82 protein-coding genes and 3 pseudogenes (1 of these 85 cut by a window edge) are annotated in these 85,743 nt (G+C 39.5%); 29 read left to right on the top strand and 56 right to left on the bottom strand.

Translation table 11 applies throughout. From position 1 onward, the window contains the following. The 8 genes from cyoC to alr all read left to right on the top strand — a co-directional run. On the top strand, positions 1–236 hold the 3' end of the coding sequence (gene cyoC / locus E0H89_RS08220) for a cytochrome o ubiquinol oxidase subunit III (protein WP_131216156.1). The gene continues 388 nt to the left of window position 1, outside the view; 236 of the gene's 624 nt are visible here — the last part of the coding sequence; the start codon falls outside the window, past its left edge; its stop codon occupies positions 234–236. After that, positions 233–562: a cytochrome o ubiquinol oxidase subunit IV gene (locus E0H89_RS08225; protein ID WP_171459146.1), complete on the top strand. Its 330-nt coding sequence runs from the start codon at positions 233–235 to the stop codon at positions 560–562. The genes cyoC and E0H89_RS08225 overlap by 4 nt, the downstream gene beginning before the upstream one ends. 10 nt (positions 563–572) lie before the next feature. Then, the gene (gene cyoE / locus E0H89_RS08230) at positions 573–1,451 is read left to right on the top strand and encodes a heme o synthase (protein WP_131216158.1); all 879 of its coding nucleotides are present in this window, start codon (positions 573–575) and stop codon (positions 1,449–1,451) included. A gap of 273 nt (positions 1,452–1,724) precedes the next feature. Beyond that, positions 1,725–2,111: a 30S ribosomal protein S6 gene (gene rpsF, locus E0H89_RS08235; RefSeq protein ID WP_053578020.1), complete on the top strand. Its 387-nt coding sequence runs from the start codon at positions 1,725–1,727 to the stop codon at positions 2,109–2,111. 11 nt (positions 2,112–2,122) lie between these two features. Next, positions 2,123–2,350, top strand: coding sequence for a 30S ribosomal protein S18 (gene rpsR / locus E0H89_RS08240; RefSeq protein WP_004676982.1), 228 nt, complete (start codon positions 2,123–2,125; stop codon positions 2,348–2,350). A gap of 9 nt (positions 2,351–2,359) precedes the next feature. After that, positions 2,360–2,806 carry a 50S ribosomal protein L9 gene (gene rplI / locus E0H89_RS08245; protein ID WP_131216159.1) on the top strand — a complete coding sequence of 149 codons (447 nt, stop codon included), beginning with the start codon at positions 2,360–2,362 and terminating at the stop codon, positions 2,804–2,806. A 251-nt stretch (positions 2,807–3,057) separates the two neighbouring features. After that, the gene (gene dnaB / locus E0H89_RS08250; protein ID WP_131216160.1) at positions 3,058–4,503 is read left to right on the top strand and encodes a replicative DNA helicase; all 1,446 of its coding nucleotides are present in this window, start codon (positions 3,058–3,060) and stop codon (positions 4,501–4,503) included. Between the two features lie 396 nt (positions 4,504–4,899). Next, positions 4,900–5,967 carry an alanine racemase gene (gene alr / locus E0H89_RS08255; protein ID WP_131216161.1) on the top strand — a complete coding sequence of 356 codons (1,068 nt, stop codon included), beginning with the start codon at positions 4,900–4,902 and terminating at the stop codon, positions 5,965–5,967. Positions 5,968–6,020: 53 nt separating this feature from the next. Here the strand turns inward: alr and E0H89_RS08260 are convergent, their stop codons facing one another. From E0H89_RS08260 to E0H89_RS08275, 4 genes and pseudogenes are all read right to left on the bottom strand, one after another. After that, the gene (locus tag E0H89_RS08260; protein WP_131216162.1) at positions 6,021–6,761 is read right to left on the bottom strand and encodes a proteasome-type protease; all 741 of its coding nucleotides are present in this window, start codon (positions 6,759–6,761) and stop codon (positions 6,021–6,023) included. Between the two features lie 26 nt (positions 6,762–6,787). After that, positions 6,788–7,567 (bottom strand): transglutaminase family protein, encoded by a 780-nt coding sequence (locus E0H89_RS08265; RefSeq protein ID WP_131216163.1) that lies wholly within the window; start codon positions 7,565–7,567, stop codon positions 6,788–6,790. After that, positions 7,564–8,166 carry an alpha-E domain-containing protein gene (locus tag E0H89_RS08270; RefSeq protein ID WP_131216164.1) on the bottom strand — a complete coding sequence of 201 codons (603 nt, stop codon included), beginning with the start codon at positions 8,164–8,166 and terminating at the stop codon, positions 7,564–7,566. Before E0H89_RS08270 ends, E0H89_RS08265 begins: the two co-directional genes overlap by 4 nt. 24 nt (positions 8,167–8,190) lie before the next feature. Further along, positions 8,191–9,624, bottom strand: a pseudogene (locus E0H89_RS08275) (circularly permuted type 2 ATP-grasp protein); the annotation flags it as partial. A 370-nt stretch (positions 9,625–9,994) separates the two neighbouring features. On the opposite strand from E0H89_RS08275, the gene E0H89_RS08280 reads away from it, so the two are divergent. Beyond that, positions 9,995–11,002: a helix-turn-helix transcriptional regulator gene (locus tag E0H89_RS08280; RefSeq protein WP_131216166.1), complete on the top strand. Its 1,008-nt coding sequence runs from the start codon at positions 9,995–9,997 to the stop codon at positions 11,000–11,002. A 558-nt stretch (positions 11,003–11,560) separates the two neighbouring features. Next, complete coding sequence (locus E0H89_RS08285) at positions 11,561–13,231, top strand: FMN-binding glutamate synthase family protein (protein WP_131216167.1); 1,671 nt, start codon at positions 11,561–11,563, stop codon at positions 13,229–13,231. A 495-nt stretch (positions 13,232–13,726) separates the two neighbouring features. Here the strand turns inward: E0H89_RS08285 and E0H89_RS08290 are convergent, their stop codons facing one another. From E0H89_RS08290 to E0H89_RS08305, 4 genes are read right to left on the bottom strand one after another with little or no spacing between them, the layout of a single operon-like run. Continuing rightward, complete coding sequence (locus tag E0H89_RS08290; RefSeq protein ID WP_131216168.1) at positions 13,727–14,770, bottom strand: alpha/beta hydrolase; 1,044 nt, start codon at positions 14,768–14,770, stop codon at positions 13,727–13,729. Then, the gene (locus E0H89_RS08295; RefSeq protein WP_131216169.1) at positions 14,770–15,897 is read right to left on the bottom strand and encodes a YdcF family protein; all 1,128 of its coding nucleotides are present in this window, start codon (positions 15,895–15,897) and stop codon (positions 14,770–14,772) included. Before E0H89_RS08295 ends, E0H89_RS08290 begins: the two co-directional genes overlap by 1 nt. Before the next feature lie 7 nt (positions 15,898–15,904). Next, a complete protein-coding gene (gene murB, locus E0H89_RS08300; protein ID WP_131216170.1) occupies positions 15,905–16,939 on the bottom strand; it encodes a UDP-N-acetylmuramate dehydrogenase in 1,035 nt (344 codons plus the stop codon). A gap of 12 nt (positions 16,940–16,951) precedes the next feature. Next, positions 16,952–17,476: a low molecular weight protein-tyrosine-phosphatase gene (locus tag E0H89_RS08305; protein WP_131216171.1), complete on the bottom strand. Its 525-nt coding sequence runs from the start codon at positions 17,474–17,476 to the stop codon at positions 16,952–16,954. A gap of 116 nt (positions 17,477–17,592) precedes the next feature. Between E0H89_RS08305 and E0H89_RS08310 the strand changes: the two genes are divergently transcribed. Together E0H89_RS08310 and E0H89_RS08315 are read left to right on the top strand one after the other, a co-directional pair. Then, positions 17,593–18,753: an iron-containing alcohol dehydrogenase gene (locus E0H89_RS08310; protein ID WP_131216172.1), complete on the top strand. Its 1,161-nt coding sequence runs from the start codon at positions 17,593–17,595 to the stop codon at positions 18,751–18,753. Between the two features lie 504 nt (positions 18,754–19,257). Beyond that, a complete protein-coding gene (locus tag E0H89_RS08315) occupies positions 19,258–19,695 on the top strand; it encodes an acyl-CoA thioesterase (RefSeq protein WP_131216173.1) in 438 nt (145 codons plus the stop codon). A 2-nt stretch (positions 19,696–19,697) separates the two neighbouring features. On the opposite strand, the gene dnaX is transcribed toward E0H89_RS08315, so the two are convergent. The 5 genes from dnaX to E0H89_RS08340 all read right to left on the bottom strand — a co-directional run bounded on the left by dnaX (position 19,698) and on the right by E0H89_RS08340 (position 26,253). Further along, positions 19,698–21,800 (bottom strand): DNA polymerase III subunit gamma/tau, encoded by a 2,103-nt coding sequence (gene dnaX / locus E0H89_RS08320; RefSeq protein WP_131216174.1) that lies wholly within the window; start codon positions 21,798–21,800, stop codon positions 19,698–19,700. Positions 21,801–21,934: 134 nt separating this feature from the next. Beyond that, positions 21,935–22,396, bottom strand: a complete 462-nt coding sequence (locus tag E0H89_RS08325; RefSeq protein WP_131216175.1) for a copper resistance protein NlpE N-terminal domain-containing protein — start codon at positions 22,394–22,396, stop codon at positions 21,935–21,937. Between the two features lie 103 nt (positions 22,397–22,499). Next, positions 22,500–23,750, bottom strand: coding sequence for a serine hydrolase domain-containing protein (locus E0H89_RS08330; protein WP_131216176.1), 1,251 nt, complete (start codon positions 23,748–23,750; stop codon positions 22,500–22,502). A 93-nt stretch (positions 23,751–23,843) separates the two neighbouring features. Then, on the bottom strand, positions 23,844–24,698 hold the full coding sequence (locus E0H89_RS08335) for a MaoC family dehydratase (protein WP_131216177.1): 855 nt from the start codon (positions 24,696–24,698) through the stop codon (positions 23,844–23,846). Positions 24,699–24,861: 163 nt separating this feature from the next. Then, entirely contained in the window at positions 24,862–26,253 is a 1,392-nt protein-coding gene (locus E0H89_RS08340; RefSeq protein WP_131216178.1) for a 3-oxoacyl-ACP reductase, read from the bottom strand. Positions 26,254–26,494: 241 nt separating this feature from the next. On the opposite strand from E0H89_RS08340, the gene E0H89_RS08345 reads away from it, so the two are divergent. Further along, positions 26,495–28,012: an acetyl-CoA C-acetyltransferase gene (locus E0H89_RS08345; RefSeq protein WP_131216179.1), complete on the top strand. Its 1,518-nt coding sequence runs from the start codon at positions 26,495–26,497 to the stop codon at positions 28,010–28,012. Positions 28,013–28,100: 88 nt separating this feature from the next. Here E0H89_RS08345 and E0H89_RS08350 read toward each other — a convergent pair whose 3' ends face one another. Then, positions 28,101–28,628 carry a hypothetical protein gene (locus E0H89_RS08350; protein WP_131216180.1) on the bottom strand — a complete coding sequence of 176 codons (528 nt, stop codon included), beginning with the start codon at positions 28,626–28,628 and terminating at the stop codon, positions 28,101–28,103. Between the two features lie 261 nt (positions 28,629–28,889). Then, on the bottom strand, positions 28,890–29,330 hold the full coding sequence (aceI, locus tag E0H89_RS08355) for a chlorhexidine efflux PACE transporter AceI (protein WP_131216181.1): 441 nt from the start codon (positions 29,328–29,330) through the stop codon (positions 28,890–28,892). A gap of 85 nt (positions 29,331–29,415) precedes the next feature. Between aceI and aceR the strand changes: the two genes are divergently transcribed. From aceR to E0H89_RS08375, 4 genes are all read left to right on the top strand, one after another. After that, entirely contained in the window at positions 29,416–30,306 is an 891-nt protein-coding gene (aceR, locus tag E0H89_RS08360) for an HTH-type transcriptional regulator AceR (RefSeq protein WP_131216182.1), read from the top strand. An 85-nt stretch (positions 30,307–30,391) separates the two neighbouring features. Then, positions 30,392–31,381, top strand: a complete 990-nt coding sequence (tal, locus tag E0H89_RS08365; RefSeq protein WP_131216183.1) for a transaldolase — start codon at positions 30,392–30,394, stop codon at positions 31,379–31,381. An 82-nt stretch (positions 31,382–31,463) separates the two neighbouring features. Beyond that, the gene (gene leuE, locus E0H89_RS08370; RefSeq protein ID WP_131216184.1) at positions 31,464–32,114 is read left to right on the top strand and encodes a leucine efflux protein LeuE; all 651 of its coding nucleotides are present in this window, start codon (positions 31,464–31,466) and stop codon (positions 32,112–32,114) included. Between the two features lie 134 nt (positions 32,115–32,248). Beyond that, positions 32,249–33,430 (top strand): benzoate/H(+) symporter BenE family transporter, encoded by a 1,182-nt coding sequence (locus tag E0H89_RS08375; protein WP_131216185.1) that lies wholly within the window; start codon positions 32,249–32,251, stop codon positions 33,428–33,430. A 141-nt stretch (positions 33,431–33,571) separates the two neighbouring features. On the opposite strand, the gene E0H89_RS08380 is transcribed toward E0H89_RS08375, so the two are convergent. After that, positions 33,572–33,916: a DMT family transporter gene (locus E0H89_RS08380; protein ID WP_131216186.1), complete on the bottom strand. Its 345-nt coding sequence runs from the start codon at positions 33,914–33,916 to the stop codon at positions 33,572–33,574. Between the two features lie 81 nt (positions 33,917–33,997). Then, positions 33,998–35,005 carry an alpha/beta hydrolase gene (locus tag E0H89_RS08385; protein WP_131216187.1) on the bottom strand — a complete coding sequence of 336 codons (1,008 nt, stop codon included), beginning with the start codon at positions 35,003–35,005 and terminating at the stop codon, positions 33,998–34,000. A 272-nt stretch (positions 35,006–35,277) separates the two neighbouring features. Here E0H89_RS08385 and E0H89_RS08390 point away from each other — a divergent pair, with 272 nt between their 5' ends. Both E0H89_RS08390 and E0H89_RS08395 read left to right on the top strand, forming a co-directional pair. Next, positions 35,278–35,721, top strand: coding sequence for a universal stress protein (locus E0H89_RS08390; protein WP_131216188.1), 444 nt, complete (start codon positions 35,278–35,280; stop codon positions 35,719–35,721). Between the two features lie 131 nt (positions 35,722–35,852). Continuing rightward, positions 35,853–36,296, top strand: coding sequence for a universal stress protein (locus E0H89_RS08395; RefSeq protein WP_131216189.1), 444 nt, complete (start codon positions 35,853–35,855; stop codon positions 36,294–36,296). A gap of 222 nt (positions 36,297–36,518) precedes the next feature. On the opposite strand, the gene E0H89_RS08400 is transcribed toward E0H89_RS08395, so the two are convergent. Next, positions 36,519–36,731 (bottom strand): hypothetical protein, encoded by a 213-nt coding sequence (locus E0H89_RS08400; protein ID WP_131216190.1) that lies wholly within the window; start codon positions 36,729–36,731, stop codon positions 36,519–36,521. A gap of 300 nt (positions 36,732–37,031) precedes the next feature. Further along, positions 37,032–39,638, bottom strand: coding sequence for an aminopeptidase N (gene pepN / locus E0H89_RS08405; RefSeq protein WP_131216191.1), 2,607 nt, complete (start codon positions 39,636–39,638; stop codon positions 37,032–37,034). Positions 39,639–40,058: 420 nt separating this feature from the next. Here pepN and E0H89_RS08410 point away from each other — a divergent pair, with 420 nt between their 5' ends. The 4 genes from E0H89_RS08410 (at position 40,059) to E0H89_RS08425 (ending at position 43,569) form a co-directional block, all read left to right on the top strand. Next, on the top strand, positions 40,059–40,322 hold the full coding sequence (locus E0H89_RS08410; RefSeq protein ID WP_131216192.1) for a hypothetical protein: 264 nt from the start codon (positions 40,059–40,061) through the stop codon (positions 40,320–40,322). Positions 40,323–40,548: 226 nt separating this feature from the next. After that, positions 40,549–41,712, top strand: coding sequence for a hypothetical protein (locus E0H89_RS08415; RefSeq protein ID WP_131216193.1), 1,164 nt, complete (start codon positions 40,549–40,551; stop codon positions 41,710–41,712). Positions 41,713–41,769: 57 nt separating this feature from the next. Next, positions 41,770–42,585: a hydroxyethylthiazole kinase gene (gene thiM, locus E0H89_RS08420; protein WP_131216194.1), complete on the top strand. Its 816-nt coding sequence runs from the start codon at positions 41,770–41,772 to the stop codon at positions 42,583–42,585. A gap of 93 nt (positions 42,586–42,678) precedes the next feature. Continuing rightward, positions 42,679–43,569 carry a LysR substrate-binding domain-containing protein gene (locus tag E0H89_RS08425; protein WP_131216195.1) on the top strand — a complete coding sequence of 297 codons (891 nt, stop codon included), beginning with the start codon at positions 42,679–42,681 and terminating at the stop codon, positions 43,567–43,569. 21 nt (positions 43,570–43,590) lie between these two features. Here the strand turns inward: E0H89_RS08425 and E0H89_RS08430 are convergent, their stop codons facing one another. Together E0H89_RS08430 and E0H89_RS08435 are read right to left on the bottom strand one after the other, a co-directional pair. Then, positions 43,591–45,342 (bottom strand): FAD-dependent monooxygenase, encoded by a 1,752-nt coding sequence (locus E0H89_RS08430; RefSeq protein ID WP_131216196.1) that lies wholly within the window; start codon positions 45,340–45,342, stop codon positions 43,591–43,593. Between the two features lie 897 nt (positions 45,343–46,239). Then, positions 46,240–47,766, bottom strand: a complete 1,527-nt coding sequence (locus E0H89_RS08435) for a TerC family protein (protein ID WP_131216197.1) — start codon at positions 47,764–47,766, stop codon at positions 46,240–46,242. Between the two features lie 886 nt (positions 47,767–48,652). Here E0H89_RS08435 and E0H89_RS08445 point away from each other — a divergent pair. Together E0H89_RS08445 and E0H89_RS08450 are read left to right on the top strand one after the other, a co-directional pair. Next, positions 48,653–49,117: a MarR family winged helix-turn-helix transcriptional regulator gene (locus E0H89_RS08445; RefSeq protein ID WP_131216198.1), complete on the top strand. Its 465-nt coding sequence runs from the start codon at positions 48,653–48,655 to the stop codon at positions 49,115–49,117. Positions 49,118–49,266: 149 nt separating this feature from the next. Beyond that, complete coding sequence (locus E0H89_RS08450) at positions 49,267–49,731, top strand: MarR family winged helix-turn-helix transcriptional regulator (RefSeq protein WP_131216199.1); 465 nt, start codon at positions 49,267–49,269, stop codon at positions 49,729–49,731. A gap of 7 nt (positions 49,732–49,738) precedes the next feature. On the opposite strand, the gene E0H89_RS08455 is transcribed toward E0H89_RS08450, so the two are convergent. From E0H89_RS08455 to E0H89_RS08475, 5 genes are all read right to left on the bottom strand, one after another. Beyond that, the gene (locus E0H89_RS08455) at positions 49,739–50,398 is read right to left on the bottom strand and encodes an SOS response-associated peptidase (protein ID WP_131216200.1); all 660 of its coding nucleotides are present in this window, start codon (positions 50,396–50,398) and stop codon (positions 49,739–49,741) included. Between the two features lie 238 nt (positions 50,399–50,636). Beyond that, positions 50,637–51,107 (bottom strand): hypothetical protein, encoded by a 471-nt coding sequence (locus E0H89_RS08460; protein WP_131216201.1) that lies wholly within the window; start codon positions 51,105–51,107, stop codon positions 50,637–50,639. A 77-nt stretch (positions 51,108–51,184) separates the two neighbouring features. Continuing rightward, positions 51,185–53,350 carry a malate synthase G gene (locus tag E0H89_RS08465; protein WP_131216202.1) on the bottom strand — a complete coding sequence of 722 codons (2,166 nt, stop codon included), beginning with the start codon at positions 53,348–53,350 and terminating at the stop codon, positions 51,185–51,187. Positions 53,351–53,711: 361 nt separating this feature from the next. After that, positions 53,712–54,860: a cell division protein ZapE gene (gene zapE, locus E0H89_RS08470; RefSeq protein WP_131216203.1), complete on the bottom strand. Its 1,149-nt coding sequence runs from the start codon at positions 54,858–54,860 to the stop codon at positions 53,712–53,714. A gap of 84 nt (positions 54,861–54,944) precedes the next feature. Next, positions 54,945–55,952 (bottom strand): AraC family transcriptional regulator, encoded by a 1,008-nt coding sequence (locus tag E0H89_RS08475; RefSeq protein WP_131216204.1) that lies wholly within the window; start codon positions 55,950–55,952, stop codon positions 54,945–54,947. A 155-nt stretch (positions 55,953–56,107) separates the two neighbouring features. On the opposite strand from E0H89_RS08475, the gene E0H89_RS08480 reads away from it, so the two are divergent. Then, on the top strand, positions 56,108–57,619 hold the full coding sequence (locus tag E0H89_RS08480; RefSeq protein WP_131216205.1) for a flavin-containing monooxygenase: 1,512 nt from the start codon (positions 56,108–56,110) through the stop codon (positions 57,617–57,619). 51 nt (positions 57,620–57,670) lie between these two features. Further along, positions 57,671–58,579, top strand: a complete 909-nt coding sequence (locus tag E0H89_RS08485) for a LysO family transporter (protein WP_131216206.1) — start codon at positions 57,671–57,673, stop codon at positions 58,577–58,579. A 117-nt stretch (positions 58,580–58,696) separates the two neighbouring features. Here the strand turns inward: E0H89_RS08485 and E0H89_RS08490 are convergent, their stop codons facing one another. From E0H89_RS08490 to E0H89_RS08630, 29 genes and pseudogenes are all read right to left on the bottom strand, one after another. Further along, positions 58,697–58,915: a hypothetical protein gene (locus E0H89_RS08490; protein ID WP_131216207.1), complete on the bottom strand. Its 219-nt coding sequence runs from the start codon at positions 58,913–58,915 to the stop codon at positions 58,697–58,699. Positions 58,916–59,000: 85 nt separating this feature from the next. Then, the gene (pyrF, locus tag E0H89_RS08495) at positions 59,001–59,681 is read right to left on the bottom strand and encodes an orotidine-5'-phosphate decarboxylase (protein ID WP_131216208.1); all 681 of its coding nucleotides are present in this window, start codon (positions 59,679–59,681) and stop codon (positions 59,001–59,003) included. 36 nt (positions 59,682–59,717) lie between these two features. Continuing rightward, entirely contained in the window at positions 59,718–60,077 is a 360-nt protein-coding gene (locus E0H89_RS08500; protein ID WP_131216209.1) for a lipopolysaccharide assembly protein LapA domain-containing protein, read from the bottom strand. Between the two features lie 23 nt (positions 60,078–60,100). After that, positions 60,101–60,403, bottom strand: coding sequence for an integration host factor subunit beta (locus E0H89_RS08505; protein ID WP_067726064.1), 303 nt, complete (start codon positions 60,401–60,403; stop codon positions 60,101–60,103). Positions 60,404–60,563: 160 nt separating this feature from the next. Then, entirely contained in the window at positions 60,564–62,240 is a 1,677-nt protein-coding gene (gene rpsA / locus E0H89_RS08510; RefSeq protein WP_131216210.1) for a 30S ribosomal protein S1, read from the bottom strand. 107 nt (positions 62,241–62,347) lie between these two features. Next, entirely contained in the window at positions 62,348–63,031 is a 684-nt protein-coding gene (gene cmk, locus E0H89_RS08515) for a (d)CMP kinase (protein WP_131216211.1), read from the bottom strand. Between the two features lie 17 nt (positions 63,032–63,048). Beyond that, positions 63,049–63,480, bottom strand: coding sequence for an SRPBCC family protein (locus tag E0H89_RS08520; RefSeq protein WP_131216212.1), 432 nt, complete (start codon positions 63,478–63,480; stop codon positions 63,049–63,051). Positions 63,481–63,539: 59 nt separating this feature from the next. Continuing rightward, positions 63,540–64,061, bottom strand: a complete 522-nt coding sequence (tadA, locus tag E0H89_RS08525) for a tRNA adenosine(34) deaminase TadA (RefSeq protein WP_131216213.1) — start codon at positions 64,059–64,061, stop codon at positions 63,540–63,542. A gap of 2 nt (positions 64,062–64,063) precedes the next feature. Next, positions 64,064–65,188, bottom strand: coding sequence for an enoyl-CoA hydratase/isomerase family protein (locus E0H89_RS08530; RefSeq protein ID WP_131216214.1), 1,125 nt, complete (start codon positions 65,186–65,188; stop codon positions 64,064–64,066). Then, complete coding sequence (gene ung, locus E0H89_RS08535; protein WP_131216215.1) at positions 65,185–65,898, bottom strand: uracil-DNA glycosylase; 714 nt, start codon at positions 65,896–65,898, stop codon at positions 65,185–65,187. The genes E0H89_RS08530 and ung overlap by 4 nt, the downstream gene beginning before the upstream one ends. Before the next feature lie 50 nt (positions 65,899–65,948). Beyond that, complete coding sequence (locus tag E0H89_RS08540; RefSeq protein WP_131216216.1) at positions 65,949–66,545, bottom strand: 6-pyruvoyl trahydropterin synthase family protein; 597 nt, start codon at positions 66,543–66,545, stop codon at positions 65,949–65,951. 157 nt (positions 66,546–66,702) lie between these two features. Beyond that, positions 66,703–67,647 carry a type II secretion system minor pseudopilin GspK gene (gspK, locus tag E0H89_RS08545; protein WP_131216217.1) on the bottom strand — a complete coding sequence of 315 codons (945 nt, stop codon included), beginning with the start codon at positions 67,645–67,647 and terminating at the stop codon, positions 66,703–66,705. A gap of 21 nt (positions 67,648–67,668) precedes the next feature. After that, positions 67,669–68,403, bottom strand: coding sequence for a type II secretion system minor pseudopilin GspJ (gene gspJ, locus E0H89_RS08550; protein ID WP_131216218.1), 735 nt, complete (start codon positions 68,401–68,403; stop codon positions 67,669–67,671). Then, positions 68,403–68,771 (bottom strand): annotated as a pseudogene (gene gspI, locus E0H89_RS16710) (type II secretion system minor pseudopilin GspI); the annotation flags it as partial. The gene gspJ and the pseudogene gspI, both read right to left, overlap by 1 nt. 199 nt (positions 68,772–68,970) lie before the next feature. Next, the gene (locus tag E0H89_RS08560; RefSeq protein ID WP_131216220.1) at positions 68,971–69,528 is read right to left on the bottom strand and encodes a pilus assembly FimT family protein; all 558 of its coding nucleotides are present in this window, start codon (positions 69,526–69,528) and stop codon (positions 68,971–68,973) included. 9 nt (positions 69,529–69,537) lie between these two features. Beyond that, positions 69,538–70,152, bottom strand: a complete 615-nt coding sequence (locus E0H89_RS08565) for a TetR/AcrR family transcriptional regulator (RefSeq protein ID WP_131216221.1) — start codon at positions 70,150–70,152, stop codon at positions 69,538–69,540. A 46-nt stretch (positions 70,153–70,198) separates the two neighbouring features. Next, positions 70,199–70,972 (bottom strand): TatD family hydrolase, encoded by a 774-nt coding sequence (locus E0H89_RS08570; protein WP_131216222.1) that lies wholly within the window; start codon positions 70,970–70,972, stop codon positions 70,199–70,201. Positions 70,973–70,998: 26 nt separating this feature from the next. Continuing rightward, on the bottom strand, positions 70,999–71,340 hold the full coding sequence (locus E0H89_RS08575; protein ID WP_131216223.1) for a PilZ domain-containing protein: 342 nt from the start codon (positions 71,338–71,340) through the stop codon (positions 70,999–71,001). 19 nt (positions 71,341–71,359) lie between these two features. Next, positions 71,360–72,343 (bottom strand): DNA polymerase III delta subunit-related protein, encoded by a 984-nt coding sequence (locus E0H89_RS08580; protein WP_131216224.1) that lies wholly within the window; start codon positions 72,341–72,343, stop codon positions 71,360–71,362. Positions 72,344–72,372: 29 nt separating this feature from the next. Then, entirely contained in the window at positions 72,373–73,134 is a 762-nt protein-coding gene (gene kdsB, locus E0H89_RS08585; protein ID WP_131216225.1) for a 3-deoxy-manno-octulosonate cytidylyltransferase, read from the bottom strand. Between the two features lie 12 nt (positions 73,135–73,146). After that, entirely contained in the window at positions 73,147–74,151 is a 1,005-nt protein-coding gene (gene lpxK, locus E0H89_RS08590) for a tetraacyldisaccharide 4'-kinase (RefSeq protein ID WP_131216226.1), read from the bottom strand. Between the two features lie 3 nt (positions 74,152–74,154). Continuing rightward, the gene (gene msbA / locus E0H89_RS08595) at positions 74,155–75,882 is read right to left on the bottom strand and encodes a lipid A export permease/ATP-binding protein MsbA (protein WP_131216227.1); all 1,728 of its coding nucleotides are present in this window, start codon (positions 75,880–75,882) and stop codon (positions 74,155–74,157) included. Then, entirely contained in the window at positions 75,882–76,304 is a 423-nt protein-coding gene (locus E0H89_RS08600; protein WP_131216228.1) for an ExbD/TolR family protein, read from the bottom strand. Before E0H89_RS08600 ends, msbA begins: the two co-directional genes overlap by 1 nt. An 8-nt stretch (positions 76,305–76,312) precedes the next feature. Then, entirely contained in the window at positions 76,313–76,951 is a 639-nt protein-coding gene (locus tag E0H89_RS08605; protein WP_131216229.1) for a MotA/TolQ/ExbB proton channel family protein, read from the bottom strand. A 30-nt stretch (positions 76,952–76,981) separates the two neighbouring features. Then, positions 76,982–77,869 carry a ParB/RepB/Spo0J family partition protein gene (locus E0H89_RS08610; protein WP_131216230.1) on the bottom strand — a complete coding sequence of 296 codons (888 nt, stop codon included), beginning with the start codon at positions 77,867–77,869 and terminating at the stop codon, positions 76,982–76,984. Beyond that, on the bottom strand, positions 77,866–78,648 hold the full coding sequence (locus tag E0H89_RS08615; RefSeq protein ID WP_131216231.1) for a ParA family protein: 783 nt from the start codon (positions 78,646–78,648) through the stop codon (positions 77,866–77,868). Before E0H89_RS08615 ends, E0H89_RS08610 begins: the two co-directional genes overlap by 4 nt. Before the next feature lie 25 nt (positions 78,649–78,673). Then, positions 78,674–79,306, bottom strand: coding sequence for a 16S rRNA (guanine(527)-N(7))-methyltransferase RsmG (rsmG, locus tag E0H89_RS08620; protein ID WP_131216232.1), 633 nt, complete (start codon positions 79,304–79,306; stop codon positions 78,674–78,676). 84 nt (positions 79,307–79,390) lie between these two features. Further along, a complete protein-coding gene (gene murU, locus E0H89_RS08625) occupies positions 79,391–80,080 on the bottom strand; it encodes an N-acetylmuramate alpha-1-phosphate uridylyltransferase MurU (protein WP_131216233.1) in 690 nt (229 codons plus the stop codon). Continuing rightward, entirely contained in the window at positions 80,080–81,093 is a 1,014-nt protein-coding gene (locus E0H89_RS08630; RefSeq protein ID WP_131216234.1) for an aminoglycoside phosphotransferase family protein, read from the bottom strand. The genes murU and E0H89_RS08630 overlap by 1 nt, the downstream gene beginning before the upstream one ends. 120 nt (positions 81,094–81,213) lie before the next feature. On the opposite strand from E0H89_RS08630, the gene E0H89_RS08635 reads away from it, so the two are divergent. Then, positions 81,214–83,673, top strand: a complete 2,460-nt coding sequence (locus tag E0H89_RS08635; RefSeq protein WP_131216235.1) for an LPS-assembly protein LptD — start codon at positions 81,214–81,216, stop codon at positions 83,671–83,673. Further along, entirely contained in the window at positions 83,673–84,977 is a 1,305-nt protein-coding gene (locus E0H89_RS08640; RefSeq protein ID WP_131216236.1) for a peptidylprolyl isomerase, read from the top strand. The genes E0H89_RS08635 and E0H89_RS08640 overlap by 1 nt, the downstream gene beginning before the upstream one ends. Before the next feature lie 625 nt (positions 84,978–85,602). Here the strand turns inward: E0H89_RS08640 and E0H89_RS16715 are convergent. After that, a pseudogene (locus E0H89_RS16715) lies at positions 85,603–85,743 on the bottom strand (RNA chaperone Hfq); the annotation flags it as partial.

Raw genomic sequence — 85,743 nt, forward strand, 5'->3', positions numbered from 1 at the left:
GCCATGGTCCAACCACAAGTGCGTTCTTATCAGCGTTCTTTACCTTAGTTGGTACGCACGGTATTCACGTAACTTCTGGTTTGGTATGGATGCTTGTGTTGATGTATCAAATCAAGAAAAATGGTTTGACACTTCCAAACACGCGTCGTCTTGCTTGCCTAAGCTTGTTCTGGCACTTCCTTGACATCGTTTGGATCTGTGTATTCAGCGTAGTTTACTTGATGGGAGTTCTATAATGAGTCATGACCATAACTCTGCTGGCGCAGCGCACGGCAATACCAAGCAATATACAATTGGCTTTATCCTTTCAGTTTTGCTTACGATCATTCCTTTCGGTATGGTTATGGCAGGCGGTTTTGGACGTGGCCTTATTATTGCAACGATTGCCATCACAGCTGTTGCTCAGATTCTTGTACAGCTAGTTTACTTCCTGCACATGAACTCTTCTTCAGAGCAGCGCTGGAATGTAATTGCATTCATCTATACAATTCTTACAGTGGCAATTTTATTGGTTGGCTCTGTATGGATTATGAACTACCTTCACTACAACATGATGATCTAAACTGATTGTCATGCTGAAAAAGTATTTATTCCTGACTAAACCAGGAATTCTCTTCGGTAACTTTGTTACCACTTTGGGCGGCTATTTTCTAGCCGCTCAAGGTTCTGTAGATTTCCTTTTATTGCTTATTACCCTCTTGGGTACAACTTTGGTTGTTGCCTCTGGTTGTGTGGTCAATAACGTTATTGACCAAGACATCGACCAAAAAATGCAGCGCACACAAAACCGTGCGATGGTTAAAAAATCGGTTTCTGTTCCTGGAGCCTTGGTGTATTCCTTGGTACTGGGTGTGATTGGTTTTAGCATTTTATGGTTCTGGGTAAATGCGTACGCTTTTTTATTTGCAGTGATTGGTTTTGTGGTCTATGTGGTGTTTTATAGCCTCTGGACAAAACGCACGACAATTCACCAAACAGTTATTGGAAGTATTTCTGGTGCAAGCCCACCAGTGATCGGATATACCGCTGTTAGCAATGAATTTGACTTAGCTGCACTGCTTATTTTTATTGGTTATGCACTTTGGCAAATGCCTCATTCATGGGCAATTGCAGTATATCGTTTTGATGACTACAAAAATGCAGGTATCCCGATTCTCCCTGTAGCACGTTCTGTTTTACGTACTAAAATTGAATCATTGATTTATGTTGTTTTATTTACCATCGCCATGAATGCCTTATTTGTATATGGTTATGCAAACTGGTTATATCTCGTTATTTTAAACGGGCTATGTATTTATTGGTTTTATATTGGTGTACTGGGCTTTAAAGCTGAAAATGATCAATTATGGGCAAAACGCTTTTTCCTATTTTCAGTCATTTTAATTACGATTATTAGTATCTGTTTTAGTTTTACCTCCCAAGCACCACCAACAAAAATCGTGTTTTTCTAGAAAAGATAGAGTTCTACTCTATCTTTTTTTATTCCTTAATTTTTATTACTTTAAAAAACACTTAATCAAGATCCCCTTCCATTTTTATTTATTTAAACCTTCCTGCTGTCAAGCTTGTATACAAATTCAATCATCATAAAAGATTCCCTTGTAATTTATCCCTAAAACCACTAAAATTCACGCTTCGCAATTTTTGCGACACAACTTTGGTTGTGACTCCTTGCTTCTAGCTTTTCAAAAGTTAGGGGCTGCACAAACCGTAAGGAGCTGACAATGCGTCACTACGAAATCGTACTTTTGGTACATCCAGACCAAAGCGATCAAGTTGTGGGTATGGTAGAACGTTACCTAACTCACATCAAAGAAGCTGAAGGTCAAATTCACCGTTTAGAAGATTGGGGCCGTCGTCAATTGGCTTACCCAATTAACAAAATTCATAAAGCTCACTACATTTTAATGAATGTTGAATGTGGTCAAACTACGCTTAATGAATTAGAAGAATTGTTCCGTTATAACGATGCAATCCTTCGTAATGTTATTATTCGTCGTGAAAACGCAATCACTGAAGAATCATTGCTTGCTAAAAGTGCTGAAGAAAAACGTGCGCGTAAAGCACAACGTGAAGAAGCACAACAATCTCAAGACTCTGCTGAAGCATAAGGAGAACATTAATGGCACGTTTTTACCGTCGTCGCAAGTTCTGCCGCTTTACAGCTGAGAAAGTTGCGTACATCGACTACAAAGATATCGATACTTTAAAACAGTACATCACTGAAAACGGCAAGATTGTTCCTAGCCGTATTACAGGTACTAAAGCTCGTTACCAACGTCAATTAGCGCTTGCTATTAAACAAGCTCGTTACTTGGCTTTGATCCCTTACACTGACAATCATAAGTGAGGTTGAGCTGTGGATATTATTTTATTACAACGCATTAAAAACCTTGGTAAATTAGGCGATAAAGTTTCAGTTAAAGCTGGTTACGGCCGCAACTACCTTATCCCTCAAGGTCAAGCAGTAGCAGCGACTGAGTCAAATACTGCTGCTTTTGAAGCTCGTCGTGCAGAACTTGAGAAAGCTGAAGCTGATGTTTTAGCTGCTGCTCAAGCACGTGCTGATCAATTGAACGAAGTTAACATCGTAATCACTGCTAAAGCTGGTGATGAAGGTAAACTATTCGGTTCAATCGGTACTCGTGACATCGCTGACGCGTTGACTAATGCTGGTCTTGAAGTTGACCGTGCAGAAGTTCGTTTACCAAATGGTGCGCTTCGCAACACTGGTGAATTCAACATCGCAATTCAATTGCATCATGATGTTACTGCTGAAGTTCTCGTTACTATCGTATCTGAGTAATTTTCTGCAAGAAAAAGAGCATGCTTTTGTATGCTCTTTTTTTTATCTGTAAAAATAGGCAAAATAGCTTATCCAGATTTACCAAAAATAGTAAACACACATTATTTTTACTATTTTTAGCTCAATGAAATTTTCGATTCGCATTTTTTTTAAGAACAGGTATCATCTGTCTAGACGAAAATCGTTGAAAATTCACTATTCGTCTCAATTTTCAAACTACTTCTTTATCGCATTTAAAATCAGGGTTTTATATGTCACAGGCGAATGCCAATGCTATGCTTAACTCATCTAAAGTAGATAATAAAGGGAATGAGTCAGGCCAGTTAAAAGAGTTTCGCACTCCACCCCATAACTTGGCGATCGAGCAAGCTGTACTCGCAGCACTCATGACCGTGGCTGAGTCTTTCGAACAAGTGGGTGATGTACTCAGTGAAAATGATTTTTATGCGACACGTCATAAGTATATTTTTCGCGCCATTGAAAAATTAACCCAAGAAAACTCACCTTACGACGCAGTCTTAGTCAACGATTGGCTCATCAAACAGAATTTATTGGATGCTGTTGGTGGTGAAGAATATTTAATGCAACTCATGGCAGACTCGCCTTCTAGTTTTTATAACTTAGAAACCTATGCCAATAAAATTAAAGAATTTTCAACTTTACGCAGCATGATTAAAGTCAGCTCTGAAATTTTACAGAATGCTTATGACACCAAAGGTCGTAGTGTCAGTGAAATTTTAGATCTTGCCGAAACCAATATTTTTTCCATTGCTGAACAACATAATAATAATGCCAAAGCTCAAGGTCCAAAACCAATCAACGCTGTAGTTGCCGATGTTTTTGACAAGTTAAATGAATTGTCTCAAATGGAAGGCAGTATTACCGGTTTAACTTCAGGCTTTATGGAGCTGGATAACAAAACCTCGGGTATGCAATCGGGTGACTTGATTATTGTCGCTGCGCGTCCATCTATGGGTAAAACCACCTTTGCCATGAACTTGGTGGAAAGTGTACTATTTAACTGCGATCTACCTGCTCTTGTGTTCTCCATGGAGATGCCGGCAGACTCAATTGCGATGCGTTTAATCTCGGCTTACGGTAAAGTTCACCAAGGCCATTTACGCTCAGGCAAACTGGATGGTGATGAATGGTCTAAAGTGACCGGTACGATTTTACAGCTTCAAGAAAAAAATCTGTATATTGATGATTCATCAGCCCTTCCCCCAACAGAATTACGCGCGCGCGCGCGTCGTATTGCCAAAATGCATGGCGGTAAAATTGGCTGTATCATGGTCGATTACTTGCAGTTAATGAAAGTACCCGGTATGGGCGACAACCGTGTCGGTGAAATTTCGGAAATTTCACGAAGCTTAAAAGCTTTGGCAAAAGAAATGATGTGTCCGGTGATTGCCCTTTCACAGCTTAACCGCTCACTGGAAAACCGACCAAACAAACGTCCAGTAATGTCTGACCTTCGTGAATCCGGTGCGATCGAGCAGGATGCCGATTTAATCATGTTTATTTACCGTGATGAGGTTTATAACAAAGAATCCAAAGAAGCCGGCACTGCCGAAATTATTATTGGTAAACAGCGTAACGGCCCTATTGGTACGGTGCGTCTGGCTTTTGAAGGCCAATACACCCGATTTAGTAACCTTTCACCAGAGTTTTATGCTCAATATAATGATGAAGAATAAGTAATAAAAAACGAGGTAATGACCTCGTTTTTTTAGCTGCTTATTTTTGTCCACCTCTGCACTTCAATTCTTTTAAGTGAAAGCTGATTTTAGCTTCGCATATCTTTCTACAACTTAATCAACTTTGAATATAAAAAGAGATAAAAAAGTATGATTAGCTACTGTTGATATTTTAATAATAGAGTCAAGTCATGCTATCTAAAATTTAATTGGAATATATTTTAAATTAGTGTTTATTTTCAGCCATAGGAATACAATATGGCACTCTATTCTGCTTAAGTTCCTCCCTCCCTTTTGAGTGAGATCACAAGCATATCCACAATATTGATCGTAGCTTATAAGTGATTGTTCTAAAATTGCTGTAATGTTTCATTGTAACCCCAAGGAGTAACCAGGGTGCGCCAAGCAACAGTTTATATTGACAGAGAAGCGCTGCAATATAATTTAAACCGTGTTAAACAACTTGCACCAACTGCTCAAATTGTAAGTATGGTTAAAGCCAACGCTTACGGACATGGAGTCAAAGACTGTTTAGCAGCCTTAAGTGGAACGGATGCCTTTGGTGTCGCCTGCCTCGAAGAAGCACTTGAAATTCGTGAACTCGGCTATCAACAACCAATTACCCTCATCGAGGGTATTTTCTCTGAAGATGAAATGCAGGTTGTGGTTGAAAATAACATTGAATGCGTCGTGCATCAGCAGCAACAACTCGACTGGTTGAGAACATATAAAAATGTTTATATTGGCAAAAACTTAAAAGTTTGGGTCAAACTCAATAGTGGTATGAACCGTCTAGGTTTTAAAGCACCAGAGATTATTGAAGTCATTAATGCTCTTAAAGCGGAAGGTTTTACTTGTATTTTAGCGATGCACTTTGCCAATGCTGATGCAGAAAATCACCCGTTAAATGAACAACAAAAAAATCAATTTCTTCAGGTTAAAGAAGCTTGCGCGCCAGTAATGGCTTCTTGCTGTAACTCAGCAGCCATTTATAAATGGCCTGAACTAAATTTTGATTTTGTGCGTCCCGGGATTATGCTTTATGGTGCATCTCCATTTGCAGATAGATCAGCACAGGATTTAGATCTGAAACCGGTAATGACCTTTACTGCTGAAATCATTGCTTTAAACCATATTCAGGCAGGTGAATCTGTAGGCTATGGCTCAACCTTTAAGGCTGAAAAAGAAATGGATTTAGCCATCGTTTCAATTGGTTATGGTGATGGCTATCCGCGTGCTTTCGTTAAACAAAACTATGTTGCGATAAATGGTCAACACACATGTGTGATTGGTCGTGTTGCCATGGATATGATCGCCATTGATATCACAGGCTTAAACGCAAAAATTGGTACCGAAGTTGAACTATGGGGTAAAAACCGCTTAATCGATGATGTGGCTGAAGCCAATGGTACGATTGGTTATGAACTTTTGTGTCGTCTAAGTGCCCGTCCAATAAGAAAGTAAACTTTTATGCCGTATAAAAAACCCAAGTTTGTACTTGGGTTTTTTAGCTCTGCTTAATCTAGATAATCATCTGTAGGAATAGGCAGTTTCTGTAAGCCACGGCGTAAAGTGTCTGACCACTGTTTACTCAGTTGCCTAAAATATGGATCTTCTTCATAAATGCGTTTGCCATTAGGAACGTGTAATGAATCTTTATGATAAACGATTGTGTCTAACGGCATTCCCACTGAAACATTGGAACGTAAAGTAGAATCAAATGAAATCAAACTACAGCGTACCGCCTCGTCTAAGGGCATTTCATAACTTAAGGCCCGATCTAGTATCGGTTTGCCGTATTTACTTTCCCCAATTTGAAAATAAGGTGTATCTTCTGTCGCGCAAATAAAATTACCTTGCGGATAAATATTATAAAGCTCCATTGCTGAACCTTTAATTTGGCCACCTAACAGCAGACTACAATAATAATTACTCTGTTCGTGAGCATGCGTCTCTTGCGTAACATCTGCAATGACTTTTCTTAATATTTGACCCACCAGCTCCGCCATTTCAAACATAGTATTGACACTATATAAGTTGGGTTCTTGGCCAAGTTCCAAGTGATTATTCAAATGCCCAATAACAGCTTGAGTTGTCGCTAAATTTCCAGAAGTTTGTATGGTGATAAATCGCTCACCCTCCACACCAAAGGTATAGAGTTTACGAAATACAGAGATATGGTCTACGCCCGCATTAGTACGAGTATCGCTAACAAAGACCAAACCCTCTTTTAAACGTAGCGCACAACAATAAGTCATGAGAGCTCCTTATGACTTTTAAAATTTCAGCAAGCGAGCACTTGAACTATAGAGTTCATCGACTCAGTACCACCGCGCTCTCTTATGCCTCTTACTGGTGCAACATCCCAATAATCTCGACCGATTGCCACATAAATATGTGAATTAGGTGTAAATAACTGGTTGCTGATATCAAAACAATACCACGAATTTTCAAAAAATACTTCTGCCCAAGCATGACTTGCGAGGTGAGAAGTATTTGGTACAAATAGATAACCTGAGACATAGCGTGCAGGCACGCCTAAATATTTACACATCGCAATAAACACATGGCTATGGTCTTGACACACGCCCTGTCGATATTGAAAGGCTTCAATAGCAGAGGTTTGCACAGAGGTCTGATCAGGTACATAAGGAATATAATTGAGTATGGCTTCAGATAAAATAATTAAATTTGCTCGATTTAGCTGAGGAACATAATATTTTGCAAAATTTTTCATTTCTGCATTGCATAAGGTGCTAGGCGTAGGCTGTAAAAACAATTTGGGATTAATTGAGCTTTCAATTCCAAATTGGGTATTTGGATCCATCTCTACAATACCTTGCGCCATAATGGTCATCTGGCTATAAGGTTGGCGCTGTGAACTGGTAATCCAGATATTATTAAAAGCATCTGTTTTAACTTGTTTCTCGCCGGGTATGCTCACATTCCAGGCATGCACTTGCTGATGCAAATTCGTGGTCGGAGTCATCTTGATATATTGAATGCTGTTACACGCTAACTCAGTATATTGATAATGGGTTTGGTGATTAATCATCAGCTTCATACATCCACCTCAAATAGATTTTCGATATGGTCACTAAAGTGGTAAAAATTCATACTGTCTGGATTTAACTTAAGCTGCTGCCATGCCCTGTCCACTCCTTTCCAACCAATATGATTTAATAGCTCTACCGTTTTATCAATATCCTTCAAAGTTGTGCTGCGATCCTGCTTAAGCCGAAGTTGTCGATCTAACTGTTCTATATTCTGCCCCAAAGTAAAAAACAGGAAGATCTCTTCAGATTCAGCTTCTAAAATATCCTCACATTCTCCAGCCACATCACAAATATAAGCCGCATTTTCAATCGCATTTTTGATTAGCTGGTTGAGTTCTGCATAAGCTTTTGCAGAAAATATCCCTCGTAAATCTTGTACATTATCTTTGGCATGTTGAAATTGCTGAGCAAAAGATGCAGGTTGTTCTGTTTCGAGCAATAATGAATTTAGTGAGTCTGCATCAAACGCTGGCAAACAAAATGCATGTGCATATTGCAATGCGCCTTGGTTATTATGAAATGGAAATTGACTACACAAATATTGAATACGCGTTAAGTAGCGACCTAACCAAAAAATATGTTGCGCATTACTATTTAATAAAATCATGACTTCTTTCCCATGGTTAGATGTTTAAGAATGAAGATTATCGACGACCCATGTGTCTTTAACTCCACCACCTTGTGAAGAATTCACTACTAAAGATCCTGCCTGCATAGCGACACGTGTCAAACCACCGGGAACAATCTCTGTCCGATAAGGTGAACTGAGAACAAAAGGACGCAAATCGATATGACGTTCAGCTACTCCAAAATCGGTCAGGGTGGGACAAACCGATAAATCCAGAGTTGGCTGCGCAATATACAAGTTCGGCGCAGCAATAATTTTTTCTCTAAAAGATTCAATTTCAACTTTTGATGCTTGGGGACCAATCAACATGCCATATCCACCCGACCCTTGGGCTTCTTTCACCACCAACTGCTCCAAATTAGCGAGTACATAATCTAAGTCTTGTGTTTCACGACACTGGAAAGTCGGGACATTTTTTAAAATTGCTTGTTCACCCAGGTAAAAATGAATCATTTTATCAACATAAGGATAGATCGATTTATCATCCGCCACCCCAGTACCGGGTGCATTTGCAATCATAACATTGTGGCATAAATAGGCTGACATTAAGCCCGCCACCCCTAAACTACTATCAGGCATAAAACATAATGGATCTAAATACGCATCATCCACTCGACGATAAATTACATCAACTTGCTGTCTTCCACGGATAGTTTTCACATAAACCTTATCGTTTTCTACAAAAAGATCACGTGATGTCACTAAAGGCACATCCATTTCCCTGGCCAGAAAAGAATGCTCATAATATGCGCTGTTATAGCGTCCCGGCGTTAATACGACAATAAAGGGCTTATCGACACAGGCATTTTCAGCCAAGATTTCTTTAAGTAATTGCGGGTATTGTTCAATGCCTAGAATGTTGTTTTGCTGGCATAAATCAGGCATCAGTTTCTGACTAAGTTTGCGGCTTTCCAGCATATAAGACACACCTGAGGGCGTCCTTAGGTTATCTTCCAGTACATAAAATTCGCCATGACGGTCACGGACAATATCAATTCCGCTAATTTGACTATAAATTTTACCTTTTAATTCATGCGCATACATGTGTGGCTGATAGGCTTCATGCGTCAGCACTTGCAGTTCAGGCACAATATCGGCTTTTAAAATATCTTGCTGATGGTAAATATCGTGTAAAAACAAATTTAGCGCGCGTACTCGTTGTGCACAGCCCAGCGCGACTTTATTCCAATGCTTTTTCTCAATCACTCGTGGAATGAGATCATACGGAATGGTGCGCTCAATCCCTTCCGACTCACCATAGACTATAAAAGTAATCCCCTCATACAAAAAGTGATCTTTCGCTGCCTGATTTAATGCCTTTAATTCATCAATCGTATGTTGTGATAACCACTGTTCAATCTTGTTGCGCGTTTCTTCTGATATGGTTTGGTCATCTACTAATTCATTAAAAAAATGTGATTTAAACTGTTGAAATAACCCATTAATTTTAGAGTGGTTGTTAACTTTTATTGCAATTGGCATAGGGGTATCTGTGCCTAAAGTATTGGGGAAATGTTCAATCGTAGAAACTGGAGGTATTCGATCATTTTCTTTAAACATATTACCCTCATAATTGTTATCTATTCTTAAATAGTGCGAAGCAAAATATATGCCAATAAAAAATCCTTTTATCGTCTTTTCTATTTACCCACTAAAATTATCTACAATCAATGGCATTTTTAGACTTAACATGTTTCAAATTATTGATAGAGAGAGATAGAAAAATTTGAGAAAAATATTCAGTTTTTTTATTGTTTTCCTGATTTAATGCAGCTATAAACAATCTACTCGATTTTTAATGTTAGTTATGTCTTCACAAGAAAAAGAAACGTCCAACAGCCTATACCGACAATGGCAAATTTTATCTCGTCTTTCTACTGGAAAGTGGATGGGTACCCGAGAATTACAAGAAATTCTGCAACGTGAAGGTATTGATATCAGCTTGCGTACTATTCAGCGTGACTTAAATCAGATCTCGCTGCGCTTTCCTATTGAAAGCAGCAAAACTGTCCCTCAAGGCTGGCGTTGGCGTTCAGATGCACCCATTCAAAGCTTACCGCATATGACCAGTTCTCAGGCGGTAACCTTTATGATGGTAGAAGAACATTTAAAACACTTGTTACCTCCTAGTCTGATTGAAGAAATGAATCCTTGGTTTGACTTGGCACGCCGTAGCTTGTCCACCCAAAATAATGTGCGACAATGGATTAACCGGGTTCGTATTGTTCCCGCCACTCAACCCTTAATTCCACCTGTAGTCGATAAAATGGCGCAACAAGCAATTTATGAAGGGTTGCTGCAAGACAAACAACTGGAATGTGTTTATCAGGGACGTAGCCACTTAAGTGAAGAAAAAACCTATACTTTGAATCCCTTAGCTTTGGTTCAAAAAGGTGCGATTATTTATTTAATCTGTACCCGGCATGATAAAACTGATATTCAGACTTTTGCCCTGCACCGTTTTAAATCAGCCATTGTTTTAAATTCACGTGCAATGCATCCGGTTAACTTTGATATTGATGCTTATATTGATTCTGGCGCTCTAGGCTTTAGAGTCGACTATAACAAGCCGACTGAAAATATTGCCTTGAAACTGATCATGACTGAAGAAGATGCACATTATTTTGATGAAAGTCAGCTCAGTAAAGATCAGACCATCCGAAAACTGGACCATGGTTTAGCTCAAATTACTGCAAGCGTACCTTTTACCTCTCAACTGGTCTGGTGGCTAAGAGGTTTTGGCAATAAGATTCAGCAAATCGAGCCAATTGAGGTTTCAAATGCAGTTCGTCAAATCACTGATGAGATAAAATAACTAAAAATAAAAAAAGTCCCAATAATTGGGACTGGAGAATTTTTCTATTTGGATCTATTTTTTATTATCGTATTGTGGGTTTCCAGAACATCAGGCTTTATTTTCTCACCCCACCACAAAGCTTGATGGCTGTTGATTTGATTGCTGGAGTGAAGAACATTGAGCTTTAGCACGCTAGATCTCCACTATTATATCGGATTGATTTCATCGTCATATGAATTACCTCTGTTGCTAACGTAAAATCAATGTACTGCATAATATAAGTATTGAGAAATCATAAGATCAGAAGCTTTAAGCAGATTTTTTATTAAGCATTTATTCTGGATTTTAATTACGCTCAATTCCTATCCAATACACTCAAACATCACTTAACTTAATTGTTCATAATAAGTGTCTGATTTGAATTTCAATACTGATTTAGTAAAACAATCAATAATGATTACTTCGATATACTGTTCGCTATAACTAGCAATAATTTGAGTTTTACAAATCAGAACTTGCAGCATGTCCGCAAAATAGGCAAATTCAATTGATTCATAATAATTTGGAAAAACTAGAATGCCAGGTCCCGTTCAGATTGTTAGACATAAGCTTTTAAATACTTTTTTCTCACGGTACTCAGTCTGGTTCACTTTTATTTTCATTGCTCTCACCATTAGCTGGTTCCGGATCGTTTACGCTCCACATTATATTTATTACTTTATTTCGGACACCTTGCTGAATTCCTTATGGCTGATTTCAGGCATACTCAGTTTGGTCGGCTTATATGATGTCCTGCAAAACAAGCATTCAATCCTAAAAAACTATCCGATCATGGGGCATTTCCGTTTTATTTTTGAAGATTTCCGTCCCGAAATTCGCCAGTATTTTATTGAAGCCGATCAGGATGCCCTGCCATTTTCACGAATGCAACGCAGCCTGGTATATCAACGCTCAAAGAATGAAAATGCCGATAAGCCCTTCGGGTCCATTATTAATGTCTATCAACAAGATTATCGTTTTATCACCCATTCAATTACGCCATGCAAGCCTGCCCATCCAGATAGTTTTCGGATTCAGATTGGTAATCATCAATGTCAGCAGCCTTATAGTGCTTCCATTATGAATATTTCCGCCATGAGTTTTGGCAGCATGAGTGCCAATGCAATTCGAGCTTTAAATTTGGGCGCGAAAATGGGGAACTTTTCTCATGATACAGGTGAAGGCAGTATTAGCCCTTATCATCTGGAGAACGGTGGCGATATTGTCTGGGAACTGGGTAGTGCTTATTTTGGCTGTCGTACTTTAGATGGACACTTTGATCCTGAAAAATTTACCCGGCAAGCCCTGCTACCGCAAGTCAAAATGATTGAAATTAAATTATCGCAAGGGGCAAAACCCGGACATGGCGGTATTTTACCTAAAAGCAAGATTTCAGAAGAAATTGCCCAAATTCGTGGTATCAGTCGTGAGCATGACTGTGTCTCTCCTTCTAAACATTCAGCCTTTAATACGCCGATTGAAATGATGTATTTCATTCAACAACTGCGCGAGCTATCTGGTGGTAAACCGGTTGGTTTTAAGCTGTGTATTGGTCAGCCCTGGCAATTTATGAGTATTGTTAAAGCCATGCTGGAAACTAAAATTGTGCCCGACTTTATTGTGGTAGATGGTTCTGAAGGTGGCACAGGCGCAGCCCCGATTGAACTAATTGATCATGTAGGTACGCCTTTGCGAGAAGGCTTGCTGTTTGTACACAATACTTTGGTGGGCGCTGGTTTGCGTAATCAAATTAAAGTCGGGGCGAGTGGTAAAATTATCAGTGCTTTTGATATTTCCAGTACTATGGCAATTGGTGCAGACTGGGTGAATTCAGCACGTGGATTTATGTTCGCGGTCGGCTGCATTCAAGCGCAAAGTTGTCATACCAATCAATGTCCGGTTGGTGTTACAACTCAGGACAAAGAGCGACAAAAAGCCCTGCATGTTCCCACCAAAGCCGTACGTGTACTAAATTTTCATAAAAATACTATGCTGGCTTTGTCTGAAATGATTGCTGCGGCTGGACTCAAACACCCAGCGGATATTAAGGCTCACCATCTCGCGCAGCGCATTAATGACCGCGAAATCAAGAATTATGCACAATTACACTTTTGGTTAAAAGAAGGTGAGTTGCTCAGCTGTGAAGATAAAGATGATGAAAATTTTTACTTTCGAATGTGGAATTTAGCCCATGCAGAGAAATTTTAACCCGGCTTTGAGTGATAGATATGCTGGTATTTAGCAAAAAAGAGCTTATAACGACTAATCTCGATTAGTCGTTATAAGATTTTCAATCAACTCTTTAGTATTTTGGTCATTCACGAAGAAGTATTACTATTTTTGAATCAAATGTCTGAAGCTCATTTTTTCCTTGCGAAACACTGTTTTTCATTCGCCAAATGAGAAGCCTCAAAATATATTTTGAGTTGGCAAAAAAGCATCTTGTGGGGCAGCACAACTCACCGCAAAATCTGTTCGATTTCCGCACTTAAAATAATTTTTTTGCAAAAACAGTTAAGTTAAAATATCTCTGCTCTGCTTTACCTTGTGTTACAAGCAAAACAATGTTTTTTGCTCAGGTTGCGGATGACATGTCCATGTATCAAACACTATGTGGAATTTAAAAAGAAAAAATCAGCTCATTATTTAACTGATTTATCTTTGCTCATAAGACCTTTTTTGATTCACTGATTGTGATGAAGTTTAATAATAACCATCTGAACTTTGTGCATGTAAAAATGCCGGAATGAGTCCAGTCAAGGCTGCACGAATATCCGCGCGTTCATTAATTAACTGATGCGAACCCTCTTCAAGCATCAACAAGGTCTGCAAACGGAACTTGCGACGAATAAACTCAATGTTATAACGCCAGTCCACAGTCTGATCTTGGGCACCTTGAGCCAACCATACCGGAATACGGCATGCTGGACGTGCCTCCATTTCCTGCATCCATTTGGACATGGCCAAAATCCAGTCCATGCCCATCATACGTGGCTGTAAAGGATCTTTTAAACGCACAAAGCGTAGAAACTCTGGATTGTGGTTATTGCGTCTAAAATGACGTGGCACTTGACGCTTGATTCGTCGAATAATGCCTAAACCCACAGAATTATGCCACCATGCTGATTTTGCAGGTCGAATCAGTGGAGAAAGTAATAGGACACGCTCCACATAGGGATTTTCACGGCGCTCCGCAAACTCTAATAGATGATGCAGTAAAATAGCACCACCGGTACTCTGGCCAATACCCAACCATGGTTTGGGTAATTGACTGGCATTTTTAACATAGTGATAAACAGCATGTAAAACCTGCTGATAATGATCAAAGTTCTTAATGTTTGCAGGCGAACCATCACTTAAACCATGACCAGGCAAATCATAGGTGATGACACTGAAACCCTGTTCCAGTAATTCGCGTATAATCGGCTGATAAATACCACTGTGTTCCAGATAGCCATGCAATAAAAATACCGTTCCGCGTATTTTATTAAAAGCAAGATCGGCTAAATTGGGTTGGAATACCTGTACATGCAATTTAAACAAAGGCATTTGCACATAGCCTTGCCAATGCTCACAATCCAGTAAATGCAAACCATATAACTTACGGTAAGCCTGAATCTCTACTGAAGGTTGATAAGGCTTACTCAGGTCTAAGGCTTCAAGCAGTTGAGGTGTTGTTTCTCTACTCGGCACTGGCAAATCCAGCTGTTTTAAAATAGTTGGATTTAAAAATGGGATATCTGGCATTAAGGCACCTCCCGACAATCAGTGGAACCAAACCAGACGTCACGAATCGTGGCTAACATTTCATAATTGGCACGGCGGCTATGATCATAATTTTGTTCGCTTGGACGCCAGTGTGTCAGATGTGTCGGCATAGGGGCTTCAACAGGTACAGTTTCAATACCATTTAATGCAAATAAACGACGTGTACGCGGCATATGATAACGGTCGGTAATTAATATCACCCGTGGTGCTCCACCCTTTTTTTGCAATAATAGCGAGCTAAACCGCGAATTTTCGCAGGTATTCATGCTTCGGTCTTCCAGTAATTTCGCGTCTACATCATGTTCTTTCAACCAGCGCTGCATATATGGGGCTTCTACACCACTCAGTACAATCGGAAGTTGATATTGTTTTTCGATGGCTAAGGTTTTCTCTAAACGCAGTCGTGTATATTCGTTCACCACAATGTCTTTACCGTTTTTATCCAGAGTGAGGCCGCCACCCAAGACCACAATGGCATAAGGCTTTGAACCTTGCAGTAGAGGTTGTTCATTCTGTTCGTGAATTAATGCAATATCCTGGTAAATGGTTTCATCCACAGGTTGTTTCGCGACTTGTTCCTGTTCAATTTTATGCGTGAGAAGAAATTCTACATATTTCTCCATTAACGCTTTATTTTCAGTACTATTTAAGTCCAATAAATCTTTAACTGCTTGAGTAGGATCTTCATGTCCTATCTCATCATTCACCGATTCTGCAAGCAATGGAATACGCGGCTTTTCCTCTTGTTCATTTTCTTGTTGTTGCGCCTCCTCAATCATGTGTTGCAAAGCTTTATATCGCGCTTGAATTACAGTCAAATTCTGCGAATTATGGCTTTGGATCGCTTCTTCCATTAACTTTAAATAGGCCTGTCGAGCAATCCATAATCTAGAGCCTGGCTCCAAATTTTCATGTTCGCTCAATGCAGCCATTTGTTGACTTTTCGCAGCCACCTGATTGACTTCAACAGGAACAAAACTATTCAAGGCTTTCACAACCCAGCCTGAATAAAATGGCGAATAAATCAAAACCATGAAACAGCCGAAAAGAACAAATAACACTGATGCTATTTGTACCAATCGAACCATCCAATGCGATTTCACCATAATTTTCTTATTCCAAATGTGAGCGAATTAAACCTGTCTCATCAAACAATACCGGTTCAGGTTCCAATAAAATGTTAAATTTTTGCTGAACATCCCGTTGTACGGCATGATAACTTGCTTTCACATCCGCCAAAGTCGCCTGATCATAATTTACTAAAACCAAGGCTTGTTTATGAAACATCCCCACCATACCTAATTGCTTCCCTTTCCAACCCGACTGATCAATCAACCAACCTGCTGCAATTTTAACGCCACCTTGAGCTTGAGGGTAATGGGGTAAATTCGGAAATGATAGTGCTAAATGGTCATAAAGCTGTTGTGAAACAATCGGATTTTTAAAGAAACTTCCTACATTTGGATATTCTTTTGGATCTGGCAATTTGCTTTGACGGATTTGAATCACTTGTTTTTGCAAGTTTTCAGCAGTCTGTTGATCGCCTACGGCGTGCTTCAGATCACCATAATTCAACATCAAATGTGCGTGCTTAAGCAATTTAAAAGTCACATGAGTAATCACAAAACGATTCGGATCATCTTTAAAAATACTATGCCGATATGAAAAATCACAGTCCGAAGCAAGAATAAGGCTGAATTGCTCTAATTGGCGGTCATAAACCTGAACCGATTCAATAAATTCACCGGCTTCAACCCCATAAGCCCCGATATTTTGAACTGGAGATGCACCGACTAAACCTGGAATGAGGGCCAGATTTTGTAATCCATATAAACGATTTTCTGTCGTCCATAGCACAAAGTCATGCCAGATTTGTCCTGCACCCACTCGAATAGTCTTGCTGTGCTCATCTTCAGCAATAGATTCAATTCCCTGAATATCCATATGAAGCACGAGCGCATGAATATGTTCAGGTAATAACATATTGCTGCCACCAGACAGAATCAGGACGTTTAACTGTTGCTGCCGGGCATAATTTAACGCATCCACCAATTCTTGTTGAGATTGAACTTTAATATAATGGGATGCAATCGCATCAAGACTTAAGGTATTAAAAGGCTTAAGTTGAATTTGAGTTTGAATATTCATGTGCTTAAACCTTTATTTCACATCGATCTGTTGTTTGAACTGTTGTCTAAAAATATTGACCCACGCCCGACTACTCGATTCACACTGATCGAGTACCCGCTCAAAACCCTCTACCCCGCCATAATATGGGTCTGGCAAAGCTTGCTTGAGATAAGTTTGATCATGTTCACTCATCAATACAATTTTTGCCCGAATTTGACTTGCACCATACTCACTATGTACTTGTACTAAAAGTGCTTGAATATTAATTAAATTTTCATGATCCATTGCCAGAATCAGATCAAATTCAATGAAATCCTGGGGCTTTAATTGGCGTGCACGTAAGGCTGATAAATCATAGCCACGATTTAACGCATGCTTCTGACTACGTTCATCAGGTGCTTTTCCGGGATGGTAGTTACTGGTTCCGGCTGAATCAATCACAATATTGAGCGAATGTTCATCACAAAAATGTCTAAGCACAACTTCTGCTGTGGGAGAGCGACAAATATTTCCTAAACACACACATAACACCTTATATGGCGTTTTGGATGACATAACAACCTCAATAACTACTTTATTTTCAGATGTCTTATGTTAAGTTATTTATGGGATGAATCCTATAGAACGCTAAAACAATAATCTTGAATTTGATATAAAAAAGGATGCAATAGATGAGCCATTTTCAATTTCAGACTGTCTCGAATATTATTTCAGGGCTCGGTTCAATCTATGACTTAAAGCAATTACTCCAACAGCAACCCTATAAAAAGCTGTTATTGGTGACCGATGCAGGTATGATTCAGCAACAATTACACTTACCGATTATTGAAATTTTAGAAACCATTCAACTTGATTATGTGATTTATTCTAGCGTTCAAGCGGACCCACCCGAACATATTGTTTTAGATGCAGTTCAATTCGCGAAAAATGAAAAGGCAGATATCGTGTTAGGTTTTGGTGGCGGCAGTTCATTAGATGTCGCAAAAGTGATTGCTGTTTTGGCACATCCCGAACAACAGCACACTTTGCAAGATTTATACAGTATCAATAATGCTAAAATCCCAAGACTACCTTTATTTTTAGTTCCAACTACTGCAGGTACTGGTTCTGAAGTCACTCCTATTTCTATCGTTACCACCGGTGAAACTACAAAAACCGGGATTGTTTGTCCGGTTTTATTTGCCGATGTTGCTATTTTAGATGCGACCTTTACCCAAAACTTGCCCGCACAAATTACGGCGGCAACAGGTATAGACGCGATGGTGCATGCGATTGAGGCCTATACATCAAAAATAAAAAAGAATCCTTATGCAGACATGTTAGCCAAACAGGCATTACGCTTACTCAATGACAACTTAAGCCTGGTCTTGGCTGATGGACAGAATTTAGCGGCACGTCAAAATATGCTGGTCGGCTCAATGCTTGCCGGTCAAGCCTTTGCCAATGCTCCAGTCGCTGCGGTACATGCGCTGGCTTATCCTCTAGGTGGACATTTTCATATCTCGCATGGGCATAGCAATGCCTTGGTCTTAACCGAAGTTTTAAAGTTTAACGCCCCTAATGCAAAGCAACTCTATGCTGAATTGATGTGCTGGATAGATCCAAAAAGTACCGGCAGTACAGATGGTTTATGTGACTTATTTATTGATCATATGCAAAATCACCTTAATAAAAGCGGTTTAATTTTAAAATTGAAAGATTTAAATGTTCCAGAAACCAAGCTTGAGCAATTAGCCAATGATGCCATGTTGCAAACTCGACTTTTACAAAATAATCCGCGTGAACTAAAGTTGCAGGATGCCCGACAAATTTATGAAGCTGTTTATGCTTAGTTTGTATTTTATTTATCTTCATATCATTTTAAGCGATTTTTTATTGCAATCAAAAAATCTTACCAATAGACTTCTTTCATAAGTCATTTTTTCAATTACGATAAATTGCTCGTAAAGCCAAAATTAAAAATAAATTTTAACAGGTATTGGATTCATGAGTGTGGCATGGATGCCACACGTTCGCCATCACGACAAGGAGGTCATGCATGGGAAACCAAAGGTTTTTCTTGCGGACTCAAAATATATTTTAAGTCCTCATTTTGACCTTTTAAAAGTAGAGGTAATACCTAGGCAAAGGCATAGAAATTGAATCAATAAACTGAGGCAGTGCTGGTTTTAAAGAATCCAATATTGAACATTTTTTGATTTATGTAAATTATCTAATATAAAACAAGATCGCAAGGTCATTTATTTCCTGTAAATAACCTTGCTTTTACCCGCTTGCATTCATTTATTTTTAACAGTACAACTGAACATAAATGACCGATAGCAAATAAGATTACGATGAAGCAAATACCCAAACAACGCACTGATTTCTCATACTTCTTACCCATACAAACACGCTGGTCAGATAACGATATCTATGGTCACGTCAATAATGTCACCTATTACAGTTATTTTGATACTGCAGCCAATGCCTTATTGATTGAAAAGGCAAGTTTCGATATTCGCCATTCCCCCATCATCGGGTTGGTCGTCGATTCAGCATGCAGTTTTTTTCAGGAACTTTCTTATCCTGAAATTATTGAGGTTGGTGTGGTCATTTCCAAACTTGGCAATTCATCCGTACAATATGATTTAGCGATTTTTAAAGCATCTGAAGATTTTGCCTCTGCTCAAGGTCATTTCATACATGTCTTTGTGGATCGCCAGACACGAAAAAGTACCCCGATTCTAAGTGAAATGCGGGATGCTTTATCTCAATACTGTATCAATGAATAAACTTATTTAAGCTGAATATTCTGTATTTCAGCATCAAAGTTTTGCAGAATATCCTTCACCGCCGCTTCTGCATGCAGTAGCTCTGAAGCACGTGCATACGCTCTCTGTTTCCGTTCATTCTGCATGTTATAAGGCGTCGTTGTTTCAACTTCAGCATATTTGACCTGAAAGTGGGTATTCGGCCATTCAGTTTTCAAAGCTTGCTCTAACGCATGTCGTAACTGATTTAACAACTGTTCATATTGTGGTGGAATATGAAATAACGATTCGCCATCAATCTGACCGGTCATTACCCCCTGTTGCGCCAATTCCTGTACCGCGGGTGATAATGTACTATTTCTAAACCAATACTCCCACTTATCTACCGTCCAATCCCCTTCAAGCTGTTGAGGGCTTAGTCTTAAAATCTCTTGTGGCATTAACCCTGAATCTTGTGTGGATACAGTTTTAACCGCGACTTGAGTTTCTTCCAGACTCGGTGGTTCTAATTCAAGAACCGGCTTCTCGATAACTTTAACTGGTGCAACTTCAACGTGTACAGACTCAATCGGCATCTGTTCTGGGCTTAAGAATACATCTTCCGCTTGATCCACCACAGCAATATTATCTTGAGACTTTGCAGTTTCAGTATCGAAAACATCATTTAAGGGTGCAATTTCATCAAATAAGAAATCATCGCTGCTCGCTTCTAGCTGATCAGCGCTATCTGGCAGGATATTGATATCATCATTTGATTCATCTAAGTCAAACAGGGCATCTTCTGAGGTTGGATCAAAGACAATTTGATCTGGACTTATCGGAGAATTCGGCTCAGCAAGCTCAAGCATTGGTTCGTCCAGAAAATCATCCGAAGATGGTTCTGGATTCTGTGAACTTAATTGTGACTGAATTTCTGCAACTGGCTCTGCTGGTGCTTGATATTCATCACCTTGCGGCTGCATATTTTGTACAGATGCTTGAACAGCAATTTGTGCTGCTGGTTGCTGAACCTCTGGTGCAGATACCAAGACTTCATTCGGTTGCAATGGACGGAACGCGAGTAGGCGCAATACGCACATTTCAAAGCCTTGTTCTTGTGTCACTGCAAGTTGCAGATCGGCACGACCTTTACATGCCACTTGATAATACAATTGTAAATCTTGCGCTGAAATGAGCTGCGATAATTGCATGATTTTTTTATTAATTTCAGCACTATATTTCAGGCTTAAATCTGGTAAATATTGCAGTAAAGCCAGTTCATGCAAAGTTGAAATCAACTGATCTAAAACCAGCGAAACATCTAAAGCCTGCTGCCTAAATTGCATCAACAATTCACTGACACGCTGCTTTTGATTTTGATGGATGGCTAAAATCAGATCATAAATAATGGTTCGGTCAATCAAACCCAACATTTCTTTAACATCTTGATGCTGGATTGCGCCCTGACCATAAGCAATCGCTTGATCGGTTAAAGACAGTGCATCACGGAGTGATCCCTGTGCAGACTCAGCAATTTGCCAGATTGCATCCTGTTCTGCCTGAATTTCTTCTTTATGTAAAATATGCGTCAAATGTTCAGTAATTTCATCCACAGCCAATGGACGCAAAGTAAACTGTAAACAGCGAGAAATGACAGTAATTGGAAGCTTTTGTGGATCGGTTGTTGCAAAAAGGAATTTGACGTGTTCAGGCGGCTCTTCTAGTGTTTTCAGTAACGCATTGAATGAGTGCGTAGACAGCATATGCACTTCATCGATCAGGTAAACTTTAAAACGACCTTGTGTTGGTGCATATGGAACGTTATCCAGCAGTTCACGTGTATCTTCAACTTTAGTCCGTGATGCCGCATCAATTTCAATCAAATCGATAAAACGGCCTTCATTGACCGCGGTGCAAGTTGCACACACTTCACACGGCGTATAAGTTACACCCGTTTCACAGTTCAAGCACTTTGCCAAAATACGCGCTATCGTGGTTTTACCGACCCCGCGTGTGCCAGTAAATAAATACGCATGGTGTAAACGACCACGTTCTAAGGCACTGGTGAGCGCTCGTGACACATGGTTTTGCCCAACCAATTCAATAAAATTACGTGGGCGATATTTACGCGCAAGTACTTGATACATGTATGCTCCTTTTTACAGGTCTAAGCATACTGTTTTTTTGGTCAAGAGTGAATGAACAATCTGCAAAAGCGTTCAATCAAATATGAGATAAGCAGAACTATTTTTCAGATATTGCGAGAATCTAAAGAAATCAGCTATCCATTCTTTTCTAAAATAAAATCATCTTCAGCATTATAAATATTCCCTGTCTGATCCTGCAATATTTCAAGCAGTTGATGATCTAAATCCACATAGATTAAATTGCGAGTCTTGACCTGCACTAATTCAAGTTTAGTCTGATCAGAATTACTAAATCGGAAATGGCCTTTAATCGTTTCGATCTCATTATGGCCACTTAAACTTTCACGTTTTAAAGTATAAGTCTGGTTCTGGTTGAGCACTAAATCTACAGCCATACCCGGGCATTCCTCACAACGTGAAATACAGCCCATGCATGGTGTCGTTCCTTGATACTTACCCACCCATTTCGCAACCGTAACTTTCTGCTCGGCAACCTGATCAACTTGCTGGCTACTTTCGCTACTCGTTTGCTTAGAGTCCTGACAACCCAACAAGACAGAAGATGCAATTAAGGGAATAAGAAGCGGCTTTTTCATCACGACAACTGAATGGGAGATTCTGGACTTGGGAAAATATCACACTTTTTACCGAATTATGCCTTCCAACTCTGCACGCTAACATTTTTAAATAATATGCCGTTTAAAACCATCCCTTACGCCCTTTTAATGCTGCATCTGCACAACGTAAAGTTTCTTGGGTTAAACCCCACAGACGATAATCCCCCGTGATCGAACCTGTAGCAAAATTATGGGTATAGGCGAAACTTAGATTACGTTCACGGTCACACCATGCACCAGAACCATTAAACCCCATATGTCCAAACCCTTTGGATGATTTCCCTAGAGTTAAAACCCGGTGATAGCCTAAACGCCAATACATCGGTAGCGGCATAATACGGTCGCGCTGAGTGTATTGAATTGTACTTAAATTTTTAAAGATATCTGGCCGAATCAATTGCTGACCCTTCCATTCACCTGCATTCGCCAGCATGGCATAAATTTTTGCCAGACTATCTGCAGTAAAAACTCCATTTGCAGCGGGAATTACGGCTTTTAAACCTTCATCACTAAAGAAGCTGAACTTTTTCATTCCCTTGGGAATCATGGCATCCTGGAAGTCTTGTGGGTTTTGTCCTGACCACTCAACTATTTTGTCAAATAGTGAAGCTTTCTTTGGTTTCGGTTTTGCTTGCCCTGAAGGCTTTGGTTCTGTTTTCAATTTTGCCAATGGTCTTGCAACCCGAGCCAATTCAAATTCAGTAACGCCAAAGTACGCTCCATCTAGTTGCAGTGGCTGAACAAGATACTGCAGCATTAAATCTGACAAAGATTTTCCTGTCGCTTTTTCAAGCACACCACCTACCAGCCAGCCAAAAGTTAAGGCTTGATAAGCCGCATCCGTAGCTATTTCAAAATGTGGTTTTGCTTTTGCAATCACTTCCAGCATATGTGACCAGTCCGCCATTTCCAATGCCGTTTCAATCTGATTGCGAATGTCATATAAACCACTTTGATGGCTCAGTATATGTCTTAAAGTGATTTTCGCTTTACCATTCTGTGCAAAGTCAGGCCAATACTGTGCAACAGGCGTGTCGTAATCTAGAAAACCCTCACTCACTAAAATATGAGCCAGTGTCGAAAGTACACCTTTACCCGTGGAATAGCACACTGACAGAGTATCGGATTGCCAGTTTTCAGTTGCTGATTTTTTACCTGTGTAAATATCAACGACTTTTTGCCCCTGGAAATAAACGACTAGGGCTGCCCCACCTAAATCTGTCCGTGCATCCTGCATACGGCTAAATTGTTTAGCGAGATCTTGAAAACGCTCATCAGTCTGTCCCTGATAATTTTCTGTATTGGCAAAGATATATTCTTTTATTTTGTTCATTAAACTGTGCTTTCCCTAAACCAGTCGTTATTTTTTATTTACTCGAAGCTTAAAATAAAAAAGCCTAAATCAGCAATGACTCAGGCCTTGGTCTTATAAGGCTTTTATACGACCCGACACATGCGGTTTTTGGTTCTTGCTATTTCGGATCAGGAATTCGATATCCTTACCTTCATTAGCAGTTAAAAACTCAACTTTAGAGGGCAAGTACATCGGCAACTTAAACCATACATCTGCTTCATAGCTGTCTGGAAGCGTTAAGCTTGCTAATGCTTTGGCTTTACTCCACATGCCATGGGCAATCGCCTGTTTAAAACCGAAAGCTTTTGCGGTAATGGCATGAATATGAATCAGGTTAAAGTCGCCCGAAGTTAAGGCATAACGACGACCGGTATTTTCCGACACATTCCACTCTGCTTGCATTTCATACGCAGGTGCTTTCGATTCAGTCACTTTAGCAGTAACTTTGCCATTGGTTTTTTGGCGCGCCAAATAAGTGGTTATCCCTTGCATTACCACTTCATTGCCCACTTTTGCAGTGGTAATAAAGTCAAACTGACTCCCTTTGTCATGTGCTTGTACTTCACCAAACTTGCAAGATAACATTAGCTGTTCATTTACCCCAACTTTACGGGTTTGCTTAATCTGATTGCGAATATGCACCAAACCTAAAATCGCAAATGGAAACGCTTCTTGCGTCATCATGTGCATTTGCAGGCTTTGAGAAAGTACCGCTAAATAAATCGCGGGAATATAACCGTTATTCTTAAAGCCACAGACTTCGTTGTAGACTTTAAGATGTTTCTGATCGACCTTGAATGAATCCACCACATATTCAACTTGCGGTAGTACTTTTTCACCCTTCGGCTTTTTAAAAATTAGGCCTTGAATCACTTTCGGATAGGCTAAATAAGGTTTTGGAAGTTGACTAAAATGGCGAGTATTCATTCTGGACCTTTATAAAATTCTTATATCTTTAAATGCAACTTCCTCTTCCTTTTAGGAGATGAGAAGCACTGCTTCGTAAGGGAGAGGTATTAATCGAATATTAAAACTTTTTTAGCCCTCATCCCAACCTTCTCCCAAAGGGAGAAGGAGTTTTATTTGCAAATTAAGCACCCAACAAGCTTTGACCACACACACGAACCACGTTGCCATTTAAACCTGTAGAAGCAGAAGATGCAAATAATGCAATCGTTTCAGCAACATCGACAGGTAAGCCGCCTTGGCTCATCGAGTTCATGCGGCGACCTGCTTCACGAATGGCAAATGGAATTGCAGCAGTCATTTGCGTTTCGATAAAACCAGGCGCAACGGCGTTAATGGTTATACCATTTTTCAACATAGGTGCAGTGAATTTCACTACACCAATGACACCTGCCTTAGATGCTGCATAGTTGGTTTGACCCAAATTACCCGCGATACCTGAAATTGAAGATACGCAAACAATACGACCATTGGCATTAAAACCTTCATTTTCAAGAAGGTAATCATTGACACGCTCAATTGCAGATAAATTAATGTTGATCACCAGATCCCATAACTCTGGCTTCATGTTTGCCAAAGTTTTGTCACGGGTAATGCCGGCATTATGTACGATGATATCTAAACCACCTTGAGCTACAGCCGCAGCTTTGATTTTTTCCCCAGCGTCATTAGCTGTAATATCAATGGCTAAAGTCGAACCACCAATTTCACCGGCAACACGATCAAGGTCAGCCTGCTGTTGTGGAACGTCTAGACAAATCACATGTGCACCATCACGAGATAATACATGTGCAATTGCTTCACCAATCCCACGACTCGCACCCGTCACCACAGCCGTTTTACCTGCCAGCGGTTTTGCCCAATCGATATCTACAGTTTCAGCTTTAGAAACACGAATCACTTGACCAGACACATACGCTGAACGTGGAGATAAGGCAAAACGAACTGTAGACTCAAGATTGGCTTCAGCGCCTTCATCGACATAGACCAGCTGCGCAGCAATACCTTTTTTAAATTCTTTACCAACAGATTTTACAAAACCTTCAAGCGCACGTTGTGCAATCGCCTGTTTTACTGTTTTTGCAGTTTCAGGGGTAATACCGACAACCACTACACGACCAGAAGTCTGAATTTGGCGTGCAATCGGATTAAAGAAGTCATAAAGTTCATGTAGTTGTTCAGAGTTTTGAATACCCGATGCATCAAAAATCACAGCCTTAAACTTAGATTCTTTGTCGCCTTCATTGAACGCACTCAGGCTTAAACCTGTTTTTGCTGCAGCTTGTTGTAATTCAGTATTGTTGCCTGCATAGCTATTGGCGTGAATATTTGCAAGAACTTGCGCAATTGAACCCGATAAAGTTGAAGATGATGCAGCACCAAATAAAACTGCCCCCCTAACGACCGGAGTGGCTGACTCAAAACGGTCTAGGGAAATCGGTGATGGCAAACCTAAATTTTTGATGACAAATTTACCAATAGGAGATTTCGCGAATGTTTGGTATTGGTCAGTCATGTTTATTATCTCTCATACAAATTAATTTTTGATGGATTTGAAGATATTCTTTTAACTTCAATATGATGTTTAGAGTCTTATATTTCAATACATCCATCAGTTTCTATAGAATCATACTTGAGTTAAACAATGGATGTCTTGACCGGAATGCTTTGTGCAATGTCATTGTAGTCAATACGGCTATTTTTAGATTGTGTTAATGTACGTGCCAAGAATACTTTAAAATGCTTGGAAAAGCCTTATGAGCAAGACAACTCAAGAAAATCCAACAGTTGAAAATTCTGCGACGGAAACTGTGTCAAATACATCAAAAAGTACTGCGCGTACAACTAAAAGTTCTGGTACTGCCATAAAGTCAGCAACCGATGAGATGAAAGCAGCTCGTCCTCGTTCAACACCACCACGTAGTAAAAGTACTGCTTCAACTCCCAAAAAATCACAATCTACAACTCAAACTGCTGTTCAACAGGATAAAACCATGAGTCAAAACACTGTTCGCCGCGTTGCAATTATCGGTGGTAACCGTATTCCTTTCGCTCGTTCAAACGGCGCTTATTTCACTGCCTCTAACTCAGATATGTTTACAGCCGCCTTAAATGGTCTGGTTGAGCGTTTTAACCTCCAAGGTCAACGCCTGGGCGAAGTGGTTGCAGGCGCAGTTTTAAAACATAGCCGTGACTTTAACATGACTCGTGAATGTGTGTTAAACACTGAACTTGCTCCCGAAACACCTGCTTACGATATACAGCAAGCATGTGGTACTGGCTTGCAAGCAGCATTCCTTGTTGCAAACAAAATTGCCTTGGGTCAAATTGAAGTCGGTGTTGCAGGCGGTGTAGATACCACATCTGATGCACCAATTGCGTTCGGTGACGGTTTACGTAAAGCTTTACTTGAATTGAACATTGCAAAAACAGCTAAAGACCGTTTAAAAGCGTTAACTAAAATCAATCTTAAAGATTTAATGGATGCACCTAAAAATGGTGAACCCCGTACTGGTCTTTCTATGGGTGATCATCAAGCAATTACAGCACTTGAATGGGGTATTGCTCGTGAAGCGCAAGATGAACTTGCTGCATCTTCACATCAAAAAATGGCGGCTGCCTACGAAGAAGGTTTCTTCGACGACCTGATTACACCATTCTTAGGTTTAGAACGTGACAATAACTTGCGTGCAGACTCATCTGTAGAAAAACTGGCAAAATTAAAGCCTGCTTTTGGTAAAGGCGATGCACGTACCATGACTGCGGGTAACTCTACTCCGCTGACTGACGGTGCATCTTGCGTACTTTTAGCTTCTGAGGAATGGGCGAAAGCTAACGGTCACGAAGTTCTTGCTTACTTAACTTTCCAAGAAACTGCTGCTGTAGATTTCGTTGAGAAAAAAGAAGGCTTATTGATGGCACCTGCATATGCAGTTCCACGTATGCTTGAACGTGCTGGTATCACTTTACAAGATTTCGACTACTACGAAATTCACGAAGCTTTTGCATCTCAAGTACTTTCTACATTGAAAGCGTGGGAAGACCCAAAATTCTGTAAAGAACGTTTAGGCTTGGATGCACCACTCGGTTCAATCGACCGCTCTAAACTCAACGTAAAAGGCTCATCTTTAGCAGCGGGCCACCCATTTGCAGCGACTGGCGGCCGTATTATTGCCACTGCAGCAAAACTGATTAATCAAAAAGGTTCAGGTCGTGTGCTTGTTTCGATCTGTGCAGCTGGTGGCCAAGGTGTAACAGCAATTATTGAAAAATAAGCTCGCTATATCTTTTTAAATAAGAAGCCCCCGGAATTTTAACTTCCGAGGGCTTCTCAATTTTATAAATTAAACTAGCATTGAAAGCTTAGCGTGTAGCACGTTCCCAAGCTTCCTTAACTGCAATTCTTGCTTCATTCCAGGTTAAACGAGACAACCCTTTGGCATGATCCCATTTAAGTTTCAAATCACTTTCCACATCTTCAAAACGCGTACTTGAGTCATATTGAGGACGGGCTTCATAACCAATGCGATAAGCATTTTCATAATCTCGCTCATAATCTAAATCTGAATAGGTTGTAAGCGTTTCTGCATAGTAAGGTGTGGTATGCGCCGTCTCTCTCCAATAGGCTTCTTCTTCGGTAGGATTGACTGCTTCCGCGGCCCCTTTACCTGCCAGGCCGCCGACCACTGCTCCCACAGCACCTCCGACTATTGCGCCAACTGGGCCACCTACGGCTCCAACTGCTGCCCCAGCCACTGCACCTCCTGCTGCACCTACACCAGTTCCAACCGGATGTGCGCCAGGTTCACCTGTAATTGGATCTGCATTCAAATCATCTCGAGCATCTTTAGGAAGGTTTTTTACAACGTCACGATCAAAATTATCATTCATCTTCGTATTATCCTTTTATCATGCTTTTAAAATTAAGTTTAATATAACTTTTAAGAAAAATTATGCACCTTTCTCATATTTAAGCAGTGCAAGATTTAATATAGAGGAGATGAGACCGCTTATATGCTTCAAAATGTCAGTTTTAAGTTAAGGTATGTACAATGTTGTATATAAAACATTTCACTCTACTCACCTAGACTGATAACAATTATTTTTTGAATGTATGTTATTAAAAATAATTATTCACTTATATAGCAATAATTAATTCTCTATAAATTGCTGATTAGTCCGATTGAGTCTTAAATGATCTTCAATAGCGTCAAAACACCATTGGAAAATAAAGGTATACACCAAAATACACAGGGTCATACTTAAATCGAGCAGAATAGCCCGTCCGATGCTCATTTCTAGAGCATAAGCCACCATTGGAATGGTGGCCAACATCAAGCCTCCTTCAAAACCAATCGCATGTAGAATACGTACACGCACCGTTCTTTTCAAATGATGCTTGACTTCAAACTTTTCAAAGAAATGGTTAAAGATCATATTCCAAAACACCGACGTTACTGCCATAACAATTCCCAGTATTCCAGTCACTTCCATCGGCATATCAAAAATAAAACTCAAGGCAATCGCAATGATGACCAACAGGATGATCTCATAGCTCAGTGCATGAACGATCCTTCTTTTGGAAATCAACATTTCAATACTCATTTATTGGAGGTAAGAGTATTTTATTTTGGTATTATTGATTAATCGAATTAGATTCTTTCAAAAGTTTTGATAGATGAATATTAACCAAGACCAACTGATTATTTTTAAGACTGTCATCGAAACTGGTTCATTTTCTGCTGCTGCAAGAAAGTTGGGAAAAGTCCCCTCTGCGGTCAGTATGTCGATTGCCAATTTAGAGATAGATCTAAATTTATCTCTATTTCAACGTATTGGGCGTGAGCCGGTTCCCACGCCTCAGGCGCTTACCTTGTATGAAAAAACCGAGCAGTTACTCATTGAAATCAATCAATGGAAACAGCATGCTTTTGCTTTAAGTGAGGGCTTGGAATCCTCTTTAAATATTGTGGTAGTAACCGAACTGTTACACACTCACTGGACAGACTATATTTCACTGATTGAAAAACAATTTCCGGAACTGCAAATCAATGTTTTTTCAGCACCGCAAGAGGATGCGTTAAAAATGCTGTTCAATCAGACGGCACAATTGGCACTAATGTTTGAACGTGAACAATTGGAAAGTCGTGAACAGTTTGTCGAACTTAAACGTGAAGCCTTGGTGCCGGTAGCTGCCACTAGCTCGCCGTTAGCTGCATTTAAACAGGTCAGCTATGAGCAAATTTTGCAAAACCGGCAAATTGTGGTGGCCAGCCGTGACCGGAGCATTAAGCCTGAACTGTTATTTTCAAAAAAATACTGGCGCACAGACAACAATCATTCTGCCTGCGCCATGATTATGCAGGGTTTGGGCTGGGGGGTGTTACCTTTGGAAATGCTTAATCAAAATCCACACATCACCCAGCAACTTAAAATTCTTAACTTTTTAGATTTTAGTCCTAAATTTGAATATTTTGTCGATTTAGTTTGGAGTCGAGAAAGTCAGCTGGGTGCCGCTGCTCATTTTTTGATTAATCACATCCGAAATTCGCGGAAAAACACAAAATAGACAGGCCTTATACAGGCTTTTTACTTGGGTTAAAAGCAGATTGTGATATAACAAATGCAGGGAAATAACTTTAAGAACTAAACTAATGACTCAATCTGCCTTAAACCAATTAAAAAGCTTAACTACCCTTGTTGCCGATAGTAGTGACCTTTCCGCTATTGAAAAATTCCGTCCACTGGATGCAACCACCAATCCTTCTCTGATTACAGCGGCTGCAAATCAGCCTGAAAACAAGCAATTAATTGAAGATGCATTTGAACAAGCAAGATCTGAGGGTTATAACGGTGATCTTTTAGTTGAACGTACGATTGATATACTTACGGTCAAGTTTGGAGTTGAAATTCTTAAGCTGATTGAAGGTCGTGTCTCGACTGAGGTTGATGCGTCTTTGTCTTATGACACCGATGAAACTGTCGCTAAAGCCAAAGAACTACTTGCACTCTATAAAGCCTATGGCATTGACCAAAATCGTATCTTGATTAAAATTGCTTCGACTTGGGAAGGCATTCAGGCGGCTAAAATTTTAGAAGCCGAAGGCATTCACTGTAACCTGACTTTATTATTTGGTTTACATCAAGCCCAAGCCTGTGCAGAAGCCAATGTAACGCTGATTTCACCTTTTGTCGGTCGTATTTTAGACTGGTACAAGAAAGCTGAAAATGTAGATCATTACCCTATTGATAAAGATCCGGGTGTACTTTCAGTAAAGCAGATTTACCATTTCTACAAACAACACTGTATTAAAACTGAAATTATGGGCGCAAGCTTCCGAAGTGTTGATCAAGTTCTCGGATTAGCCGGTTGTGACCTGCTTACGGTTTCGCCCAATCTTTTGGCAGAACTTGAACAGGATCAGCGTGAAGTTGTTGCCCAGCTTTCAAACAATCATGCACAAGCCCATTGTCAGCGTATTGTTACGGCTTTAACCAAAGATACCTTCAAGCAACAACTTGAACATGACTTGATGTCTTCGCAGCTTTTACAGAGTGGAATTGACGGCTTTATTAAAGCGCGTGATCAATTAAGTACATTACTTCGCCAATCTTTTGGCTTAGATGCTGAAATACAAGCTTAAAATACGAATATTGCATCATTAAAAAGCCGATTTTGTTATAGTGAACAAGTCGGCTTTTTGATTGATTAAGAGTATATTTATTGTGTTCGGCATAACCGATCTTCCTACCTATATTATTGGTACAACCTTAATTGTGCTGTTGCCGGGACCCAATTCTTTATACGTGATGTCTATTGCTTCACGTTTTGGCATTAAAGCCGGTTATAAAAGTGCATTCGGTGTTTATACCGGTGATATTGTTTTAATTTTACTCACCGCACTTGGGGCAGCTTCATTACTGCATGCTTTCCCGTGGTTATTTATCTTACTGAAAATTATTGGTGCATTTTATCTCAGCTATTTGGGCATCAAATTGCTGATAGCAGCCTATCACACCTGGAATACCGTTCACTCACAGAAAGAAATTGCAGTCGCTGAAAAAAACATTGAGCAATTGCAGCCATTTAAAACTGCACTCACCATTAGTATTTTAAATCCTAAAGCGATTCTATTTTATTTGTCCTTCTTTGTTCAGTTTGTAGATCCTGCTTATCCATACCCTGCAATTACATTTACTGCACTTGCGGTCGTATTACAGATCATTAGTATGAGTTATTTAACTGTGCTGATATTTTCAGGTGCAAAACTCGCCATCTATTTTACTCAGCGTTATAAAGTGACCGCATCATGTGTAGCGGCTGTGGGAATTTTATTTTGCGGTTTCGGGCTTAAGCTTGCAACAACGACTTTATAAATTTCGATTGCTGTTAAATAATTAAACCTGTAACAATGCTATTTATTATTTCAATTATGCCTTTGCGCTTAAAAATGAAAGGCGTATGATTATTACGCTTTTCAACCATTAAAAATGATCATTGCAAAGGATTTATGCAAAAATTTCTTCAAGACTTTTCTATTCCTGCTGTATTTGCAGGTTTCATTACCTTTCTGATTGGTATCAGTGTTTCTGCAGTTTTAGTGATTCAAGCTGCGCAAATAATAGGTGCGACACCAGAACAGATCACCTCCTGGTTTTGGGCACTAGGCTTAGGAATTGGAATATCGGGTTTAATTTTATCGTGGAAGTTTAAATATCCTGTTGCGACCTCCTGGTCTACTGCAGGACTTGCACTCATTTTAGCAACAGGTAGTGGCTACAGCTTATATGAAGCGATTGGTGCATTTTTTATCTGCGGGCTACTCACCGCAATTTTAGGCTTTTTAGGTATCTTTCAAAAAGTTTTATCTTATATTCCGCAAAGCCTAACCAGTGCCATGCTTGCGGGGGTATTGCTCAAATTTGGCATTGCACTTTTTGCAAGCATGCAAAATGATTGGGGCTTTATTCTTTCACTTTTGGCCGTTTACATTCTATCTAAACGACTGTCACCACGTTATAGCATCGTGATTACGGTCATTGCCGGGTTAATCCTTTGTCCCCTGTTTATGCAGTTTCATACCCCAGTTTTACAATGGAGCCTCGCCAAACCTGTATGGATGATGCCTGAATTCACCTGGTCAGCTCTTTTTGGGTTAGCTCTGCCTTTATTTGTGATTAACATGGCATCTCAATATTTGCCGGGAATTGCCATGATCAAAAGCTATGGCTACCAACCGCATGTCAACCAGCTTATTGGCTGGACCGGGATCGCTCAAACACTGTTTGCGCCTTTTGGTTGCTATAGTGTCAATATTGCTGCCATTAGTGCTGCAGTCAGTTTAGATGATCAAGTGCATCCAGATCCTCAGAAACGCTATATTGCAGGAATAAGCTGTGGCTTTTTTTATATTGTGATGGGTATTTTTGCGGCAACACTGACTAGCTTACTTATGTCATTTCCACACATTTTTATTGTGGCTCTTGCGGGAATTGCTTTATTTGGCACTATCAGTCACAACATTGCCATTGCCTTTCAAGATGTTAGTGAACGAGAGGCTGCTTTAATGACCTTCTTATTCAGTGCTTCAGGAATACAGTTCTTCGGGATTGGTTCCGCGTTCTGGGGATTACTATTTGGTTTTGCAGTGTCAATCATATTGAAGTTTAGGGCACAGCCTTCATCCAAATAACTTAGGTTTTTACGACTTATATCCCTAAATTGGGATATAAGTTATTTTATCTACTGGTATTTTTCCTACAAATTTCAGTATTTAATCGCCTGATCACTTTTTAAATAAAGTCATTTTTTTAAATGAAGTCATTTTTTAAAATTAATGTCCTACTGATTTAGAAAAGACATTCATCACGATTACACCACCGACAATCATGGCTATTCCAATCACAGCAGGCCCATCCAGACTTTGCCGGAATATGAAAAAACCAATTAAAGCGGTCAAAATAATACCGACTCCTCCCCATATAGCATAAGCAATGCCTAAAGGAATAGTTTTAATCACCTGAGACAATAAATAAAATGAAACGACATAAAAGATAAAAACTAAAAGGCTTGGACCCAATTTAGTAAAACCTTCAGATTTCACCAAAAAAGTTGAGCCTGTCACTTCTGAAATAATTGCTAAGGCAAGTAAAGCATAGGCAATAAAAACAGGATTCATATCCGCCTCCTAAAAATATACTCATCAAAAGAGTAGCTCATGTATTTTAATAAAATTTTTCAAATAAAATAACAGTAAGTCTTATTTAAAAACTGAAGGACTATATTTTTGAATAAATTGAATAGTCTGTTGAAATGTCTGCTGACTGGCTTTTTTACTCATTATGAATTGATATTCATGTACTAAGAATTCTTTGGAGTTTGGATAAAATACTTCGGTAACAGGTATGTTCTGATTCATTAAAGCTTTTACAAAGGGTACAGATTGTGTGTCGGTTAAAAAGTCTTTATTCCCGCCACTAATCAATACGGGTGGATAATTCGCTGTTAAATATTGAATTGGAGATATACCTTTTAAAAATTCTGCATCATCTTTTTTATTGCCTGTATAGGCTTGAACCAGGTTAAATACGCCCCACTCGATTAATTTCAATTCATCTGGTGCAGTATTAATAAAAGCATTCATATCATAAATACCGCAATGTAAAATCAGGCCTTTAATCTGGGCACGTTTAATCAATGGCGTAATATTAGACTGCCGCGCAAAATCTGGATGACTGATTAAAGCTGCATAATGACTGACTAAATTCGCACCTGCGGAATCCCCTGCCAAATATAATTGATTGGCATTAATATGATATTCCTGCGCATGCTCGGTTATGAATTTTAAAGCCTGATTAATTTGTAGCAGCTGATTTGGATAAATCACTTGGGGGGCAAATTGATATTGCACTGAAACCACGTTATAGCCTTGATGAGCCAGAAGTTTAAAGTAACCTCGCGCGTGTTCTTTAGAACCTGAAATCCATCCACCCCCATGAATCCAAACTACGGTTGGGCGTGGCTGCAGTTGCATTACATTTTTGGGCTGATACACATCTAAAGTTAATGAGGGTTGCTGCATATACATTATATTTTTCTGCACCAAAATCTCTTGTGGTGCATATTTATCGATCATTTTTTTTTGCAAAGTAGTGGAAGCATTAAAAACACTCGCAATCACCTTGGTATTACTTTGTATATTCTGACAACCACTACTGTGTAGAGCAGCAATTAAACACAGACTTAAACCGAAAAATTTTGAATCCACAGGCTTCCCTTATTAAACTTATTTCGCCTGCAATTCGTTGGAGACGGTAATATATTTGGGCTTTTTAATATCTGTTTAAATATTTAGAAATGTTTATGCAAATGTTGAGTTTCCTGCTCAGATTTAAATGCAAAACAGAACACACTTATATCTATGATATTTAAATAATTTAATGATTTTTAAATCATTTTTCACAGACTAAATTGATCATTTAAAGACAATGTGCTATCTATAATTAATAGCTACATAATAAACTTACAGGAACAAGTCTTATGTCTTACCAAAATATTTTAGTCCCAGTTGACGGTTCCACTATCTCATTGTCTGCAGTGCAGAAAGCAGCTCAGATTGCCCAAGCTTTTGGCGGTCAATTAACATTAATCAGTTTAGTTACTGAAGACCCGTTTTCTGAAGCAGACTTTTACTATCCATCTCCCATTATGAAAGAATATTTCGTACAAGCCTATGCCAATGCTGAAAAGTCATTGAAACAAGCTCAAGCCATTGCCAGCGAAAATGGGATTACTGCCAACGTTCAGGTCGTTAAAGGCAATGTCTCTGAAGAAGGAATTATTGAAACTGCAGAAAAATTAAAAATTGATTTGATTGTTATGGGTTCACATGGCCGTAAAGGTTTTCAAAAGTTCTTGCTGGGGAGCTTTGCTCAAGACGTTTTAAAAGGAACAAAACTTCCTGTTTTAATTGTTAAAGAATAACTATTGATCAATAAACCCTGCAGTTGACGTAGGGTTTATTTGGCTATTTAAATGCGCCTCTAATTTATCATAATGATTGACGGTCACAATTAAAAAATTTCCAAATCAGCTATATTCATAAGGATAATTTCATGACTTATAAACATATTTTAGTTCCAGTAGATGAATCTCCTATTTCTTATGCAGCGGTTGAACAAGCATTATCTTTAGCCCAAGCACTTCATTGCCAAGTCACGATTACCAGTGTGATTGCTGTAGATCCATTTGTCGGTGTGGACTTTTATAAAGTCGCACCTGCGATTACAGATTACTTTATACAGGCTGAAAAAAATGCGCAGTTGCGCTTGGCTGAGATCAAGCAATCTTTTATTCGAGATAGCATTGATGTAGATACTAAAATTATTCGCGGTGTCTCGCCTGCTGAAGGAATTATTCATGTGGCTGATGAAGTCGGCGCGGATTTAATTATTATGGGTTCGCATGGTCGTACAGGATTCAAAAAATTAGTGCTGGGAAGTGTGGCGCAAGCAGTATTAACCCAATCGCCTATTCCGGTGCTGATTATAAAAGTTTAACCATAAAAAAGTCCCTAGATTTAGGGACTTTTTAGCCAAAAGTTAAAGTAAATATTGTTTTAATCATAGTCTTGCCTTATTCATTTTATAGTACGTGTTTCACTATAAAATAATAGATTCCCTTCTAATGCTCAGTAAGCCTTTATTTAGCTTTTTATTTCTAAACCTACCGAAAAAATTCTTAATCCTTTTACACCACTACTTAAATAATGGATAAAGAATTTATTTGGAAATGTGTTGATGCAAGGTTTGTAAATAAATTTCGGCCTCAATTTTGCTGTCAAAAATTTTTTGATAGGTTCCCATTGCCTGAATATTATTCGGTGTATATTCAATTACCACAACAAAATGTCCATCACTGGTACTTTTTGAAACTCGAATAGCAATAATATGTTGGGAGTTTAAATAAAAACCATCTTCAATTTTAACTAACAAAATCAATCTCCAGTCTACTTAATAGAATGATAGGCTTAATCTAATGGCAATCTGCCTAAATAATTAAAGCTCATCTTGAGATGAGCTTTAATAGCGTCATTTTACGCTATAAATGTGATTTAATCGACACTTTAAAAATAATCGTTTCATAAAGAATATGTCTGATTCCTTTATCTTTGTAATTCAGTGATTCTAAATGCCTGATCATTTATTCTGCCGTGAAACCACATTCTAAAATAAAAAGCCTTTTCTCGGCTCTAATCAAGAAAAGGCTTTTTCAGTTATTCAATAATATGAGGGTTATATACTCAACATACTATTTAAAGTTTCTACTACATTTTTCGATTTCACTTGGGGTTTTAAAGCTTCCAGTGCAGCTTTGACTTCTGTACGTTGTGGTTCTGCCAAGGTGTACCAGCGAGAAAGTACTTGTAGTAAACGTGAACCGACAATCGGGTTTTTCTCATCCAGATATTTAGCCAGATCAATATAGTGCTGAACACCAAAACTCCAAGTATTGACTGGGTTGGCATTCAAACCCCCACTCACTGAACGGATACGGTTTGGTGTACCCAAATCATAATCCGGATGAGAGGTTAAATACTTGATGGTTTCCGCAGTTGCTTTCGGATGTGCTGCTTGAACCATAAACCATTGATCTAAAGACAAGGCTTCATCCTCAAAGCGGTTATAGAAGTCTGCCAACACTTCTTGAGCCTGTGGTGCATCATTCCAAACCAAGACTTTAAGCGCACCCAAACGTTCAGACATGTTGCCTGTATGATACTGCTCATAAGCCAGATCGAAGGCAGAGACATCACCTTGACGTGCAATCATACTCAGCATGATGTTTCTGAGTGCACGAACTCCCATCGCTTGAGAGAATTCACTTTGATTATCTGGATCTAACTCCAAGTAAGTCTCTTTACAGAATCCACCCAATTCACGGGCCAAGGTGTCTAGCAAAGCATTACGCTGTTCCTGGATTTTAGCAGGACGATAATCAGCATCGATACGGCTACCCAAATAACCTTCGGTCGGTACATCAAACAAACGTGAAGCCAACAGTGGATCTTTTTGAATGACCTCAGGCAAAGTATTTTTCATGGCTTGAATATAAATATCAGATTCATGGCCTTCCAGTAAAATACGTTCCAGTAAGGTTTGAGTGGCCTGCCACTGGTTAAAACCATTGGTTTCATATTGCATCAAGAAAGCTAGCTCTTGATCTGAATAGTTGAATTCAAGATTGACCGGAGCTGAGAAATTACGTAGCAATGAAACCACAGGTTTTGCGGTTACACCACTAAACTCAATGGTTGCCTCGCTCTGATCAAATAAATACATGCCATCTTTCACGCCATTTTCAAATAGTGATTCAGATTGCAGCGTATATTGCTCACCTGTTTTTGCATCAAAAAGTGCCAAAGCCACTGGAATCGGCACAGCTTTCAGGTTTGGATATTTATGATGATCTTTTAACGATTGTTTGAAGCTTAAACGGTAGGTTTGTTTTGCAGAATCGTACTCGCCTTTGGCTTCCAGTTTAGGTGTGCCTGGTTGGTTGTACCAGATCAGGAATGCAGATAAATCTACACCAGAACCTGCAGTCAATGCTGAAACCCAATCTTCAACGGTCACAGCCTGACCGTCATGACGGCGGAAGTATTCGTCCGTGCCTTGACGGAATTTTTCTTTGCCAAGCAAAGTCGCCATCATGCGGTTAATTTCCGCACCTTTTTCGTACACAGTTGCTGTATAGAAGTTATTAATTTCGACAAAGTGGTCTGGACGTGGCGGATGCGATAACGGACCTGAATCTTCAGGGAATTGGTGAGCTTTTAATACCGCTACATCATCAATACGTTGTACTGCAGCGGACTGTAAATCTTCCGAGAAAGACTGATCACGGAATACGGTTAAGCCTTCTTTTAAGCACAATTGAAACCAGTCACGGCAAGTAATCCGGTTGCCAGTCCAGTTATGGAAGTATTCATGCGCAATCACAGACTGTACCCGCATGATTGCAGCATCAGTGGTGAATTCTTCATCTGCCAGTACACATGAAGTATTGAAAATGTTTAAACCTTTATTTTCCATTGCACCCATGTTGAATGCGCTGGTTGCCACAATCATGTAGTTGTCCAGGTCATACGGACGACCATAATGCTCTTCATCCCATTGCATAGAATGTTTAAGCGCTTCCATTGCAATGTGACATTTTGGAATATCTTTTTCGACAGCATAAATTTCAAGTGCGACGTTACGGCCTTCCGAAGTCACATAAGAATCTTTGAGTACCGCCAAATCACCAATCACGCAGGCAAACAAATAGCTGGGTTTCTTGGTTGGGTCTTGCCAAATGGTATAGTGACGACCTTCGCCCGCTTCACCCGCTTCCATCAAATTACCATTGGCTAAAAGTACCGGGAATTTTTTATCGGCTTCTACACGTGTGGTAAATACAGACAGGACATCCGGACGGTCTGGATAGAACGTGATTTTGCGGAAACCTTCAGGTTCATTTTGGGTGACGAATAAATCATCGCCAGCTTGGTACAAACCTTCAAGTTGCGTGTTACTTTCAGGATGAATCACCACAGCAGTTTCAAGAATGACTTCATTGGGTGCATTGGTAATCACCAGCTGTTCAGCATCAAGTGTATACTCCGCTTCAGTCAGTGGCTTGCCGTTTAAAGTAATAGATTTTAATTCCAGATCACGACCCAACAGTACCAAATCCCCTGCGGTCTGGCGCTTCATCACCAATGTTGCGTTGACATCGGTACGATCCGTATGAACCTGAATATCCAGATTGATTGAATCAACCAAAAAAGAGGGTTTTTGATAGTCTTTTAAATAAACAGTTTGGTCTGCTTCAACCACTGGGTTCGCCGCGATATTCATATAATGTCCTAATCCTGTCGTTCTTAAGCCAAGACTTTGTTGTTGTGAAATACTTCGATCATACGACAACTTTCACAATCTGTCTGTGCGATTGATTTGAGTTATATATGGGCACGTGGATGGTCATTTTCAATTCACGGGTTGAACATCAGGACGATTAATATTTCAGTTGCTTATTTAACAGGCACAACCAATGAAATTACCTAGCTTAAATTTAATCTCTTTCAGCAAGTTATATAAAAAATCTGGGTACCTTAATATCTGTTTCCACGAGTAAAGCAAGATTTATTTGGCTTATTCCTGCCTTAACTCAAAGTGACAGAAATTTTCAAGATGAATACATTTTGAGCACGTTTCTTGCTTGTATCTATTTGCACAAAGCGCACTATAAAATTAAGTCAAAATTAGAAGAGGTGTCCCATGTATTTAAAAGATCATATTGTCCGTGTGGAAAACATTAAGACCATGCAAACTCTCGACGCTGCTGGAATCGATCACAAGGTAATTGCGATGTTTATGAGCTGCGAAGGTATTCCGATGCAATCGCCCGATATTTGCGCAATTTTGAACAATTACGATGCATTAGGTAGCAAAAAAATTCCTTCAAAAAAGGTTCAGGCTTTAATCAATGCAAAACAATTAGGTCAGGAAGATGAAGCATTACCTTGCCCTGCTTCTTATTAATCAAAGAATTTAAATCCTTAGATATTTCTTAGGAAGGTGGAAAATTCGCTTTTCCATCTTCCCTCATATATAAATAATAAATGCTTAGGCCATTTTAATAGCATAAAGTCAACTGTATTTTTCTGCACGCATTTATTGCTCATTCAGCGCTATTCAATCACGTTACAATAAAAGAGATGTGTATAATCATTTAGATGATTAACCAGACTTGTGATTGACTCTTTCTATGCTCCTTCAAATTCTGCAAAAACAGTTAGATGAAAGTACATCATGCCCTTTGTGTCAGGCATCCATGTTCTGGATTGAAGCAGAACAATATGATCAAGCGCTTAATTTTCATGAATGTAGTCATTGCCAGCATCGAGTTTTTCAAGACGGACGCACCAACTGTCATTGTGACAAATGTCTAGTCAATCGAAAAAAAATGCTCACCGAAACGCGTCTGCAAGAGCAACGCAAAATCAAATCAAAAAATAAAGATACGGTTGAATACCGACTGGATCAGATCAGTTTTCTAAATAAATTGTTTTTACTGAGTATTTTGGACAATCAGGTTCAGGAACACACCACGCATCATGAATATATTGATTGGGAAAGTATTAAATACAATTCGATTACCCCGAATTATTTATTTCAAAACTATCTCGTCAAGCAACTGGTAAAAGAACAAATCCTGATTGCCAAGGATTTTGCCTCCGAGGCACATCATTACTATGTCAATGTGCGTTTGGATGGTTATTCTGAACCGAGTCTGTTTAGCATTACCCAGCAACTTAGAAACTGGTTTTATGAAAATTTAACCATGGGTGTGCCCTTTAAAAATGCCGATGAAGTTAAAAATGTGCTTTATTTAGTGCTGTATCAGGAAATTATTCAGTTTACGCAGTTTTATTGCCGTACTTGGGGCATTCAAATTGCCGGAAATAATAGTTTTCAAACCTTTTGCTATCGCCTGATGGATTCATTGGCTGTGGGGCAAATTTATTATCTGGTGCAAACCGCATTGGAATATTTGCATCAACAGAAAGCCCTGCAAACACGGAATGAAAACTTTATTAATACCAATTTATTAAAGAAAACCTTACAGCAATATCGTGACCGTGCCGTAACAGAAAAATGGGAAACATCCACCCTGCCTCGTCCTCACAATATTCCGTTTAGCAAGATGAGCGAAATCCTGTTTTTCCGCTTTCTGGGCTATGATGAAAGTATTTTTTTCCAGCCGATTTGGCGGATATGGAAAAAGATTGAACCACGCTTAAGCTTCTATTCACAAAAACGCTGTATGTATTGTGGTTCTAATGAGCTTACTGTCGATTATGATGCTGAAAATTATGTGACCTTATGCTGTCGCACCTGTAAGCATCAAGACCACTATTTTACCCAATAAACGGTGATCAATATGTCTAGTCTCACCAACCCTCTGTATAACTTAAGGAATAATCCTATGGATCAAACTTCAACATTGGTCGGGCATATTGTTGAAGCATGGACACAGCTGCAAAAGGAGCAGCCTTTGGTGCAATGTATTACCAATAGTGTTGCAGCGAATTATACAGCCAATGTTTTGCTGGCTGCCGGTGCGTCACCTGCCATGATTGATAATCCATTCGAAGCCGAAAGTTTTACCAGTATTTCCGCTGCACTGAGCATTAATCTGGGTACACCGACCAATGAACAAATGCAGGCCATGCAAATTTCTGCACAAACGGCGCAGCGCACTGATACACCCTGGGTACTCGATCCAGTGGGTTATGGTCCCATTTTAAAATGGCGCTCGGAGATGGTGGATGAATTACTACAAAACCATCCAACGGTTATTCGGGGTAATGCTTCAGAAATGAGTACCCTTGCAGGCAATCAGGTGCTCTCCAAAGGAGTCGATAGCACACTGGATAGCGCAGATGTGTATAGTCAGGCAAAAGCCCTGTTAGCATATGCTGAATGTATTGCCATTTCAGGTGAATCGGATTTTATTTTAAGCAAAGAACTTGATGCCGTAATTCAGGTCAATGGTGGCTCTTATTTACAGCCAAAAGTCACCGCGACTGGCTGTGCACTCGGTGCTTTAATCGCTGCTTACTGTGCGGTAACCACACCAACGATTGCCACTATTACTGCACACACGCATTTTGCGATTGCAGGAAAATTGGCCTTTGAAAGAGCGCAAACGGTTGGTCAGTTTAATGTTGCATTCATGGATTATATTCACAGTCTAAATCCAGATTTAATTCAACAATATGCGGATATCAAAATACTATAAATCTAAGCCATACTTTTATCCGTATTAATGATTCCATATGGATTTTAGTTTGGGGCTGCCTGGTAAAACCGTTTTTCAGCAGGAAAATACTCAATGGAACTTAGGCATTTACGTTACTTTGTGGCTCTGGCTGAAGAACTCAATTTTACCCGAGCTGCGCAAAAACTCTGTACCGTTCAACCTTCCCTCAGTCAGCAAATTAAAGATTTAGAGGAAGAAGTCGGTGTACAACTGATTGACCGCAGTGCACGCAAAATTGCTCTGACTTTAGAAGGTCAAGGTTTTTTAAAATATGCCTTGGAATCGATTAAATACGCGGAGCTTGCCGTCGCTCATGCCCGTCAAATCGCCAATCAAGGTCAGCAACAGCTATTTATTGGCGTATTGCATGTTGCGGAAATGACCATTATTCCTCAAATCATTCAGCGGGTTCGTGCTCAATTTCCACAAGTCGATCTTAAAATTAGAAGTTTATCCTGTAGCGAACAAGTCCAAGCGTTGAAAAATTCCGAACTGGATCTAATCTTTAGTCGCGTGTGTATGGATGATCCGGTTTATAGCAGCACCATGCTATTTAGAGAAAAATTATTATGTGTTGCTCATCAAAACTATATTGCCAAGCGTAAGATTCAAGACTTAAGGCAAATTCAAAATGACGACTTTATTGTCTGCGACCAACTGTTTTCTCCAGTTTTCTATCAGCGAATTCATGAATTCACTGAAAAAGAAAATTTAAAACTGCAATATAAATACCAAGTCACTAATGCTTTACAGCATATTAATCTTATCAATATGGGTTTGGGTTGGAGCTTTATTCCTGAATACGCACGGCAATTGCTCAACTCGAATGTACAGTCGGTTGAACTGAAACAGGACTTGCCGACTTTACCGCTATATGCCAGTTATCGAACAGATGCTGAAAATCCGGTTTTGCAATTTACCGCAAGAATCATTCAGCAATCTGTTCAAAAACAGCAAGTTTAAAAATAACTTTTAAAACCCGAATTAAGCAATTTGATACTGCATTTGTTCGAGCACATGCGTTAATTTCTGGAGGGCGACTCTGTCATCATACAATGCTTGCTGATGACGCCATGCCACATAACCATCCGGTCGAACCAGCAACATGCCTGCTTCAGCAATTTCACAGGTTTTTTGCCAAATACCGTAAACATCTTTCACTTCTTGCCCAATGGTCACCACATTTAAATAAGGCAGGTCTAATTGATCCGCTGCCTTTTTCCATGCAGTACCAGATAAACCAGTCACCAAGGTTAATTTACCATTCCCCACAATATCCAGTGTTGAAACCTTCTGGCCATTCTTGGCATTAATTAACCAGCAATGTGGGATTTTCGCTCCAGGACGTGACGTTGCCTGTAAATATAATTGCGGATCAGCGTGCCATTGTTCATCACATTCATCATCTAAAACTACGGCAGCCGACTGATAACGCTGATTCAGTTCCACCCCTTGTGCATTAAACTCAAAGTTTTTAATGTCTAAGGCATGATTTAACTGAGTACGTAATTCAGCAGCCTCTGCTGTTGGTGCATTCAATCGATCTAATAATTGGTGTGTGGTGGCTATCCCTTGATCGAAACCAAAAACATCTTTCAGGTGTTTATAATCCATCCGAGACTGGTTGGCACGTGCCACAATTTGCTGTCCCACCGGTACGCGTTCATCACTATAAGAGCTCAACAAATCCGCTTTTGCCCAATCTTTAATCACAAAAGCCAGTTTCCATGCCAAGTTAAATGCATCTTGAATGCAGGTATTTGAACCCAAACCACTGGATGGCGGATGACGATGTACGGCATCACCGCCACAGAAAACCCGTCCGACTGAATAATGTTTGGCAAACGCCTGATTTACATACCATGCCGATACATTTTGCACTTCAACATCTACATCATCTGTACCAATAAAAGTATGAATACGCTGAATGATCTGTTCTTCAGTATACTGCGGCTCACCTTGAGCAATATCGAAGCCCCAACCTGCAATCCAGTCATTCCATGGAGAAATGGCGCGCAACAAGCCCATACCAATTTCGCCAAAACCTGCGGCAGGATTGACAATCCAATGCAAAATGCTCGGACGATGTTGCACATATTTAGTTAAATCTGCTTTAAAACGTACATAGGTTGTACCCGCACGTGCCATCTGACCTTCAATCGGAAGACCGATTTTTTCAACGATTTTAGAGCGCGCGCCGTCCATACCCACTAGGTACTTGGCACGTACAGAATATTTGCGATTTTCCAATCGGTCTAAGAACCAGACCGTAACACCCTCCTCATCTTGTTCATGATCTAGATATTCGGTGTTATAAAATAGATTTGCACCACGCGCGACTGCATGTTTGACCAGTAGTGCTTCCATTTCTGGTTGCACCAAGTCGAATAAAGGTGAAGGACTACCCTTTACATAATCCCCATGACGTAAATCCCCTGTTCCCCACGCCTGGATACGGGCAATTTCCTCGCCAATCAGACTGGTGGTGATCATGCTTTCCCCCATGTGTTGCCATGGAGTCGCTCTGCTTTTGGCCTCTGCTTCTAAATCAAATTCACGCAATACTTCAACTGCACGCTGATTGGTGATGTGCGCACGTGGAGAATTTGCCAAACCATTAAACTGGGTATAAAAACGGACTGAAATCCCATAAGTGGCCAAGGCCAAAGCCGTCGTTGCTCCCGCTGGGCCGGTTCCAATCACCACAACATCCGTATCAAAAGGCTGATTTGACATCACATTTCCTTATTTAAATCACTTCAATGTACTCATCCAAATGCTTGGACTTACTTTTATTGAACTATAAGGAAAATGTCGAGATTATTATAAAACTATCAAAACTAACTATGGCGATATCAGCCTGAGCTATAGAAACTCAAAAGATGCTAATTTTTTAAGCGTGATGAGCACTTTGCCTATACTTTCTTTACAGAAAATAAAAATTGAGAAATTTAAAGTAGAAGATTCAGCCAGTCTTTAGAGAATAAAATTTAATACACTTTCCGGCTTAAAAATAAACTTAATATGATTTCCAAAATCTTTTTTAAATCCAGTTTATAAACACACGTCAAGCCTATACCATTAAAATAATCAGACACATACTGCATGAAAAAAATTAATATGTGGGGTTCAGTTATTCCTTAAGCAACGAATGTCTGCTGGAGTTGTTTGGGGTATTACTTGGATGTATAAGAATATTTACTCTTTTGTACATCACTTTTACGCTGTTGAATCATATCTAAAACGTATAAATATTCCTGAGATAGTTTCCTTTACGAGGGAAATTTGCGATCAGGGGCAAAATGCATATAAATTTTAGGCTGGATGATTTTAGCTACAAACTATAAAGGAGTTTGTCGGATTCAATAATTGCTTGAAACAGCCCTAGCAGTACTGAGTCCTCTATGGCTTTTAGGATAAGCTGACAAAATATCCGCTCGGGAGCTTAATACAAAAATTGGTTTATTTTCCAAGGATAGTATCACCTCATAATTCAAATTTTTTTAGATTTATGCAAAGATAAATTAAGATGATAAAAAAACCCAACAGCACCTGTCTGTTGGGTTATTAAAGCGGTTTAAAAGCAAACTGCAAAGAGATTGATGATCTCTTCCGAGTATCTTCAATTACCTTCTAGTGACGTACAATTGAAACAGATTTAATTCGATTATCATCCAGTTCTGTCACCTCGAAGTGTACCCCCTGATACTCCAACTGAGTACCTAAACTCACTTCTCCTTGAGTTTTATCTAGAATTAGACCAGCAAGACTGATATACCCTGCATCCTCTTCAACTAAATCCAGCATGCCCAACTCTAATTCGAGCTGATACACATCCAGCATGCCGGATGCTCTCCAAGTATGCTCATCAATTTTGACTAAATCGAGCTGTTCGTCCGCATCGGGAAATTCTCCGGCAATGGCTTCAAACACATCTAGCGGAGAAATCAAACCTTGTACATTACCAAATTCATCACTGACTAAAACCAGTGAGCCTTTAGAAGTACGTAAGGTATTAATCGCATCGATTACTTTCATTTTTTCAAAAATATAGATCGGGCGATGGCGTTTGATTAAAGCTTTAAGTTGTTCTTCATCTTCTAGTACATCTAGAAGCTCTTTGGCACGAACCACACTCAAGACCTTATCCAAGCTGCCACGACAAACCGGAAATAAGCTATGCGGTACAGCAAGCACCTGTTCACGAATTTGTTCAGGCGAATCATCAATATTTACCCAAGAAATTTGATTTCGTGGGGTCATGATTGAAGCAACAGACCTTTCTGCTAGGGTTAATACCCCGCCAATCATATAACGTTCTTCATCGGCAAAAGCTTCTTGAGCTTCAAAGTGCTGAGCACTGTCAGTGACCGTTTCCATTTTTCCGCCCATCAATTTCAAGATGGAATCTGCAGTACGGTGGCGTAATGGAATCTTTGATTCGTGCTTTGTAGTATTACGCTGAGTAAACTGATTGAAAGCTTCAATCACAATCGCAACGCCAATACCTGAGTAGATATAGCCTTTTGGAATATGGAAACCGAAACCTTCGGCAATCAAACTAATACCAATTAATAGTAAGAAGCTTAGACAAAGAATAATTACGGTCGGATGACGATTTACAAACTCAGTTAATGGTTTGGAAGCAAGTAACATTACAGCCATAGCCACAATCATCGCAACCATCATTACATAGATGTTGTCGACCATACCAATGGCGGTAATAACTGAATCTAAAGAGAATACGGCATCTAACACTACAATTTGTGCTACAACTGCTGTAAAACTTGCATAAACAACATTGGTTGTAATTTTAACTTCAGGTTTCCCTTCCATTCTTTCGTGCAATTCGCTTACTGCTTTATACAGTAGGAACAAACCACCAAATAAAAGAATAAGATCTCGACCCGAGAAAGTCCAATCAAAAACGGTAATAAGCGGTTTGGTCAAAGTGACTAACCAAGAGATGGCAAACAATAAGCCCAAGCGCATGAATAAAGCGAGGGAAAGACCCAATACACGTGCTTTATCACGTTGTTCTGGAGGAAGTTTTTCTGCCAAAATGGCAATAAAGACAAGGTTATCAATACCTAAGACAATTTCTAATACAATCAGGGTAAGTAAACCTACCCAAATTCCCGGATCTAATAAAAACTCCATTAGTTTATATCTCCGAGTCCATGACTTTGGTTAAAAATAAACGTAGATCTGCACGGCGACGGATCCATAAATATGCCCTGTTCAACAATAGATAAATTAATTATGCACAATCTACAAAATTTGTAATTAAATTTTTATATTTTTAATCATAAAAATACCAGTCTGTATAAAACACACACTCACTTTTGTGACTTATTTCATCTATTCGTCTGATTTTTTGATTTAGATCTACTGCCAGACTCAAAATTTATAACCACTCAAAATTTAAAAAATGCAAAACATGAAAATATAAGCTCTTGTTTTTATGAATTTTATTACAATATATTACTTAATATATATATTATTATGTTCAATTTATAATCTAAGCATCAGAAATTTTTTGTTAAAAAGATTCGTTTTCAAAGCTATTTTTTTCACTAAAATGACATACAGCCAAGATTTTTTTAGACTCAATAATTGATCGCTAAACTTAGATGCGCAAGCCTCTAATCCCATCAAAAAAATTACTGGATTATTTGCTATGGTCAATGTGAAAGCACTAACCTTCAATGAAACGTCGAAAACCATTGCTAATACTAATGATGAAGATGGAGATCGTCGTTTAAATTCATCATTTGATCCGCACCAAGTTAAGGTCGTGGGCATGTGTAGACTTTCATCAAGATAAAGATGGTTACAACCTGGCCCTTCTAGACGATGATGCTTAATTTTGATTCATATAAGGAAATCTATAAATATAAGTTTCCATTGCATTAGGAAAAACTTAATATATATTAATTAGCAATAAAAATAATTCAATATGTATTGCGAATCTAAATGGCTTTGGAATAAAATGTTCTTCAACAAAAAATTACAATTACAACAATGAATTAGGGGAGCTTTTACCATGACAAAAAAATTCAGTAAATTTTTACCTTCTATGGAAAATTTTAGTTTAGATAATTTTCCATATTATTGGATTACCCAAGTACATGCTCAATACGTCCAAAATGTCGATCACGTCTTAAAAAAATATGGTTTAGATAATTCTCGTCGACGAATTTTGCTGTCTCTAAAATTCAAACCGCATGCAAGTGTATCTGATTTATCTGAAATGGTCGTGTCCAAGATGTCAACAACGACTAAAATTGTTTATCGTTTAAAAGATGAAGGATTAGTAGAAACCTATTCTTGTGAAGATGATGCCCGAATTACTCGTGTGGTATTAACGGATAAAGGGCAACAAATGACCCAAAAAATTAACGATTTGACTAATGTGGTTTTGGAGCAGTCTTTTGAAGGCTTAACCCCATTACAAATTGAAAAAATGATGGAAAGCCTTAAGCATATTTTCAAAAATTTAGCGCATTAATTTAATTTTAATCTAAAAAACTTAAGGGGGAGTAACGCTCTTTACTTTAACTAAAACATCTTTTGACAGGCAGTTTTAGTCAAAAAATTTAAAAAATACCGTTACAATAATAAAATACAATTACAACAATTAAAAAAAGGATAACCCTCATGACAAAAAAATATAGTAAATTTTTACCGTGTGTGGAAGATTTTAGTTTAGATAATTTCCCATATTATTGGGTTACTCAAGTACATGCTCAACATGTACAGAACATCGATCATGCCTTAAAAAAATATGGTTTAGATAATTCTCGTCGACGAATTTTGCTCTGTTTAAAATCAAAACCCCATGCCAGCGTATCTGATTTATCAGGAATGGTCGTATCCAAGATGTCAACAACGACTAAAATTGTTTATCGCTTAAAAGATGAAGGATTAGTAGAAACCTATTCTTGTGAAGATGATGCCCGCATTACTCGTGTGGTGTTAACGGACAAAGGGCAACAAATGACCCAAAAGATTAATGACCTTACCCATGTGGTTTTGGAACAATCTTTTGATGGCTTAACCCCCTTACAAATTGAAAAAATGATGGAAAGCCTTAAGCATATTTTCAAAAATTTAGCACGTTAATTTAAATTTAATCAAAAAAATTCAGTTGAGGAGTTATTTTCTCGATTTTTACTTTAGGTACATGTGAACATTCAAATTCACTTACAGGAAACCCTTCAACAAATGATCGGATATCTGGAGACTTCCAACTCAGCCATTCATTTAAACGCTCGTGAGGAATAACAATCACTGAGCGTTTAATATTTCCAGGTTCATGAAATTCTTTCATCATGGGATGGTCAATTGCGTCCATCGTAATCATGGTAGCTGAACGAATCACTTCGTCCCCGATCTTACAAATTTCGTAAAGTGCGGCAATAAAAACAGCTTGACCATCTTTCCGACGCACTCCCCAACGCTGTGCTTTATAATCAAAATATTTGGACTCGTAAAACTCAGTCACTGGAATGACACCAAATTTATATTTCGTCAATGCATTATTAAAAGTAGGTTTTTGAAACAAGGTCTCATTGCGGGCATTATAGGTTTTACTTGCAATCGTGTTATCTTCTGCCCATTTCGGTACCAGACCAAACATTACTTTACGCCACTCCGGACCCTGCGCTGATTTGAACAATAAAGGCAAGTCATAACCCGGATAAACCTCTTCCGAATATTCAAAAGGAATTTCTGGGAGATTTAAATCCTGTAATTGTTTAAGCGTTAGTGGTTTGAAGTTTGCGCACATAGCATAGGTATTAAATTAAAACTGGCTCCATTATATCCTTAACTGTATCATTCTGACTGCATTAGCTTGCTAGAATTCGTTAGCCAATTTGTAGCCTAATTCTTCCGAAATCACCTGCATTAAGACGCCCTACTCAAACTTCCTCTAAAGGATTTACCTGGTTGACCTGCCCTATAACCGAAAAAACCACTGTGTAAGATATATTTTGAAGCTAGATTTAATTATTCGCTAATCAAAATTAACTGTTTACTTTTTTGATGGCCACACAGATACGCCAGTAAATTAAAAATGAAGTGGCCATGTCCACTCCAGCACTTTTAATCGCATCAATATGTGCCAGTTGAGCTTCATTAAACCGAATTTTAAAAATATTAAAAATAAGTTCAAAACAAATCATCGCCACAATTGCAAAGACAGTGATTTTAATGGTAATAGGTAAATAAAGCGCAATAAAACGATTTAAAAATGCGTGGCCGTTTTCACCGCCATTAGCCATAAATATGGCATTAATCCAAGTGATTAACAAACCTATATTAATGATTAACGATGCTAAACTTATTTTTAGATCTTCAGTTTCAGCCTGACTTAAAGCGAAAAAGCTTAACAAAATTAAAATACTGCTGACCAAATAATAATTCTTAAAGTCGGCGTAAGTGACACGATTTTGTTTTAAGTCTTCAATGAGTAGATCGGTACGCCAAAAATACATGATTTATACTCCATTATTATGTGTGGATCATATACAAAAAAAGCCTCACAAGGAGGCTTTTTATTCAGCTCACAGGATTAGTCACCTGTATAACCTTTAAGTTTTAAACGAGCAGCATGTAATAGCGGCTCTGTATAACCTGATGGCTGTTCCCCACCTTTAAAGATCAAGTCAGAAGCGGCTTGAAATGCAATATTGTTTTCAAAGTCATTCGACATTGGCGTGTAGAGCGGATCATTGGCATTTTGCTCATCCACAATTTTCGCCATACGCTGCATTACTTCTTCAACTTGCGCACGCGTTACGACACCGTGACGTAACCAGTTTGCAACGTGTTGCGAAGAAATACGTAAAGTTGCACGGTCTTCCATCAAACCAACGTTGTTGATATCGAGAACTTTAGAACAACCGACACCCAAATCAACCCAACGAACCACGTAACCTAAAATACCCTGACAGTTATTTTCAAGTTCTTTGGTTTTCTCTTCTTCAGACCAATTAGTGTCTTTCGCTAAAGGCGGAGTTAACAAATCATCTAAAGGTAATGCTTCAGTCGCCAATAAGTCTTGCTGACGGCTTGCTACATTAATTTGGTGATAATGAATCGCGTGAATGACCGCACCTGCAGGTGATGGAACCCATGCACAGCTTGCACCTGCTTCTGGATGTTCAGTTTTGGTTTTGTACATGTCAAGCAGCATATCCGGTTTTGGCCACATGCCTTTACCAATTTGTGCTTTACCACGTAAGCCTGCTTTCAAGCCAACCATCACGTTGCGGTTCTCATAAGCCGGGAACCAGATTTGAGATTTCACTTCGCCTTTACGAACGAAAGGACCAGCTTCCATGAAAGTATGAATTTCATCACCGGTACGATCCATGAAGCCCGTGTTAATGAAGATGGTACGGTCTTTCGCTTGAGCGATACAGTTTTTTAAGTTTACAGAGGTACGACGCTCTTCATCCATGATACCGATTTTGAGTGTTTTAGCCGGTAAACCTAATGCTTGCTCAGCACGTTCAAACAGCTCAACCGCAAAAGCAACTTCTTCAGGACCATGCATTTTTGGTTTAACGATATACATCGAACCTTTACGCGAGTTCTTGATTTCGTTTTCACCTTTGATGTCTGCAAAAGACAACAATGGTGTAACCAACGCATCCATGATGCCTTCATAAATTTCCGCACCATCGACAAGAATGGCTGGATTGGTCATTAGATGACCCACATTACGAAGTAACATGAGTGAACGACCGTGAATAGAGGTCACTCCACTAATCAGGTTTTTATGGGTGCGATCTTTATTCAACGAACGGGTAACGGTTTTACCATTTTTTGCGATTGACTCTTCTAAAGTGCCACGCATTAGACCCAACCAGTTACGGTAGCCTTCTACTTTTTCTTCTGCATCCACTGCAGCAATCGAATCTTCTAAATCTTGGATAGTGGTTACAGCTGCTTCAAGCACTAAGTCTTTAACGCCAGCGGCATCTGTTTGTCCAATCGGACTGGTTGCATCAATTTCAACAATTACATGCAATCCATTATTTTTAAATACGATTTCATTCGGTGCAGCAGCTTCACCGTTATATCCCACGAATTGTGCTGGATGCGCTAAAGTGGTTGTAGAACCATCTTTTAAAGTCACAACAAGTGCATTATGTTCAACTGTGTATTTTGTTGCATCTGCATGCGAACCATTTGCCAGCGGGAAAGTTTCATTTAAGAAATTTTTCGCGAATGCAATTACTTTTTCACCACGTACCGGGTTATAGCCCTTACCTTTTTCCGCGCCATCTTCTTCAGGGATCACGTCGAAACCATAAAGTGCATCGTATAAAGAACCCCAACGCGCATTTGCCGCGTTCAAGCAATAACGTGCATTACGTACAGGTACTACAAGTTGTGGACCAGCCAAAAGCGCGATTTCTTCGTCGACATTTTCTGTGCTGATCTTGAAATCTTCTACTTCTGGTAATAAGTAGCCAATTTCTGTAAGGAAAGCTTTGTAAGCTTCTAATTCAAATTTGTTGTTACGGTGCCATTCATCAATTTTAGCCTGAAGATCTTCACGCTTAGCTAAAAGCGCCTTATTCTTGGGACTAAGATCAACAACGACTTGCTCAAAGTTTTTCCAGTATGTTTCGCTGTCTAAACCAGAACCTGGTAATGCTTCATTTTCGATGAAATCGTAAAGTTCTTTAGCAATCGCTAACTTGCCTTTTTGAATACGTGCAGTCATTGTCTTTCCTGATATTGCTACTTTTTATAACAAGAGATTCTAGTATACCGATTTAAATCTAGCTGAATAGTACTATCACATTGCTAAATAGTGATCATTTTTTATAAAATAAATATACATATTACTAAATAAAATATAGCTCACAAATGCAGTGTCATCATCAACTTGAATACCTTTTTATAGTTTATAAAGTTTTTGAAATGTCGAAATTAGACTTAAGTGCAGATTTATGGATAAAAACAGTACTTAAACCCGACGTTGGTATAGTTATAGAGTAAAGTTTAAACAATGACTAGGGCTAAATGTCGACAAAATACACATTTTTTTAGTAATAAAAAAGCGCCATTTCTGGCGCCTGCTTTTAATTTGTTGGTGATTCTATATTTTGTATAAGCTTATGCTCCGCATTCAGATACTCATCGGACTGCATTTCCAGCAAACGTGAACGCGTACGTTCAATTTCAAAGGCCAATTTTTCACCTTGATAAATTTCAATAATTGAATCTTCAGAGGTTAATAACAGTTTTACGCCACGATCATAAAACTCATCGACCAGATAAATAAAACGACGTGCGCCTTCCGACAAGTAGTCTGTTAAATGCGGAACGTTACTCACCAGCACGGTGTTGTAGATATTGGCGATTTCAATAAAGTCTGCCGGACTGCGTGGTTTGAAACACAATTCTGAAAATTCGCACCATAAAACGTCTTCAGTATGCCCAACTGTTTCCACAATACGATTATTAATAATAATCGGTTCTTGAGAAATTTTTTGAGTTTGAGTCAAAGCAGTAAAACGCTGGGCGATCCAGTTTTTATGATCATGCGTCAGTGGAGATTTAAACAATTGCGCCTGTTTAAGTACTCGTAAACGATAATCTACCCCCGCATCGACATTTAAAATTGCACAGTTCTTTTTCACCATCTCAATGGTGGGGATGAAACGGTCACGGTGAATCCCATTTTTATACAGACCGTCTGGGGCAATGTTCGATGTTGCAACCAGGGTAATCCCGCGATCAAATAATTTTTGGAACAATTCACTTAGAATCATCGCATCTGTAACATTAGATACAAAGAATTCATCAAAACAAATCACCACGGCTTGTTGGTATATTTGATCAGCCACCAACTCAAGTGGATTACGCTGTCCTGATAATTTGTTTAATTCACGATGCACATGCTGCATAAAATGATGGAAATGCATGCGCATTTTGCGACGAAAAGGAATCGAATCGAAAAACTGATCCATCAACCAGGTTTTTCCACGCCCTACACCACCCCACATATAGACACCTTTAGGAGAAGTTTGACGACGGAAGCGACGGAAAGCTTTTTTTGATGCCTTAAAACGCTGCAGCAGTTCTTGCCAAACACGATCTAACTCATGGACAGCTTGTGCCTGTGCATCATCCGGCATGAACTGACCAGAAGAGATCGCTTGCGCATAACGTTCTGCAGGTGACAAAGGAATAAAGGCGGTGCTGTGCTTAGAATTTAAGTCTGACATATGATTGGATACTATTTTAGGCTATTCAAAGTATAGCGAAGTTTGGGATGGAATATATAACACTTTGGCATTAATAAACTTAGGCTATTTAAAGTACTGGCGTGGACTATATCCAAACCATCTTTTAAAGGCATGATTAAAAGCCGCTGGCTCGGAATAGCCCAGTAACTCTGCAATCATTTCAATAGAATATTCTTTATACTCTATCAGCCTTAGTGCTTTGTCTTTAATCAGTTGTTCACGTATTTGCTTATAGCTGCTTTGTAATTGTTGCAATTGATGGCGCAAAGTTCGCTCTGGAATTTGCAGCGCTTGCGCTGTTTCTGCCATGGTTGGCATTACACCTTGCTGTAACTCTAAATAATCTTGTACACGTTGCACCAATGAAGGTATTTGTTGATCCACTTTTAAGCGTTCTAACTCCGCTATACATTTACTTTCATAGATTTTAAAAGTCATTTTATCTGCGGATGGAAGCGAAACATTCAGTACGGCATTATCGAACCAGAATTCTGCACACTTCGAACCAAACCGTAACTCTAGACCGTAGTAATCATAATAGTTTTTTAAGGACTCTTGGTTTTCTGGTTGTAAAAATGGCAAATCAATATGAATTTGAGGAATGCTCAATCCCATCATTTTATAAAGATCTTGAATAAATTTATAGGTCCCTGAAATTTCACATTGCGCCCGCAGTAAACCCAGATCACTATTTAAATCATGCGGCTCATAACACAAAGCAACTTTATGCTCTGTATATTTCAAGCTTAAAGCTCCAGTTAAATGAGTTAAAGATTGATACAAAATACCTTGCTCTAAAGCTATACGTACATTATCACTGGTCACCAACAGCATCAGTAAAGGGCCATAGCCAGCAAGTGCATAATGCTGCCCAATAAATAACCCTTTTTCGGGCGCAACATCTTGCCCGATGACTTTTAAGACGTCCCACTCCAAACTTGGATGAATAATTGAACTTGGATCCAATGCGTCAGCACGCAGACCAATACTTTGAAGTTTTTGATCGACTGCAACCCCAGCTTTACGCATGCCTTGAATTAAATACATCAAGCCAAGAATTGATCGTTTCATAACATTGTCAAATTAAAAGAATATGACAGTTTTTACTATAAAATTTCACTTTTGCAAATTGCCGAATCTATCAATTTTTTTGTCATACCTATCATGTTGCGGATTTACCTATTCATTTAAGCTATATAAAAATAGACCTATAAGGCAAATAAAAAATGCGTGATACAACTCAAAGCAGGCAACCACCACAACAAACTCAAGTTGCCATTATTGGCGCAGGATTTGGTGGCTTGGCAATGGCCATTCGTTTATTACAAAATAATATTCAAGATTTCGTCATTTTAGAAAAAGCCAATGATGTCGGGGGGACTTGGCGCGAGAATCAATACCCGGGTGCAGCCTGTGATGTGCAATCGCATATGTATTCACTTTCTTTTATCCCTAAAAGTGATTGGTCCAAGCGCTATGCTGACGCAGCTGAAATTTTTGCCTATATCCACAGTTTGACTCAAAAATATGATTTAAAAAAATATTGCGAATTTAACTGTGAAGTTCTAGCTGCTGAATACAATCAACAAAGTTGTGACTGGAAGCTGACATTAAACAATGACACAACCCTGATGGCTCAATTTGTTGTTTTCGCATCTGGCCCTCTACATGTTCCGCAAATTCCACAAATCAAAGGCATTGAAAAGTTTCAGGGTAAAGTTTTTCATTCATCGCAATGGGATCATCAATATGACCTCAGCAATAAAAATGTTGCATCCCTCGGTACGGGTGGTAGCGCCATTCAATATATTCCTGAAATTGCCTCCAAAGTAAAGCAACTGTATGTGTTTCAACGTACCGCAGCCTGGGTCATTCCACGAGATGAACGTAATTATTCAAGTTTGGAAAAAAAGCTGTTTGATAAGTTTGATTGGTTTAGAAAACTGCATCGCACACGTCTCTATTGGTCAAATGAATCGCGTGTAATTCCCATAGTTAAACCAACCGTGATGAAATACACCCAAAAACTCGCAGAAGCCTATATTAAATACCAAGTGAAAGATAAAAACCTGGTTCAAAAGCTCACGCCTGATTATATTATGGGCTGTAAGCGTATTTTAGTTTCTAATAAGTACTATCCAACCTTCAATCGACGCAATGTCGAACTCGTTACCGATAACATTCAAGAACTAACTCCTAACAGTATTATTAGCAAAGATGGTAAAGAACGTCAGATTGATTGCCTGATTTATGGTACAGGCTTTATCACAGACCCACGTATCTATTTAAAATCATTTAAATGCACAGGAGAAAATGGACTCGATTTACGAGAAGCTTGGCATGAGGGCGCAGAAAGCTTTTATGGCATTTGTACCAAACATTTTCCAAATTTATTCCAACTTTTAGGACCCAATACAGTTCTGGCGCATAACTCTGTCATCTTTATGATTGAGTCACAGGTCAATTACATCTTACAAATGATTCAGTTAGTCAAACAGTCCCATAGCCATGCCATTGTGGTGAAAGACCAAGTGCAAGATCAATTTAATGTAGAGGTACAAAGCCTTCTTAATGGAACTATTTGGCAATCTGGATGTGTCAGTTGGTATCAGCAAGATGGAGGTAAAAACTTTGCGCTATGGCCCACCTATACATGGAAATACTGGTTAAAAACCAAAAAACTTAATCCCGCAGATTACCGGTTGCTAAATAAAACATCTGGAAGTCGTGCAGCCTAAATACTTAATGATCATAATAAGCAGGTGTCTTTTCACCTGCCGACTTTTTGTATGCAATCGCTTTGGTTGATCATCCAACTTCTTATCTGTTTATTCCTTGGCTTTGTTCTTGCCCGTAAACTTCCGAAATGGCTAGAAAGCTTAGCTTTTAAAGTTCTACCTTATTTTACTTATATTCTACTCATTACCATCGCGATTGAATTTTCTCAAACATTACACAGTATAAGCAGCCCTCTACAGATTTTATCTCATGCACTCATCCTCTCGATTGCAACATCACTGGGTGCTTTTCTCTGCTGCTATATCTTGTTTAAAAGTATTGGCTATCAACCCACGCAAGGTAAAGTATCCGCAGCACTATTGGTTAAATCGCTGCTTAATATTAGTTATGCTTTTATTGCACTCGCATTAGGTTATGGACTGGCTGAAATTTTTAATCATTTTGATTATAGCTTGTATGTGAGTACATGGGATCTATTGCTCATCTTCATGTTCTTGATTGGTTTGGATTTAGCCTACTCCCCACTCGACCGTTCATGGCTAAACTGGAGAATTATGCTTGTACCCATGGGGTGTATTGTTGGTTCATTAGCAGGTGCCTTTTTTACCGCAGCAATTGTGAAAGACATTAGTCTCAAAGACCTGATTATGCTGTCACAGGGTTATGGTTTTTATTCCATGACAGGTATTGTGGTAACTGAATTAAAAAATGCCGAGCTTGGTAGCATTGCACTGATGAATGATCTATTCAGAGAAATTATTGCGATTCTCTTGATGTATAGCATTGGCTGGCGCTATCCTCGGTCAGCCATTTCATCCGCTGCAGCAACTGCTATGGATGTCACTCTACCTATGGTCAAACAAGCCTGTGGCAAGGAGTTTATCCCACACGCTATGGTCAGTGGTTTTATTTTATCAGTATTGGCACCTGTAGTGGTCAGTGTATTGGCGGCGATTTAAAACCCCTTCCCCCTTCTTACGCTGTGTTTCAAAGCATTACTTTAAAACTTGCACAGGAAGGAGAAATTCCTCCTTTATGAAAGGGGGATTTAGGAAGAGTGTAGATTAATTAAGAGTCTACAAACTCAAATCAATACTACCCAATGAATCACTTACTGTTTCAATGACATCCGAAGCAAGACTAATTACATCAGATGCTAGACCAATAACGTCAACCCCTGATGTCCAATCTACCGAACCTGTCTGCTGTTGCTGCTGTTCTTGTTGTTGAAGCTGTTGAACATTTTGAATCATGTCATTCTGTACTATTTCTGGTGAATGTTCAGATGTAGTCATCATTTTTCCTTTAATTGTTATTTTCACTTTCTTAATGTATAAAAAAAGCCTTTCACTTGAAAGGCTTTTTGTCGTATGCACAGAATTATAACGTCGCCAAAATATCACGCAAGGTTTGACTTGGGTTTGCTGATTGAGTAATTGGGCGACCAATCACCAAATGCGTTGAACCATCAAGCATCGCCTGTTTTGGTGTCACAATACGTTTTTGATCATCTGCATTAGAACCCGCTGGGCGAATACCCGGTGTCACTAAAGCAAAATCCTGACCTAATGTCTCACGGAGCATCTTTGCTTCTTGAGCTGAACAGACCACACCATCCAGACCACTGTCTTGAGTGAGCTTAGCAAGACGTTTTACTTGTTCAGATGGTTCAATATCCAAACCGATATCTTTTAAGTCCTCACGACCCATTGAAGTCAACACAGTTACAGCAATAAGTTGAGTATTATAATTACCCACTTTTAAACGCTCTACACAGGTCTCCATCATCTTACGACCACCTGATGCGTGTACGTTCACCATCCACACACCAAGATCTGCTGCTGCGCATACGGCTTGTGCAGTCGTATTTGGAATATCATGGAATTTTAAATCCAAGAAAACCTCAAAGCCTTTTTCGTGCAGTGCCTTAACTACACTTGGACCTTCATGGGTAAATAACTCTTTCCCAACTTTTACTCGACATAAAGCAGGGTCTAATTGCTCTGCAATGGTTAACGCGTCATATTGGCTTTTAGCATCCAGTGCAACAATGATACTCAAGAGAATTTACCTTCGGTCAGACAAAAAGAAAGCCCATTATAATGGGCTTTTATTTTCGTTGGTAATATCTAATACAGTTTTTTCATGCCTAGTATGAGCTGCAGCTTCAGCAGCAGCCAATTGGGCAGTTTGAATTTGCTCTTTCCGGAGATATTCAATGTCTTTACGCAATCGTTTAATTTCCCAACTATTTTGAAATACTCGGAAGATTTGCACACCTAACAATAAACCCAACACCACACCCAAAGCCAAAGTAAGTAATAACAATAAGCCTAAACGCATAGCAGGAACTTGAGTAAATAGCAGATCTACACTTAGTTCAGTACCATTTTGTAAAACTAAAGCCAGTGAATAGCCAAACAGTACAATAAGCAAAGCGACCAATACGTAACGCATAGATACCCCTTTTGGAATTTTTCTTACTGAGCAGATTCGTTTACTGCATCACGCAACGCCTTACCCGGTTTAAAGTGAGGAACTGCTTTTGCAGCCACTTCAACAGACTTTCCTGTTTTAGGATTACGCCCCACACGTGGATCACGGTGATGCAAAGCAAAACTACCAAAACCACGAATCTCAATACGATTATCTGATGATAGAGCAGCTATCATTTGATCAATCATAATTTTAACAGCTTCTTCGACCAAAGGTTCTGCTAAGTGTGGATTTTTAAGGGAAATTCGCTCTATTAAGTCAGACTTATTCAGTGCTTCCGTAGTCATCTGCGACCTCTTTAATTATCAAGCTACTTTGTAGATGATCCGATAATAACGCGTTTAAATACAAAACGGTAGCGCAATAAGTTAATACTACGCTACCGTTTACAGTATTTGTGTAAAAAGTATTAATTAATTTACATTAACAATACATTTTAACGCCTACTTAGTTGCCCATTTGAGCTTTGATCAAATCACCAATAGTCTTAGGACCATTTTCTGTAGAAGTTGTTGCTGTTTTCAAGTTAGCAACTGCTTCTTTCTCTTCAGCTTCGTCTTTCGCTTTGATAGACAAGTTGATAGAGCGTGATTTACGATCTACGTTGATGATTTTAGCTTCAACTTCTTGACCAACTTCCAAGAATTTAGTTGCATCTTCAACGCGATCACGGTTGATTTCAGAAGCTTTAAGAGACGCTTCAACTTCGTCAGCTAACTTAACGGTTGCGCCTTTAGCGTCAACAGCAGTCACAGTACCTTTAACCAAAGCACCGCGTTCGTTAGTTGCCAAGAAATCATTGAACGGATCATTGTTCATTTGTTTGATACCAAGGCTGATACGGTTGCCTTCAGCATCTACAGACAAGATAACCGCTTCAACAGTGTCACCTTTCTTGTAACGACGAATCGCTTCTTCGCCTTGTTCGTTCCAAGAAATATCAGACAAGTGAACTAGACCGTCGATACCACCTGGTAAACCGATGAAGATACCGAAATCAGTGATTGATTTAATCGTACCTGATACTTTTTCGCCTTTGTCGTGGTCTTTAGCAAACTCTTCCCATGGGTTAGCACGAGTTTGTTTAATACCAAGAGAAATACGACGACGTTCTTCATCAACTTCAAGAACCATAACATCAACTTCGTCGCCAATCTGAACAACTTTAGATGGGTGGATGTTTTTGTTAGTGTGATCCATTTCTGAAACGTGTACTAAACCTTCAACGCCTTCAGCGATTTCAGCGAAACAACCGTAATCAGTCAGGTTAGTTACGCGCGCTTTAACGATTGAACCTTTAGGGTAACGGTTCATGATCGCTAACCATGGATCTTCGCCTAATTGTTTAAGGCCTAAAGATACGCGGTTACGTTCACGGTCAAATTTAAGTACTTTAACAGTAACTTCTTGACCCACTTCCACAACTTCTGAAGGATGCTTGATGCGTTTCCAAGCCATATCAGTGATGTGAAGAAGACCATCAATACCGCCAAGGTCAACGAATGCGCCGTAATCAGTAAGATTTTTAATCGTACCAGTAACTGTTTGGCCTTCTTCAAGCTGAGCAAGAAGAGCTTCACGGTCAGCTGAAGATTCAGCTTCCATCACAGCACGACGAGATACAACAACGTTATTACGTTTAGCATCAAGTTTGATTACTTTGAATTCTAACTCTTTACCTTCAAGGTGAGTTGTGTCACGGATAGGACGAGTGTCTACCAAAGAACCTGGTAAGAACGCACGTACTGGACCGATGTCCACTGTGAAACCGCCTTTAACTTTACCAGAGATAACACCAGTAACGATTTCGCCGTCTTCAAAGATTTTTTCAAGTTTAGTCCAAGTTTCAGCACGTTTAGCTTTTTCACGTGATAAAACTGTTTGACCCATACCGTTGTCAAGAGCTTCAACAACAACATCAACAGTATCACCAACTTGAACTTCAAGTTCACGTTGGTCGTTTAAGAATTCAGCGCGGTCAACAATACCTTCTGATTTAAGGCCAGTGTCAACTGTTACCCAGTCAGAGTCGATGCTTACGACAACGCCTTGGATGACAGCACCCTTTTCAACGTTGAGGTTTAATTCGCTTTCTTCAAAGAGGGCTGCAAAAGATTCGGTCATGATATACCTGATAAAGTCAGCGGTCTTGGATCAGACAAGGCCGGTTTAATAAAGCTTCCACATAGTCCGTAATAAACTGATCTAGCTATGCTTTGGCTGAAAATTCTTTAAATGGCTAATTGCTTTTCGACAAAATTGGTCATCAACTTGAATACCTCATCTATGCCCAATTCTGAACTATCGATGATATAAGCATCTGCTGCTGGCTTGAGTGGAGCGACCGTGCGCTCCATATCCCGTTTGTCTCGAGCTTGTATATTAGCTAAAATGTCGCTTATTTTAACATCTAGCCCCATACCCTGCAACTGCTTTACACGTCGTGCCGCTCGGGATTCAGCCGAAGCAGTCAGGTAAATCTTGGCTTGGGCTTCCGGAAAAATAGAAGTCGCCATGTCACGACCATCTGCAACCAAGCCCGGTTCCTGTGCAAAAGCACGCTGACGTTCAAAAAGTGCCACTCTAAGTTCAGGAATTGCAGCAACTTTTGAAGCAAATTCACCCACCCGTTCTGTACGAATGGTTTGAGTTACATCTTCGTCATCAAGTTGAACTTGAGTACCCGTTTCAGTTGTAACAAATTTTATGTCTAAATTTGTTGCAATTTTAACGCACTTTTCAAGCGCTGAATCCAAGCAATCCAACAACTCTTGTTGATGTAATGACAGCCCTAGCAAACGATATAAAGCACCAGAATCCAGTAAATGAAATTGATAGTGCGATGCCAGTTTAGCCGCAAGTGTGCCCTTTCCAGAACCACTTGGACCATCGATAGTAATAATTTGAACTGTCATTAATTTTCCACTTTATGCTATACAGTTTTAGCGAGTTTCGAAAAACCTAGTTTAATCGCAGATTTAAGCTGTGCAAGGATTAATTTACTTACAAAGGGCGCGCGTGCCTGCAATTCAATAGTGTAAGTCACTAAAGTTTTATCAGTATCTTTTTGCTCAAACTCAATAATCCCTAAATGATGTTTCACCAAAGGATTTTTAATAATCTGATATTCGATGCGCTCATTAGGTTCCAGCAAAGTAATTTGTTCTTGCAGCGGTTTTATGGGGCCAAAACCCATACGGCGTACTGAACCAATACCATCTGGACGTTCAGGATCTGCAGAGTCTTTAATTCGTTCTACCTGAATCGGTGCAAAGGCTATATTATAAGTTGAATGTTTTGATAACAAATCAAAAACCTGATCGATGGGTGCGTTAAATTCTTTTTTTACCTGAATGGAATTCATGATTTATCCTAAATTTTAATTGACAATACTTATTGTCATTTTATTTTACATGATTTGAATTAATGATTCTGATCATTTAAAGACTTTTCTTGTAATCTCTGTAGCCGTTTTTGCTCACGCCGCATTTTAAAAAAATCACTGAGCTGTTTAGAACAGTGCTCATTTAAACATCCAGCTTCAAAATCAAACTGATGATTATAATAACCTGTTTCGAATAACTTGCGCGCACTGATCAAGGAACCTGCTTTTGGTTCAGTTGCACCAAACACTACTTTGGAAATTCGTGCATGAATTAAAGCCCCGACACACATGGTACAAGGCTCTAAAGTAACATACAGAACCGAGTCGTCTGGAAGTCGGTAATTCTTCAAATGAGCACAGGCTTGGCGTAATGCCTGAACTTCAGCATGGGCAGTGGGGTCATTTAAAGAAATGGGCGCATTATAGCCCGCACCAATAATTTGATTTTGACTGACAATAATCGCACCGACAGGAATCTCCTGTTTCGAAGCTGCAATAGCAGCTTGCTCGTAGGCAAACTGCATCCAGTACTCATCTGTCAATGGTGTTGCATCCGCCATTCTTAACCGATCACACCATGGTGTTTCAACAGGTTATTCCAGCTTTCATTTTTGGTCACAGGTGGACAATCAGCCAAAATTGCTTTCAATGAAAAATCTATTCCTTTTTTCCATTCTGGAGATAAGTCTTTATCCACCAAACGTGCACGTACCCCTTCTACGAAATCGGGATGACGAATTTTCCAGTCAGAAATTTGAGTTTCAAGTTCAAATACTTCATTCCATGAATGAACCTGTTTACCCCACTGCCACAATAGCCAGGTTAAAGCTGCGGTTGTAGGTGAACCTTTCTGCAAGTTCTCACTGGCTTGACGCAACCAGTCACTACGCGCATCACTCAGGCCAATAATAGATTCATAATCGTGTTCGAAGTTCACGCCACGACAAACACTGTGAATCACATCTAGTGAGTTTTGCAATGGCCCTGGACCCACTGGACGGTGCATCCCATTTAACGTGTCATCAATGGCACGGAAATCACCGGCCGGATAGTGTCCCCAATTAATACTGATCACTTTCTCAAGTACGTTATCACGCTGAGCATCACAAATATGGGTCGCCCAACCAATCCCATAGGCTCCTGCTGCGGTCATAATCGAACCAGTTAGACCGGTAAACAGTCCAATAGCTCCGCGATCCGCCAAGAAACGAGTAGCACCAACATCTGGATACAGGCCAATGTTAATTTCAGGCATGGCTAAACGTGAATAAGGTGTAACCAGACGGAAGGGTGCAGCCATGAATAAACCAAGCCCCCCACCCATCACATAACCTTCACCCCACACCAGAACAGGCTTAGCATAGTTATGCAGCAATAAATCTAATGCATATTCTTGTTCAAAGAATTTATTTGCTGTCTCAACTTCATCATTTATTACCAATTGACGAAGTTTACGCACATCTCCACCTGCACAGAATGCTTTTGGCGTGGTTGAATCCAGCCAAATGGCCTTAACAGCATCATCGTGGTGAAAATCTTGGAACACTTCCAATAGTGCGGTAACGATAGATTCATCCAAAGCATGCAGAGATTTCGGACGGTTCAGACGAACAATGCGCCAGCCATTTCTTGCTTCTTCTACAATAAGATCAGGATGATAGTTTTTTAATTCAGGAGATTTTGTCATGCGTCCAGCTGCCAATTTATCGGCTCAATGCCATTTTGTTTCAGGTAATTATTTGCTTTTGAAAATACTTTACAGCCAAAAAAACCACCGCGGTTTGCTGCAAGTGGTGAAGGATGTGCAGCTTTTAAAATAAGGTGTTTATTCGGGTCGATCCGCTGACCTTTACGTTGCGCATATGCTCCCCAAAGGATAAAAACAATATGCTCACACTGCTCATTCAATACATCAATAACATGATCGGTGAAGTCTTCCCACCCCTGTTTTTGATGCGAAGTTGGCTGACCTGCTTCAACAGTTAAAACTGCATTCAGCAATAAAACCCCTTGTTCCGCCCAACGTGTTAAATCACCGTGTTTCGAAACAGGAATACCCAGATCTGTATTTAACTCATGGAAGATATTACGTAAAGAAGGCGGTAATGCAAGTCCCTTTTGCACAGAAAAGCTTAATCCATGGGCCTGATTAGGACCATGATAAGGATCTTGACCTAAAATAACGACTTTCACATGATGTAATGGGGTTGTATTTAAGGCATTAAAAATTAGCGAACTCGGGGGATAGATCACTTTATCTGCGTGTTTTTCAGCAATCAGAAACTGCCTTAACTCATCCATTTTTGGGCTAAGCAAAAAATCACTTAAAACCCCTTTCCAACTCGCATCTAACTGAATTTTATTTAGTTGAGCTTGCTGTTGTTCCGTTAAAGACATAACTGCTTCCTAATCCTTTTTTGAAAACCTACCACGTGACTCAATGATCTTTAGAGGTGTACCTGAAGATCAACACTCGGGTTTTGGAATTTAATTCCTTGTTGTAATTTTTCATACATATTCGGGTCAGTCCATTCAACTTGAACTTGTTCAGAGAACACAATTTTTTCAAGACTCAGCACACCCATTTGCTCATTTTCAATATCTTCTATAAAGCTTTGGGCATACCCTGTATCGGTTTCATGCACAATCACAGAGTAAACTTCCACATCACCTTCCCCGTTTTGGGTTTCAGTAGACGCAAGCACCTGTTGCGCCAAGTAGAAGAAAATACGTGAAAATTGTTCTGCCGAAGGAGAAACGGGTAAAGCGACCCAACGTGCACTAAATTTTTTGCAGGCTTCAATATATTCAGCATCATCATGCTGCCAAAAACAAATGGCATGATCGAAACTGTCAAAAATATCCTTGATTACGCCCTTCAACAACCCGAAGTCGTACACCATTTGACCATGATCAAGCTTCGAAGCTTTAAGCAATAATTCAACTTTATAACTATGACCATGAATCGAACGCTTACAGCGATCCGATGTGCAATTTCGCACAATATGAGCATTTTCAAACTTAAATAACTTACGAATTAACATGTGCCCTGATGTAATCAAAAATATGTGAATTGAATTTGATTATAAAGCAAAAGTGAAAGACTGGACATTACTTTTACTGTTCAACACTATTGACAAAACATATCTTAGCAAAACAAAGAATTAGGTACCTTATATTGCAGCGTATTGGCTTATATCCTTAAAATGGTGCCATACTGCGATATGCCACATATACTGTTTTATCTTTACGTACCAAATCACTACTGAACTGACGTTTACGCTCGCTTAACAGCACTTCAATCTTGGCTTTGAAATAGCTGGATTGTACTCCCAGCAAGTTATTCATTTCATTTCGGATATCAGGATTAACCTGAGTGAAAGGTTCAATCACCCAAAGATCACTAATATTTGAAAAATGCTCTAACTTTGCCTGGCGTTGTTGCAACACTTGTTCAACCGCATTGACATCCAACTTGGGATCAAGACTTGCAAGTACCATCGCTGGCGCAGTATTTATATTAACTTTACTGTCTGATGCAGGTGCAGCACTGACATAGTTCGCAATTTGCAGATATTTTTGACCTTCAAAGCCACGGACTAATTTAAGTTCTTCAACACTATGAAATTTACTGTTTGATGGTAAATAACCTTGTGGCAAGCCTTGATAGTAATTGGACTCTGCTCCCATCGCACCAATGGTTTCATCATCAGCATCTTGCCAATCAATCACTGCCTCGCTCAATTTTTCTGGCAAACCCACACGGATTAACAGCTTTTCAAACCAAGCTTTCGCCTGAGGATTCGCTGTACCGTCATTGTTGACCAAGCTATTTAAATTAAATTTACCTGATTCATCCTGCAAAGTTCCTGATACAAAGCCATCTTCCACTGGAAAAGCTGGCATCGGTTTGGCCCAGTTCTCTTGCAGATGATCAATATCCCCTGCATTTTTCGCATCATCCACCAACAGCTCTGAAAAAAAGGCTTCTGCACTTTTGGCATACAGTAAAGATTGGTTTTGACGCATCAAATATGCCGTATTTTCAGCAGTATTGGCCTGACGTTTGGCAATCGTCGCAGCAAGAATTGTTGCTAATGCGACCATGACCAAGATCGTAATTAAGGCAATACCCTGCTGCTTCATGTTCAGTCTCTTTAAATTTGGTTATGTTGGATTATTTGAATTCTTATTTTGATTATTGTTCTGCGGTTTTAAGTAGTCTGTATTTAACAAACTAAAAATCCATTCATAAGCAACATCTTTTACTATTAATTTAATTTTAATCCCTTTGGGTAGTATCTGTTTTTGCACGACATCATTTAAATCCACTTGACCCTCTGGCCATGAGGTTGACTCATTCGGATTTAGCACAACAATTTCAAACTGATCTACATCGTTTAACAACACGCTGGATTCGGGTTGATCGCGTCCACTGCTGTTTAAATTACGATATTTCAAACGATACAGTTTTTTTTCATCTGCACGATATTGATATTCCACACGTTCATCTGCGGAGATACCTTGTTGCAAAGGATCAGTCACCCCCGTTTTACTAAAATTAAAGCGCCCATTTTGCAAAACCAAAGCAGGCTGAATATTTTTATTGATATTCGCGCTTAGTGGCACGGCCTGAACCGTATCACGCAAAATTTGTTGATAGGCTTCTTGCAACTGTCCCAAATTCACTTCATGTTCAGTATTACGCTCTTTAACCTTGATTAGATAATCTAAAACTTTCCAGCCTAATGCCGAAAGCACTGCAAATATGGCAATCGCTACCAATAATTCAACCAAGGTAAACCCTGAGCGAGGATTAACGAAACAACGTTTCGTCCGAGCGCAAGACCAGCAACCTTTGGGAGAGTCCAGAGTTGGTTTTTTTTTATTTTTCGATTGCATCAAACTTTGGCCTTATAGTTAAAGAAAACCAAATTGGTAATGCCCGACTCAACTTTACCTGATTCAGCATTAAACAAACTAACCTGCACTTCAATACGCTGCACATTCGGACTAATCATCGATTGTGCAGATTTATCAATTTGCCAGGTTTCTCCCTGCTGCGTAATCTGTTTGGATTGTGTTCCTTGCAACCACTCTTGGTTAATTTCCATCACGGCAACTTCATTTAAAGCAACAAACTGCGCTTTGGTTCTTAAAATGGCATTTGAAGTTGCCTGAGTGTATTGCATCGCCACTTTGGTGAAAGCGATTGCTGCTGTCGCGAAAATGGCTAAAGCCACCATCACTTCCAATAGGGTAAAACCTGAGCGAGGATTAACGAAACAACGTTTCGTCCGAGCGCAAGAGGAAGAACCATCTTCTGAGTACACACGATTAAGTCGAGTAATACTCGACCTGAGAGGTATTACCTCGTAAGAAAGTCCAAAAGCTGTGCTTGAGGAGTAGCGATAAGCGAAACGCTGTTTCACCGCTGCGCAAGACGATGAAGAGCTATACCTAAAGGATTTAGCTTTCACTGATTTTACCTAAATGATCAATCTCGATTTCTTCACCAATCGGACGTTGCTCGAAATAAAATTGAATCCGTACCGGTTTCGCTTCACCATTGCCTAGCCAAAGTAACTTTGGTGCATTTGCATTCAGCAAATCATCATTATTGGCATTTTCATAGCGATGATCGAGAGATTGTACATTGAAGGAAACATGATCGGGCAAAGCACGCTTTTCAAATTCTGAATAGTCTTGCCATTTTTTATTTTGATTGAGGACTGAATTTTGTGTAGCTTGAAGAGATGGAACTAGATATTCAACCACACTATAACGAAATGGCGATACATCTGTTGCAGTTTGAACATCAAGGGCAAAAATGCGTGCCTGATCATTCGCCTCACGATTAATTCTGCGTAAATCCATAATAAACACTTCACGTGCCTGCATGGCTTTACGCTGATCTACCCCGTTAATATTGGTAAGAATTAAAGATGCCATGATTGCCATAATCACAATTACCACCATCAACTCTACAAGGGTAAAACCGCGAATTGATGATGCTGTATGCTTCATGGCAGACCTTTAGGCAAATTGTTCCGTAGAACGGATTTGTTTTGGCATCGCCAATGCCTGGTCAATATAAGCTACACGCAATGTATCGCGTGAACCCAAATAACGCTGATAAAAACTAGAATTCAGGATTGCTGCTGCACCATGGGTTAAAGCCCAAATAGAGGCCAAATAATCACGCACCGACATGCTACTTTGAATGCTTTCCAGATAGCTTTCAGTCATACGAAAAATAATCCGTAAGCGCTGTTTTCTCACCTGATACAGCTCGCTGAATAAATGATGAATTCCTACACCTGTAGTAGAAAGACGTTCTTCAATTTGATGGAACAGCACTGTACGTTCCGGATGATGTAAATGATGCAACATAAAGAAAGCCAAATGCTCTGGAAAAGCTTTCTCCACATCTCTAATCATCTCAAGCAACATCTTCTCATTACGAATAATAAGAAGCATATAGAGTTCATCTTTACTTTGGAAATGTTTATATAGAGTCCCTTTCGCTAGATCGAGTTCTGCTGCCAACGCATCAAGCGTCATCCCTGATTCGCCATTTTCTAATAACAGTTGCTCTGCAACCTGAAAAATTAACGCTTCTCTCGCTCGAAACTGAGCCTGACGATCCATCTTCACCCTGTAACTCTCTTTATGCGCTTGTATCAATTCGAATTATTTACTTTAAATTGAGAAGGTTTTCAAAATTTTGCATGGTAATGAAAGCAATTTCCTCAACTGACTTATCATATACATCACTTAAGGCTTTGGCTACATAGGGAACGTATTTTGGTTCATTAGACTTTCCTCTATAGGGCATTGGTGCCAAGTAAGGACTATCTGTCTCAATCAGTACGCGATCCAATGGAACTTGCTTCGCAACATCACGTAAATCTTGCGCATTTTTAAAAGAAACAATTCCAGAAAATGACACGTAATAACCACAATCCAGCACCGCCTTTGCAGTTTCCCAATCTTCGGTAAAACAGTGCAGAATGCCATGAGTCGACTTTTCAGCGCGAATGATATCCACCGTATCATGCTTGGCTGAGCGGGTATGCACTACTACAGGTTTTTTGACTGCCTGAGAGGCATGAATATGACGGGCAAAACATTGTTTTTGTTCAGCAATGAAATCAGTACTATGAAAATAATCCAGACCTGTCTCACCAATCGCCCACACTTTTTCAGGCTGAGCCAGTTCAATTAAATAGTCTGTGGTCGCACGCGCCATGGTCTCAGGATCTTCACAGGGATGAACTCCGACACTGTATCCGACATCAGTATGACGTGCGGCAATTGTAGTAAGCTCGATATGGTCATCCAGATTAACCGAGATACTCATGAACTTGGATACACCCGCTTCACGCGCCTGTGCTAATGCCAGATCTAAATCACCACCATAAGGTGTTAAATCCAGCAAGGTTAAATGGCAGTGAGTATCTACAAACACGGTGAGATCCTAAATCGTTTAAACAGCTACATAGTGTAACTAGTTCGCCCTTCAGACTTAACACCTACAAGCAACTTTTCGGCTTCTGATTTGTAATAAACACCTTTTTCACCACTCAGTTGCATACCAAAGCCTTGTAACTTGATGCCGTTCTGCTTTTGTGAAATCCAGATGACTTTACCGGTTAAAGGAATTTTTTGTGACTGTTCAGGCAAGGTTGCAAGTACAAACACTTCTTCCCCAAGTTTTACCGGCTGTGTAGTCGGAATAAATAATCCACCACCGGCAACAAAAGGCATATAACTGGCATATAAGGTGTCTTTATCTGGGATATTCGCCTGAATAATACCGCCCATACGTGGTTGCATCATCTTCCCCTTTAAATATTTAGATGTTCATTAGTTTTATACACAATTGATCAAGTACCAAATTAGCTTGTACGTTTTGCTCGATAAACTGTTTAGATTGTTGCAAATCGGAATAAATGGTAAATAAAAATTCCAATGAATATTTTTCTGATAATTCACTTAAATCCAAATCTGGATTTTTAACCTGCTGATTGAGCTTGACACAAATTAAATCGGACAACAAGTATTCAAACATGTGCGTAAAGTCACTAAAACTGAGGGCTTTGTTCCACTTGGTCGCAATTGCCATCGGCATATTTTTTTGACTGACCAATTTCAGCCAATCGTTTACAAATTCTTGTCGTTTGTTTAGCCATTCGGCTTGTGCCAATTGCATGGCCTGCAAAGGCATTTGATTGGACAGATTCAGCAATAGTTGTTTTTGTGTTTGATTCAAATCAGGTAACTGCTGAGACAAATACTCATCTGCTTGAACTTCCGACATCCGATCCAAAGCGAAATGTTGTAAGCGGCTACGAATAGTCGCGGGAAGTTTCAGATAATGATCGGCCAGTAAAATAAAGACAACACGATCTCCGGGTTCTTCCAGCGTTTTTAATAATGCATTCGCAGAAGCCATATTTAAAGCTTCTGCCGGCTCAATCACAATCACCCTCCAACCATCTACCGTTTGTTGTACAAAGGGCAATAAGTCACGAATTTTTTCGATTTTAATTTTGGCGTTTTGCTTTTTATTTTCTTCATCTGTACTGATGTGCACATAGTTCGGATGGGTATCTGATTTCAGCCACAAGCAACTACCACATTCCCCACAAGGTGCATTGTTTGCATGGCGATTAGAACACAACACCCAGGCCAAAAAATATTGCGCAAAGGCTTCTTTACCACAGCCTTTTTTGCCATAAAAAAGCAAGCCATGTGCAATTTTCGGGAAACGCCCTGTCAGCGTATCCCAAACGGTTTTTTGCCACGGATAAACTTGTGCAACTACATCATTTTGCATTGAATTAAAGCCCAACCTCATCCCAACTCTTACTCAAAGCAGGAAACATCCATTTCATTAAGACGATCTAAATCCGCTTGCGTATCCACCCCAGGTGGCAAATTAGCTTCTGCAACCGCAATCGCAATACGATGACCATTTTCAAGCACCCGCAATTGTTCCAGGCTTTCCAGTTTTTCCAGCACACCCATCTCCCAAGAGACATATTCTTGCAGCAAATTCACCCGATATGCATATAAACCCAAATGCCGGTAAGCTTGCTGATGTAATTCTTGAAGGTCCTGCTTCGCACCATCACGATCATACGGAATTGTCGCACGACTGAAATACAAAGCCTGGCTGTATTTAGACATCACTACTTTAACAATACTGTCACGATTAAATTCATCTAGACTATGAATCGGCTCACACAAGGTAGACATAGAAGATTCAGGTTGTGATTCCAACAATTGGGCAACCTGTTGCACCAATTGTGCCGGAAGCAAGGGTTCATCACCTTGTACATTGACAATAATGTCTTCACTCGCCCAGCCTTTAATTCGAGCAACCTCGCTTAAACGATCTGTGCCTGATGGGTGATCAGCACTGGTCAGCACCACATCCACACCTTCTGCACGGCAAACCTCAGCAATCCGCTCATCATCGGTTGCAACACATAAATCATCAAAACCCGCGACTTTTTTTGCCTGGTCCACCACCCGTAAAATCATGGCACGACCATGAATTTTCAGTAATGGCTTACCCGGTAAACGTGAACTTGCAAAACGGGCAGGAATAACAATATGTTTCATAAACAACCAACCTTAAGAAATTTGAATACCCAATTGCTGCAATTGCTGATGTAAAACTTCATAACAGCCTGACGAAAGTACAGCCTCAACAGGAACCACCCAAATTTCCCGTTTAAAATCTGGATTTTGTTTTAGCAAAGGCAAAAGTTTTACTGCATCTTTTTCAGTGGTAATGATTGGACTTGTATCTTCAAATTGAAGATCAGTAATTTCATAATCATAATGATCAGGAAATTCATGACATTGAAATTGATGGATACCAATAGACGCTAAAGTTTCATAAAACCGCTGCGGAAAACCAATCCCGACCACGGCATAAAAATTATCAGAGGGATTAAAGGACGGACTATCTTCAGCATTGAGCAAATATGGGGATGCCACTTCTAAATGCATATTTAAAGCAGATGTAGGCGCTGCGGCATGCTCAATAACTGTGCCTGTGTTTAAACGGTTTGGAGGCTCGCGTAAATACCCTTCAGGCAATAGCTTTTGATTACCCAAGCCACGATTCCGATCCAGCACAATCCATTCAATCTGACGCGCTAAAGCAAAATGTTGTAAACCATCATCACTAATAATTAAGTCCAGATCATGCTTGGATAACAAATATTCAATACTGCGCTGTCGGTTTGAACCTACGACCATGGGAACCCCAGTGGACTGGACAATCAAACAGGGTTCATCACCGACAATTTCTGGCATAGATTCCAAATCGACATAGGCTGGAAAAGGACCTTTTCCACCATAACCACGGCTAACCACACCCACCCGAACATTTTGACTTTGTAGATAATTTACCAGCTGAATCAGTAGTGGCGTTTTACCACTACCCCCAACGGTAATATTGCCAATTACCATCACCGGGATTGGGGCTTGATAGCTGGTTTTAATCCCCAGTTGGTAAAGTTTCTTATTCAGTAAAAAACCACCACGATAGATCCATGAGAAAGGTCTAAGCACAATTAACCACTTGGCCTGTTTATTCCAAGCATCCTGAATCAATTGTGCAATTGACATAAATCAATTTTCCTCAAAATTACGCTGATGTAATTGGTAATAAGCGCCATGCTTGGCAATCAATTCCGCATGCGTACCTTTTTCAACAATTGTACCTTTATCCATCACCACAATAAGGTCAGCATTTTCAATGGTCGATAAACGATGCGCAATCACAATGGTGGTGCGATCTTGCATTGCTGCATCAAATGCACGTTGAATATAGTATTCCGATTCGTTGTCGAGTGCACTAGTCGCTTCATCAAGAATCAAGATCGGTGCATTTTTCAAAATGGCACGTGCAATTGCAATACGCTGACGTTGTCCACCTGATAAGTTCAAGCCCTGCGCACCTAATGGCGTATCATAGCCTTGCGGTAAAGCCATAATAAAATCATGCGCATACGCAGCTTTAGCGGCTGCAATAATATCTTCATCGGATGCACCTTCGAGCTGGCCATAGGCAATATTTTCACGAACAGTTCGATTAAATAGCACCACTTGCTGATTCACCATTGCAATTTGGGTACGCAAGGTATTCATATCTAGCGCTTGAATATCATGCTGATCTAAATAAATATGGCCTGAACTTGCTTCCTGAAAACGTACCAGCAGATTCACTAAAGATGTTTTTCCTGCACCTGAACGCCCCACCAATGCAACCGTTTCACCGGCTTTAACATTCAAGTTAAAATCATGAATCGCTTGATGACCATCGGAATAAATTAAATTCACGTTTTGGAATTGAATGTTACCTTTAAGTGCAGGAGCTAAAGTTCCTGTATTTTTTTCTTCAGGTAAATCGAGTAATTCAAAAACTGAATGTGCTGCTGCCATACCGCGTTGTAATTTTTCATTTACATCGGTTAATGCTTTGATTGGTTTGCTTAACATACCCGCTGCTGTGATGTAAGCAACAAACTCACCGGCACTGGTATCACGCAAAATTTCTGGTCGTAATGCAATCCAGATAATAAGCCCCATAGCAATCGACATAATAAATTGCACAACAGGGCTATTGAGCTGTTGTACCACCACCATTTTCAGACCACGTTTTAAGTTTTCAAGCGAATGATCTTTAAAACGGGTTTGTTCATACTCTTGTCCACCAAAACCCTTGACCACTAAATTGCCATTTACAGTTTCTTGCACCACATGGTTAACATCACCCATGGTGTCCTGAACTTGTAAAGACAATTTACGCATACGTTTTGATGCTTGACGGACCAGAAAACCCATCAATGGAGCAAAAATCAGAATAATCAGGGTGAGTCGCCAATTGCTATATAACAAATAGCCTAGCAATCCAATCGTAATCAAACCTTGTTGCACAATAGTTTTCAGGGATTCAGATGAAGCAGCGGTTAGCTGCTCCACGTTGTACATAATTTTAGCCGTGATATGTCCGCTGGTATTATCTAAATAATACTGAGACGGAAGTCTAAGTAATTTAGCGAAAACCTCCTGCCGGATATTAAAAACTAAATTCCGCGAGATTACTGCCGTGAAATAGCCCCCAATAAAGGAACCTACTCCGCGGAAAAACATCAGCAAAATAACCAGGAACGGAAATATAGAAGTAAAGCCTTGATCTCTGTTTTGGATTGCAGTAATGATTTTTTCTAATAATTTTGCAATAGATACTTCTGTTGCTGCACTAATTGCAAAACCGATAAAAACTAATATCGCCACACCCCAAAAAGGCTTCAAATAGCCCAAAAGACGTAGATAGACTTTAAAATCTTGCTTCACTAATAACCTCTAGACGGAACTTTAGTACTAATGTTGATATTAACAAAACCCAGTTGACCTGCGACATCCATCACCCGAATAACATCCTGATGCATTGCTTTAGCATCCGCGGCAATCACGAACATTAAATCACGGCGATCATTAGAAATCTGTTTAATTGCAGTATTTAAATCTGCAATATCTTTACTGTCAATCGATTGGCCGTTAATTGAATAATGCCCTGAAGCATCAACCACTACTTCAACTTTATGATCATATTGCTTAGTCGGAACACCTTGCGCATCTGGCAAGGTTAAATTCATACGGCTAAACTGGTTAAATGTAGTGGATAGCAGTAAAAAAACCAAGATAAACAGCAAGCAGTCGATCATGGGTGTCAAATTAATATGAATATCTTCAACTTGTGCGCGTTTGAATTTCATTTTCCACCCTAACCTGCTTTTCTCATATCTTGTTCTTTATCTGTAGAATTTTGATAGAAAAGTGCTGCATGAAATAAGGTCGATTGTTGCTCAAGTTCAGCAATATACTCTTGCACCAGACGCTGAAAATAACGATAAGCAAATAATGCAGGAATAGCAATAAACATCCCTGCTGCAGTGGTAATCAATGCTTTTGAGATACCCGGAATCATTAATGTCGGGTTGCTGTTGGTGCCCAAATCAATTACCAAAAATGATTCAATAATCCCCAGAACTGTACCCAACAAGCCTAATAGTGGCGCAACTGCACTAAGTGTGCCCAAAAAATTAATATTCTTTTCCAAATAGCCAATTTCTTGAGAGGCTGTCGTTTCCATCTGCGCGCGAGCATACTGCTCATTTTTATTTTTACTTTGATATCCAGCAGTAAAGATGCGTCCTAATGTACTACTTTGCAATACGTTGTCCTGCTGTAATTGTTGTATGACAGCATCGGCAGTCTGAGTGTGATTCAGCAACAATGCTTTGGGCAAAATCATCGATTTTTTTAACCGAATAAAGCGCTCAATGGTAATTGCTACTGTAAAAATCGAACATAAGACCAAGGGCAGCATAAGCCACCCACCTGCCTTGACTAATTCCCACATGTTTTTTTCCCCAAGAAAACCAATAAAAAATTATTCTGCGAAACAAATATTCAAAATACCATCTAATTCATCCAGTGAATGATATTGAATAACAAGTTTTCCTTTGCCTTGCTTATTATGATCGATTTTTACATCTGCACTAAAACGTTCTGCTAAACGCTGAGTCAACTGCTGGATATCGGGAGCGATATCCTCTTTGGCTTTTTCTTGTTTAGGCGTGTTTAACTCACGTACCAGTTGCTCGGTTTGACGCACGGATAGACTTTTTTCAATCACATGCTCTGCAACTTTCAGCTGATCTTTGGCTTTTAAAGTTAAGATGGCGCGCGCATGCCCCATATCAAGCAGACCTTGCTGCATGAAATCTTTGACCGATTCAGCCAAAGTCAAAAGACGCAATAAATTACTTACTGTCGTACGGGCCTTACCGACTGTATCGGCAATCTCCTGATGACTTAAACCAAATTCTTCATGAAAACGTTGCAATGCCATGGCTTGATCAATTGGATTCAAGTCTTGACGTTGAATGTTTTCAATTAAGGCTAATGCAATGGCAACCTGATCGGTCAAGTCACGGACAATTGCCGGAATTTCAGTTAATCCTGCAAGTTGTGCAGCACGCCAACGTCGTTCACCGGCAATAATTTCATAGGGGAATTTTTCATCCTCGATTGGACGAATAACAATGGGTTGCATTACCCCATGTTTTTCAATAGAAGCAGCGAGTTCTTGAAGATCGGGTTCATGGATAAAACGACGCGGTTGATATTCACCACGTTTCAGCAAATGAACATCAATCTGCTTTAATTGCCCATGATCTAAACCTTGAGCTTCCATCTGTAATTTTTCTTTCTGGATTGATCCAAGCAAGGCATCCAAACCACGACCTTTAGCTAATCCGCGTTTTTTTGTGGTCATGCTTTAATTCCTTTTTTTACTTTACTTTTCTTTAACACTTCAGCCGCTAAATTTAAGTAAGCAACTGCACCTTTTGAATTTTTCTCAAAATAAATAATCGGCAGACCATGCGCAGGTGCCTCAGCCAAGCGAACATTACGCGGAATCACGGTGTCATACAGCTTCTTGCCAAAATATTGCTCAAGTTCTTCTGATACATCACGCGTCAACGCATTCCGTGCATCGTACATGGTGCGCAAGACACCTGTAATCTGCAAATCCGGATTGAGTGCCTGCTGAATACGGTCAATGGTTTGGGTTAAATCTGCCAAGCCTTCCAGTGCATAATATTCACATTGCATCGGAATAAGTACACTATCAACTGCTGCCAAAGCATTTACGGTAATCAGGCTTAAGCTTGGGGCGCAGTCGACAATAATATAATCAAAAGAATGCTCTATTTCTTTTAATGCTTCACGCAAAATAAATTCACGACCATCCTGTTCTGCAATCGCAAGCTCTACCCCAGCCAAATCACGGTTTGCACCTAAAACTTTATAACCGACTTCCGCTTTGCTAATTGCTGTTTCAATGGGAACTTCACCCAATAAAACATCGGTTACCGAATACAGAAGATCATTTTTTTGGATACCAGACCCCATCGTGGCATTCCCTTGTGAATCCATATCCACAAGTAAAACGCGCTTCTTTAACACAGCTAACGATGCTGCCAAATTTACTGCGGTTGTGGTTTTGCCTACACCACCTTTTTGGTTCGCAATCGCAATAATTTGTGCCATGGTAACCCCAACCCTTCAAAAATAATTAAATACGTTTTAATAAAAGCAGATGACGTTGTTCGTCCAAACGTGGGACTTTTAACGCAATAATGTCACAACTGAATTCAGTTTTGAATGCTTCAACTTCCTCATGAGGAATCAAACCTTTCATCGACGCGATAATACTATCGTGATGCATATAGGGTTTTGAGGCATTTATAAAGTCAGTCAGTGACGCGAAAGCACGACTGGTAATCACATCAAATTGACCCAAGTCATTAATACTGTCTTCATTTTCGACACGAGTTTGGACTGCAATCACATTTTTTAGTTTTAAGTCTGCAATAAACTGTTTCAAGAAACGAATTTTTTTGCCATTTGAGTCGAGTAAAACACATTCACGTTCTGGCTGACATAATGCAATGATTAAGCCCGGCATACCCCCACCAGTACCAATATCCAGCAGACGTCCAGGTGGCAAATCTTTTAAAATACTCAAGCTATCCAGTAAATGTTTGACCAACATTTCTTTCGGATCACGAATAGCCGTTAGATTATAGGCTTTGTTCCACAGCACAAGTGCATCTTGATATTTCAGCAATAGATTTAATGCTTCTTCACTCAAATCTAAGCCAAGCTTTTGACTATCTTGCTTTAACTCTTGAAAAAAAGGATGCATAAACAAGCCAACTCAATAAAATTAAACTGAAGTATACCGATTTCTATTGCGTGGAACAGTAGCCAACGCTTAGCGATTATGCACTTAAACGTACATCCCCTGACGAATCTGTAGATCCAGATCACTTAATCGTTCAGGTGTGCCAACATCTACCCAGGCTGCCTGCATTTTTTCGGCGGAAATCTTTCCATTTTGCATGGCCTGTTTCAACAGCGGCGCAAGCGGTCTTTTACCTGCTTCTAATCCATCAAACATTTTTGGATGAATTACAGCGATCCCACTATAAGTCAGTGCCTCACCTGTCTGTTCTTGCTCAAAGGTATAAGCACGACCATTTGATAAGGTAAAATCACCCTTTGGATGTTGCACTGGATTGGTCACGAAAACCAAATGGGCAAGGTCTTGTTCAAGCGGGATATGCAATAAATGAGCAAAATCAAAAGTGGTCCACACATCCCCATTCACTAAAATGAAGGGTTCAGTGCCTAATAATGGCAAGGCATTAATAATACCGCCCGCGGTTTCCAAACCTTGATCTTCACGTGTCCACAAAATTTTAACGCCAAATTGCGAACCATCTCCTAAGATACCAATCAGGACATCGGCCAACCAGGCAGAATTGATAACAATTTCCGTCACCCCCATTTGTTTTAATTTTTCGATATGCCAAACAATCAGGGCCTTACCACCCACTTCCAATAAAGGCTTAGGTTTATAAAGGGTTAAAGGGCGCATACGAGTACCCTGACCTGCCGCTAAAATCATAGCTTTCATTAGGCAGCAACCTCATATGCACCGTATTTAGCTTCAAATTTCGGCATCACTTTAGTCTGGATAAACTGCATAAAAGGTTGCAGCTCTACATAATCTTTACTTTCTTCCAGTAAATACCACATCACACGCGGTAAATCTTTCAAGTAACCTGTTTTTCCATCACGCTCAAATAAACGCACAAAAATGCCCAAAATTTTAATATGACGCTGAATCGCCATCATGTCTGCATCACGTTTAAACTGTGCAAAATCACGATTTTGTTTTGCTTCTGCAGGCAGTAAATCATAGAAAACTTTAAACCATTGATAAACCTGATCTGCGTTCCACTGTACATAAGCATCACGGGTAATCGAGATTAAATCGTAAGTATCGGCACCAATCACGGCATCCTGGAAATCAATTACTCCAAGATCAGTCTCTCCTTCAATTTTCATCAGATTACGACTGTGAAAATCGCGATGCACAATCACTTGCGGTTGCGCCAGTGCTGCATTGGCCAAAATTGCGAAGGTACGTTTAATTAATGCCTGCTCATCTTGAGTCGGTTGAATATTTAATGAAGGCAACATCCAGTCTGTGAGCAATTCCATTTCAGAAATGAGTTTTTCATAGGAATAAGCCGGGAAATTTTCTGTGCCATCAATTGCCTGCAATTCGATCAACTGTTTAAAGCTTTGTGCGTAATAGGCATCAACCGTGTCATCGTTAAGCAAGGTGGAGAGCAAAATATCACCAAAATCTTCTAGCAATAAAAGGCCTTGCTGCAAGTCTTTAGCGACAATATGCGGAACACGAACGCCATGACTATGGAAAAACTGGTCAATCGTGACAAAAGGCACACAATCTTCTTTTTCTGGTGGTGCATCCATGAGCATAAATGTTTTATTATTCAACTTGATTCGTGCATAACGACGGAAACTTGCATCGCCTGGCAAAAAATTAATTTCAAATTGATCTGAATCAAGTACAGATGTAATCCATGTATATATGATTTGTTCACGTTGTGTTTTCATTTGCGATAAATTCTAAAACAGGCTGAGTTTTTAAAGTACTAAGTGTAGCCACTTATAAACTTTTTCTCTATGATGCGAGAATAATTAATTGCGATTAAGCATACTTGGTTAATGAGACAAATGAAGCATCAGTTTAAATTTAATCCTTTAGCGACTGCTATCTTGACCCTTCTATGTGGCAGCTCGATTTCAAGCTATGCTGAGTCCACACTTCCAGCTTCGACTGTCGACAATCAGAAAATGAAGGACAGCATTCAGGAAGTTTATCCGGGGCAACAATTTTTTGAACAATATTATGTTGACAAATCATCACCTGAAGCTCAGCAACGTCAGGGACAATATTTAAGTTCCGCCTATTGCCAAGGTGCCTGGGTTACCCCGATTGGCCCTGAAACCAAAGCCGTTGATGCTTCCGACGCCACGTCAGTGGTCACTGCCGATTATGGTCATTACGACCCTAATGGTGACTCTGTGCTTCAAGGCAACGTACTGATTGATCAACAAGGCCGTCAAATTCGTGCCGATAAAATCACCATTGATCAGACTCAAACTTTTGCCAATGCTGAAGGCCGTGTACAAATGGCCCAAGCGGGTTTACTCGCACAAAGTGACCAAATCAATTACAACTTAAAAACCCAGCAAGGCGATTTAAAAAACAGCTTTTATATTTCAGAAGAACAACATGCACATGGGCATGCAGAAAAAATTGCCCGTACTTCTGAAAATGTTGTGGTAATGAACAATGCCACCTACAGCACCTGCCCGCCGGATGAAACGCCAACTTGGAAAATTCAAGCAGATAAAATTACTTTAAATCAGGAAACCGGTCGTGGTGAAACGCGTGGAACCAAGCTATATGTTAAAGATGTTCCCGTCTTAGCCGTTCCTTATTTTAATTTTCCGATTGATGACCGTCGTACAACAGGTATTTTGACACCAAGTTTCGGCTTTACTAACGATGGTGGTGTAGAACTTGCTGTTCCAGTATATTTAAATCTGGCACCAAATTATGATGCTACCGTTACGCCGCGATATATTGCTGATCGTGGGGCAATGCTTGAAGGTGAATTCCGTTATTTAACTGAAAACTTCGGCACAGGTATGATCTGGGGGGGTTATTTAGCTTCAGATGACAAATACGATGGTCAAGACCGTAAAGACTTACACCTATTACATCAATGGCAAATTAACGAGCAGTTTTCTACCAATCTAGATTATAACTATGCCTCGGATAAAGACTATTTCGCTGATTTAAATAACAACCCTAACTCTAAGACCGATTTAAACTTACGCCGTGCCTGGGAGCTGAACTATAAAAATGGTATTCCCGGCTTAAAAGCCCAGTTAAAAGTTGAAGACTTCCAGACACTGGATAAGACAGTTTCTGATGAAGACCGCCCTTATGCCCGTTTACCCCAGTTCCTGTTAAATTATAAAACAGGCAACCCGTTGGGTTTGCAATACGAATTCAATAACGATACCGCTTATTTTAAAAAAGATATTAATCTTTCTAATACAGCCAATCCAGGCTCCTTTGAACCAAGCGGCACCCGTATTTATAATGACTTTGCTGTTCGTTATAACTACCGTAACCCATGGTCATTTGTTATTCCTGAAGTATCGATTCGTAACGTCAACACTTTCTATGATCAAGACACCATTAATGCCAATCAGAACACCAATTCTTCAAGTGAGAATCAATCGGTAACTGTGCCGCAATTTACTTTAGATACTGGTCTGACCTTTGAAAAAGATGGGAAGTACCTGCAAACTCTCACTCCACGTGCATTTTACGCCTATGCACCGTATAAAAACCAAGAGGGTTACCCAAATTTTGACTCGGCAACTGCATCAATCAATTATGATCAATTGTTCAGCCCGCGTCGCTTTTATGGTCATGACCGTTTAGAAGACAACAATTTTTTATCTTTAGGTCTAAGTTATAGCCTATTTGATGAAATTGGTCTGGAACGCTTAAAAACCAGTATCGGACAAAGCTTTTACTTCGAGGATCGTCGGGTAAAACTCGATAATCAATCTGATGAGTTTGATACTGAACGTCATACCGGTCCTGTTCTCAGTGTATCGAGCCAGCTTTCCCAGAATTTTAGTATTGGTGCAAATTCGGCTTGGATGTCAAATGGCGATAATGCTCAACGTGACTTGCAGCTGTATTACACGGGCGATCAAGGTAATCTGTATAACGTCGGTTACTTCTATCGTAAAGATATTCCAAACCGACAAAAGCAATATGACCAAGTCGTTGCATCTTTCATTCAGCCTGTATCTAACAACTGGCGTATTATGGGACATGCTCAATACGACATAGACAACAACGTCGCGCGTGAATACCTATTGGGTGTAAATTATGAAGCATGTTGCTGGGGCATTTCGGTATATGGACGCTCTTATTATAATGACCTAGATGATGTAAATGCGGAAGGCGTAAATGCAAAACGCGCCATTATGGCTGAAGTCAGCCTGAAAGGTTTAGGCGGTTTCAACAAAAAGCTTTCATCATTACTAGAAAATCGTATTCTAGGTTTTAATAAAATTAATCAATCTTGGACAGAACGTTAATGAAGACAATACAGTTAAAACATTTTTTCAAAGCGACTGCTCTTGCTTTAGCCCTTTCTTCATCAATGGCTACATTCGCACAACCAACAGACGAAGTTATTGCTTTGGTAGATAATAGCGTCATTTTAAAAAGTGATTTAGATCAAAGTATTGCGGAAATAAAATATCAATTAGAAGCTCAAAAAAAATCAGTTCCACCAGCACAATATTTGCAACAACAGGCACTTGACCAACTGATTATTCGCCAGGCCCAACTTGAGCAAGTCAAACGCTATAACATTAAGCCAAATGAAAAAGAGCTGAATGAAGCAGTCCTTAAAGCAGCCAATCAATCAGGTAGTAAAAGCTTGGAAGCGTTTCAGCAGAAACTGGATGCTATTGCCCCTGGCACTTATGAATCGCTACGTAACCGTATTGCAGAAGATTTAGCGATTAATCGTTTACGTCAGCAAATCGTGATGTCACGCATTAAAATTAGTGACCAAGATGTGGAAAATTTTTTAAAAACTCCGCAAGGTCAAGCAGCATTAGGCCAGCAAGTTCATGTCCTGCATGTTCGTATTTCGGGTGATAAAAATATTGAAAAAGTTGCAGAACAAGTAAAGGCTGCGTTAAAAGACAGTAATGATATTGGTGCAATTGATAAAAAATTCACAGCCAATGGCGTAAAAGTCGAAAGTGCAAATATGGGCTTTCGTAATCTGTCAGAGATCCCAGGTGAGCTTGCAGCACGCGTAAGCCCGCTACAGGTTGGGCAAACTACAGACTTGATTAAGGTTCAAGATGGTATACATGTTCTAAAATTGTTAGAGCGTAAAGGCGCAGAGCAAAAAGCCATCGTGCCTCAATATCAGGTACGTCATATTTTGATTCAACCCTCTGAAGTCGTCAGTCCTGAAAATGCAAAGCAACAAATTGACAGTATTTATAATCGCTTAAAAGCTGGTGAAGACTTTGCAGTACTTGCATCAACCTTCTCTAATGACCCAGGCTCTGCTCGCGATGGGGGTAGCTTAGGTTGGGTAAACCCGGGAGTTATGGTGCCTGAATTTGAAGCTCAAATGAAAAAGACACCTGTAGGTCAAACTAGTGCCCCATTTCAGTCCCAATTCGGCTGGCATATTCTTCAGGTGACAGATACTCGCCAAAAAGATATGACGCGTGAATATCAAGAACGTATGGCACGTCAAATTCTGGGTGAACGCCAGTTTGATGCAGAGTTAGATAGCTGGTTACGTGAAATTCGTAGTAATGCTTTTGTCGAGATTAAAGACCCAAATCTAGATCGTAAAAAGAATAAATAAACTTAATTGAGTTAGAGTTAAAAAAACCAGTTGCCATAAGTAACTGGTTTTTTTATTGCATAAATATTTAAGCCGTCTTTACATCAAAATTGGGCGAATTCATTTAGGTTTCGTTTATATTTTACCAGTGGAGTCAGATGAAAATATAAAAGAGCAACAAAATTTTCATTGTTCCACTTTTGTCTGTCTTATGAGAAAACTTGGAAATTTATGGGTTGGAACTTCATTCACAATTGATTTCAATTGGTTGCTATTTACATCTAGTGGCAAATAATTTTTTGGATTGTCTCCATTGATCTTCTTTAAGATATTTTGACTTTTTATATTAGCAATACAATTATATGTTTGAAAAAATTTAATGAATGAATAGCCATTCTGAATCAATATTTTTTATTTAAAACTAAATATCTCAACAATTTATTACTTGGAGGTCAAAAATAAACCTTCTTAATTATTGAGTGGGATTTAGCCATAAAGTTAAGAAAATCTTTCTAAAAACAAATTACTCAAATATTATTTTACCGATTGAATTTTACACAAGCATATATGCACAAATTAACTTTAAAACCATAAATATTTAAATAAAAAAAACCTCTCACAAGGAGAGGTTTTTAAGAATTAACAATTAACGATTATTATTTTCGTCATCTTGAGAATCTTCAAATTTTGTTTCGCCTTCAAACCCAGGGTTTGATTGACCACCGAAGCCACCTTGACCACCGAAGCCGCCAGTTTGACCACCGAAGCCACCTTGACCACCGAAGCC

The sequence above is a fragment of the Acinetobacter sp. ANC 3781 genome, from assembly GCF_004331285.1.
Taxonomy (GTDB): domain Bacteria; phylum Pseudomonadota; class Gammaproteobacteria; order Pseudomonadales; family Moraxellaceae; genus Acinetobacter.

Bases quoted from the DNA above. Each gene is read 5' to 3' on its own strand.
- cyoE (WP_131216158.1), top strand. From the start codon at position 573: ATGCTGAAAAAGTATTTATTCCTGACTAAACCAGGAATTCTCTTCGGT.
- rpsF (WP_053578020.1), top strand. From the start codon at position 1,725: ATGCGTCACTACGAAATCGTACTTTTGGTACATCCAGACCAAAGCGAT.
- rpsR (WP_004676982.1), top strand. From the start codon at position 2,123: ATGGCACGTTTTTACCGTCGTCGCAAGTTCTGCCGCTTTACAGCTGAG.
- dnaB (WP_131216160.1), top strand. From the start codon at position 3,058: ATGTCACAGGCGAATGCCAATGCTATGCTTAACTCATCTAAAGTAGAT.
- E0H89_RS08260 (WP_131216162.1), bottom strand. From the start codon at position 6,761: ATGACTTATTGTTGTGCGCTACGTTTAAAAGAGGGTTTGGTCTTTGTT.
- E0H89_RS08265 (WP_131216163.1), bottom strand. From the start codon at position 7,567: ATGAAGCTGATGATTAATCACCAAACCCATTATCAATATACTGAGTTA.
- E0H89_RS08270 (WP_131216164.1), bottom strand. From the start codon at position 8,166: ATGATTTTATTAAATAGTAATGCGCAACATATTTTTTGGTTAGGTCGC.
- E0H89_RS08280 (WP_131216166.1), top strand. From the start codon at position 9,995: ATGTCTTCACAAGAAAAAGAAACGTCCAACAGCCTATACCGACAATGG.
- E0H89_RS08285 (WP_131216167.1), top strand. From the start codon at position 11,561: ATGCCAGGTCCCGTTCAGATTGTTAGACATAAGCTTTTAAATACTTTT.
- E0H89_RS08290 (WP_131216168.1), bottom strand. From the start codon at position 14,770: ATGCCAGATATCCCATTTTTAAATCCAACTATTTTAAAACAGCTGGAT.
- E0H89_RS08295 (WP_131216169.1), bottom strand. From the start codon at position 15,897: ATGGTGAAATCGCATTGGATGGTTCGATTGGTACAAATAGCATCAGTG.
- murB (WP_131216170.1), bottom strand. From the start codon at position 16,939: ATGAATATTCAAACTCAAATTCAACTTAAGCCTTTTAATACCTTAAGT.
- E0H89_RS08305 (WP_131216171.1), bottom strand. From the start codon at position 17,476: ATGTCATCCAAAACGCCATATAAGGTGTTATGTGTGTGTTTAGGAAAT.
- E0H89_RS08310 (WP_131216172.1), top strand. From the start codon at position 17,593: ATGAGCCATTTTCAATTTCAGACTGTCTCGAATATTATTTCAGGGCTC.
- E0H89_RS08315 (WP_131216173.1), top strand. From the start codon at position 19,258: ATGAAGCAAATACCCAAACAACGCACTGATTTCTCATACTTCTTACCC.
- dnaX (WP_131216174.1), bottom strand. From the start codon at position 21,800: ATGTATCAAGTACTTGCGCGTAAATATCGCCCACGTAATTTTATTGAA.
- E0H89_RS08325 (WP_131216175.1), bottom strand. From the start codon at position 22,396: ATGAAAAAGCCGCTTCTTATTCCCTTAATTGCATCTTCTGTCTTGTTG.
- E0H89_RS08330 (WP_131216176.1), bottom strand. From the start codon at position 23,750: ATGAACAAAATAAAAGAATATATCTTTGCCAATACAGAAAATTATCAG.
- E0H89_RS08335 (WP_131216177.1), bottom strand. From the start codon at position 24,698: ATGAATACTCGCCATTTTAGTCAACTTCCAAAACCTTATTTAGCCTAT.
- E0H89_RS08340 (WP_131216178.1), bottom strand. From the start codon at position 26,253: ATGACTGACCAATACCAAACATTCGCGAAATCTCCTATTGGTAAATTT.
- E0H89_RS08345 (WP_131216179.1), top strand. From the start codon at position 26,495: ATGAGCAAGACAACTCAAGAAAATCCAACAGTTGAAAATTCTGCGACG.
- E0H89_RS08350 (WP_131216180.1), bottom strand. From the start codon at position 28,628: ATGAATGATAATTTTGATCGTGACGTTGTAAAAAACCTTCCTAAAGAT.
- aceI (WP_131216181.1), bottom strand. From the start codon at position 29,330: ATGTTGATTTCCAAAAGAAGGATCGTTCATGCACTGAGCTATGAGATC.
- aceR (WP_131216182.1), top strand. From the start codon at position 29,416: ATGAATATTAACCAAGACCAACTGATTATTTTTAAGACTGTCATCGAA.
- tal (WP_131216183.1), top strand. From the start codon at position 30,392: ATGACTCAATCTGCCTTAAACCAATTAAAAAGCTTAACTACCCTTGTT.
- E0H89_RS08375 (WP_131216185.1), top strand. From the start codon at position 32,249: ATGCAAAAATTTCTTCAAGACTTTTCTATTCCTGCTGTATTTGCAGGT.
- E0H89_RS08380 (WP_131216186.1), bottom strand. From the start codon at position 33,916: ATGAATCCTGTTTTTATTGCCTATGCTTTACTTGCCTTAGCAATTATT.
- E0H89_RS08390 (WP_131216188.1), top strand. From the start codon at position 35,278: ATGTCTTACCAAAATATTTTAGTCCCAGTTGACGGTTCCACTATCTCA.
- E0H89_RS08395 (WP_131216189.1), top strand. From the start codon at position 35,853: ATGACTTATAAACATATTTTAGTTCCAGTAGATGAATCTCCTATTTCT.
- pepN (WP_131216191.1), bottom strand. From the start codon at position 39,638: ATGAATATCGCGGCGAACCCAGTGGTTGAAGCAGACCAAACTGTTTAT.
- E0H89_RS08410 (WP_131216192.1), top strand. From the start codon at position 40,059: ATGTATTTAAAAGATCATATTGTCCGTGTGGAAAACATTAAGACCATG.
- E0H89_RS08415 (WP_131216193.1), top strand. From the start codon at position 40,549: ATGCTCCTTCAAATTCTGCAAAAACAGTTAGATGAAAGTACATCATGC.
- thiM (WP_131216194.1), top strand. From the start codon at position 41,770: ATGGATCAAACTTCAACATTGGTCGGGCATATTGTTGAAGCATGGACA.
- E0H89_RS08425 (WP_131216195.1), top strand. From the start codon at position 42,679: ATGGAACTTAGGCATTTACGTTACTTTGTGGCTCTGGCTGAAGAACTC.
- E0H89_RS08430 (WP_131216196.1), bottom strand. From the start codon at position 45,342: ATGTCAAATCAGCCTTTTGATACGGATGTTGTGGTGATTGGAACCGGC.
- E0H89_RS08435 (WP_131216197.1), bottom strand. From the start codon at position 47,766: ATGGAGTTTTTATTAGATCCGGGAATTTGGGTAGGTTTACTTACCCTG.
- E0H89_RS08445 (WP_131216198.1), top strand. From the start codon at position 48,653: ATGACAAAAAAATTCAGTAAATTTTTACCTTCTATGGAAAATTTTAGT.
- E0H89_RS08450 (WP_131216199.1), top strand. From the start codon at position 49,267: ATGACAAAAAAATATAGTAAATTTTTACCGTGTGTGGAAGATTTTAGT.
- E0H89_RS08455 (WP_131216200.1), bottom strand. From the start codon at position 50,398: ATGTGCGCAAACTTCAAACCACTAACGCTTAAACAATTACAGGATTTA.
- E0H89_RS08460 (WP_131216201.1), bottom strand. From the start codon at position 51,107: ATGTATTTTTGGCGTACCGATCTACTCATTGAAGACTTAAAACAAAAT.
- E0H89_RS08465 (WP_131216202.1), bottom strand. From the start codon at position 53,350: ATGACTGCACGTATTCAAAAAGGCAAGTTAGCGATTGCTAAAGAACTT.
- zapE (WP_131216203.1), bottom strand. From the start codon at position 54,860: ATGTCAGACTTAAATTCTAAGCACAGCACCGCCTTTATTCCTTTGTCA.
- E0H89_RS08475 (WP_131216204.1), bottom strand. From the start codon at position 55,952: ATGAAACGATCAATTCTTGGCTTGATGTATTTAATTCAAGGCATGCGT.
- E0H89_RS08480 (WP_131216205.1), top strand. From the start codon at position 56,108: ATGCGTGATACAACTCAAAGCAGGCAACCACCACAACAAACTCAAGTT.
- E0H89_RS08485 (WP_131216206.1), top strand. From the start codon at position 57,671: ATGCAATCGCTTTGGTTGATCATCCAACTTCTTATCTGTTTATTCCTT.
- E0H89_RS08490 (WP_131216207.1), bottom strand. From the start codon at position 58,915: ATGACTACATCTGAACATTCACCAGAAATAGTACAGAATGACATGATT.
- E0H89_RS08500 (WP_131216209.1), bottom strand. From the start codon at position 60,077: ATGCGTTACGTATTGGTCGCTTTGCTTATTGTACTGTTTGGCTATTCA.
- E0H89_RS08505 (WP_067726064.1), bottom strand. From the start codon at position 60,403: ATGACTACGGAAGCACTGAATAAGTCTGACTTAATAGAGCGAATTTCC.
- rpsA (WP_131216210.1), bottom strand. From the start codon at position 62,240: ATGACCGAATCTTTTGCAGCCCTCTTTGAAGAAAGCGAATTAAACCTC.
- cmk (WP_131216211.1), bottom strand. From the start codon at position 63,031: ATGACAGTTCAAATTATTACTATCGATGGTCCAAGTGGTTCTGGAAAG.
- E0H89_RS08520 (WP_131216212.1), bottom strand. From the start codon at position 63,480: ATGAATTCCATTCAGGTAAAAAAAGAATTTAACGCACCCATCGATCAG.
- tadA (WP_131216213.1), bottom strand. From the start codon at position 64,061: ATGGCGGATGCAACACCATTGACAGATGAGTACTGGATGCAGTTTGCC.
- E0H89_RS08530 (WP_131216214.1), bottom strand. From the start codon at position 65,188: ATGACAAAATCTCCTGAATTAAAAAACTATCATCCTGATCTTATTGTA.
- ung (WP_131216215.1), bottom strand. From the start codon at position 65,898: ATGTCTTTAACGGAACAACAGCAAGCTCAACTAAATAAAATTCAGTTA.
- E0H89_RS08540 (WP_131216216.1), bottom strand. From the start codon at position 66,545: ATGTTAATTCGTAAGTTATTTAAGTTTGAAAATGCTCATATTGTGCGA.
- gspK (WP_131216217.1), bottom strand. From the start codon at position 67,647: ATGAAGCAGCAGGGTATTGCCTTAATTACGATCTTGGTCATGGTCGCA.
- gspJ (WP_131216218.1), bottom strand. From the start codon at position 68,403: ATGCAATCGAAAAATAAAAAAAAACCAACTCTGGACTCTCCCAAAGGT.
- E0H89_RS08560 (WP_131216220.1), bottom strand. From the start codon at position 69,528: ATGAAGCATACAGCATCATCAATTCGCGGTTTTACCCTTGTAGAGTTG.
- E0H89_RS08565 (WP_131216221.1), bottom strand. From the start codon at position 70,152: ATGGATCGTCAGGCTCAGTTTCGAGCGAGAGAAGCGTTAATTTTTCAG.
- E0H89_RS08575 (WP_131216223.1), bottom strand. From the start codon at position 71,340: ATGCAACCACGTATGGGCGGTATTATTCAGGCGAATATCCCAGATAAA.
- E0H89_RS08580 (WP_131216224.1), bottom strand. From the start codon at position 72,343: ATGCAAAATGATGTAGTTGCACAAGTTTATCCGTGGCAAAAAACCGTT.
- kdsB (WP_131216225.1), bottom strand. From the start codon at position 73,134: ATGAAACATATTGTTATTCCTGCCCGTTTTGCAAGTTCACGTTTACCG.
- lpxK (WP_131216226.1), bottom strand. From the start codon at position 74,151: ATGTCAATTGCACAATTGATTCAGGATGCTTGGAATAAACAGGCCAAG.
- E0H89_RS08600 (WP_131216228.1), bottom strand. From the start codon at position 76,304: ATGAAATTCAAACGCGCACAAGTTGAAGATATTCATATTAATTTGACA.
- E0H89_RS08605 (WP_131216229.1), bottom strand. From the start codon at position 76,951: ATGTGGGAATTAGTCAAGGCAGGTGGGTGGCTTATGCTGCCCTTGGTC.
- E0H89_RS08610 (WP_131216230.1), bottom strand. From the start codon at position 77,869: ATGACCACAAAAAAACGCGGATTAGCTAAAGGTCGTGGTTTGGATGCC.
- E0H89_RS08615 (WP_131216231.1), bottom strand. From the start codon at position 78,648: ATGGCACAAATTATTGCGATTGCGAACCAAAAAGGTGGTGTAGGCAAA.
- rsmG (WP_131216232.1), bottom strand. From the start codon at position 79,306: ATGCATCCTTTTTTTCAAGAGTTAAAGCAAGATAGTCAAAAGCTTGGC.
- murU (WP_131216233.1), bottom strand. From the start codon at position 80,080: ATGAAAGCTATGATTTTAGCGGCAGGTCAGGGTACTCGTATGCGCCCT.
- E0H89_RS08630 (WP_131216234.1), bottom strand. From the start codon at position 81,093: ATGAAAACACAACGTGAACAAATCATATATACATGGATTACATCTGTA.
- E0H89_RS08635 (WP_131216235.1), top strand. From the start codon at position 81,214: ATGAAGCATCAGTTTAAATTTAATCCTTTAGCGACTGCTATCTTGACC.
- E0H89_RS08640 (WP_131216236.1), top strand. From the start codon at position 83,673: ATGAAGACAATACAGTTAAAACATTTTTTCAAAGCGACTGCTCTTGCT.